This is a genomic window from Nitrosospira sp. Nsp14 (assembly GCF_900113575.1).
Taxonomy (GTDB): domain Bacteria; phylum Pseudomonadota; class Gammaproteobacteria; order Burkholderiales; family Nitrosomonadaceae; genus Nitrosospira.
The window spans coordinates 57,672-173,014 of sequence record NZ_FOPV01000003.1; the positions used below are offsets into that span (position 1 = coordinate 57,672).

111 protein-coding genes and 1 tRNA gene (2 of these 112 cut by a window edge) are annotated in these 115,343 nt (G+C 54.9%); 45 read left to right on the forward strand and 67 right to left on the reverse strand.

Translation table 11 applies throughout. The annotated features are described in order from the left end of the window. On the forward strand, window positions 1–335 hold the 3' portion of the coding sequence (locus tag BM022_RS02675) for an ABC-type transport auxiliary lipoprotein family protein (RefSeq protein ID WP_091136658.1). The gene continues 298 nt to the left of window position 1, outside the view; 335 of the gene's 633 nt are visible here — the last part of the coding sequence; its start codon lies beyond the left edge, outside the window; the stop codon is at window positions 333–335. Between the two features lie 188 nt (window positions 336–523). On the opposite strand, the gene BM022_RS02680 is transcribed toward BM022_RS02675, so the two are convergent. The 12 genes from BM022_RS02680 to BM022_RS02745 all read right to left on the reverse strand — a co-directional run bounded on the left by BM022_RS02680 (window position 524) and on the right by BM022_RS02745 (window position 12,632). Next, complete coding sequence (locus tag BM022_RS02680) at window positions 524–1,204, reverse strand: DUF4197 domain-containing protein (RefSeq protein ID WP_091136661.1); 681 nt, start codon at window positions 1,202–1,204, stop codon at window positions 524–526. A gap of 79 nt (window positions 1,205–1,283) precedes the next feature. Continuing rightward, window positions 1,284–2,228, reverse strand: a complete 945-nt coding sequence (gene lipA, locus BM022_RS02685; RefSeq protein ID WP_091136664.1) for a lipoyl synthase — start codon at window positions 2,226–2,228, stop codon at window positions 1,284–1,286. Between the two features lie 171 nt (window positions 2,229–2,399). Beyond that, complete coding sequence (lipB, locus tag BM022_RS02690; protein WP_091136666.1) at window positions 2,400–3,050, reverse strand: lipoyl(octanoyl) transferase LipB; 651 nt, start codon at window positions 3,048–3,050, stop codon at window positions 2,400–2,402. A gap of 33 nt (window positions 3,051–3,083) precedes the next feature. Beyond that, window positions 3,084–3,311, reverse strand: a complete 228-nt coding sequence (locus tag BM022_RS16330) for a YbeD family protein (RefSeq protein WP_371264289.1) — start codon at window positions 3,309–3,311, stop codon at window positions 3,084–3,086. 173 nt (window positions 3,312–3,484) lie between these two features. Continuing rightward, the gene (locus BM022_RS02700; RefSeq protein ID WP_091136670.1) at window positions 3,485–4,348 is read right to left on the reverse strand and encodes a D-amino acid aminotransferase; all 864 of its coding nucleotides are present in this window, start codon (window positions 4,346–4,348) and stop codon (window positions 3,485–3,487) included. A gap of 50 nt (window positions 4,349–4,398) precedes the next feature. Next, on the reverse strand, window positions 4,399–5,547 hold the full coding sequence (locus BM022_RS02705; protein ID WP_091136673.1) for a D-alanyl-D-alanine carboxypeptidase family protein: 1,149 nt from the start codon (window positions 5,545–5,547) through the stop codon (window positions 4,399–4,401). Between the two features lie 791 nt (window positions 5,548–6,338). Next, on the reverse strand, window positions 6,339–7,856 hold the full coding sequence (locus BM022_RS02715) for a helicase HerA-like C-terminal domain-containing protein (protein WP_091136677.1): 1,518 nt from the start codon (window positions 7,854–7,856) through the stop codon (window positions 6,339–6,341). Between the two features lie 65 nt (window positions 7,857–7,921). Next, window positions 7,922–8,833, reverse strand: a complete 912-nt coding sequence (locus BM022_RS02720) for a CobD/CbiB family protein (protein ID WP_091136678.1) — start codon at window positions 8,831–8,833, stop codon at window positions 7,922–7,924. Window positions 8,834–8,884: 51 nt separating this feature from the next. Then, window positions 8,885–9,763, reverse strand: a complete 879-nt coding sequence (gene sucD / locus BM022_RS02725) for a succinate--CoA ligase subunit alpha (RefSeq protein WP_091136680.1) — start codon at window positions 9,761–9,763, stop codon at window positions 8,885–8,887. A gap of 1 nt (window position 9,764) precedes the next feature. Further along, window positions 9,765–10,940 (reverse strand): ADP-forming succinate--CoA ligase subunit beta, encoded by a 1,176-nt coding sequence (gene sucC, locus BM022_RS02730; RefSeq protein WP_091136682.1) that lies wholly within the window; start codon window positions 10,938–10,940, stop codon window positions 9,765–9,767. Window positions 10,941–11,070: 130 nt separating this feature from the next. Beyond that, window positions 11,071–11,811 carry a Stp1/IreP family PP2C-type Ser/Thr phosphatase gene (locus BM022_RS02735; RefSeq protein WP_091136683.1) on the reverse strand — a complete coding sequence of 247 codons (741 nt, stop codon included), beginning with the start codon at window positions 11,809–11,811 and terminating at the stop codon, window positions 11,071–11,073. Between the two features lie 560 nt (window positions 11,812–12,371). Beyond that, window positions 12,372–12,632: a hypothetical protein gene (locus BM022_RS02745; protein WP_091136686.1), complete on the reverse strand. Its 261-nt coding sequence runs from the start codon at window positions 12,630–12,632 to the stop codon at window positions 12,372–12,374. Window positions 12,633–13,175: 543 nt separating this feature from the next. On the opposite strand from BM022_RS02745, the gene BM022_RS02750 reads away from it, so the two are divergent. Then, window positions 13,176–14,783 (forward strand): EAL domain-containing protein, encoded by a 1,608-nt coding sequence (locus BM022_RS02750; protein WP_091136688.1) that lies wholly within the window; start codon window positions 13,176–13,178, stop codon window positions 14,781–14,783. Window positions 14,784–14,999: 216 nt separating this feature from the next. On the opposite strand, the gene BM022_RS02755 is transcribed toward BM022_RS02750, so the two are convergent. After that, a complete protein-coding gene (locus BM022_RS02755) occupies window positions 15,000–15,869 on the reverse strand; it encodes a M23 family metallopeptidase (RefSeq protein WP_218146816.1) in 870 nt (289 codons plus the stop codon). Window positions 15,870–16,175: 306 nt separating this feature from the next. Beyond that, window positions 16,176–16,490, reverse strand: coding sequence for a hypothetical protein (locus BM022_RS02760; RefSeq protein WP_143079507.1), 315 nt, complete (start codon window positions 16,488–16,490; stop codon window positions 16,176–16,178). A 43-nt stretch (window positions 16,491–16,533) separates the two neighbouring features. Here BM022_RS02760 and BM022_RS02765 point away from each other — a divergent pair, with 43 nt between their 5' ends. Further along, complete coding sequence (locus tag BM022_RS02765) at window positions 16,534–18,165, forward strand: Na+/H+ antiporter (protein ID WP_091136692.1); 1,632 nt, start codon at window positions 16,534–16,536, stop codon at window positions 18,163–18,165. An 823-nt stretch (window positions 18,166–18,988) separates the two neighbouring features. On the opposite strand, the gene BM022_RS02770 is transcribed toward BM022_RS02765, so the two are convergent. The 6 genes from BM022_RS02770 to rpsU all read right to left on the reverse strand — a co-directional run bounded on the left by BM022_RS02770 (window position 18,989) and on the right by rpsU (window position 27,344). Continuing rightward, window positions 18,989–21,955: a reverse transcriptase domain-containing protein gene (locus tag BM022_RS02770; protein ID WP_091136693.1), complete on the reverse strand. Its 2,967-nt coding sequence runs from the start codon at window positions 21,953–21,955 to the stop codon at window positions 18,989–18,991. Window positions 21,956–22,260: 305 nt separating this feature from the next. Beyond that, window positions 22,261–22,337, reverse strand: a tRNA-Ile gene (locus BM022_RS02775). A gap of 36 nt (window positions 22,338–22,373) precedes the next feature. Next, window positions 22,374–24,389 (reverse strand): RNA polymerase sigma factor RpoD, encoded by a 2,016-nt coding sequence (rpoD, locus tag BM022_RS02780; RefSeq protein WP_177191613.1) that lies wholly within the window; start codon window positions 24,387–24,389, stop codon window positions 22,374–22,376. A 298-nt stretch (window positions 24,390–24,687) separates the two neighbouring features. Further along, complete coding sequence (dnaG, locus tag BM022_RS02785; RefSeq protein ID WP_091136695.1) at window positions 24,688–26,484, reverse strand: DNA primase; 1,797 nt, start codon at window positions 26,482–26,484, stop codon at window positions 24,688–24,690. Between the two features lie 151 nt (window positions 26,485–26,635). Then, window positions 26,636–27,082 (reverse strand): GatB/YqeY domain-containing protein, encoded by a 447-nt coding sequence (locus BM022_RS02790; RefSeq protein ID WP_091136696.1) that lies wholly within the window; start codon window positions 27,080–27,082, stop codon window positions 26,636–26,638. A 49-nt stretch (window positions 27,083–27,131) separates the two neighbouring features. Continuing rightward, window positions 27,132–27,344 (reverse strand): 30S ribosomal protein S21, encoded by a 213-nt coding sequence (gene rpsU, locus BM022_RS02795; RefSeq protein ID WP_004179462.1) that lies wholly within the window; start codon window positions 27,342–27,344, stop codon window positions 27,132–27,134. A gap of 128 nt (window positions 27,345–27,472) precedes the next feature. Between rpsU and tsaD the strand changes: the two genes are divergently transcribed. Further along, window positions 27,473–28,528 (forward strand): tRNA (adenosine(37)-N6)-threonylcarbamoyltransferase complex transferase subunit TsaD, encoded by a 1,056-nt coding sequence (gene tsaD / locus BM022_RS02800; RefSeq protein ID WP_091136698.1) that lies wholly within the window; start codon window positions 27,473–27,475, stop codon window positions 28,526–28,528. Here tsaD and plsY read toward each other — a convergent pair. After that, window positions 28,525–29,133: a glycerol-3-phosphate 1-O-acyltransferase PlsY gene (gene plsY / locus BM022_RS02805; protein ID WP_091136898.1), complete on the reverse strand. Its 609-nt coding sequence runs from the start codon at window positions 29,131–29,133 to the stop codon at window positions 28,525–28,527. The two genes, tsaD and plsY, sit on opposite strands and share 4 nt — an antisense overlap. A 378-nt stretch (window positions 29,134–29,511) precedes the next feature. Here plsY and BM022_RS02810 point away from each other — a divergent pair, with 378 nt between their 5' ends. Continuing rightward, window positions 29,512–29,871 carry a dihydroneopterin aldolase gene (locus tag BM022_RS02810; RefSeq protein ID WP_091136700.1) on the forward strand — a complete coding sequence of 120 codons (360 nt, stop codon included), beginning with the start codon at window positions 29,512–29,514 and terminating at the stop codon, window positions 29,869–29,871. A gap of 237 nt (window positions 29,872–30,108) precedes the next feature. Here the strand turns inward: BM022_RS02810 and BM022_RS02815 are convergent, their stop codons facing one another. The 8 genes from BM022_RS02815 to BM022_RS02845 form a co-directional block, all read right to left on the reverse strand. Then, on the reverse strand, window positions 30,109–30,699 hold the full coding sequence (locus BM022_RS02815; protein ID WP_091136702.1) for a CBS domain-containing protein: 591 nt from the start codon (window positions 30,697–30,699) through the stop codon (window positions 30,109–30,111). 260 nt (window positions 30,700–30,959) lie between these two features. Continuing rightward, window positions 30,960–31,664 carry an orotidine-5'-phosphate decarboxylase gene (gene pyrF / locus BM022_RS02820; protein WP_091136703.1) on the reverse strand — a complete coding sequence of 235 codons (705 nt, stop codon included), beginning with the start codon at window positions 31,662–31,664 and terminating at the stop codon, window positions 30,960–30,962. A gap of 51 nt (window positions 31,665–31,715) precedes the next feature. After that, window positions 31,716–32,027 (reverse strand): LapA family protein, encoded by a 312-nt coding sequence (locus BM022_RS02825; protein ID WP_256208858.1) that lies wholly within the window; start codon window positions 32,025–32,027, stop codon window positions 31,716–31,718. Window positions 32,028–32,121: 94 nt separating this feature from the next. Continuing rightward, entirely contained in the window at window positions 32,122–32,406 is a 285-nt protein-coding gene (locus BM022_RS02830; protein WP_091136706.1) for an integration host factor subunit beta, read from the reverse strand. Window positions 32,407–32,415: 9 nt separating this feature from the next. Next, on the reverse strand, window positions 32,416–34,134 hold the full coding sequence (gene rpsA / locus BM022_RS02835; protein ID WP_091136708.1) for a 30S ribosomal protein S1: 1,719 nt from the start codon (window positions 34,132–34,134) through the stop codon (window positions 32,416–32,418). 243 nt (window positions 34,135–34,377) lie between these two features. Beyond that, the gene (gene cmk, locus BM022_RS15855; protein ID WP_256208859.1) at window positions 34,378–35,055 is read right to left on the reverse strand and encodes a (d)CMP kinase; all 678 of its coding nucleotides are present in this window, start codon (window positions 35,053–35,055) and stop codon (window positions 34,378–34,380) included. 48 nt (window positions 35,056–35,103) lie between these two features. Then, a complete protein-coding gene (gene aroA, locus BM022_RS15860; protein ID WP_256208861.1) occupies window positions 35,104–36,417 on the reverse strand; it encodes a 3-phosphoshikimate 1-carboxyvinyltransferase in 1,314 nt (437 codons plus the stop codon). A gap of 65 nt (window positions 36,418–36,482) precedes the next feature. Continuing rightward, the gene (locus BM022_RS02845) at window positions 36,483–37,859 is read right to left on the reverse strand and encodes an adhesin (RefSeq protein WP_091136709.1); all 1,377 of its coding nucleotides are present in this window, start codon (window positions 37,857–37,859) and stop codon (window positions 36,483–36,485) included. 274 nt (window positions 37,860–38,133) lie between these two features. On the opposite strand from BM022_RS02845, the gene cysK reads away from it, so the two are divergent. The 7 genes from cysK to BM022_RS02880 all read left to right on the forward strand — a co-directional run bounded on the left by cysK (window position 38,134) and on the right by BM022_RS02880 (window position 46,682). Then, entirely contained in the window at window positions 38,134–39,096 is a 963-nt protein-coding gene (gene cysK, locus BM022_RS02850) for a cysteine synthase A (protein ID WP_091136711.1), read from the forward strand. Between the two features lie 101 nt (window positions 39,097–39,197). Continuing rightward, the gene (epsC, locus tag BM022_RS02855) at window positions 39,198–40,121 is read left to right on the forward strand and encodes a serine O-acetyltransferase EpsC (protein WP_091136713.1); all 924 of its coding nucleotides are present in this window, start codon (window positions 39,198–39,200) and stop codon (window positions 40,119–40,121) included. A 396-nt stretch (window positions 40,122–40,517) separates the two neighbouring features. Beyond that, entirely contained in the window at window positions 40,518–41,240 is a 723-nt protein-coding gene (locus BM022_RS02860; protein ID WP_256208862.1) for a tetratricopeptide repeat protein, read from the forward strand. Window positions 41,241–41,438: 198 nt separating this feature from the next. Further along, window positions 41,439–42,860 (forward strand): dihydrolipoyl dehydrogenase, encoded by a 1,422-nt coding sequence (locus BM022_RS02865; RefSeq protein WP_091136716.1) that lies wholly within the window; start codon window positions 41,439–41,441, stop codon window positions 42,858–42,860. Window positions 42,861–43,206: 346 nt separating this feature from the next. Further along, complete coding sequence (locus BM022_RS02870) at window positions 43,207–43,689, forward strand: hypothetical protein (protein ID WP_091136717.1); 483 nt, start codon at window positions 43,207–43,209, stop codon at window positions 43,687–43,689. A 1-nt stretch (window position 43,690) separates the two neighbouring features. Continuing rightward, complete coding sequence (locus BM022_RS02875) at window positions 43,691–44,083, forward strand: SirB2 family protein (RefSeq protein WP_177191607.1); 393 nt, start codon at window positions 43,691–43,693, stop codon at window positions 44,081–44,083. Window positions 44,084–44,339: 256 nt separating this feature from the next. Next, a complete protein-coding gene (locus BM022_RS02880; RefSeq protein WP_091136719.1) occupies window positions 44,340–46,682 on the forward strand; it encodes a penicillin-binding protein 1A in 2,343 nt (780 codons plus the stop codon). 30 nt (window positions 46,683–46,712) lie between these two features. On the opposite strand, the gene hemB is transcribed toward BM022_RS02880, so the two are convergent. The 4 genes from hemB to BM022_RS02900 all read right to left on the reverse strand — a co-directional run bounded on the left by hemB (window position 46,713) and on the right by BM022_RS02900 (window position 50,338). Then, window positions 46,713–47,720, reverse strand: a complete 1,008-nt coding sequence (hemB, locus tag BM022_RS02885) for a porphobilinogen synthase (protein ID WP_091136721.1) — start codon at window positions 47,718–47,720, stop codon at window positions 46,713–46,715. A 192-nt stretch (window positions 47,721–47,912) separates the two neighbouring features. Beyond that, entirely contained in the window at window positions 47,913–48,530 is a 618-nt protein-coding gene (gene yihA, locus BM022_RS02890; RefSeq protein ID WP_091136722.1) for a ribosome biogenesis GTP-binding protein YihA/YsxC, read from the reverse strand. Between the two features lie 68 nt (window positions 48,531–48,598). After that, on the reverse strand, window positions 48,599–49,342 hold the full coding sequence (locus BM022_RS02895; RefSeq protein WP_091136724.1) for a type III pantothenate kinase: 744 nt from the start codon (window positions 49,340–49,342) through the stop codon (window positions 48,599–48,601). A 6-nt stretch (window positions 49,343–49,348) separates the two neighbouring features. Then, window positions 49,349–50,338 carry a biotin--[acetyl-CoA-carboxylase] ligase gene (locus BM022_RS02900; RefSeq protein WP_091136726.1) on the reverse strand — a complete coding sequence of 330 codons (990 nt, stop codon included), beginning with the start codon at window positions 50,336–50,338 and terminating at the stop codon, window positions 49,349–49,351. A 125-nt stretch (window positions 50,339–50,463) separates the two neighbouring features. On the opposite strand from BM022_RS02900, the gene BM022_RS02905 reads away from it, so the two are divergent. From BM022_RS02905 to BM022_RS02925, 5 genes are all read left to right on the forward strand, one after another. Beyond that, the gene (locus BM022_RS02905) at window positions 50,464–52,161 is read left to right on the forward strand and encodes a glutamine--tRNA ligase/YqeY domain fusion protein (RefSeq protein WP_091136728.1); all 1,698 of its coding nucleotides are present in this window, start codon (window positions 50,464–50,466) and stop codon (window positions 52,159–52,161) included. A 400-nt stretch (window positions 52,162–52,561) separates the two neighbouring features. Beyond that, window positions 52,562–52,888, forward strand: a complete 327-nt coding sequence (trxA, locus tag BM022_RS02910; RefSeq protein ID WP_091136729.1) for a thioredoxin TrxA — start codon at window positions 52,562–52,564, stop codon at window positions 52,886–52,888. Between the two features lie 146 nt (window positions 52,889–53,034). Then, entirely contained in the window at window positions 53,035–54,294 is a 1,260-nt protein-coding gene (gene rho / locus BM022_RS02915; protein ID WP_091136731.1) for a transcription termination factor Rho, read from the forward strand. Window positions 54,295–54,429: 135 nt separating this feature from the next. Then, window positions 54,430–54,654 carry a 50S ribosomal protein L31 gene (gene rpmE, locus BM022_RS02920; RefSeq protein WP_091136732.1) on the forward strand — a complete coding sequence of 75 codons (225 nt, stop codon included), beginning with the start codon at window positions 54,430–54,432 and terminating at the stop codon, window positions 54,652–54,654. A 90-nt stretch (window positions 54,655–54,744) separates the two neighbouring features. Beyond that, window positions 54,745–56,238, forward strand: a complete 1,494-nt coding sequence (locus BM022_RS02925) for a M48 family metalloprotease (protein ID WP_256208863.1) — start codon at window positions 54,745–54,747, stop codon at window positions 56,236–56,238. A 102-nt stretch (window positions 56,239–56,340) separates the two neighbouring features. Here the strand turns inward: BM022_RS02925 and BM022_RS02930 are convergent, their stop codons facing one another. Both BM022_RS02930 and BM022_RS02935 read right to left on the reverse strand, forming a co-directional pair. Continuing rightward, complete coding sequence (locus tag BM022_RS02930) at window positions 56,341–57,003, reverse strand: glycerophosphodiester phosphodiesterase (protein ID WP_091136734.1); 663 nt, start codon at window positions 57,001–57,003, stop codon at window positions 56,341–56,343. 70 nt (window positions 57,004–57,073) lie between these two features. After that, entirely contained in the window at window positions 57,074–57,886 is an 813-nt protein-coding gene (locus tag BM022_RS02935; protein WP_091136736.1) for an alpha/beta hydrolase, read from the reverse strand. An 89-nt stretch (window positions 57,887–57,975) separates the two neighbouring features. Here BM022_RS02935 and ppa point away from each other — a divergent pair, with 89 nt between their 5' ends. The 3 genes from ppa (at window position 57,976) to BM022_RS02950 (ending at window position 60,147) form a co-directional block, all read left to right on the forward strand. Beyond that, complete coding sequence (ppa, locus tag BM022_RS02940; protein WP_091136738.1) at window positions 57,976–58,524, forward strand: inorganic diphosphatase; 549 nt, start codon at window positions 57,976–57,978, stop codon at window positions 58,522–58,524. A 127-nt stretch (window positions 58,525–58,651) separates the two neighbouring features. After that, the gene (locus BM022_RS02945) at window positions 58,652–59,254 is read left to right on the forward strand and encodes a GNAT family N-acetyltransferase (RefSeq protein WP_091136740.1); all 603 of its coding nucleotides are present in this window, start codon (window positions 58,652–58,654) and stop codon (window positions 59,252–59,254) included. A 182-nt stretch (window positions 59,255–59,436) separates the two neighbouring features. Continuing rightward, a complete protein-coding gene (locus BM022_RS02950) occupies window positions 59,437–60,147 on the forward strand; it encodes an intradiol ring-cleavage dioxygenase (protein WP_091136902.1) in 711 nt (236 codons plus the stop codon). Window positions 60,148–60,176: 29 nt separating this feature from the next. Here the strand turns inward: BM022_RS02950 and lon are convergent, their stop codons facing one another. Continuing rightward, window positions 60,177–62,552, reverse strand: a complete 2,376-nt coding sequence (gene lon / locus BM022_RS02955) for an endopeptidase La (protein ID WP_091136742.1) — start codon at window positions 62,550–62,552, stop codon at window positions 60,177–60,179. Between the two features lie 598 nt (window positions 62,553–63,150). On the opposite strand from lon, the gene BM022_RS02965 reads away from it, so the two are divergent. The 6 genes from BM022_RS02965 to BM022_RS02990 all read left to right on the forward strand — a co-directional run bounded on the left by BM022_RS02965 (window position 63,151) and on the right by BM022_RS02990 (window position 72,327). Next, window positions 63,151–63,492, forward strand: a complete 342-nt coding sequence (locus BM022_RS02965) for a cupin domain-containing protein (protein WP_091136745.1) — start codon at window positions 63,151–63,153, stop codon at window positions 63,490–63,492. Window positions 63,493–63,592: 100 nt separating this feature from the next. Continuing rightward, window positions 63,593–65,440, forward strand: coding sequence for an alpha-amylase family glycosyl hydrolase (locus tag BM022_RS02970; protein ID WP_091136747.1), 1,848 nt, complete (start codon window positions 63,593–63,595; stop codon window positions 65,438–65,440). Window positions 65,441–65,569: 129 nt separating this feature from the next. Continuing rightward, complete coding sequence (locus tag BM022_RS02975) at window positions 65,570–65,947, forward strand: hypothetical protein (RefSeq protein ID WP_091136749.1); 378 nt, start codon at window positions 65,570–65,572, stop codon at window positions 65,945–65,947. A gap of 186 nt (window positions 65,948–66,133) precedes the next feature. Then, window positions 66,134–67,558 (forward strand): TolC family protein, encoded by a 1,425-nt coding sequence (locus tag BM022_RS02980; RefSeq protein WP_091136751.1) that lies wholly within the window; start codon window positions 66,134–66,136, stop codon window positions 67,556–67,558. Between the two features lie 3 nt (window positions 67,559–67,561). Then, complete coding sequence (locus BM022_RS02985; protein WP_091136752.1) at window positions 67,562–69,091, forward strand: efflux RND transporter periplasmic adaptor subunit; 1,530 nt, start codon at window positions 67,562–67,564, stop codon at window positions 69,089–69,091. Window positions 69,092–69,144: 53 nt separating this feature from the next. After that, window positions 69,145–72,327 (forward strand): efflux RND transporter permease subunit, encoded by a 3,183-nt coding sequence (locus BM022_RS02990; RefSeq protein ID WP_091136754.1) that lies wholly within the window; start codon window positions 69,145–69,147, stop codon window positions 72,325–72,327. Here the strand turns inward: BM022_RS02990 and BM022_RS15865 are convergent. Beyond that, complete coding sequence (locus BM022_RS15865; protein WP_256208882.1) at window positions 72,228–72,533, reverse strand: helix-turn-helix domain-containing protein; 306 nt, start codon at window positions 72,531–72,533, stop codon at window positions 72,228–72,230. The two genes, BM022_RS02990 and BM022_RS15865, sit on opposite strands and share 100 nt — an antisense overlap. A gap of 77 nt (window positions 72,534–72,610) precedes the next feature. Beyond that, window positions 72,611–72,835 carry a type 1 glutamine amidotransferase family protein gene (locus BM022_RS15870; protein WP_256208865.1) on the reverse strand — a complete coding sequence of 75 codons (225 nt, stop codon included), beginning with the start codon at window positions 72,833–72,835 and terminating at the stop codon, window positions 72,611–72,613. A gap of 211 nt (window positions 72,836–73,046) precedes the next feature. Here BM022_RS15870 and BM022_RS03000 point away from each other — a divergent pair, with 211 nt between their 5' ends. From BM022_RS03000 to BM022_RS03025, 6 genes are read left to right on the forward strand one after another with little or no spacing between them, the layout of a single operon-like run. Beyond that, window positions 73,047–74,252, forward strand: coding sequence for a DUF2863 family protein (locus BM022_RS03000; RefSeq protein WP_091136755.1), 1,206 nt, complete (start codon window positions 73,047–73,049; stop codon window positions 74,250–74,252). Continuing rightward, entirely contained in the window at window positions 74,203–74,727 is a 525-nt protein-coding gene (msrB, locus tag BM022_RS03005) for a peptide-methionine (R)-S-oxide reductase MsrB (protein ID WP_371264287.1), read from the forward strand. The genes BM022_RS03000 and msrB overlap by 50 nt, the downstream gene beginning before the upstream one ends. A 40-nt stretch (window positions 74,728–74,767) precedes the next feature. Next, entirely contained in the window at window positions 74,768–75,313 is a 546-nt protein-coding gene (locus BM022_RS03010) for a septation protein A (protein WP_091136757.1), read from the forward strand. Further along, window positions 75,313–75,615: a YciI family protein gene (locus BM022_RS03015; protein WP_091136904.1), complete on the forward strand. Its 303-nt coding sequence runs from the start codon at window positions 75,313–75,315 to the stop codon at window positions 75,613–75,615. Before BM022_RS03010 ends, BM022_RS03015 begins: the two co-directional genes overlap by 1 nt. A 5-nt stretch (window positions 75,616–75,620) precedes the next feature. Further along, window positions 75,621–75,899, forward strand: coding sequence for a BolA family protein (locus BM022_RS03020; RefSeq protein ID WP_091136758.1), 279 nt, complete (start codon window positions 75,621–75,623; stop codon window positions 75,897–75,899). A gap of 12 nt (window positions 75,900–75,911) precedes the next feature. Then, window positions 75,912–76,709 (forward strand): peptidylprolyl isomerase, encoded by a 798-nt coding sequence (locus tag BM022_RS03025; RefSeq protein WP_091136760.1) that lies wholly within the window; start codon window positions 75,912–75,914, stop codon window positions 76,707–76,709. 88 nt (window positions 76,710–76,797) lie between these two features. On the opposite strand, the gene alr is transcribed toward BM022_RS03025, so the two are convergent. Next, the gene (gene alr / locus BM022_RS03030; RefSeq protein ID WP_091136762.1) at window positions 76,798–77,871 is read right to left on the reverse strand and encodes an alanine racemase; all 1,074 of its coding nucleotides are present in this window, start codon (window positions 77,869–77,871) and stop codon (window positions 76,798–76,800) included. A 162-nt stretch (window positions 77,872–78,033) separates the two neighbouring features. Between alr and lplT the strand changes: the two genes are divergently transcribed. Continuing rightward, the gene (lplT, locus tag BM022_RS03035) at window positions 78,034–79,308 is read left to right on the forward strand and encodes a lysophospholipid transporter LplT (protein ID WP_091136763.1); all 1,275 of its coding nucleotides are present in this window, start codon (window positions 78,034–78,036) and stop codon (window positions 79,306–79,308) included. A gap of 66 nt (window positions 79,309–79,374) precedes the next feature. On the opposite strand, the gene BM022_RS03040 is transcribed toward lplT, so the two are convergent. The 6 genes from BM022_RS03040 to tsaB form a co-directional block, all read right to left on the reverse strand. After that, the gene (locus BM022_RS03040) at window positions 79,375–79,875 is read right to left on the reverse strand and encodes a TPM domain-containing protein (protein ID WP_091136765.1); all 501 of its coding nucleotides are present in this window, start codon (window positions 79,873–79,875) and stop codon (window positions 79,375–79,377) included. Next, window positions 79,876–80,766: a TPM domain-containing protein gene (locus BM022_RS03045; RefSeq protein ID WP_091136766.1), complete on the reverse strand. Its 891-nt coding sequence runs from the start codon at window positions 80,764–80,766 to the stop codon at window positions 79,876–79,878. It lies immediately after the preceding gene. Between the two features lie 146 nt (window positions 80,767–80,912). Further along, window positions 80,913–81,506 carry a LemA family protein gene (locus tag BM022_RS03050; RefSeq protein ID WP_091136768.1) on the reverse strand — a complete coding sequence of 198 codons (594 nt, stop codon included), beginning with the start codon at window positions 81,504–81,506 and terminating at the stop codon, window positions 80,913–80,915. Between the two features lie 58 nt (window positions 81,507–81,564). Then, a complete protein-coding gene (locus BM022_RS03055; RefSeq protein WP_091136770.1) occupies window positions 81,565–82,347 on the reverse strand; it encodes a uracil-DNA glycosylase in 783 nt (260 codons plus the stop codon). Next, the gene (rimI, locus tag BM022_RS03060) at window positions 82,344–82,805 is read right to left on the reverse strand and encodes a ribosomal protein S18-alanine N-acetyltransferase (RefSeq protein WP_091136771.1); all 462 of its coding nucleotides are present in this window, start codon (window positions 82,803–82,805) and stop codon (window positions 82,344–82,346) included. The genes BM022_RS03055 and rimI overlap by 4 nt, the downstream gene beginning before the upstream one ends. Continuing rightward, the gene (gene tsaB, locus BM022_RS03065) at window positions 82,802–83,470 is read right to left on the reverse strand and encodes a tRNA (adenosine(37)-N6)-threonylcarbamoyltransferase complex dimerization subunit type 1 TsaB (RefSeq protein ID WP_091136773.1); all 669 of its coding nucleotides are present in this window, start codon (window positions 83,468–83,470) and stop codon (window positions 82,802–82,804) included. The genes rimI and tsaB overlap by 4 nt, the downstream gene beginning before the upstream one ends. Window positions 83,471–83,598: 128 nt before the next feature. Here tsaB and BM022_RS03070 point away from each other — a divergent pair, with 128 nt between their 5' ends. After that, window positions 83,599–84,039: a host attachment protein gene (locus tag BM022_RS03070; protein ID WP_091136774.1), complete on the forward strand. Its 441-nt coding sequence runs from the start codon at window positions 83,599–83,601 to the stop codon at window positions 84,037–84,039. A 3-nt stretch (window positions 84,040–84,042) separates the two neighbouring features. Here BM022_RS03070 and thpR read toward each other — a convergent pair whose 3' ends face one another. The 8 genes from thpR to BM022_RS03110 form a co-directional block, all read right to left on the reverse strand. Next, complete coding sequence (gene thpR, locus BM022_RS03075; RefSeq protein ID WP_091136776.1) at window positions 84,043–84,612, reverse strand: RNA 2',3'-cyclic phosphodiesterase; 570 nt, start codon at window positions 84,610–84,612, stop codon at window positions 84,043–84,045. Then, window positions 84,599–85,096, reverse strand: a complete 498-nt coding sequence (ispF, locus tag BM022_RS03080) for a 2-C-methyl-D-erythritol 2,4-cyclodiphosphate synthase (RefSeq protein ID WP_091136777.1) — start codon at window positions 85,094–85,096, stop codon at window positions 84,599–84,601. Before ispF ends, thpR begins: the two co-directional genes overlap by 14 nt. Before the next feature lie 64 nt (window positions 85,097–85,160). Then, the gene (gene ispD, locus BM022_RS03085) at window positions 85,161–85,856 is read right to left on the reverse strand and encodes a 2-C-methyl-D-erythritol 4-phosphate cytidylyltransferase (protein WP_091136779.1); all 696 of its coding nucleotides are present in this window, start codon (window positions 85,854–85,856) and stop codon (window positions 85,161–85,163) included. 86 nt (window positions 85,857–85,942) lie between these two features. Next, on the reverse strand, window positions 85,943–86,698 hold the full coding sequence (zapD, locus tag BM022_RS03090) for a cell division protein ZapD (protein WP_091136781.1): 756 nt from the start codon (window positions 86,696–86,698) through the stop codon (window positions 85,943–85,945). Between the two features lie 109 nt (window positions 86,699–86,807). Continuing rightward, window positions 86,808–87,410: a dephospho-CoA kinase gene (gene coaE / locus BM022_RS03095; RefSeq protein WP_091136783.1), complete on the reverse strand. Its 603-nt coding sequence runs from the start codon at window positions 87,408–87,410 to the stop codon at window positions 86,808–86,810. A 2-nt stretch (window positions 87,411–87,412) separates the two neighbouring features. Next, complete coding sequence (locus tag BM022_RS03100) at window positions 87,413–88,273, reverse strand: prepilin peptidase (protein ID WP_091136785.1); 861 nt, start codon at window positions 88,271–88,273, stop codon at window positions 87,413–87,415. 154 nt (window positions 88,274–88,427) lie between these two features. Then, window positions 88,428–89,714, reverse strand: a complete 1,287-nt coding sequence (locus BM022_RS03105; protein ID WP_091136786.1) for an HlyC/CorC family transporter — start codon at window positions 89,712–89,714, stop codon at window positions 88,428–88,430. A 329-nt stretch (window positions 89,715–90,043) separates the two neighbouring features. Continuing rightward, a complete protein-coding gene (locus BM022_RS03110; protein ID WP_091136788.1) occupies window positions 90,044–90,871 on the reverse strand; it encodes a cytochrome C assembly family protein in 828 nt (275 codons plus the stop codon). 65 nt (window positions 90,872–90,936) lie between these two features. Between BM022_RS03110 and ffh the strand changes: the two genes are divergently transcribed. Then, a complete protein-coding gene (ffh, locus tag BM022_RS03115; RefSeq protein ID WP_091136790.1) occupies window positions 90,937–92,286 on the forward strand; it encodes a signal recognition particle protein in 1,350 nt (449 codons plus the stop codon). A 23-nt stretch (window positions 92,287–92,309) separates the two neighbouring features. Here ffh and BM022_RS03120 read toward each other — a convergent pair whose 3' ends face one another. From BM022_RS03120 to coaBC, 3 genes are read right to left on the reverse strand one after another with little or no spacing between them, the layout of a single operon-like run. Continuing rightward, a complete protein-coding gene (locus BM022_RS03120; RefSeq protein WP_091136792.1) occupies window positions 92,310–92,744 on the reverse strand; it encodes a DUF192 domain-containing protein in 435 nt (144 codons plus the stop codon). Then, entirely contained in the window at window positions 92,744–93,196 is a 453-nt protein-coding gene (gene dut / locus BM022_RS03125; RefSeq protein WP_091136794.1) for a dUTP diphosphatase, read from the reverse strand. The genes BM022_RS03120 and dut overlap by 1 nt, the downstream gene beginning before the upstream one ends. Further along, window positions 93,190–94,404 (reverse strand): bifunctional phosphopantothenoylcysteine decarboxylase/phosphopantothenate--cysteine ligase CoaBC, encoded by a 1,215-nt coding sequence (coaBC, locus tag BM022_RS03130; protein ID WP_091136796.1) that lies wholly within the window; start codon window positions 94,402–94,404, stop codon window positions 93,190–93,192. Before coaBC ends, dut begins: the two co-directional genes overlap by 7 nt. 115 nt (window positions 94,405–94,519) lie before the next feature. Between coaBC and radC the strand changes: the two genes are divergently transcribed. Genes radC through rpmG form a run of 3 tightly spaced genes read left to right on the forward strand, consistent with a single transcriptional unit; the run spans window position 94,520 to window position 95,690 of the window. After that, the gene (gene radC / locus BM022_RS03135) at window positions 94,520–95,194 is read left to right on the forward strand and encodes a RadC family protein (protein ID WP_091136797.1); all 675 of its coding nucleotides are present in this window, start codon (window positions 94,520–94,522) and stop codon (window positions 95,192–95,194) included. A gap of 58 nt (window positions 95,195–95,252) precedes the next feature. Then, window positions 95,253–95,489, forward strand: coding sequence for a 50S ribosomal protein L28 (rpmB, locus tag BM022_RS03140; RefSeq protein ID WP_091136799.1), 237 nt, complete (start codon window positions 95,253–95,255; stop codon window positions 95,487–95,489). Window positions 95,490–95,534: 45 nt separating this feature from the next. Next, window positions 95,535–95,690 carry a 50S ribosomal protein L33 gene (gene rpmG, locus BM022_RS03145; protein WP_091136800.1) on the forward strand — a complete coding sequence of 52 codons (156 nt, stop codon included), beginning with the start codon at window positions 95,535–95,537 and terminating at the stop codon, window positions 95,688–95,690. A gap of 149 nt (window positions 95,691–95,839) precedes the next feature. Here the strand turns inward: rpmG and BM022_RS03150 are convergent, their stop codons facing one another. The 4 genes from BM022_RS03150 to BM022_RS03165 all read right to left on the reverse strand — a co-directional run bounded on the left by BM022_RS03150 (window position 95,840) and on the right by BM022_RS03165 (window position 99,577). Continuing rightward, window positions 95,840–97,003, reverse strand: coding sequence for a DesA family fatty acid desaturase (locus BM022_RS03150; protein WP_091136802.1), 1,164 nt, complete (start codon window positions 97,001–97,003; stop codon window positions 95,840–95,842). A 193-nt stretch (window positions 97,004–97,196) separates the two neighbouring features. After that, window positions 97,197–97,787 carry a cysteine hydrolase family protein gene (locus tag BM022_RS03155; RefSeq protein WP_091136804.1) on the reverse strand — a complete coding sequence of 197 codons (591 nt, stop codon included), beginning with the start codon at window positions 97,785–97,787 and terminating at the stop codon, window positions 97,197–97,199. Between the two features lie 54 nt (window positions 97,788–97,841). Next, window positions 97,842–98,294: a DUF2269 family protein gene (locus BM022_RS03160; protein WP_256208869.1), complete on the reverse strand. Its 453-nt coding sequence runs from the start codon at window positions 98,292–98,294 to the stop codon at window positions 97,842–97,844. Between the two features lie 11 nt (window positions 98,295–98,305). After that, window positions 98,306–99,577 carry an SDR family oxidoreductase gene (locus BM022_RS03165; RefSeq protein ID WP_091136807.1) on the reverse strand — a complete coding sequence of 424 codons (1,272 nt, stop codon included), beginning with the start codon at window positions 99,575–99,577 and terminating at the stop codon, window positions 98,306–98,308. 97 nt (window positions 99,578–99,674) lie between these two features. Between BM022_RS03165 and BM022_RS03170 the strand changes: the two genes are divergently transcribed. From BM022_RS03170 to BM022_RS03185, 5 genes are all read left to right on the forward strand, one after another. Continuing rightward, complete coding sequence (locus BM022_RS03170; RefSeq protein WP_091136809.1) at window positions 99,675–100,172, forward strand: hypothetical protein; 498 nt, start codon at window positions 99,675–99,677, stop codon at window positions 100,170–100,172. A 338-nt stretch (window positions 100,173–100,510) separates the two neighbouring features. Then, on the forward strand, window positions 100,511–101,134 hold the full coding sequence (locus tag BM022_RS03175; protein WP_256208871.1) for a DUF421 domain-containing protein: 624 nt from the start codon (window positions 100,511–100,513) through the stop codon (window positions 101,132–101,134). A 113-nt stretch (window positions 101,135–101,247) separates the two neighbouring features. Beyond that, window positions 101,248–102,036, forward strand: coding sequence for an inositol monophosphatase family protein (locus BM022_RS03180; protein WP_091136812.1), 789 nt, complete (start codon window positions 101,248–101,250; stop codon window positions 102,034–102,036). A gap of 162 nt (window positions 102,037–102,198) precedes the next feature. Further along, on the forward strand, window positions 102,199–102,570 hold the full coding sequence (locus BM022_RS15025; RefSeq protein WP_143079508.1) for a hypothetical protein: 372 nt from the start codon (window positions 102,199–102,201) through the stop codon (window positions 102,568–102,570). Window positions 102,571–102,985: 415 nt separating this feature from the next. Continuing rightward, a complete protein-coding gene (locus tag BM022_RS03185; RefSeq protein ID WP_091136813.1) occupies window positions 102,986–106,834 on the forward strand; it encodes an NAD(P)-binding protein in 3,849 nt (1,282 codons plus the stop codon). Between the two features lie 380 nt (window positions 106,835–107,214). On the opposite strand, the gene BM022_RS15875 is transcribed toward BM022_RS03185, so the two are convergent. From BM022_RS15875 to rtcA, 6 genes are all read right to left on the reverse strand, one after another. Beyond that, window positions 107,215–107,346, reverse strand: a complete 132-nt coding sequence (locus tag BM022_RS15875; protein WP_256208873.1) for a hypothetical protein — start codon at window positions 107,344–107,346, stop codon at window positions 107,215–107,217. A 90-nt stretch (window positions 107,347–107,436) separates the two neighbouring features. Further along, window positions 107,437–108,321: a YihY/virulence factor BrkB family protein gene (locus BM022_RS03195; protein WP_091136817.1), complete on the reverse strand. Its 885-nt coding sequence runs from the start codon at window positions 108,319–108,321 to the stop codon at window positions 107,437–107,439. 172 nt (window positions 108,322–108,493) lie between these two features. Continuing rightward, entirely contained in the window at window positions 108,494–108,826 is a 333-nt protein-coding gene (locus BM022_RS03200) for a hypothetical protein (protein WP_091136818.1), read from the reverse strand. A 599-nt stretch (window positions 108,827–109,425) separates the two neighbouring features. Continuing rightward, a complete protein-coding gene (locus BM022_RS03210) occupies window positions 109,426–110,913 on the reverse strand; it encodes a tyrosinase family protein (protein WP_091136822.1) in 1,488 nt (495 codons plus the stop codon). Between the two features lies 1 nt (window position 110,914). After that, window positions 110,915–111,181 carry a hypothetical protein gene (locus BM022_RS03215; RefSeq protein ID WP_091136824.1) on the reverse strand — a complete coding sequence of 89 codons (267 nt, stop codon included), beginning with the start codon at window positions 111,179–111,181 and terminating at the stop codon, window positions 110,915–110,917. A gap of 123 nt (window positions 111,182–111,304) precedes the next feature. Beyond that, window positions 111,305–112,342, reverse strand: coding sequence for an RNA 3'-terminal phosphate cyclase (rtcA, locus tag BM022_RS03220; RefSeq protein WP_091136825.1), 1,038 nt, complete (start codon window positions 112,340–112,342; stop codon window positions 111,305–111,307). 118 nt (window positions 112,343–112,460) lie between these two features. Between rtcA and BM022_RS03225 the strand changes: the two genes are divergently transcribed. After that, window positions 112,461–112,715: a DUF504 domain-containing protein gene (locus BM022_RS03225; RefSeq protein ID WP_091136827.1), complete on the forward strand. Its 255-nt coding sequence runs from the start codon at window positions 112,461–112,463 to the stop codon at window positions 112,713–112,715. 167 nt (window positions 112,716–112,882) lie between these two features. Continuing rightward, window positions 112,883–113,341 (forward strand): putative molybdenum carrier protein, encoded by a 459-nt coding sequence (locus tag BM022_RS03230; RefSeq protein WP_256208875.1) that lies wholly within the window; start codon window positions 112,883–112,885, stop codon window positions 113,339–113,341. A gap of 17 nt (window positions 113,342–113,358) precedes the next feature. Here the strand turns inward: BM022_RS03230 and putA are convergent, their stop codons facing one another. Next, window positions 113,359–115,343: the 3' portion of a trifunctional transcriptional regulator/proline dehydrogenase/L-glutamate gamma-semialdehyde dehydrogenase gene (gene putA / locus BM022_RS03235; RefSeq protein ID WP_091136830.1), read on the reverse strand. The gene runs 1,702 nt beyond the window's last position; 1,985 of the gene's 3,687 nt are visible here — the last part of the coding sequence; its start codon lies off the right edge, out of view; it ends in the stop codon at window positions 113,359–113,361.

Below are 115,343 nucleotides of genomic sequence, written 5' to 3' on the forward strand. Positions count from 1 at the left end.
GGATCAGAAACCGCATCGCCCGCGCCAGCCAGGGTGCAGTGGTAAGCACTGCTGATGGCGCTCGAACTGATCACATGCTGCGTCTGGAGCTGGGAGAATTCACCCAGGTATTCGACACTCCCGATCAAAGCCGGGTAGTAGTGAGATTTCGCGCCAGCCTTATCGATCGCGCCACGCGTTCCGTACTCGCGCAGCGCAGTTTCAGCATGGAGCAACCAGCGCCTTCTCCAAACGCAAAAGGAGCTGTACATGGCTTGACCAATTTGAGCGACAAGCTGATCGCGGACTTGATTGGCTGGCTAGCGCGGGAAATCGGGGAAAAAGGCGGAACTTGATAACGCCAAGCGGCAACCTACCAGTAATAATCGACCGCGAGAATATCGCCTAGCACTACCTGATCACAGCCGGAATTGCGAGCAGCAGAACGTTGCACCCGGGGCGGGGCGTCTTGCGTCTCTTACAATCCTGGCCGGCGGGCAACGGGGCCCGCGCTCGAAATATAAGGACTTGCTTGGTTGTACCACTACTTCGTGAACCCTAACACTTTCTGCAACAGCATGTTGTCTCGACCCACGGGATCGTTGCGTATGGCCCGTTCCTCCTCGGCCATTATAAGAAAGATGCCATCAAGTGTTTTTTGCGTAACGTAATTTTCGATGTTGGCATGTTTCCCCGGTACGATCCCAAATTTCGCGCCCTTGCCGGCAAATTCATTATATCTTTTGAGCAGATCGGCTTGATCGGTGGCATTTTTCACGATCGGTAAAAATTTTTTTGACAGCTCCTCTGCTGAGGTGACGCGAAAATATTGCGTCACAGACCCGTCGCCGCCTGTAAGGATACCTGTCGCGTCACTTATTGACATATTTTGCATGGCTTCCATCAGAACGGGTTTTGCTTCGGCCGTCGCAGTTTCGGCCGCCCGGTTCATCGCCAGGATCAAATTATCCGCGTGCTTGCTTCCGCCCAGACTGCGCATCAATCCCTCAGCTTTTTGCAGCGACCTCGGAAGCGCGATTTTTACCTTGGGATTATCGAGAAAGCCGTTCGTTACGCCGAGCCTGTCCACCGCCGCGTCAATACTTTGCGTGAGTGCTTGTGTTAAAGCTCCAGTCGCGTCCTCGGCCGGTAGAGCATCGGTTTCTGCCGCTAATGCAGCGCATGAAGCCCAAAACCAGATAGCCAAGACAGTAATGGTGCGCATGAAAGTACTTCCTCTTTTAGTGGTTACCAAATAGCATAAGGAACCTATGCGTTTCCGCTATCGCTACTTGTTTCAGCGGCTATCTGATACCCGCCTCATGCGCTTGCTGATCGGCATGGTAGCTGGAACGCACCATAGGACCACACGCTGCATTGCTAAAACCCATCTCGACAGCGGCGCGTTCGAAATTCCTGAACGCTTCGGGCGTTACGTAGCGCATGACCGGCAAGTGCCCCGTACTAGGCTGAAGATACTGCCCAATGGTCAGCATCTCGACATCGTTTTTGCGCAGATCGCGCATCACCTCCAGAATTTCACCATCGGTTTCGCCCAAACCCAGCATCAAGCCTGACTTGGTGGGAATATCGGGAAAACGCGCTTTGAAGGCTTTCAGTAATCTAAGCGAGTGAGCGTAATCGGCCCCCGGTCGGCATTGCTTGTAGAGCCGCGGAACAGTTTCCAGGTTATGGTTCAGCACATCCGGCGGGCCCGCGAATAATTTCTCCAGGGCGATTTCAAGCCTACCTCGAAAATCCGGCACGAGAATTTCTATTTTCGTACGCGGGGAATGGGCCCGCACCTCCCGAATGCAATCGACGAAGTGCTGAGCGCCGCCATCGCGGAGATCATCACGATCAACGCTGGTGATGACGACATACTTCAATTTCATGGCAGCTATGGACTGTGCAAGGTGCAGAGGCTCGTCAGCATCCGGGGCAAATGGCCTGCCGTGCGCCACGTCGCAAAACGGGCAGCGCCGGGTGCAGAGATCGCCCAAAATCATAAACGTTGCGGTACCTTTGCCGAAACACTCGCCGATGTTGGGGCAGGACGCCTCTTCGCACACGGTGTGGAGCTTCTGTTCTCGCAGGATCCGCTTGACTTCATAAAACTCCTGGCTGTTCGATGAGCGCACCCGGATCCATGAGGGTTTGCGCAGCACTTCGCCGGGAGATTGCGGCACAATTTTGACGGGGTTGCGTGCGGTTTTAGCCGCACCTTTCTCGCGGTTAGGGATGGTCATGAAAAAAGCGTCTTATTCTCGATCAGGTTGTAACGAAAAATTATACTTGGGCAGGATTTCCCTGCGGAATCTCACGTGTGGCATCTTGTGACGTAGGCTTGAGCTATCGGAACCAGTAAAAAGATCGAACTATGGATGGTCCCATCCACGGCTCTTCCCCGAAAAATTTCGTTAACCGATACTGCCCAGCCTGGTTCGCAACTGTTCGCCAAGCCGCAAACTGAGCACCTCAAGCCCATCGGTCACGCCAAGGTCACTTGCCTGGGTCACCTGCAGCCCGGAATATCCGCAGGGGTTAATTGCGGCAAACGGAAACAGATCCATGTTTACGTTAAGCGCTAGGCCATGATAGCAACAACCATTTTTTATTTTCAGCCCCAGCGCTGCGATTTTTGCGCCCTCCACGTACACACCCGGAGCGTCCGCCGACCCAGATGCGCGGATACCATAATCCTGGAGCAAGTCTACCACGGCGCCTTCCATTTTTCTGACCAGCTCGCGTACTCCAAGTTTGAGACGGCGCAGATCCAGCATCAGATAGGCGACGACTTGCCCCGGACCGTGATAAGTAATTTGACCGCCCCTATCTGTCCGGATCACGAGAATGCCATTATTGTGCAGCAGGTGTTCCGATCTGCCCGCGATGCCCTGCGTGTAAACCGGGGGATGCTGCAATAGCCAGATCTCATCCGCAGTAAGCGGGGTGCGGGAGGCGGTAAAGTCTTTCATCGCTTGCCACGTGGAAAGATAGTCCAGCGGCCCGGCATGTCTTATTCTTATGTCCGAGCCCCAGGCTCGCGGTTCAAGGCGTAAAGCATCCATTATCGGAAGAGGATCAGGAATTTCCCGTTCTCCTCAAAGCACCATTACTACCATCGGATGATCGCAAAGCTCCTGGTATAGGGCGTCCAGCTGCGCACGGGACACAGCGCGAATAGTACAGGTAAGGCTCAGATAGGTATTTTTCCTGCTGATCCTGGCCTCCAGGCTTGCCTCATCGAAGTCCGGGGCGTGGCGTTTGACGATTGTCAGTACGCCCTGGGTGAATTCCTGCCGGCGCTGCTCCAACACTGCTGCGCTCACCCCCCCAAGTACAGGGACTGCCGCAAAAGTCGTATCATCGGGATCGAGCGGTCCATCTGGCGGCGTAGCCGGCGGTTTCATCGCGACGGAATCCGGTGCGCGACCAACCCGTCCCATTATTTTGATGGGGAAGTCGCAGGGATATTCGATTAAGGAGGCCTCGTCGGAGGAATTCATAAGGTATTGATAGCGCCTCCACGCATTACCTTATCTTTATATTCCTGGTAGAGGCGGTATAGGCGCGAGAACATTATGCCTGGCCTCCCATCCCCTACCTGTCTGCCATCAAGACGGGTGATCGGCATGATTTCCTTGGTCGAAGAAGTAAGCAACAGTTCATCGGCAGTGCGCACTTCGTGCTCGGCGATTGCTCTGACTTCATGCGTGATCCCGTGTTCCTTTGCAAGTTCGAGCACGACGTCGTAAGTAATACCCGGCAGCATCAGATGGTTTTTCGGAGGAGCCAACAAGAGATCCTTTTTCACCACGAATATATTGCTGGCAGCGCCCTCTGTCATGAAACCGCTCCGCAACAGTACCGTCTCCATTGCGCCCACGTCAATCGCCATCTGGCGCAGCAATACGTTCGGCAAAAGAGAAATACCCTTGATGTCGCACCGCAGCCAACGGTTGTCTTCGGCAGTGATCGCGGTGGCGCCCGTCGTAAGCAGCTCGGCAGGCGGCGGCAGCAAGGGGTTGCTCATGATGAATACTGTCGGCGATACGCCTTTTGGGAATGCATGGTCACGCCTGGCCACCCCCCGCGTGACATGCAAGTAGAGATATTGGTCATCACTATGGTTGCGGGCAATAATTTGTTCCAGCAGCCCGCCCCATTCACTGTCCGTATGCGGATTTCGAAGACGAATCCCGTCAAGGCTGTGCTGCAAGCGGAGCAGATGTTCAGGCAAACGAAAAGGCCTGCGGGAATACACGGGTATGACTTCGTATACGCCATCGCCAAAAATGAAACCTCGGTCCAGTACCGGAATGCGCGCTTCCTCGATCGGCATGAAGGCACCGTTAAGATAAATCATGATGGACCTTGCAAATAAATTGGCAGTAGATGGCTTGCGTGTAATTCGTGCTAATTGAACATCAACCGCACGCTATCCCAGGCGCGGCCAAAAAAATTCCCGGCGCTCACGGTCTCAAGCGCCACCAGCGGATGTTGGGCCATGAGTTTGCCGCCGAGCGTAAATTTCACCACGCCCACTTTTTGGCCAGCGCTGATAGGCGCTAAAAGCGGCTGTTTATATTCCATTTTGGCTTCCAGCTTACCGGCCTGGTCTCTTGGGAGCGAAAAGTAAATATCTTGGCCGAATCCGGTCTTCAGCTTATCCTGTGCGCCTTTCCACAGCTGGATCGCAATCACCTCATGTTCCTTCGGGTACAGACGAACCGTGTCGTAAAACTGAAAACCATGGTTCAACAAGCGTTGGCTTTCCACTGTACGCGCGCTATCAGAAGCGGTACCGACCACGACCGAGATCAGGCGTCGCTCACCCCGTTTGGCTGAAGTAATCAGGCAATAACCTGCAGCTTCGGTGTGCCCCGTCTTGATCCCATCCACGTTGGGGTCGAGCCACAGCAGGCGATTCCGGTTTGGCTGGGTGATCTTGTTGTACGTATACTCCCGCAACGAATAAAGCGGATAGTATTCCGGAAAATCCCGGATAACGGCCGTCGCAAGCAAGGCGAGATCATGCGCGGTACTATAATGCTCGGGATGCGGTAAACCGGTTGAATTGGCGAAACGGGTGTTCCTCATTCCCAGACGGGCGGCTTCCTTGTTCATGATCTGGGCAAACGCACCTTCCGTACCCGCTATCGCCTCTGCCAGCGCGATAGATGCATCGTTACCCGACTGCACAATCATACCGCGTATCAATTCATCCACTGTGACTACTTTGCTCGGCTCGATGAACATGCGCGATCCCTGCGTCCGCCAAGCACGGTCTGACACTGGAACAGCCTGAGTCAGGGAGATGCGCTTCTGATAAAGCGAAGAGAACGCGATATAGGCAGTCATCAGCTTGGTAAGCGATGCGGGTTCCACCCGTTCGTGAACGTTCTGGCTGATTAGCGTCTGGCCGCTCTGGAAATCCCTAAGTACGTACGACTTGGCGGCAAGGGACAGCGCTTCCGGCGGCCTTGACAAGCGGGATTCCTGGGCGGCTGTGGGCAAGGCGAATAAACACAGCCACAATGCAATTAGCGGAAATGAGCGTTTCATGGGGAGCGGTAAAAGAAGCAATTATATCGCAGCCCAGCGGAACAAATTGAGGAACCTCCGGATAGTCTCCCGACATGTGTCCGCAGAGTCCCAACACTGGGTAGAAAAGAATACGTATCGAGAACGGAACGAGACCTCATGCTGCCCTTCGCCTTTTAGTCTCGAGCCGCGCATCGCCGCACATTCCATGGCCGTGCCCATATACGCAGGACGCCGCAAACCTCCGCCATTGCCTCGTATTCAACGGCAGGCAGCGTTGGTATCGTCGTACCCTTTTGACATTTTCCGGGCGAGCGCTGTTGCTACTTTCGACGACATAGGCTGAAGCCGTCATTCCACCCGAGGCGATATTGTGTATCGGCAGACATGCGGCGCGCGTCCTTGGCGCCGTAGGCAGATTTTTTTGCCGTCTCGCAACCATCAATATAGCCATCCTTGAAGGCGGGCGAATAACCGGTGAGGTTGTAGACCGGGCGCGCGCTTACAGGCGGCGGGCCCGCTGGACGCTGATTTGGCGCTGCTGACGGTCCTGTTGACGGTCCTGTTGACGCGCAGCCGCTCACCACCGCGATCAGCAAAATTGCTGGGATTGGACGTATCACGTTATCCTCTGGCGGATGCGGTATATTCTCAACTTGTTACCACTCACTTGTTACCGCTCTACTGTTACCGCTCTACTGTTACCGATATGACACGCGCGGCGTGAGAGAATTCCCGGGTTTTCAGCGCAGCCTTCCCACTTACAACCCCTCGGCGTTCCGTCGAAACAAAATGCCCTAATCGACCTGTACTTACCGCCTGCGGCCGCCGAATATACTGCCCAAAACGCCGCGGGAAATCTCCCGGCCCACGTGGGAACCAATAGAACGCGCCGCATTTCTTGCCATCGATTCAAGCATGCCAGGACGGTGTCCGCCACGCGGACCGGTTTTGCTTAGCAGCATATCGCCCAGTATGTCCATCATGTCACCCCCCCGGTCTGCCTGCTGGCTCCTGCCTGGCTCGGCCACGTCCTCGCCCCCCGCATGTGCTTCAGCAGTACGGCGTTTAATTATTTCATAAGCCGATTCACGGTCCAATATCTGTTCGTAATGTCCAAAAAGAACCGAAGACTTGATTATTGACTGTCTTTCCGCTTCAGTTGCAGGTCCAATCCTGGAAGCGGGCGGCAGGATAAAGGCGCGCTCAACCATGGCCGGCCGTCCATTCTCGTCCAGCAGGGATACCAGCGCTTCACCGACGGAAAGCTCCATGATCGCTTTTTCCGTATTGAAATCAGGGTTGGCACGCATGGTTTGGGCCGCGGCCCGGACCGCTTTCTGGTCGCGTGGCGTAAACGCGCGGAGCGCATGTTGCACGCGGTTACCGAGCTGACCCAGCACATTCTCCGGGATATCCAGCGGATTTTGGGTAACAAAATAAACACCAACGCCCTTGGAGCGTATCAACCTGACGACCTGTTCGATTTTCTCCAGCAGCGGCTTGGGCGCGTCGTTAAAAAGCAGATGGGCCTCATCAAAGAAGAATACCAGCTTTGGCTTTTCGGGATCGCCAATTTCAGGAAGATGCTCGAACAGTTCCGACAGTATCCATAGCAGGAATGTCGAATACAGCTTGGGCGAGTTCATCAACTTGTCCGCCGCCAGGATATTAATCATGCCGTGGCCGCTGCTGTCACTCTGCATGAGATCCTCGATGTCGAGCATGGGCTCGCCAAAAAAATGCAGGCCACCCTGCTGTTCGGTCTCAAGCAAGGCGCGCTGGATTGCACCAATAGAGGCAGCGGAAACGTTGCCATATTGGACAGTGAAATTCTTGGCATTGTCGCCCACGAACTGCAGCATGGCACGCAGGTCCTTGGCATCAAGCAGTAACAGACCATTGTCGTCCGCAATCTTGAATACAATCGATAACACGCCCTGCTGGATATCGTTGAGATTGAACAGTCGCCCGAGCAACAGCGGTCCCATGTCGGATACGGTTGCGCGGACCGGATGACCGGCGTTTCCGAGAATGTCCCAGAACGTAACCGGAGAGGCCGACCAGCGCGGTTCCTCAAGCCCAAACTGCGCGAGCCGCCCTGTCAATTTGGGTGCCGCCGTGCCAGCTATGGAAAGCCCGGACAAATCCCCCTTGATGTCGGCCATGAATACGGGCACCCCGACGGAGGAGAATCGCTCGGCCAGAACCTGTAGCGTGACCGTCTTGCCGGTACCGGTAGCACCGGTGATCAGACCATGACGGTTGCCAAAATTTGGTAACAGCCCTATTGCGTGGCTGGAGCGGGCAATCATTAAAGGATGCGGCATAAAATCGGGGGCGAGAATTAAAAATAATGATAAGTTTATCAGCCGCTAGACAAAACCAACCAGTTTCATCCCGTCCAGCCAGCGATCTCCAACAGCAGAAGCAGCACGAGCCATAACACCAGCGCGCGCCAGAAAAGTCCGATTGCGCTTTGCAAAAAATCTACGTCCGCCTCATCGCCAACACCTAATTCAGGACGATAGTGCCTGCCGCCGGTCTCCAGCAACGGGTCTCCCAGGCAAATCCCCAGTGCCCCGGCCCCGCTGGCAAGAATGATCCCCTGGTTTCGGTCCATCCACGACGCCGCCTGCGCACGCCAGCAATATACGGCATCTTCGAAATTGCCTGCTATGGCAAAGCTGAGGGCCGTCGCCCGGGCCGGAAGCCAATCTATGACCTCGAAGGCTTTTAGCGCAAACTGGCCAAATGCATCGGGGCGGCTACCCCAGCGTTCGTTCAATAACTCGGAAAGCCGGTAAAGAACCGGGCCCAAGGGGCCCGGCAATAGGGCAAAGCAGATAATAATCGCAAAAACGTAACGGTGAGAATTGATTAGACCCAGTTCTATGGCAATCCGCGCAATTTCCTGACTGCTCAGATCTTCCGCAGGAACCCCATAAAACTCCCATAGTAATTGACGGGCAAGAGGCAGATCGTCACTCTTGAGCGCGGCCTCGATCTCGTTGAATGAATAGGTGAGCTGACGGGAACTCATGGTGAGATAAAGAATGACCACATTCCACACCCATGCCAGCAGTGGATGGAAACTGTAGAGTAAATAGTAGATCCAAAGCGTGAATACGATTATCGGCACCACAGCAACAATCCAGGCGGCAATGTCATGGCGCCGTACACCGGTGTTGAAATAGCGCTCCAGGGAATCAGCGTAGGAGAGAAACGCCAGAACCAGCCGATTCTGACCGCTAATGGGGCGCCAGTGCTCCAGCAGGAGGGCAAACAGCAACGAAAAGAAGATCATTCCGGAAAGACCCCGAAGTCTGAATTAACCCGCTTCAATAGTCGCGGCTAGTTAGCGCAATACCGATTTAAGCAGTTTGCCCATCTCGGCCGGGTTACGGGTTACCTTGATTCCACACTCCTCCATCACTGCCAGCTTCTCCTGCGCCGTGCCCTTGCCGCCCGAAATGACCGCTCCCGCGTGCCCCATGCGCCTACCCGGCGGAGCCGTAAGACCGGCGATGAACCCAACCACCGGCTTTCGCATATGATCCTTCACCCAATGCGCACAGTCTTCCTCGTCGGAACCACCGATTTCACCCACCATCAGTACTGCCTCGGTGTAAGCGTCGTCGTTGAACAACTTCATCACGTCGAGGTGCTTCAGTCCATTCACGGGGTCGCCGCCAATGCCGATACAGGTTGATTGCCCCAATCCCTGCTCCATCAATTGCGCCACCGCTTCGTATGTCAGGGTGCCCGAGCGGGATACGACGCCCACGCTACCCTTCTTGTGGATGTAGCCCGGCATAATGCCAATCTTGATTTCGTCGGGCGTGATGATGCCGGGACAATTGGGGCCTATTAGCCGCGTTTTCCGACCTTCCATCTTGGCACACGTACGCACCATATCACGAACCGGGATCCCCTCGGTAATGCAGATGACCAAATCCAGTTCCGCTTCAACCGCCTCGTCGATTGCAGCCGCCGCAAACGGCGGCGGTACGTAAATCACCGAAACGGTTGCGCCGGTGACCTCTTTCGCCTCCCTGACAGTAGCAAAAATGGGCACGCCCTCAAAGTCCTCACCACCTTTCTTGGGGTTCACCCCGGCAACAAAGCAATTTTTTCCAAAGGCGTAATCACGGCACATGCGTGTGTGAAATTGTCCGGTCTTGCCCGTAATACCCTGCGTCATGACGCGGCTATTCCTGTCGATAAGAATCGCCATGCTATGCTCCTGCGGCCGTCGACGCCGACGCAACCGCCTTCTGCGCGGCCTCGGCCATATTTTCGGCTTGAATGATTGGCAATCCCGATTCCGTCAGGATTTTATTACCGAGCTCCACATTGGTACCCTCGAGGCGCACCACCAGCGGGACACTCAACCGCACCTCCCTGGCTGCAGCGACGACGCCATTGGCAATAACGTCGCACTTCATGATGCCCCCAAATATGTTGACCAGGATCGCTTTTAATTCCGGATTGCGCAGCATCAGCTTGAATGCCTCTGCCACCTTCTCGGCAGTTGCACCCCCGCCCACATCTAGAAAATTGGCGGGATTTCCACCGTAGAGCTTGATGATGTCCATCGTCGCCATGGCAAGTCCCGCGCCATTCACGAGACAACCGATATTTCCGTCCAGCGATACGTACGACAGGTCATACTTGGATGCCTCGATCTCCGCAGGGTCTTCTTCGTCCAGATCGCGCAAGGCAGCAATGTCGGGATGACGGAACAAGGCGTTGTCGTCAAAATTCATTTTCGCGTCGAGCGCGAAAACATGATCTTCAGCGGCAAGGATGAGGGGATTGATTTCGACCAGCGCCGCGTCGGTGCTGTCGTACGCCCGGTATAAACCTTGCAATAACGCCCCCGCCTCCACCACAGCCGATCCGCTCACCCCGATCCGGCGTGCCATGTCTTCAGCATCCTCGACGGTCAAACCTGCCACGGGGTCGATCAGCAGTCTGTGGATCCTCTCCGGTGACTTGGCGGCGACGTCTTCGATATTCATGCCGCCTTCCCCGCTCGCGATCAAACAGACGCGACGGCTGCCGCGGTCGACAACCAGGCCGGCGTAAAACTCGGTTTTGATATCGACACCCTGCTCAATCAGCAGCCGTCGCACGACTTGGCCTTTGGGACCAGTCTGAGGCGTAACCAGCGTCATACCCAGTATGTTGGCCGCGAATTGTTTCACTTCGTCGAGCGACCGCGCCACTTTCACGCCGCCGCCCTTGCCGCGGCCTCCGGCGTGGATTTGGGCTTTCACCACCCACGCGCTGCCGCCCAGGCTTTTGGCGGCCTCAACCGCTTCGCTAACGCTGAAACAAGGCTTTCCTGTAGGTGTGGGAACGCCAAACTTGCGCAGAATTTCTTTCGCCTGATACTCGTGAATTTTCATGATGGCCCCGGCCGGAGAAAGCAGAGTATAGCGTAATAATTTTTACTGGCGGCAGGTGAAAAAAGCACCCTTCCATGCGCTTATTCATGAATTCATCACCTGCTGTGCCGTGGCGGCCGCTGGAAGCTAACTAGTGATTGCTCATCTCTACCTGACAGAGAACGACTGTGACATTATCACTTCCGCCGGCAGCCAAGGCCGTCTCGATCAAACCGTCGGCCTTCTGTTGCAAGGGCGCGGCTGAACTGAGGATACGCTGAATCAGGGAATCCTCCACCGTGTCCGTTAACCCATCTGAGCAAAGCAGGAAAATATCATCGTCGAAGGCCTCACCTTCGAGAATATCCGGAAACACTGATGCGTCGGTCCCGACAGCTCTCAGGATGATGTTTTTCCGGGGATGAGTCCTAGCCTCCGCGGGTGTCAACACGCCCTGATCCACCTGCAACTGCACCAGGGAGTGATCCCGGGTCAGCTGCGATAAGCACTGGCGCCTCAGCAGATAGACCCTGCTATCCCCCACATGGCCGATAATGTAGCGCCTGTCGGCAAAAGCCAGGAGATCCGCGGTACAGCCCATGCCCCAGTCATCCGGATTGTTCGCAGCGTGCTCAAGTATGCGCCTATTCGAATCGATGAATACTTCTTCCACTTGTCCACACTTCTCCGCCGCCGACACCGGAGCGCCATTTGCCAAAATGGCTTGAACTGTTTCTGTAAAACATCGGCTCGCGATTTCACCAGCCGCTGCTCCACCCATGCCATCGGACAGCGCAAAAACTCCCACGTCAGGCATGGCAAGGTAGGCGTCTTCATTATTGGTGCGCACTAGCCCCACGTGGGTTGCGGCGGTTGAGTTTAACCTGCTCATGGCCTCGTCTTCCTCTACCGCTGTACCTTAACGATGCTGATCACCAACGCTCGCGAAGGTGTCACCAGTGACTTACCATACCATTCCCTCTGGGAGTCATCAGCAATAACAGGAGGGGAGAAAATGCGGTGCTTCTGCCGCCCTATCCGTAGTACGCCCGCAAACAGTGAGCTGACGAACGGAGCAAAGATATTGTGAATGGCGAATATACCGCTAGAGGGTTTTTGTCTGGCGAAAATGAAATGGCCCGGTCTCATGGAGCGTTCCGGGCCATTGAATTTAAATAACTGAGGTTAGCCCCAGCTTACACCCAGCAGGCCCAAGCCTGCGACGAGTACAAGAATATACGTACCCCAAAACGCTAAAACACTGTTCATGGCGCACCTCCTCTTGTAACGATTGATACGCCCTCATTATTTTCTTTTCCACCCGTAAAATCTGTGCGCTAAGCCGCATAGATAGGCGCCGCCAGCGTTATTGGCCTCAAGGAAACAGTACCAGCCCACTGCCGTCAAAGAAGCTTTGGTTCACCTCCAAACACAGCATAGAGAAAGAAGGTGTCATTTTTTTTGGACCAACTCGAATCCCTTTTCCTTCATGCAGGTCAATGTATATTCTTCAACATAGCTCCACCAGACGGCAGTCAAAGGATCTGCGTAATTATCCTTATCGGCCTTATTTTTCGCCATGACGCGACACTCGCTAAGCACCGCCCTATAATCTGCCACTTCTCCTCCTCGGGTATATTCTCCGTAATAAGCAGAGGGAGGCGTGGCACATCCAGCCAGCCCAATCGCCAGCAGTCCGGCAATTATTCTCATTTTTTATCCCTTTTGAAAACCCCTCTTGAATAAGAAATTGCGACGTGGGAGCACCCTGTTCTTTTGTAGCATACTCCTGACCTACTCCCAGTAATTAGCAGCAAATTGCATTGTGTCGAAGCAGTGGAGCTTGGTACACCGGTTGAAGGGGTCTGCAGGAAGATGGGCATCGGCGATGCTACGTTCTACACAGCTGGAATAATATACCCCTGGTAGCAGAGCCAAAGGCGTTCTAGCAGAGTTCATTAAAAAAATAAGTTCTGTCTCTCTTGCTGCCTTTGATTGCATGCGGCAGGCAAGCTGCAAATTCTCCTAGGTTTGATAATTTATCGCGCTGTGGCAGTGGATGCTCTTTTAGTATGTCTCCGTGCAAATATATAAATTTGTGCCTGGATGAAGCTGCGTAAGCAGTGATATTTCAATGGCTTATCGCGGAATTTTTCCCTCCAATGCATGAGGCGCGGCGTACCATGGCGCCAGCAGACGCTCGTTAGTTCTGCCAATATAAATAGTAACTAGAAATACCTCAGTTCAGGTCAGCCGATGAGCAAACCCGCAATGCTGTTCATTACACTAATAATAACGCTCATGGCAATTGCAACGCCGATTGTATTGGCGGTTCACTTCGCGGACCAAGAGGGGACGAACACTGAAAAAGACCGTGCGCTCGGCTACGCACGCGATGTGCTGGGCCGCTCAGAGAGCGCTGCGGATCAGATCGATGCCGGCATCGAAGCTTTGGTCGCTGCCGATGGCGACGATCCTTGCTCCCAGGCGAGTATCGCCCTCATGAGAAAAATCGACTTGGTCTCCAGCTACATCCAGGCAATTGGCTACGTCAGGGATAATCAATTCCAATGTTCGTCGCTCGGGACGGCGACCGCCGGCATGCCGCTCGGGACGGCGACCGCGGGCATGCCGCTCGGTCCGGTCGATTGGGTTCAGCCAAGTGGCGTCAGGCTGCGTATTAACGTCGAGTTTCCGTTTGCCAGGGGAACGACCTTCGTGGTGATCGAGCGCGACGGTTACGCGGCGATCCTCCACAAGGATTTGCCCATCGATACAACGACCGAAACGAAGGACATATCGCTCGCCACGCTGGCTAAACCTGACGCCTTCAAAATTCTTACGGCGCGCGGGTTCGTCAAGCCGTCATGGATCACACATCTTGACGGCCACAACGAAGCAACATTCGTGGACGGGGACTATGTGGTTGCGGTGGTTGCATCCAGGCGTTACTTCATCGGGGCCCTTTCAGCCCTTCCCATTTCACAACTTAAGGAGCGGATAAAGACTGCGACGATGGCCATAGTACCGGTGGGTGTTTTGGCCGGATTGATCCTTGCGCTCGCTGTTATTTATTTGGCCAGGCTGCAATTGGCGATGCCTGCTGTGATCAAAACCGCCCTAAGACGCAACGAATTTTTTCTCGCTTATCAGCCCATCGTTGACTTGGGTACGGGAAAATGGGTAGGAGCAGAGGCATTGATAAGATGGCAACGTCATAGCGGCGAGCTAGTGCGCCCGGCCGTGTTTATCCCGATCGCCGAAGACAGCGGTCTGATCCAGCGCATTACCGAGCGTGTTGTGTTGCTCGTCTCTCGTGACGTGATAAATCTCTTTGATCGGCACCCTGAGTTTCATGTGGGAATCAATCTCTCCCCTATGGACTTGCACGACACAAGCACGGTTGAGATGCTGAGCCGGCTCGCCACCGAAATAAAAGCAAGGCCGGGTAATCTGATGGTCGAAGTGACCGAGCGTGGATTTACCGATCCCAAGATTGCAGCGAAGATCGTGCGTGAGTTTCGCGTGAGCGGAATAATCGTCGCGATCGACGATTTCGGCACTGGTTATTCCAGCCTTTCCAATTTGGAAAGATTTGAGCTGGACTTGCTGAAGATCGACAAGTCATTTGTCGACACCATCGGCACCGATGCCGCTACCAATCAGGTTGTGCTGCACATCATCGAAATGGCGAAAGCGTTGAAGCTCCAAATAATCGCCGAGGGTGTTGAGACCGAAGCACAGGCCCAGTTCTTACGCGAACGCGGGGTTCAATACGCTCAGGGCTGGCTGTTCGCAAAGGCAATGCCGATTGAAGAGCTTCGAGCGAAGCTGGCACGTTCGGGCGGTGCCAGCCATTCCTAGACTGCTCGTCGACGCTGCTATCGCATTATTGCCCCATCAGTGCCCCACATAAGAAAAGGCTCACGCTATTACTTGTAAGCCTTGTCGTTCTTGCTGACGTAATTCTCAGCCAATTGGCGGGCGAAAACGTTTTTGGTCAGGTACCAATATTTGGAACCTTGTACCGAGCCTGTAGGGTTACATTACCAAATGGGATCGCCTCCCGGCTTATCTGTTCTATAGACTAGGTTGAAACGTGATCGCGAAGCGCTCCTCGAATACCGATTCACCCTCTCTGATTACGCTATAGTCCACTTCGTATCGGCCTTGGGCCCAACCTGTGGCGGGGCGCTTTCTCCCGATCTGCGTCAAAAATTGTGCCTTAGCACGGTCTAGCGGTTTCAGATTGCTTTGGACAAGGATGGCGCCATCTGGATCTCGTAGAACCAATTTAAGTATGTCACCGCCCTCAAGACCGATCATTCGGACATGCGCCACCAACGCCGGGCTGTCCGCGGTAAGCGCAAAATTCTCCAGACCACCATTCTCGACATCATCCATCGAGAGGATTCGGTCGGCAAAGCCTAGATTAAGGAGAATGCGTGTCCGATACGCTAGTACTTTCGCCGTGACGTCATCCCACAGGGATTGTTTAGAACCGCATTGTCCGGACTGCGCTTTAGGAGAAAATGGATCGACGATGTTCCCGTTATGCCGGACGGTTAGATGCAGGTGTGGAAACTCGGTGGCACCCGAAAGCCCAACTTTTCCGAGCACCTGTCCGCGTTTAACATGCTGGCCTTTGGAGACGGAGACACTGCCGCTGGCCAAATGGCAATACTGCGTGTCCCATCCATGGGGATGTCTTAGAAAAACGCCGTTTCCGCATTCCCTGCCAGCAATCGCCGCCTTGCCGATCACTCGGATTGATATGTCTTTCTCGCCGTCTCTGACTCCTGTGACCTTGCCATCGGCGACTGCGAGGACAGCCACCCCTGCTCGCATCGCGGATATGGAAGGTAAGCGGAAGTCAGTACCATCATGCCCGTCATAGGTGCGAGCACCGCAAGAAAAATCACGATAGCTGGAGGATGGGTCGTGATCCACATAGTTCTGGACAAAGCAGTTTCTGCTAACCTCGCAACCGATGGGTAGCGAAAGGGTTAATGACTCATCAGCCCAAGCTACAGAGCAATTAAGAAGGAAAATTAAAAAAATTAGGATTGGCGGATTCAAGTCGACGTGCAACCACTAGTGGAGGTTTGGCGTAGCGCACCATCTTTCGAAGGAATAGTTCGAACGGTGCTCTGAAGCGTAGCACTTTTCTGGGGAAGTGGTTGAGAGATCCGCGACGCATATTGCACCTGGCGATCCCAGGCCGGAGCGGGTCGGGCGTTACTCACTTAATTGATCCTAAAACAGAGGCTGATCTGTAAGCGCCGCCATGGTGGTACCGCGCGGATTCACGCGCCATTTGAGCGCCCAGCGGAACCAGCTTGCCATGAGGTGGTGGCGCCCACTGTGGCTATAATTAAAAATCGCGCGTATCCACATTCGATCGCCTTGGCCCTTGGTGACTCTCGTCGCGCATGCGCGGGATGAGGATGGCGGATAGATTATTAAGAACGTGCCCTTTATTGCCGAGAAATAGATCGAGCGTGATGTGCCTCCGCCAACGATTTCATCCAGCGACGGCGAAGCATTGGTTAGCGATACCGGGTTCTTCAAATAGTCGTGCTGGCGCTTACTTGACGCTTCGTCCAAACAGATAATGAGCAGTCTCCAACAACTTGAGACGGTCATTCTACTGCTGATGGCCGTGCTTGCCCTGACAACAATCGCGCGCAAGCTTGTCATTCCCTATCCCATATTGCTGGTGATCGGGGGCTTGGCGCTGGTCTTTATCCCCGGCCTACCGGTGATCCATCTTGATCCGGACCTGGTATTCCTGGTCTTTCTCCCGCCCATCTTATCAGCCGCCGCCTACGTCACTTCCTGGCGGGATTTTCGCGCAAACCTTCGCCCGATCACCCTACACGCAGTCGGTCTGGTGCTGGTCACGACTGCTGCGGTCGCGGTTGCCGCCCATGCTGCACTGCCAGGACTCGGGTGGGCCGGTGCAATTGCGCTGGGCGCCATTGTTTCTCCTCCAGATGCCGTCTCCACAACCGCGATAGGAAAACAGCTACACCTTCCTCACCGCGTCCTCACCATCCTGGAGGGCGAGAGTCTCGTGAATGATGCGACCGCGCTGGTGCTCTACCGAGCCGCGATTGCAGCAACAGTCAGCGGCGCCTTCGTGTTAAGCGACACACTGCTGGCCTTCGTTCTGGCAGGGGCCGTGGGGATCGCCATCGGGCTTATAGTGAGCTTCGTAACTCGGTGGATTTTAATTTTGACCAAGGACAGCTTCAGCGAGATCGCCATCACGCTCCTGGCTCCATATATTGCCTGGGTCTTGGCCGAGCAGGCACACGGCTCAGCCGTGTTGGCCTGCGTGGCAGGAGGTTTCTATCTCCGTCGGCATTTAAGCACGGCCGTTGCACCGTCTACTCGAATCCAGGCGCGAGCGGTTTGGGAGTTTCTCGTGTTCTTGCTCAACGGTCTCATTTTCATTCTTATCGGCCTGCAACTCGGCACTCTGCGTGACGCTGTCCCATCCGGCGAGCTTGACGTCCTCATTCTGGTAGGCGCCCTGGTGAGTGTGACAGCTATCGTGGTGCGCCTGCTGTGGGTGGCGGCGGCCGCATGGGTGCCCCGACTGGTGAGTCCGCGCTTGCAGGCGCACGATCAGATGCCGCCTTGGTCTAATTTGTTCATCATCGGCTGGGCCGGCATGCGCGGGATCGTCTCGCTCGCTGCGGCGATGGCCCTGCCCCTGACAACTGCGGCCGGAACTCCATTTCCGTTTCGTGCGGAAATCATCCTTATCGCCTTCATGGTAATTTTGGTGACGCTGGTACTGCAAGGTCTGTCGCTTCCTCTGTTGATCCGCGCGTTGAAAATAAGGGAAGATCGAGGTCATACGGATGAAGAGAGGCAGGCGCGGGAACAGGCGGCATCGGCCGCTCTTGCTCGGCTGGAGGAAATGGCAAGCGAAAACTGGCCCGTACCGGAACAAATCGAACGGATGCGGGACCATTATCGCAGCCGCCTGAGGCGCTCCGCTGTAAGCGAAACTATTGACCCCGAATGGTCGCCGGAGGCCGCGGAGGCATACCGGCGATTGCGGCATGAGACCCTTACGGCAGAGCGGCTCGCCGCAATAAGGTTTCGGAATGACGGCGTAATCAGCGATGAGGTGCTCCATCGTCTCGAACATGAGCTCGACGTTGAGGCACTTCGGGCCGGCGTCGGTGAGCTACGTGTCTCGCCAGAAAAAAGACCCCGGAAGAATCACTAATGGTGCGCGACAAGCGTCAAGAACTGATCGTTATGCCGGACGACAGATGGGAAATCGTGGTAAGTGCCAGCGAAGGCTCGAAATTGATCTACACATAGCGGACAGAGGACTCGGTGTCCTGCGCCATTTCCTGGCATCGGTCAAACGCTTGAATGTGGCGGACTGAACGGGAAAACCCATTAACTCCACCTTTACCCGGTACGAGGTCTTGCCATTCCCGGAGGTGCGTTTCTCAATGTTTGTCCACTGCTGCCCCGTCAAGAAGTAGCACAAACACAATACGATAAGGGACAACAAACAGCAACAAGGGATATATAGTCTGTTTGGTTATACTTATAACCATATATCCCAGATATAGTTTTTACTTATCACATGCGTAAATGGCACACGTTTGGCACATCGCACGTCAATGGGAGCGAAAAAAAAGAGTAGATGACGTTGATTTGATGATGCTGAACAATCAACTGGCTTGCTCGATGGTCAACCCGTATGGCCTGTCTGACTTCACCATGAACGCCAGGCTGACGTTGCTGTGATCGAAATGGTGGCTGGTGAGACACATGACTGCTTGTCCTACCCTCTTCACGGCACGGTAGGCACCAGGCAAAAGTGGTCCCGCTCCGCAATCAACTCGTCCTGGGGTGGGGTGGCATAAAATTCGGCGGGGACCGCTACCGAATAATAGTTGTAACGGCATGAATTAAAGCTGGAAATGTTTATTTATCAGCGTTTGTTACCTGACAAGTCACCCCCTGCCGGGGACCCGCTGCTCATATCATTCTCTCCGCTTTCGGATTCGATCGCTGTGACCTTAAATCTCATGCTACCCTCGAGCAGGCAGAACTCTTCTCGAGTGTTCAGAATGCAGGTCAAACCCATCTGGGACGGGTTTGAATGGTCCACTGGGTGATCGATGACAAGACTGAAATTGGCGCAATGCCAGAACGTCGATGTCGCCGATCACACAGTAGTCCGTGACGCCACCCTTGACGCGTAACACATCACGTTGCCAGCTATCTTTCGCGGGCGCGCGAATACGGCTGTCGCCGTACTGTCGGTCATTGCACTGAATGATGTAGGCGTGGATGTCTAACGCAGCGGATTCGACCAAGGCATTGAATGTCTCGGTGTCCTGGTTCCACTCCGGCACGAACAAGGCATCCACCTGGCCGCGCAAGGAAGCACGGTAGCTTATATTGGTTAGCTCACTGCATACCAACAGGGCGAAATGAAAATCGCCGTGCCGGATGATTAGCGGCTTATTCTCTTTCCAAAGTGCGGCCGGTTTCATTTCTAATCCCGCCAGACGCCGCAATTCCTGCTCTTCCGGCAGGGCGGGGCGCTGTTTGTCCTGCCGGTAGATCATCATTGAAGGAAAGCCGAGCCCATCGTGCGACAGTGCGGCCCATACCTGATTGCGTACACGGCTTTTACTCCCGTGCAAGTACTCAATACCGGTAATCAGCGAAATACCACGCCCTTGCAACTTAAGTGCAATGCGCATGAACCAGCGCGCCGGCAAGGCCAGTTCGGGCAGGATGAAGTAGCGTGCTCTCTTGGGCTGGGAAATCACGCTGTTCACCAACCGGTTCAAACGGGCATATCGGTGGGCATCTGGGTCCGTCGTACGCACGACAGAAGCTACCCAGCTGTTGTATTCGGTTTTCCAGCTCGACACAGCAATGGCGAACTTCCGTTGTTCTTTGCCATCAGGAATTTGCAGCACGCCCTGCTTGTCGAGATATGGCGTTTTTTCGTCCAGAGTGAAGCCGCGCAGGGCTAGTACCACCGCTCTTAAGCCGGAATGACTTTTGCTGTCGAATGGATCTTTAGCTAGTACGAACAGTTCCGCCAGATTGAACGGGCGCGTAGCAAAGAGGAGTCCTTGGGGCAAGCCTCTGACGACTTTGATCCACCCAGTGAGCGTAGTAATACCATCGATAATTTCAGGACTCAGCAGCGACGCGGCGTCACTGAGTATAGTAATTTTCTTTTTCGTTGGAATGCCACGTTGGGCGACCATTTCTTTGGGAAGACCGATAAAGCGGAATGGTTGGTGGCCCAGGTCGAACGAGAACAGCTCTGCTTGCTTAGCCTGAATCTCCTTTTCGGAGAGTCCCTTAGTTTCAAGAACGGATTTGTGTGTTTGCCACGCTACTCGGCCGGCTTTTGAGAGGCGCGGTGGAAAGGCAGCGATGATGTTTTCTTGAATAGTGTTAAGCAGCTGATCTTGCCACCGGTTTAGGATTTCCACTTGATTCGGGACCGTACTCTCGGGCAAAGCCTTAATCGTGAGGTTACAGTTTTGTTCGAGCCTCTTGTAAATTGCCTTCAGCTGCTCGATGATCTCGCACAACGAATCAAAGTCTTCACAAGCTATGGCCAGTTTCACTACGCGCGGCAAGTAAATGGCCAGTTCGAAGAAATGTGGCAAAACCAACACATGCTGACAGAAGGCACGGAAAAATGCCTGACGGTGGTTCTTCCATGTTTCCGGTAATAGGTCACGCTCATAGGCTTCGAAATCGCGGAGCTTGATGGAAAAGCCAGCACGGCGCATGGTTAGGGCGCTGGTCTTGCGCAGGTTGTCGGCCACCTCCCCATCATGTTGCGTGGCGGCGATGAGGTCAGTTGCAACATGGCTCGCAGACATCGGCAAATTGGGTAACGCTCGCCATTCGCTAGCTCGTTCCTGAATCTGGTGGGCGATAGCGTCCACTAGGGTTTGCCCAGTTTCTCCTTCCAGCAGGAAAACTTTATTTTTCTTATTGGCGAAATAAATCTTGCTGTTGCTCAGGTAATCTGGCTTAAACTGAATTTCTTCCTGCTTACTTTCGGGTATCCAGTCTAGCTTGCCGCCAGAGCGATCAAGTAGCCACTGCCACAATGCTGCGGGCGACCGAGATTTTGCCCCGTTTTCCATCACCAACAAAATGTCGTCCATGTAACGGCCGTAATACAGCGGGGCAACTTGCTGCTCGATTAGTTGGTCAAGTTCAAACAGCGCCACGTTAGCGACAACGGCAGAAGCCGGCAGGCCAACAGGTAAGCCTTTTTCCAGAGGTGTTCGCTTCGCCCATTCTTTAAGTGCTGCAATAAAGAGACGATTGAGCTTCTCTTCCTCTGGTTTTAGCTCTAATTCAAGCAATTGCTTGAATTTTTCATTGAGCATAAAACTCGGATTGAGCTCATGATAAAAACTGCTGACGTCTGCAGTGAGAGAGATAACCTTTTTCTTTGCTGCCAGCGCGGTTCGCATGGCGTCGATGCCGCCGTCTCGCCACTCACGAAAAGGTTTTAGATAAGGTTTGAATGACCCCAACGACAATAGATTGATTTCTCCTTTCTTTCCACGACGTAATCGGCTTCCGTAAGCGCAGTCGTGGAGCTTTTTGTCATATTGGTGCCCTACCTTGATGATCCAAAGAGTGGATAGAACATGAAACGCAAGGCTGCACTGAGCCATCAGGCGGAATTCGGCTGTGTGTTTTCCCCCCTCGCAACGATGTTCCCATTCCTCTGCTGGCGATGAAAAGATCAACCCATCGGGCGCCTTATTCTTCTCCGATAGCGATATGGCTTTGGGTGCCAAGGTCCAGTCGCCAAGAAAAAGAGGATCTTCGATCCACTCTTCGTCAGCACCGTTGAGTTTGTCGAGCAAGGCTTGGAGATTATTTGTAAGCTCGCTTTCGTACTCAGCAATAGCCAGCAACGAGGCATGGGACGAGTAATACAAATCCACTTTTGCCTTGCGATAGGCTAGCCCTAGGTCTTTGAGGGTGAAACTCATTGAATGGCCTGCTTGACGGGGAAGCTTACGATTTTATGGAAATCAACAATATTTGCTACTGTACAGAGGTACACCAGAAAATGAGTGTGGCTATTCCGGATTTTGGAGGAAGGAAGATCGCTCGGGCGAGCTGATGCTAAAGGCTGAGTAACGCGTAAGACGGACGTGGAAATCGCTGTGCCCAATGCCATCTTGACTCGCGGCAACAGGTCAAAGCCTAGGAGACTTTTTCTCAACAGTGTGCCAAAAATGTGCCACAGCCCCACAAATAAAACGGCCTTCATCGCTGAAGGCCGCATATTTATTGGTGGGTCTGGTTGGACTCGAACCAACGACCAAGGGATTATGAGTCCCCTGCTCTAACCGACTGAGCTACAGACCCTGCCGACAATAACTGGGAAGCGATACCGAAGGCCGATCAGCCTTCGGTATCCAGGAAACTGCGCAAGCGTTCCGAACGCGAAGGGTGACGCAGCTTGCGCAACGCTTTCGCTTCGATCTGGCGAATGCGCTCACGCGTAACATCGAATTGCTTGCCGACCTCCTCCAGCGTATGGTCGGTATTCATTTCGATGCCAAAACGCATGCGCAGCACTTTGGCTTCGCGCGGCGTGAGTGAATCGAGTATCTCTTTCGTTACATCGCGCAAGCTGGCGTACACCGCGGCATCAGCCGGCGCCATGGTGGCGGAATCCTCGATGAAATCACCAAGATGGGAATCTTCATCATCGCCAATAGGCGTCTCCATGGAGATTGGCTCTTTCGAAATCTTCAGGATCTTGCGAATCTTCTCTTCGGGCATTTCCATTTTCTGAGCCAGCAACGCCGGTTCCGGCTCCTGCCCGGTTTCCTGCAGAATCTGGCGCGAAATGCGATTCATCTTGTTGATCGTCTCGATCATGTGCACCGGAATGCGGATGGTGCGCGCCTGATCAGCGATGGAACGGGTGATGGCCTGCCGAATCCACCAGGTCGCGTACGTGGAAAATTTGTATCCACGCCGGTATTCGAACTTATCCACCGCTTTCATGAGCCCGATATTGCCTTCCTGAATAAGATCAAGGAACTGCAAGCCGCGGTTGGTGTATTTCTTGGCGATGGAAATTACCAGCCGCAAGTTGGCTTCGGTCATTTCACGCTTTGCCCGGCGGGCCTTCGCCTCGCCGGTTGACATCCGGCGATTGATTTCCTTGAGATCTTTCAAGGGTATGCCAACTTCCTTTTGCAGCGTCAGCAGGTTTTGCTGCTGCTCCAGGATGGCGGGCTGGTACCGCTCCAGCGCTTGGCTATAAGGCTTGGCAAGCGCGGCTTCCTGCATTACCCAATCAAGATTGCTCTCGTTTCCTGGAAAGGCCTTGATAAAGTGATTACGCGGCATTCCCGCCTTGGTCACGCACAGCTCCATGATCTTGCGCTCGTAGCCGCGCATTTCGTCCACCAAGCCACGCTGGGTATCGCAGAGCCGCTCCACCATCTTCGCTGAGAAGCGGATGGCCATAAGTTCGGCTGAAATCTGCTCCTGAATGTCCTTGTATGCCTTGTTGCCGGGTCCTTTCTCCAGCGCCTTCTGCATATCGTTGTAGGCCTGCTGGATCACCGTAAAGCGTTCCAGCGCATCGTTTTTCAATTTAAGCAGATTGGCATTGGCAATTGCGGCGATGTCGTCATCTTCGCCGTTTTCCGCGATCAACTCCTGCTCCAGCGACTCATCAGTAATATCTTCGCTGATCAATTCCTCGGTATTGGGATCCAGCAACCCATCTACCAACTCATCGATCCGCATCTCATCTTTCGAGACCTTGTTGGCAAGATCGAGAATTCCGGCTATGGTGGTCGGACAGGCGGAAATTGCCTGAATCATATGTTTCAGTCCGTCCTCGATGCGCTTGGCGATCTCTATTTCGCTCTCGCGCGTGAGCAATTCCACCGAACCCATTTCCCGCATATACATCCGCACGGGGTCAGTGGTACGACCAAACTCCGAATCCACGGTCGATAGGGCGGCTTCAGCTTCCTCCACCACATCCTCATCGGCCACCGTTGGCGCGGTTTCCGACATCAGCAACGTTTCGGCATCAGGCGCCTCATCGTAAACCGAAATGCCAACGTCGTTGATCATACTGATGATATTTTCGATCTGCTCTGCATCCAGCATGTCATCTGGAAGATGATCGTTAATTTCAGCATAAGTCAGGTAGCCGCGCTCCTTTCCCTGGACGATCAAATTCTTGAGACGCATACGCCGCGCCTCAAGGTCCTGGGGCGCAAGGGGAGATTTCTCCGAATCCTTCGCCTGGGCAGGCTTGCCTTCCTTTGCCACCTTTGCCTTCACTATTTTTGCTGTCAGTGAGCCGGAATCCTTTACGGCCATGACGGCCTTCGCTATTTCTGTAACGCGTACTTGAGTCTTAGCTGTCGATTTTGCAACAGTCATAATGTCATCCTCCAGAGGTCCCACGGCTGCGTTTGCCGGCGTTTTTGCAGCTACGTCTTTTGCCGATCCAGATCCCGATCCTGATCCTTTTGGCGACTTTCTCATATCGTCCATTTCCTTTCTGGCTAATACGTTGTCATTGCTGCTGAGCTGCTCCGCAGCCTTGGGCGCAGCTTTTGCCTTCGCTTTTACCGTCGCTTGGACTGTTTTTGGCTTTACCATGTTTTTCCCAAGAATATGGGGTGTGTGACGTAACCTTTCATTATATCACTATACAACCTTGATTGTCTGTTCGCCGTCAATACGCCGTTCGCTGCAGTTCCTGTTTTTCCTCTGGCGTAAGGGCGCTGAGAGCCTTGCCATGCAACATCGACATCCGTTGCTTGCGTCGTATTTCGCTCAGCCGCGCCATAGCTCCGGTAAATTCTGCTTCAAGGTCTATGTCGCTATCCCATCCCAGTGTCTTGCTTCCGGCATTTTCCAGCAGAACCCGATGCGAACTGCTGCGAAAATACGCGATAACGGACGGCATGGCAGAGTTTTTCCCAACATGGGGATTGGAATCGATAAATTCAACCAACGCCCTCAGTGCCGCAACTTCTTCTGCCGATTCATGGTCGTGCGCAAGCAGTTCCCGGTTCAATTTCTCGATATACTTTGGCTCATATAACAACACCTGCATCAGCCACTGGTACGGGGACGCCGGCTGCGGCCGCGTTGCCCGCCCGCGGGATGGAGAGGCCGAAACACGCCTGATCTTTAATAAACCTTCCACTTCATTCTGGCTCAGGCCACTCAATTCCGCCAACCTTTTTAACAGCATGAGGGCAAGCCCAGGGGCAGCTACCTGTGCGAGCAACGGCCTCGCGTCCTGCACCAGCTTGGCGCGCCCTTCGCTGGTTTTGAGGTCTACCCGGGCCGACAGTTCCCGGAACAAGAAGACAGACAGAGGCAATGTTTGTTCGAGCAATTCTTCAAACGCTTCCCTGCCAAACTTTCCAACGTAACTGTCCGGATCCTCGCCTTCTGGCAGAAAGAGAAAGCTGATGTTCTTGCCATCCTTAAGCTGTGCAACGCTCGCTTCCAATGCGCGCCATGCCGCTTTTTTTCCGGCCGCGTCGCCATCGAAACAAAACACGACATTATCGGTTTGGCGCACGAGTTTTTGGATATGATAAGGCGTAGTGGCAGTTCCGAGCGCAGCCACCGCGTATTCGATACCATGCTGATAAAGAGCCACCACGTCCATGTAACCTTCCACGACGAGAACTCGTCCCGCCTGTCGAATTGCCCTCCGTGCGGCACACAGGTTGTAGAGTTCACGACCCTTCTGAAAAAGGGGCGTCTCGGGTGAGTTGAGATATTTGGGCTCGCCGTGCTCCAGCACCCGCCCGCCAAAACCCACAATTACGCCTTTAAGATTAACAATGGGGAACATGATCCGGTCACGAAAACGGTCGTAGTATTTGCCGTCAGCATTCTCAATCACCAGCCCTGCCTTTGCCAGCAACGCTTGCCGCGCTTTTCCTGCCTGAGCGCCAAAAGCGCCTTCCAGATTGTGCCAACCAGTCGGTGCGTAACCAATGGCGAAATGACCGGCGGTAGCGCCCGTTATTCCCCGCATTTTGAGATAGGCAATGGCGCTGTCCGAGTGCCGCAGCTGCTGCCGATAAAATCGCGCGGCATCGTGCGTTACTTCAATCAGCTGTTTGGAAACGCTTTCGCTATCGTTGCGGTGGGGTTCTCCACCCGCTTCACCCAAGCCAGGCTCTGATTCTACTGTGGTGGAATGTGATCCCGATTGTTGCGGAGGGACCTGCATCCCGACGCGAGCCGCGAGATCGGCCACCGCCTCCAAAAAAGTCAAACCGTTATATTCGATCAGGAAACCAATGGCGTTGCCATGTGCACTGCACCCAAAGCAGTGATAAAACTGCTTGGTCGGGCTTACGGTGAAAGAAGGAGTCTTCTCACTGTGAAAGGGGCAGCACGCCGTGTAATTTGCTCCGGCTTTCTTGAGCGGTATGTGACGGTCAATGACATCAACGATATCGACCCGGTCAAGCAGCTCCTGAATGAATGATTGTGAAATCATTATCGGTGTGACTCAGAATTTTTCAGGAGGATTGCTAACAGGATTACAGCGATGAAACCCTATTTTCGTACAGCAGTTTTGCTGCTTGTGACCGTACCTGACATAGATGTGGTCCGTTGCCAATCATGGGATGGGCTTGTAACGGATCCTTTCAGCCCAGAAGCTTGGTTCTAACTAACGAAGATACCTTACCCATATCGGCGCGCCCGGAGAGTCTGGGCTTGAGCTGCGCCATTACCCGGCCCATGTCTTGCTGGCCTTTCGCTCCGGCAAGAGAGATCGCTTCGCTTACCGCTTCTTCGACCTCTGCATCACTCAGTGCCTGAGGCATATAAGCCTGCAGTACGCTCACTTCATATTTTTCGGCGTCGGCCAAATCGTGCCGTTGGGCTGCTTCGAATTGGACAATGGAGTCTCGGCGTTGTTTAAGCATTTTCTCGATGACGCCAATTACGGCTGCATCATCCAGCTGTATCCGCTCATCCACTTCACGCTGCTTGATTGCCGCCTGGAGCAGGCGGATGGCGTCGCGCCGCCTGGTATCAGCAGCGCGCATCGCGGCCTTCATGTCTTCGGAGATTTGTTGTTTGAGGTTCAAGTGAAAAACAGGTCAGACACTTGTCTTGTTGCTGTTGGACTAACTGGAGCTAATAAAGTTTCGGGGGGAGCAATTGGCTGCGCAGACGTTTGTACGTACGCTTTACAGCTGCCGCGAGCTTGCGCTTGCGTTCAGCCGTCGGTTTTTCATAAAATTCCCGGGCGCGCAACTCTGTAAGCAGCCCGGTTTTTTCTATGGTGCGCTTAAAGCGCCGCATGGCAACCTCAAATGGCTCGTTTTCCTTTACTTTAATAGTCGTCATGAAAATGAAGTTCCTCTCGAAAAGTTAAATGGCTCGACAAATTGTCGCGTATATGTGTAACCTGCAATCCACCATTATATAACAAGTACCAAATACTGTTGTAAAGAGTCATTCCTTTCCCTACACCATTGCTAGTACTCGGCATTGAAACCTCCTGCGATGAAACCGGGGTGGCGATTTATGACACCTGCCACGGACTGCTGGGTCACGCGCTTTACTCGCAAACTGAAATGCATGGGGAGTATGGCGGTGTTGTGCCTGAACTTGCCTCCCGAGACCACATCCGACGCGTCTTGCCCCTGATCAGGCAGACGCTGGCCGCAGCCAGGCTCGAGCTCCATGATCTCGACGCTATCGCCTACACTCAGGGGCCGGGGCTGGCGGGAGCACTGCTGGTTGGCGCAAGCATCGCGGTCTCGCTTGGCTTCGCGCTGGAAATTCCGGCACTGGGGGTTCATCACCTCGAAGGGCATCTTCTTTCCCCCCTGCTGTCCGACCCTGCTCCTGACTTCCCGTTCGTTGCACTGCTGGTATCCGGCGGACATACACAACTGATGCAAGTCGATGGGCTTGGGTCGTACACGTTACTCGGCGAGACTGTGGATGATGCGGCTGGAGAAGCTTTTGACAAGACGGCAAAACTGCTTGGGTTGGGCTATCCAGGCGGCCCCGCGCTGTCAAAACTCGCGGATCAATTTGCGCAATCCGGCTGGCCGCGGCGCTTCGACCTTCCGCGTCCCATGCTCCACAGTGGCGACTTGAATTTCAGCTTCAGCGGGCTGAAAACGGCAGTGTTGACGCTCGTCAAAAAACAGGAAATGACACCTCAAACTCAAGCAGCGCTCGCTTTTGCTTTTCAGGAAGCCGTAACAGATGTCCTGTCAGAAAAGGCAGTGGCAGCGCTCAGCAGAACCGGTCTCACCCGACTCGTGGTTGCAGGAGGGGTGGGCGCAAACCGTTCTCTGCGTACTGCCCTGCTTCAAAAAGCGACGAAGATGGGCGCGCGCGTTTTTTTTCCTGAGCTGCAATTTTGTACCGATAATGGCGCCATGATCGCTTTCGCCGGGGCGATGCGGTTGCAGTCCCTCGATTTTGCTAGACAAAAGCTAAACAATGGATTCACGGTCCACTCGCGTTGGGACTTGGAAATGCAGGGAGTACCGTCAGCAATACCGAAAATCTAGGATGCACTTTGCTTGCCAATCCGCGGCTCGGTTCCCGCAAGCAGACTTGCAATATTTGACTTATGCCGCCAAATGAGCAGCAAGGACATGACGGTAACCACCAGGGTCCGTGCATCGAGCCCAAGAAAAAATACGGCGTAAATGGGTGCAAGACCGGCAGCCGCCAACGCCGCCAACGACGAAATACGCCACACGGCCGCGACCGTGATCCAGATTGCGGCGGAAAGCAGTCCCATCCATGGGTTGAAGCCCAGCAATACGCCGAGCGCGGTTGCCACTCCTTTTCCACCTTTGAAACCCAAGAATACCGGAAACAGATGGCCGAGAAACACCGCCAGCGCCACCGGAGCGGTTGCGTCCATGTCGCCGCCCGTGATAGGTCCCGTATATCGGGCCAGCACCACTGCCACCCAGCCCTTACCTGCGTCACCAAGGAGGGTGAATGCGGCCGCCGTTTTTTTACCGCTGCGCAGTACGTTGGTCGCGCCAGGGTTTTTCGAGCCGTAGGAGCGAGGATCGGGCAGGTGAAATATGCGGCTCGCCAACACGCCGAAGGAAACGGAACCCAGCAAATAAGCCAGCAGGACCAAAGCGATCAGAGTCATCTTATAAGCGGCACATCGCGGCGCGACCCACATTTAAAAATCACGGGAGTGATTTTACGTAAAAAACCATAAGTCCGCCTCATAGTCTGCCTTGCGCCTCATCCGAGTCGCTCTGTCTGATGAGCCTGAAACCATCCGGCGAGGGACAGCAGCTGATAAAATCGCGGTCTTGCCGGGCGGCGAGAAGCACGGCGTTCGAGTCTATACCGCTTGAGAAATGACTATTTCGCTCAGATAACCGCGGATCGCGTACACCCCAGGAAGTCGCATTCCCTGAGTAGCGCGCCTATGCCCATTCAGTCGCGTCTGGTTTTGCTCAGGGCATCCTATACCCAAGCCAACACTTTTGCCCCGTAAAGTTTATTCAGAGGTTTCTCAATGGACATCATCTTCCTGCAAGAGCTCAAGGTTAAAACACTCATTGGAATCTATCCGTGGGAACTCAAGGTCGCCCAGACCATTCAGCTCGATCTGGAGGTAGCCTTACCGTCAAGCAGGGCTTGTTATACGGATCATTTTGAGGATGCGTTGGACTACGCGCTTATCGTCCAACGCATCCACGAAATGCTGGCCGAGAGACATTTCTCACTGCTTGAAGCCCTGGCCGAGCATATCGCGCAAATCATCTTGACGGAATTCAAATCGCCCTGGGTCAGAATCAGTGTCGCCAAGCTCAGCGCTATACGGGGCGTAAAAAAAGTAGGGATATGCATCGAACGTCGGCAGGAGGAAGCATAACGAGAATCATTGGGCCCCACGACTCGAGTTGACGAAGTTTCCCGGAAGATAGCTCAGCCAAGCAGCCCGGCCGGAAGGCGGCTCCCGCTGAGCCTCTCGAGGGTTCGCGGAAAAGCGAACAGAGTCGCATTAGAAACGGGAAGATTAGACCCCCATTTTATCTCTCTCGCACCTGGATAAACGGGGGACTAATAATATAGTTGGGAAAGAAAAAGCCAATAACCCCCGTCGCGCGGATTACACCCTCGCGACCAAGGTTGCTTCGATTTCTGTAAACGTTCGCGCGATTTCAGTGGAGGGGATTACGACCCCCAGTTGCTTCTCGATTTGGGTCAGCGAAAATATACCGCACACCACGGGATTCCCCTGGTCATTCTTTTCTATTACCAGGGTATGTTGACGGCCGGTATCAAGCAAGCTGGCAACGATATCCCCAACCCGGGCGCTTCGCACCTCCTCGGCTGGAATGGCTTCAAGCCGGTCAAGCGGGGTCATGATGTCAGATACCAGTATCTCGCTATGCTTGACGCCACGCTCCTGGATGAATCGCAACGGCTTTTCCCCAAGGACATCCGTGGCGGTAATAATGCCAGACAGGATCTCATCCTGGTTGAGGACAAGCAACGAACGGACTCCACGCTGCTTCATGTACTCATTTGCCACTTCCATCGACATGTGCAAATCGATTACGGCCGCGTGGGCATGCCGGAGATCTGTCATTACATCAGCAGCGGGGGATTGCAGCGTGACGGGCTTAGCCGGGGCTGGGCTAACTACCCGAACGGCGCCGGCCAGGCGCTGCGCAGGAAGAACGTGAAAGTCGGGCATGGCGTCGTCCTCCAACGTTGGTGAGGGGATACACTTGAAATCAAAAAACCAATTTCAAACACCCCGTGAATTCAACCTTACCCCTAATGAGAGTAGGGGTCAACATCATATTCACCATCGGCGAGGCACTGCGGCAGGCTACAGCAAGCTAGAAAACCGGGCACGGAAAAACCGCGTTTGGGTAAAAACACAGTGCGGGATATATAGCGCGCGAAACAATCGCCGGTCGGCCTGTAGTTGGAGTACGACTATTGCCGGCTTTAGCTGCTTTGGGCGAGCCCGCTTATTTCATCATTCAGTCGCAACAACATGGATATGGGATCTTCCGCTTGCGTGATCGGCCTACCAATGACAAGGTAATCCGCACCGTTCTCAATTGCCTGACGTGGAGTCGAAACCCGTTTTTGTTCATCCATGGCGGCATTGGCCGGTCGTATTCCAGGCGTAACCAGGCAAAACGAATCGCCCATGGTCTTCCTGAGACCGAGAGCCTCGAGCGCGGAACATACCACCCCATCCAATCCGCAATCCCGTGCCAATCCCGCCAGCCGTGTTACCACCTCTTGTGGTTCCCGTTCCAGTCCGATGTCGCTCAGATCACTGCGTTCCATGCTGGTGAGGAGGGTAACCGCGATGAGCTTGCTCGAACCCACCGGCACCGCATCGCGGGCAGCCGAGAGCATGCGCCGCCCACCGAGCGCATGAATATTCATCATCCATACGCCCATTCCCGCCGCCACCTTGCATGCATTGGCGACCGTGCTTGGAATATCGTGAAACTTTAAATCGAGGAAGACCTCGAACCCTGAAGCCATGAGCTTGGCGACCAGCTGCGGTCCGGCAGCGGTGAAAAGCTCCTTGCCCACTTTTACCCGGCACAACGCCGGGTCAAGCTTGGCTGCAAGGTCCAGCGCTTGCTGTGCGCTGGAAAAATCCAGCGCAACGATAATCCGCGAATCATTCATCCTATCTCACTTTCAGGCTGAAAAGAGGCGACCTGAAGATTGAACCCGAATTCATCCCCCTTCCTCCGGCAACTGATACTTTTTTCTGCCTATCGCGATTTCGCGCTTCTGCCGGAGTATTTTGCCAAGGCACGACATTACCCCGATGGCCAGACCGATGGCAAACGACAGCAGGATAATCAGTATTAACGGTCCCTGCCATTCGTATCCAAAATAATAATGCACCGTTACCGTTTCCGCGTTCTTTACTGTAAACCCCAGCAGCACGAGGAACAGCGCGATGCGCAGGAACCACATCAGATAGCGCATGATTCGTTTTTCATGAGGGTATCCCGCTGGCGTAATTCGAGTATGGGCATCCACCGAATCTCGTTGGACTCACCAAGGAGGTAAAATAAAAAGCGGCGCGATCTCGCGATCCCGCCGCCATTATACTCATCCCACCTCACGCATTATTTCAGTTTTTTTGGTCGACCCGCTCCCGCATTTCCTTCCCGGCCTTGAAATGAGGCACATACTTTTCTGGTACTCGAACTTTTTCTCCTGATTTAGGGTTGCGCCCCACGCGCGGAGGCCGGTAATTCAGGTCAAAACTACCGAATCCCCGGATCTCGATGCGTTGTCCCTGTGCCAGACTCTTCGCCATGGCATCAAGGATGACCTTGACTGCCAGCTCGGCATCCTTTGCTCCCAACTGCGGATAGCGAGCCGCAAGCCTGGCAATGAGTTCAGACTTTGTCATGGATGTCCTTTATTGTTCAGTATTTTTAACATCCATCTTGGCTTTAAGCAGCGCTCCCAGGCTGGTCGTTCCCGCACTCGCGGAACTATCCACTGCAACTTTCTGCATGGCGTCGGATTCCTCCGCCATATCTTTCGCCTTAATCGAAAGATTAATACTTCGGTTCTTGCGATCCACGTTAATGACCATTACCTCAACTGGATCCCCTTCCTTAAGGCGCGTGCGGATGTCCTCGACCCTGTCGCGCGATACTTCGGATGCGCGCAAGTAACCTTCGACATCATTTTCCAGTGCAATCACGGCGCCCTTGGCGTCGATAGACTTTACCGTGCCTTTAACGATGCTATTTTTATCATTTACCGAAACAAAACTGTTGAACGGGTCGCCTTCCAGTTGTTTTATCCCAAGCGAGATACGCTCGCGCTCCACATCGATGGACAATACGACCGCCTCGACTTCGTCGCCTTTTTTATAGTTGCGAACCGCTTCTTCACCCGGCTGGTTCCATGAGAGATCAGAAAGATGCACCAGCCCATCTATCCCACCCTGCAGACCGATGAAAACCCCGAAATCGGTGATGGACTTGATTTGCCCGCGCACCTTGTCGCCTTTCTGGTGGTTCATCGCAAAGTCTTCCCACGGGTTAACTTTGCATTGCTTCATGCCGAGCGAAATGCGTCGCCGTTCCTCATCGATTTCGAGAATCATCACTTCCACTTCGTCGCCCAATTGCACGACTTTGGAGGGATATACGTTTTTATTGGTCCAATCCATTTCGGAGACATGAACCAAGCCCTCGATGCCCTGCTCGATTTCGACAAATGCGCCATAGTCGGTCAGGTTGCTCACCTTGCCGAACAGTCGCGTATGCGGCGGATACCGCCGGGAGAGTCCCACCCACGGGTCTTCGCTCAATTGCTTCATGCCCAGCGAGACACGGTTTTTCTCCTGATCGAATTTAAGGACCTTCGCCGTCACCTCGTCGCCCACGCTGATGACTTCTGAGGGATGCTTCACGCGCCGCCACGCCAAATCAGTAATGTGCAGGAGACCGTCGATGCCGCCCAAGTCGACAAACGCGCCATAATCGGTAATGTTCTTGACAATGCCCTTTACAACGGCGCCTTCCGTCAAATTTGCCAGCAAGGATTGGCGGTCCGCACCCTGGCTTTCTTCCAGCACCGCACGCCTCGACACCACGACGTTGTTCCGCTTGCGGTCAAGCTTGATTACTTTGAACTCCATCTCTTTGTTTTCGTATGGACTCGTGTCCTTAACCGGACGGATATCGACGAGCGAACCCGGCAGGAAGGCGCGGATGCCGTTAATCATGGCCGTGAGCCCACCCTTGACCTTGCCGCTGACCACTCCTTTCACAATCGCGCCGCTTTCCATGGCGGCTTCCAGATCATGCCAGGCCGTCAGGCGTTTGGCCTTGTCCCGCGATAAACGGGTTTCGCCATAGCCGTCTTCAAGCGCTTCGATGGCGACGCTGACGAAATCGCCGGGCTTGACTTCGATTTCGCCTTTGTCATTCTTGAATTCCTCGACGGGAATGAAACTTTCCGATTTCAGTCCGGCGTTTACGACCACGATGTTGTAGTCAACACGGGCAACCTGAGCGGTGATGACTTCACCGATGCGCATTTCCTGGCGGGAAAGACTTTCTTCAAATAGCGCGGCGAAACTTTCGGAGGAGTCGGTTGCGGGGGAAGCAGCAATGTTCATTGTAAAAAATACCTGGTTGGGAAATCCCGTCAATACTGCCCTGACGGGGCTAATAGATTAATAAAAACGCGCCGAATCGCTCCTCTTCCTGTTTGAAGAGAGAGGGTCGGCAGCACCGGAATCAAACTGATAATAATCGTTTACCTTTGACACTACATCTACCTGATTCTTGCCAGATCTGTTTCGTTCAGAAGCGCAACTGAAACTTACACGCAACGCAAAAACAGCCGCCTTAGATTGAACTTAGGCGCGCCCTTTTGCCCCGATATCGGCGTGCCGCAATACGCTTTCCACCGCTTGTTCAATATTGAGCGAAGTCGTATCCAGCAAAAAAGTGCCTGCACCTACCTGCAAAGGGGCCACGGCGCGATTACTGTCACGCCTGTCGCGTTCGCGTATATCCTCTAGAAGGGTGGCAATATTAGCATCAACCCCTTTTTCCATCAACTGTTTATGTCTTCGCTCGGCGCGCATCTCGGCACTTGCGGTAAGGAATATCTTGGCAACGGCGTCGGGAAAAACGACCGAGCCCATATCGCGGCCATCAGCAACCAGACCCGGACACCGGCGGAACGCCCGCTGCCGCGCGAGAAGCGCCTGTCGCACCTGAGGATACGCCGCGATTCTGGAAGCAGCGTTGCTGCATGCCTCTGCGCGAATCGCATCGCTGACATCTTCGTTTCCCAAACGGATTTCTGAATCTTCAAAAACCACATCAAGATGGGCGGTCACCTCGCTTAACGCGGTCTCGTCGCCCAAATCGACGCCGGAGCGGGTTGCGGCCAGCGCGACCAGACGATAGAGGGCGCCGCTGTCGAGATAATGAAAGCCCAGCTTGCCGGCTACGCGTTGGGCCACGGTGCCCTTGCCCGAAGCCGACGGGCCGTCTATGGCAATGACAGGAACAGGGTGTATAGTCATGAACAAATCTCAATTAAACCGTATGTTAAACACATGAATCATCCCGGATCAGGCTTGCACTATGGCGGAGAACTGACCGAAATAATCGGGAAAAGTCTTCGCTACGCAATTCGGATCGTTAATACGCACCGGGGTACCAAAGGAGGCCAGTGAGAAGCACATCGCCATCCGGTGATCTTCATATGTATCGATCACGGCATGCGTGGCAAGGGGACCCGCAGGCGGCGTGATGCGCAGAAAATCCGCCCCTTCATCGACGGCGGCGCCCAGCTTACGCAATTCTGTCGCCATTGCCGCGAGACGATCCGTTTCTTTCACGCGCCAACTCGCGATATTCCTGAGCACTGTCGTGCCCTTGGCAAACAACGCCGTCACGGCAAGCGTCATCGCCGCATCGGGGATATGATTGCAGTCCAGATCGATTGCCTGGAGATAACCGGAAGCGGGTGCACGTGCTTCCACCCAGTTGGCCCCTGGGGTGATTCGCGCGCCCATCTTAATTAACGCGTCCGCAAAGTGTACATCCCCCTGTAGACTGTCGCGCCCAATTCCTTCCACCCGGACCGGACCGGCCCCGATAGCGCCCGCGGCGAGAAAATATGACGCAGAGGAGGCGTCGCCCTCGACGAAGATTTCACCTGGACTGCGATAACGCTTGCCGGCACAAACGGTAAAACGCCGCCAGTTTTCATGCTCCACGTGCATGCCGAACCGGGCCATCAGCGCTATCGTCAACTCAATATAAGGTCGCGAAATCAGTTCGCCGGCTACGGTTATCACTTGCTCCTGGTTGCTGTCGGGTGCGCAAAAGGGCATTGCCATAAGCAGCCCAGTCAAGAACTGGCTTGAGACATCACCCCTTACGGCGATATTGCTCGCGCGAATATGGGCGGGTTTTATTTCCAGCGGCGGGAAACCGACATTGCCGAGGTAGGTAATATCCGCACCCAGCTGTCGGAGCGCATCCACCAAATCGCCGATCGGCCGTTCATGCATCCGCGGAGTACCAGATAACCGGTAGCTTCCCACAGCCAGGGCCAGCACGGCAGTCAAGGGTCGGAAAGCAGTCCCTGCATTGCCTAGAAACAAGCTGGCCTCCCCGACCGGAAACTTTAGGGGAAAATGACCGCTTATACCCTGAATGCGATAAACCTTGTCATTCGCCTTTACAATGGACACGCCCAGGGTTTGCAGTGCATCCAGCATGCGTGCGGTGTCGTCGGAAACAAGCACATCGCGGATCTCTGTTGCGCCATCCGCTAGCGCGGCCAGCAGTAGCACACGATTGGAAATACTCTTCGAGCCCGGCAAGTGCACAGTTCCACGTGCGGTTTTCACTGCCGGCAGGTCAAGAAAATCCATGATATATCCCGCGGCTCCAGTCCGCTATCAGATCGTCTCTCACTTTGAGGCGCGCTGGACGATTCTCAGCGGTTCCCCCGGGAGATCCGGTGGAGCGTAATCGGCGCGGCACCCTTGGTTTCCACTATTGCTGTTGCTCCATCCGCCGCCAGCTTGAAGGAAGTGGCTTCGTTTGCGGAAAAGCCGGCGCACCCGTTGGAATCGTAGGTAAAACCTTTCACCTTTAGCGTACTGCTTCCGGCATCGTAGGAATAAGAGGCAAATTCGACACCCGGATCGCCACAGCTGGTATAGCCGGGACGCTCAGGATCCCCGATGGGGTCAACCATCAGAAATTTGCCGTTCGGAAAGAACAGGTAAGTTTGCGTCTTAATGGTAGAGATATCCACCACCCAGGCGCCCACGATTCCCTTGGGATCGTTCTCCATGCGGGGATAACGGCTTTCCTTGACCATCGTCTTGGTGGGTTCCTCGGCGGTGGTCTTGATCAGCGCTCCGGGGTTGAATGCCGACGTGGCGGGTTTCAGTTCCGAGGGAGCCGCAACGATATCTGTAGCGACCAGTCCCGCACCGTCGATGCGGATGCGCCAATTAGGGCGCAAGTGAGACAGACCGGCCTGAAGATTCGTGTCGATCACCGGTTCCCCAGCGAATTTAAACCCCCTGGTATCAAACTCGGACATGCGGGCCGCGCCATATTCCACGCCGGCTTTACTGACCAGCTTACTGCCACATACCCGATTGGCGTCGCAGGAATCATCCGGGGTTGCTTCCCCTTGCAAATACTCACCGGTTCCGACGGTCGAGGCGCGAATGACAACCGCCGTGGTATCGTCGTAACTTACCCAGACATCCGTACTCAGTAAGGTCACGCCTTGCGAGAGAAAATGAGCGCCCGCCTGCTCCAAAGTCCTGACAGGTCCGGCAATGCCGCCCGCCTCCCTCGCCTTCTGCAATTCGGCTGAGGCCGCGAACGCGGCTACGTCGCCCTCCAGATTGAGGGAACTAACGGCGGCTGCGGCATCCGCCGGAATTGAAATACCATTCTCCGGATTACCATCCATATCCAGGGATTGCAGGAGCACAAGAATATTTTGCAACCTGTTGCCGTTATCCGCAGCCAATTCGATAGGCGTAACAATAGGCGCGCCTTTTACCTTTCCCAGAATCATGCTGCCCAGCTTGAACTCAACCGTGTCCCCGTGATTGTACTTGTAGCTCCCCCTTTCATCCGTGGTGCCCGCGGCGCCGGAAGCCGCAACATAAGCAATTCCGGCAACTGCCGCATCGGTGAAGATTCCAGTTGTAGGCCCTGTTTCCGACTTTACGGCGCCGCTCCCGCCGCCTTTCTCACCCCCATCGCACGCGGCAAGCGCCAATAAAAGCACGGCCGGAATCAACGACACCCAGCGTTCTCTCCCATCCCTCGGCTTGAGCTTCATTTCGATCTTCCCTCTAAATGGTTTAAATTTTTTTACTTGTGATAAAATAATCCCGTAATTTCATGGGGATAGTCCTTTTGCGGATGGAGGAACCAGTGATAAATCCCACTATTATAATCAAACTGCCAGTCTGGAATAAAATTAACAGCGCGTGAAACAACTCGTGGCATAGCAAGAGCGATGCAAGCGGACGGGCATCACGAGCGCAGAATAAGGTTTCAGCTCGCTAAAACCAATGATGAGCCCCAGCACGAACCAGATAGGGAAGCCCTAAATGTCGCAGTGGTTTCAAGATAACTCGCAGTCCATCGGCCATACGCCCCTGGTTCGGCTCAATCGCGTCACCGGTGGCGCGCCTGCGACCGTGCTGGCTAAGATTGAAGCTCGCAATCCATCCTATTCAGTAAAATGCCGCATTGGCACCGCGATGATCGAGGATGCGGAGCGTCGCGGGCTGCTCCTTCCTGGAAAAGAACTTGTCGAAGCAACCAGCGGCAATACGGGCATCGCATTGGCGTTCGTGGCGTCTGCGCGAGGCATACCGTTGACTTTGACCATGCCCGAAACCATGAGCGTTGAACGACGCAAGCTCCTAAGCGCTTATGGCGCCAAACTGATTTTGACCGAGGGCGGAGGAGGCATGAAAGGCGCAATAGCACGGGCAGAGGAACTCGCTGCCTCAGACCCCGGCCGCTATGTCCTGCTCCAGCAGTTCACAAACCCGGCCAATCCTGCTATTCATGAGCGCACGACCGGACCGGAGATCTGGAATGATACCGCCGGGGCGATTGATATTTTCGTGTCCGGCGTGGGCACAGGCGGCACGATCACAGGCGTTTCGCGTTTTATCAAGAAAACCAGGGGGAAAGCTATTATTTCGGTGGCCGTGGAGCCCGCCGCCAGCCCGGTGCTCACTCAACAGCGTTCGGGTGAACCACTGAATCCGGGACCGCACAAAATCCCCGGTATTGGAGCAGGTTTTGTCCCGGAAAACCTGGACTTGTCGCTAGTGGACCACATCCAGCAGGCCAGCAATGAGGAATCGATACGCTATGCGCGGCGGCTCGCGCGCGAGGAAGGGATCATTTCCGGAATTTCATGCGGCGCTGCTGTGGCCGTGGCGGTACGCTATGCCCAGGATCCAAAGTACGCCGGCAAAACAATCGTCGTTATTCTGCCGGATTCCGGGGAGCGTTATCTAAGTTCCATCCTCTTCGATGACGCGTTTGACGCTTGAATGCACAGGTTCCACGGCAAACCCATAGGAAGCGAGTCGATCCGATCCATATTGCCAAACGAAATTACTGCTAAATTACCGCCAAGTCATCGGGATATTTGATGTCGCCAAAAGGAACAAACGTTGAGATCGGCACGGTTGTGGCCGAATTGCGCACCTTGCGTTTGCGATCGCTGGAAACGCGACAGAGACGCGACCGGCCACCGAAACTGCCGTCCCGGAAGGTATTGGTGGGCATCGCCGATGGATTAAGAGCGGTCCTATTCCCCAACCGCCTAGGCTTACCGGATCTCACTGACGAGAGCATTGATTATTATGTAGGCCACATGCTGGATATAACGCTGCGGGAACTGATGGTACAAGTTCGCCGGGAACTGCGCTTTACATCCGGCTCTGAACTTTCAGACAACTCTGACCGGGAACAGGCAGCGGTCATTACCCAGGCGTTCGCCCGGCGGTTACCCTGCGTACGCAGCTTGCTCGAAAGCGATGTCCAGGCTGCTTATGAGGGAGATCCCGCCGCGCGCAGCGTCGACGAGGTACTTGTCTGCTACCCAGGTATCACCGCCATCACGCATTACCGACTTGCGCATGAATTGCACTGCCTGGGCGCGCCCTTGATTGCCCGCATGATATCGGAGATCGCTCACGCTTCCACCGGTATCGAAATCCACCCCGGCGCGAAAATCGGAGGCAGTTTTTTTATTGACCACGGCACCGGCGTCGTCATCGGTGAAACCGCTATTATCGGCGAGCATGTGCGGCTGTATCAGGCCGTGACGCTGGGCGCCAAGCGTTTCCCGGTGGATGAGCATGGCGCGCTGGTAAAAGGCAACCTGCGCCATCCTATCGTCGAGGACGACGTGGTCATCTATGCCGGGGCCACCATCCTTGGCCGCATTACAATCGGACGTGGTTCGACCATCGGTGGCAATGTCTGGCTGACCCGCAGCGTTCCGCCTGGCAGCACCATTTCCCAGGCACAGACGCGTAGCGAGGTGTTTGAAGGCGGTGCTGGAATCTAGGAAAATCGTGAGTGACATTGGCGGAGTTAAAACTTGTCAGCAGGTCTTTGGTAACCAGTAAAACGTCATGCCCATCAAGTCCGCGCTGGAGCTCAAGAACTCTTCAGTCTTTAATCCTCCGAAGCGATGTGCTGGAAATAACGACGCTGTTGGCTAATCCCTGCCGCATCGCGCCCTCCGTTGAGTTGACGCTCGATCACCCAGTACTTAGACTGTGCGGAAAAGCCGCTCCCTCCTGAGCGGCACAATAAAACGAAACGGTACACTATGTACGCCAAATGCATTAAGTGCGGCAGTCAGAAAACGCACGGTTCCCGCGTGAGGCCTGGCGAGCGCACTGCGGCGATGCTCTTCCTCAAGCCGGTGCGCTGCCGCGAATGCAGGGAGCGCTTCTGGGTGCAAAATCCTACAGCCTATATCGCGGCAGGGGCGGTGCTCTCATTTATTGCGCTGTTGATTGCCACCGCTTGGCTGATTGTCGAACAAAATTCGGTGGACCAGTACATTGTGCCAGCGAGCGACGCCCAGCGGAAAGGTGAAGCTCAGCCAAAGCAAGATTCTACAGGCGCGAGTAAACCCGCTTCCACACAGCAAACATATCCGACCGCGACTGAGGCCGGGGTGATCCCACCGAAAGATCGGCAGGTGGATCGCCCTAAAAAGCAATCTGCGCTGCAAAGGTCCAATCCCACGGACGATCATTACTTTACCGTGCGGCTCTATCAGGAAAGCGCGGAAAACGGAAACAGCGATGCGCAATACAAACTCGGTTTGCTTTATCTGACCGGGAATGGCGCCCTGCAGGATTTCGCCGAGGCGGCAAAATGGCTAAAATTGGCCGCTGACCAAGGCTATCCCCTCGCGCAGTATGAGTTAGGGCTCATTTATCGAACGGGGCACGGCGTGACGATCGACCAGGTACAAAGTTATGTTTGGCTGAACCTCGCCGCCGCCGCTGGCATCCAGCAGGCCGTAGCCGCGAGGGAGGAAGTCATGCGTTCTCTCAACGGGAAGCAGCTTGCGCAGGCGCAAAAAACGTCGCGTGACTGGCTCGTTTCGAAATCCAAGACTAAAACGACCGATAATGGCGCCAGCAAACCCAGCGGCGATGTACCTTAAGTGCGACGACGATTGTGGATGGTGATTTGCGCTATGCGCTATCGCTGGTCTCCGCTCGTTGCTTGAAGCTTGGCTCAGCTATTCCTGAGCACCTGTTATCTGCCAACAGCTTTAAACATTGGGCCGCGCAACTAACCGTCACCTGATCTGGAATAAAGCTGGGCTCAATTGAATAGAAATTAAGCCAGGGAACCCGCCGTGAATGAGATATTTGACGTCGTTATTATAGGCGCCGGCACCGCCGGGCTGGCCGCGTTGCGCGAAGTGAAGAAACGCACCGGCAATTTTATTCTGATCAACGATGGAGCATGGGGCACAGTCTGCGCACGGGTAGGCTGCATGCCGTCCAAGACACTCATTGAAGCAGCGAACGCCTTTCATCGCCGCGGCGCCTTCGAGGAATTCGGTATCCGGGGAGCGGAATCACTTACGGTCGACATTCCGGCTGTGCTGCAGCGCGTGCGCCGGCTCCGCGACGATTTCGTCGCCAGTACGCTTAAAACGACAGATGCGCTTGGGGAGCGAGCAATCAGCGGCCGCGCCCGTTTGCTTGGGGTAGGAAGACTAGCGGTAAACGATCGCGAATTTCGAGCCAGAAATATCATTATCGCGACCGGGTCCCACCCGGTCGTTCCCGACGCGTGGCGTCCTTTCGCAAAACAACTGCTCACCACCGACACGCTATTCGAGCAGGAAACGCTGCCGCCCCGCATGGCAGTGATAGGTCTAGGTCCGATCGGTATCGAGATGGCGCAATCCCTATCGCGGCTTGGTATCGACGTCGTCGCGTTTGGGGCGGGAACGAATATTGCGGGGTTAAGCGACCCGCGCGTGAACACAACCGCGATAGATCTTCTAAGACGGGAATTCGCAGTGCACCTGGGAGAAGAGGCAGATCTGGAGGCTATTAAAGGTGGAGGCGGCGTGCGGGTGCGCGTCAATGAGAGCGAAGCCGCGGTTGACAGTGTTCTGATCGGCCTGGGCAGACGGCCTAATATTTCACATCTCGGACTCGAAACCTTGGGCGTGAAGCTCGATGAGCACGGTTTGCCTCCCGTCAATCCCCACACGATGCAAATTGGCGATCTACCCGTTTTCCTTGCAGGCGATGCCAATGGTAATACGCTCTTGTTGCATGAGGCAGCGGATGAGGGTCACATAGCAGGGATTAATGCCACCCGCGCTGGGTCAGCTTTTTTTGCGCGCCGCACCCCGCTTTCGATCGTTTTTTCCGACCCGGGTATTGCGATGGTAGGCAGAGGCTTTGAATCCAAGGGCGACAGCAACATCCTGGCAGGGGAAGTAGACTTTCGACATCAGAGCCGTGCCCGGGCCGGGCAGCGCAACAGGGGTATTCTACGCATTTACGGAGAACCGGGAAGCGGCAGACTGCTGGGTGCGGAGATGTGCTCGCCAGCCGCGGAGCACATGGCGCATTTGCTGGCGCTGGCGGTCGACCGTTCGCTCACGGTGCACGACATGCTACGCCTTCCGTTCTATCATCCAGTCCTGGAAGAAGGCCTCCGCACTGCGCTACGCGAGTTGGCAGCGCAACTGCCAGCCTGTGGCGAATCTGATCTGGCCGGCTGTGAACCACTTAATGTCCAGTCGCTGGAATAACCACGCCGTTTTATTCACGATATTTCCTTCCCGTCTTTACAACGACTTTACGGTAGAAAGTACGCTTGCAACAGCCTATAATCGCCCCCATGCGATCGTCCATATGTCTATTCCAGCGGCGAAGTTGTCGTATCCGGCCCGCCCCGCACAATCACAATCGTTTATTTGCCTTAAACCCCTTGCTTGCCTTAGTCTGATTCGATTTGCCTACCGCGTTTTTTGCAGAGACCAAATTTTGGTGAGTCGTTTTGACGCGTGATGCGGTTCCCTTGCATGTGCCGCCGCTATGCAAAGGATTGGTTCCTGTAGTTTTATGCAGCCCTGGACTAAATGAGGAGACTGTTTTATGAACGAATTTGCGTTGGCCAGAGTACTCCATGTCTTGGGCGTTGTGTTCTGGATTGGCGGCGTAGCGATGGTCACCACCGTGCTGATTCCCGCAATGGCGCAGATGAGATCCCCATCCGAGCGAATGGAATTTTTTGGCCGTATTGAAAGCCGTTTCGCTCCTCAGGCACGCCTCACGACATTGCTCGTGGGGTTAAGCGGCTTTTACATGGTGCATATACTCCAGGCGTGGAGCCGATTTGCAGAACTTCGTTACTGGTGGATGCATGCCATGGTGCTGGTATGGGCGATCTTTACCTTGATGCTATTTGTGGTGGAACCCTTTGTGCCGCGCCGGCAAGTCAAGCAAACCGATAACAGGGACGCTCATAAGAAGTTCAGGCTGATGTGGCGTATGCACCATATATTGTTGAGTATGAGCCTGATTGCTGTGGCAGGGGCTGTGGCAGGGAGTCACGGCTGGATGCCTCCAGGAAACTAGCGTGAGCTACGCAGCCTTGAAGATGATTCACGTCACCAGCGTAATCATCAGCTACCTGCTGTTTTCATTGCGAGGCATATGGATGATGCAGGGCTCGGCCGCGCTGAGACAGCGTTGGGCTAAAATTGCCCCTCATATAGTCGATACGATGTTGCTGACGAGCGCGATCGCCCTGGCAGTCAAGATTGATCAGGACCCGATACATGATGCGTGGCTCAGCGCCAAGGTCTTGGGGCTCCTTTTGTATATCGGGCTCGGCATGATGGCATTGAGATTCGGCAAGACCCGCCGCGCAAGGGTTTCCGCATGGATAGCGGCTCAGCTTGTTTTTCTCTACATCGTTCTGGTCGCAGTGACTAAAAATCCGATGTTATTTTTTGTTGCCGCTTCATAATACTTACACGTAAGAGCTCATGTTTGGTCTCCCTTCATCGAAAATCAACGCCGGACATTGGAATTTTCAGGGGAGATTCGTGGTCATAGCGCTCAATGCAATATTGCTTTAAGCTCTGCCTCTCCGCACGAATGACGTGATATAGGGACCTGGTTTTTGACTTCATATTTCGCGTCATCTCATTCTCCGCATCCGATTACGGGCGGTTCTTTTCACTCGACATGCTGATTTCACCGCTTTTCACTGATTGCCTGACATGCTAGCGCGTTGGTGGGTTTACCTTCTCGCTGCCGTTTCCGCGCTGGGTCTTCTCGCCGTTTTGCTGGCCGGTTTCGCTGCTCTGGTTACAATTCCGACGCTTCCGTCGCTGGAAGCACTGACCGATTATCGTCCCAAAATTCCTCTGCGCGTATACAGCGCGGAAGGCATCCTCATTGGAGAGTTCGGTGAAGAACGTCGCGAAGTGGTAAAGATCGGCGCCGCGCCGCAACGCCTCAAGCAGGCTATTCTCGCCGCCGAGGATGACCGCTTCTACCAGCATGGTGGGGTGGATTACGTTGGCATCCTGCGTGCGGCCTACTCTAATTTTACTTCGGGCGGGGTACGCCAGGGCGCGAGCACGATCACGATGCAGGTCGCGCGCAATTTTTTCCTGACTAAGGAAAAAACCATGACCCGAAAATTCAGCGAGGCATTGCTTGCCTTCAAGATTGAACACAGCTTGAGCAAGGACGAAATTCTTGAACTTTACTTCAACCAGATTTATCTCGGGCAGCGCGCCTACGGCTTTGCCGCTGCCGCACAAGTTTATTTTGGAAAATCGCTCCATAATATCAATCTCGCGGAAGCTGCAATGCTTGCGGGCCTGCCGAAAGCGCCCTCGCGCTTCAACCCCGTGGTCAATCCCAAGCGCGCGAAGACACGCCAACTCTACGTGCTCAGGCGCATGCACGACCTCGGCTATATCTCCGGTAATGAGTTCAAGGGAGCGGAAAAACAACTCGTACATGTAAAGCGTGAGTCACAGGAATTCGGCATGCATGCGGACTATGTGGCGGAAATGGCACGGCAGGCGATGTATGAACGCCATCAGGAAGACACCTATACCAAAGGCTTTAAAGTCTATACCACGGTTCGGCGCGCGGATCAGGAAGCGGCCTATAAAGCAGTGCGGCAGGGTGTGCTGGATTATGACAGGCGCCATGGGTATCGCGGTCCGGAAGGAATAATAGATTTATCCAAAAACGGAGCCGATCGGGAGGAAATGCTCGATGATGCGCTTCAGGAAGTACCCGACAGCGATGATATCCACGCAGCTGTCGCCCTTGCCGTCGATCCAAAGCTGGTGCGGGCATATCGCAAGGGCGGGGAAGTTGTTGAGGTCAGTGGCGATGGCCTTAAATTCGCACAAAAATTTCTTGTCGCTAAACCCGCGACCAACCAGGGGCATATTCGCCCGGGCTCATTAATCCGGGTTCGTAAAAACGATAAAGGAGCGTGGCAAATTGTTCAGCTGCCTCAGGTCGAAGCCTCCCTGGTCGCTGTCAACCCCCGGGATGGCGCGATTCGTGCAGTAGTGGGCGGGTTTGATTTCAACCGGAGCCAATTCAACCACGTGACGCAGGCTTGGCGGCAGCCCGGCTCGAGCTTCAAGCCATTCATTTATTCCGCGGCTCTGGAGAAGGGTTTCACGCCCGCGACGGTCATCAATGATGCACCGCTTTCATTTACCGCGGAAGAAACAGGAAGCGATCAGTGGGACCCACGGAACTATGACGGCAATTATGAAGGTCCATTACGCATGCGCGAGGCTCTCGCCAAATCGAAGAATCTGGTCTCGATCCGTATCTTGCAGTCGATAGACGTTCAATATGCGCAGGATTACGTTGCCCGCTTTGGTTTTGATCCCAAGCAGCACCCTCCCTATCTTACCATCGCGCTAGGCGCGGGCTCTGTGACACCGCTGCAAATGGCAATCGGTTATGCGGCGTTTGCCAACGGCGGTTTTCGGATATCACCCTACTTTATTCAGCGCATCGAAGACGAAAGAGGCAAAGTTCTGGAACAGGCTAAACCCGTGCTAGCGGGAGAGGGTGCGAAGCAAATCATCGATCCGCGTAACGCATTCCTCATGACCAGCATGATGCAGGATGTCGTGCAGCGCGGTACCGCGACAAAAGCACGACAGCTCGGCCGTGCCGATCTCGCCGGCAAGACCGGCACCACCAGCAATTATGTGGACGCATGGTTTTGCGGTTATCAGGCAGATTTAGTCGCAATTGCCTGGATCGGCTTTGACAATCCCAAATCCCTGGGAAATAACGAAACGGGCAGCCACGCGGCCTTGCCGATGTGGATAAGCTATATGGGACATGCATTAAAAGGTGTGCCCGTCTCAGCTTATACGCCGCCCCCCGGAGTAACAACCGCAAAAATCAACCCCGAGACCGGCTTGCGGGAGCCTGCGGGTAAGATGGCGGAATTCTTTTTGGAGGAGCAGCTTCCTCCGGAGGCGAGCGATCAGGTCGAAATTGTGGACAAGGTGGACGCCCAACTGAAGTCGGTAGAAGACGTCATAAAGGAATTTTTGTCACCCTGAGATCATGGCGGAAAAATATTCGGGGCCTGGTTATTGCTTCTGCTTAAGCCATCGTGCTGCGTCCAGCGCGAAATAAGTCAATATCCCGTCCGCCCCCGCGCGCTTGAACGCCAATAAAGCTTCGAGCACGCACGCTTTTTCGTCCAGCCAGCCGTTCTGGCTGGCAGCCTTCAACATGGCATATTCACCGCTCACCTGGTAAACAAACGTTGGCGCGCCAAACTTGTCCTTTACGCGTCGAACAATATCGAGATAGGGCATGCCAGGCTTGATCATGACCATGTCCGCCCCTTCATGCAGATCCAGACTAACCTCCCAAAGCGCCTCATCCGAGTTGGCAGGGTCCATCTGATACGAGTATTTATTGCCTGCTCCCAGGTTCGCGGCAGAACCAACCGCATCGCGAAAAGGGCCGTAGAAACTGGAAGCATATTTCGCGGAGTAAGCCAGAATACGGGTATGAATGCACCCAGCGTTCTCAAGAACGGCCCGCACTGCCGCGATGCGCCCATCCATCATGTCTGAGGGCGCCACTACATCTGCGCCCGCCTGAGCGTAAACCAGGGCCTGCTGCGCGAGTACGGCTACCGTTTCATCGTTCAGTACATAACCGCTGTCATCGATCAACCCATCCTGGCCATGACTTGTGTAAGGATCGAGGGCGATGTCAGTGATAACGCCAAGCTCGGGAAAGCGCTTTTTCAGTTCAGTCACGACGCGCGGCACGATTCCCGAGGGATTCACTGCTTCGGCGGCGGTCAGATCTTTCAGGCTCGAATCAATGACCGGAAAAATAGCCATCGCCGGCACGCCGAGCTCCAGGCACTTTTCGGCCCTATAAAGCAGCAAGTCGAGGCTTTGCCGCACCACTCCGGGCATCGAGGATACATTCTCCTCGCGCTTGCTTCCCTCCAGCACGAATACCGGATAGATCAAATCGTCCGGGTCCAGGCGGCTCTCACGCATCAGGCGGCGGGAAAAATCATCGCGGCGCATGCGCCGCATTCTTTTCTGTGGAAATTCGCTAAAAACTGACATGAACAGGCCTAAAAGAAATAAATTATTAAAAATATAAAAACCGAGGGAACTTGTACGTGAAATCCCTATCTTACTGGCAGACGTTATTTATTGTCTCCCGCTTTTCCTCCCTGAGCGGGTACCTTAATCCCTATTAAGGTAGTTTGCCCCCGGTTTTATTCCCCTTTAACCGGGGGTTTTTTATTTCCACGGTCAGCATTGTGTGTGCACCGGACTTGTTTTTTTCTCCAGCCACGTTCCAAGCAAGGTTGCGGCTTCTTCCACCCCTTCCCTCGTTAAACTGGAAAATAATTGTACGCTGCATTGCGCGTAAGCGTCCTGCAACAACGCACGCACATGGCTGAGCGTTTTTTGAGCCTGCTGCCTGGAAAGCTTATCCGATTTTGTTAGCAGTATATGTACAGGCTTCCCCGTTGGAGAAAACCAGTCGAGCATCTGACGGTCAAGCGGGGTTAACGGGTGGCGCACATCCATGATAAGCACCATTCCATAGAGGGATTCCCGCGTTTGCAGATAAGTACTGAGCAGCCATTCCCAGTGCTGACGAACTTCAGGTGGCACCTTGGCGTAGCCATAACCAGGGAGGTCCACCAAAAAACCGCCGTTTAAGTGAAAAAAATTCAGGTTTTGAGTACGTCCAGGCGTCTTGCTGACGAACGCGAGGCGGCTGCGGTTAGTAAGTGAGTTAATCGCGCTAGACTTACCTGCATTGGAGCGCCCGGCAAAGGCGATCTCCACGCTGTCAGGCGCCGGCAACTGCCGCAACTGGGCAACTGTCGTATAGAAGGATGCATGTTGAAAAACTGACATTTTCTATCCAGGAAAGTCGACCCCGGTGAGGTTTGAATTGGATGTGGGTCGACTTTTACAATCCATCTCTACTGCGGTGTTTCCGCATTCTCCTTAGCAATTGCAAATAAGCCTTCCAAGACGAGATTATCTATCACCTTGACCGTCACGTTAAGCTGGAATTGCAGCCGCTGAGCCCCGCCGCCGCTTAGAATGCAAATAGGCAGATGGCCTAATGTCTTGGCGAGCAGGATCGCCATGCGCTCGACAGCACCTGCCAAGGCATGAGTGGCGCCGCTATACGCGGCATCCGCGGTGCTGTCGGGATAATCGCAAAATTCCCCTTCATCTTCGTTTGGGACTGCCGTATTACCGGCAAGGCTCCTTCGCATAAGATCAAAACCCGGGGTAATGATGCCACCCAGAAATTCTCCCGTATCGGAAAGCGCATCCACCGTCATAGCGGTTCCGACGTCCACCACCAAGCACCCCTGCCGTTCCATCTGCCATGCCGCAATCAGCGCTGTCCAGCGATCACTCCCTAGCTGAGCCGGATTCGCATAATAATTGCGGACGCCGCACTGGTACGCAACGGCGCTAACCCAACTCGGCTCCAGGGCCCATTGAGAGAACAGGCCCGCCAGTTCAGCTCTGGCCTGTGTACCCGCAACGTCCGAAACCAGGATGCGCGAGGGTTTCCGCAGCGTCTGCCACTCCTGCGCCAGCAGCGGCGTTTGCCCTTGCGCCACCACGCCACGATTGAGCCAGTTGAGTCCGTCATGCAGACCCCATTTGATGTTTGTGTTGCCGGAATCAACCAGTAGAAAAAGCAATTCCCGTCACTCCATCTTGTATAACGTAATCTCACCACTGTTATAACTCTGCACACCAGCAGAAGTTCTTACCAGCAACGATCCATCATCTGCCACGCCGTGTATCACGCCGTCAAGGCTCGAGCCATCGGGGAAACCAAGTCTGACAAGCTTATTTTCGCAACAATGATGAGCCACCCACTCTTGCTTGAACCGGCTAAAGCCTTCTCGCTCAAACTCCCTCAATGCCCCGGTCAGGGAAATCAGGAGCGCAGCCAGGAACCTGTTGCGGTCGGGTTTCTCCCCACTGATGGAGTACACGTCAGTGACACCCTGGTCTATGCGAGCATGTGTGATGTTGGACAGTTTAAGGTTGATTCCCACGCCAATCACAGCCATGGTTGGACCGAGCATATCCCCATGCAGCTCGATCAGGACACCAGCCACCTTGCACATGTTATACAGTACGTCGTTGGGCCACTTCAACACGCCACCTTTCACGCCTGTAGACTCAAGCGCGCGTATGATAGCTAAGCCAACTACCAGACTTAAACCCGACAGCAGGCTCGCCCCATGCTGAAACCGCCACAGCAGCGAAAAGGCAAGACCGTCCCCCAACCCCGAGTGCCAATGTCGCCCGCGCCGCCCACGTCCACTCGTCTGCAATTCCGCTGCCACCACATGAATACGTTCGTCACCCGCACCGCTCCCTCGGGCTGCCCTCTGCAGTAAATAAGTGCTAGTGGAATCGACGATATCCAGCACCTCAAGATTGAAGTTGTTCGTCTCGCGACCGAGATATCTAAGAATGGCGTCCCGCTCCAGCCATTGCATCGGATCGAGCAGGCGGTAGCCACGACCATGAACTCTCTGCAACGTAAGACCAGTCTCACTGAGGTCATGCAGGGCAAGCGACACGCTGGCGCGCGAGACCCCCATCGCCCTGGCAACTAACTCACCCGAATGGAATTCGTTATCGCTCAGCAGGCGCAAAATGGAAAAAGTAAGGGGCTTCACTCTAGCGAGTGTAGTTAAATATCGGAGCTTGCGCTAGCAAGCTCCTCAGAGTCCCATTGCCGGACTAGCGTAAATAACACGTCATTCGCACTATAATGACGGGATTGCAAATTTGAGAGGCTCACTTGACAGATAACGTTGATACCCACTCTTCTCCCACCGCCGCTTCCAACTTCATCCGCAATATCATTGAAGAGGATAACCGGAGCAGTAAATGGGGAGGACGCGTCGAAACCCGTTTCCCCCCCGAGCCTAATGGCCACCTGCATATCGGTCATGCGAAAAGCATCTGTCTCAACTTTGGTCTGGCGCGAGATTATAACGGCATCTGCCATCTGCGCCTGGACGACACCAATCCGGAAAAAGAAGAGCAGGAATACGTTGATTCGATATGTGATTCGGTCAGATGGCTGGGCTTCGACTGGGGCGAACATCTTCATTACGCTTCCGACTATTTTGACAAACTATACGAGTTTGCCGAATTCCTCATCGGGCAGGGCAAGGCATATGTGGATAGCCTAACGGCGGATGAAATACGCGCGTTGCGTGGCACCCTGACCGAGGCAGGACAGAACAGCCCCTACCGCGAACGCTCCATCGACGAAAACCTTGCTATGTTCCGTCGAATGAGGGCGGGTGAATTTCCCGATGGCGCGCATGTTTTACGCGTCAAGATCGATATGGCGTCACCCAACATCAATTTGCGTGACCCGGTCATTTATCGCATTCGCCATGCGCATCATCACCGTACGGCCGGGAAATGGTGTATCTACCCCATGTATGACTACACGCACTGCATTTCCGACGCGCTGGAGAAAATCACGCACTCTCTCTGCACGCTTGAGTTCGAGGATCATCGTCCGCTTTACGATTGGGTGCTCGATCAACTGACTGATGTGGTGCAATGTCATCCGCAGCAAATCGAATTCGCGCGGCTGAATCTCACCTATTGTGTCATGAGCAAGCGCAGGCTGATCGAGTTGGTGGAAGGCGGTTTCGTCGACGGCTGGGATGACCCGCGCATGAATACCCTGGTAGGTGTGCGGCGACGCGGTTACACCCCGGAATCGATTCGCCTGTTCGCGGAACGTATTGGTGTCAGCAAGGCTGACTCCTGGATTGATATGAGCGTACTGGAGGATTGCCTGCGCCAGGACCTGAATGAGCGCGCGCCTCGACGCATTGCTATCCTGGACCCATTAAAGGTCGTGATCGACAATTACCCCGAAAACCAGGAGGAAGAATGCCTGGCGCCCAACCACCCACAAAAACCGGAGTGGGGGACCCGTTCCGTACCCTTCTCGAAAATCATCTATATCGAACGCGGCGACTTCATGGAAACACCGTCCAAAGGGTATTTCAGGCTGTCCCCGGGCGCAGAAGTGCGGTTGCGCTATGCTTATGTTGTGAAGTGCACAGATGCCGTAAAGAATAGCAGCGGAGAAGTGGTGGAAATACACTGCACTTATGACCCCGACAGTAAAAGCGGTACAGCAGGGGCGGACAAGCGCAAAATCAAGGGAAATATCCACTGGCTCTCTGCAAGGCATGCGCAACAGGCCGAAGTAAGGCTTTATGACCGCTTGTTCGCTCATGCTCATCCCGACGCCGGGGGTCAAGATTACAAATCCTTCCTTAATCCTCATTCCAAGCGTGCCACGACAGCCTACGTGGAACCGTCGCTCATCCAGGCGGGGCCGGAGGATCGTTTCCAGTTTGAGCGTAATGGTTACTTTATAGCCGACCGGGTAGATACTAAACCGGAAAAACCGGTCTTTAACCGCGCTGTAACGCTGCGAGATTCCTGGGGTAAGAACGCCTGATTTTCCTAGGCGAGGGGGTGTCTGCTCCACCGTCGCCGCTAACCGGTCAGCGCCTATGACAGTCGCGATCCACCCCCCCGGTGGAGGCGCTGCGAGAAGCTTGCAGGGGCTCCCGGACAGAATTGGGGGAACTCCGCAATATGAGTTACAACCGACGGTTATAAAGTAGCTCTTCCCTTCGGCGACTTTTTTCGCTAGCATATCGAAATAAGAACGCGAGACAAGAGCGAAAAGCGAAAAATTATGCAAGCGATGTATGTCAACGGATGAGCGGGCTAGCCGCCATTTCCTGCGTTTCTGCCTGGACTACCCGAGCTTCCTTATCCGGCTTCAACTATTTTCGCCGCAGCCGCAACTGTTGACCCAAAACATAAAACATTAATCTTTCGCGAGAATCTCTATGAGCCAGCATATTCATTATGTCGCCGATGGAACATTTGAAACAGAAGTATTGCAATCCCCGGTCCCCGTTCTGGTAGACTTTTGGGCAGAATGGTGCGGGCCCTGCAAAATGATCGCGCCTATTCTGGATGAAGTCGCGAGGGAATACGGGGATCGACTAAAGGTGACAAAACTCAATATCGACGAGAATCAGGCTACGCCGCCAAAGTACGGGATTCGTGGCATCCCTACGCTCATGCTGTTCAAGAATGGCAACATCGAAGCCACCAAGGTTGGCGCCCTCTCCAAATCCCAGCTCACCGCCTTTATTGACAGTCACATCTAAACACGATAAGCTTACGGCCAACCGCCTCCCTAAGCGGAATCTGATTCGATTCACCGCTTCTTTCTGATTCTAGTTCTACCCCATCAGCGCTTCTCTACCTCCTTGACGCTTTACGTCCCTGCTTTCTGACCCTCGGGCTTCCGCTCATGCATTTATCCGACCTCAAGAATTTTCACGTCACCGAACTGGTAGAGATGGCCATCGCCAATGAAATCGACGGCGCTAATCGTCTGCGGAAACAGGATCTGATTTTCGCACTGCTGAAAAACCAGGCCCGGAAAGGTGAGAGCATTTACGGTGAGGGCACGCTGGAAGTGCTGCAGGATGGTTTTGGTTTTCTACGCTCCCCCGACACCTCCTATCTGGCCGGACCTGATGACATTTACGTCTCCCCCAGCCAGATAAGGCGATTCAATCTGCACACCGGGGACTCGATAGAGGGAGAGATTCGCACCCCTAAGGATGGAGAACGTTACTTCGCGTTGGTTAAGGTGGATAAGGTCAACAATGAGCCACCCGAAAACTCCAAGCACAAGATACTGTTTGAAAATCTCACCCCCCTGTTTCCTACAGAGCGATTGCAGCTCGAGCGCGAGATAAAAGCCGAGGAAAACATCACCAGCCGCATTATCGACCTCATCGCACCCATCGGGAAGGGGCAGCGCGGTTTGCTGGTTGCGAGCCCGAAATCGGGAAAAACAGTCATGCTGCAACACATCGCCCACGCGATAGCAGCCAATTGTCCTGATGTCATACTAATGGTGCTGCTGATAGATGAGCGCCCGGAAGAAGTTACCGAGATGATCCGCTCCGTTAGAGGCGAGGTGATTTCTTCCACGTTTGACGAGCCCGCAGTACGTCATGTGCAGGTGGCGGACATGGTGATCGAGAAAGCCAAGCGACTGGTAGAGCATAAGAAGGACGTAGTGATACTGCTGGATTCGATCACACGCCTTGCGCGCGCTTACAACACGGTCGTGCCGGCATCCGGTAAAGTTCTTACGGGCGGCGTCGACGCCAACGCCTTGCAACGCCCCAAACGTTTTTTTGGGGCCGCCCGAAATATCGAGGAAGGTGGCTCGCTTACCATCATCGCCACGGCGCTGGTTGATACCGGCTCTCGTATGGATGATGTAATCTATGAAGAATTCAAGGGTACCGGGAACATGGAAATACACCTTGACCGGCGCATGGCGGAAAAACGCATCTATCCTGCCATCAATGTCAACCGTTCCGGCACGCGCAAGGAAGAATTGTTGATCAAACCTGACGTCTTGCAGAAGATCTGGGTGTTGCGCAAGCTTCTCTATCCAATGGACGAATTGGAAGCAATGGAATTTCTGCTGGACAAGATCAAGGCTACGAAAAACAATGCAGATTTCTTTGATTCCATGCGGCGGGTTTGAGTAAAGATAAATGCCGGCCCACGCTGGACCGAATTTTGTTGCACCCCGGCATGGGTTAAAGGATAATATACGTTTTGCTTTATAGCCTCGGCCTACAGTTTCCGCTGTAGCGGGCCACAGTTCAAGGATCTACCCATGAAACCGAATATTCATCCAAACTACCAGGAAATCACTGTCACCTGTAGTTGCGGCAGTACCTTCCAGACCCGATCCACCATGGGCCGGCCTTTGCATATCGAAGTGTGCTCGGTCTGCCATCCTTTCTATACCGGCAAGCAGAAAATTGTTGATACCGCTGGGCGTGTGGAGAAATTTCGTCAGAAATATGGCAAAAAGGGTGAGAAGCAGGCCGCTGCCTAAAGTCCGGATAAGTCTGTTTGAAAAACAAGGGCAGCTTGAAGCTGCCCTTTGTCATTTTTGGCCGCTTTAATTTTATTTGCGGTAGCTAAAATGACTACTATGAGCAGCGTAAGCAGACTCAAATTCATCATCTTTCTCGGCTGCCTCTTTCTGCTGGCCGGCTGTGCGGTCAATCCGGTTACCGGGAAGCAGAACTTCACCCTCATGACCGAAGCCGAGGAGATCCGCAAGGGGGAAAAGGCCGCTGCCGAGGTGCCGGCGACCTATGGCATTTACGACGAATTGCCGGCCTTGCAAGATTACGTCAACGAGATCGGACAGAAACTCGCGAAAAACAGCCACCGACCACAACTCAATTATCACTTCACTGTGGTTGATAGTCCCCAGGTAAATGCCTTTGCCTTGCCTGGCGGTTATATCTATGTAACGCGCGGTATTCTGGCGTACCTTAACTCGGAAGCCGAGCTTGCCGCCGTGCTAGCGCATGAGCTGGGCCATGTGACGGCCCGCCATAGCGTGCGGCAATACAGTGCCGCCACCGCCGCCAATGTTGCGGCTACAGTCGGCGGCATTGTAGCTGGAATATTTGTACCGCAGCTGGGCGGAACGGCTGCGCAAGGTGTTCAAAGCCTCCTGGGCCTCACCGGCAATGTACTGCTTTCCGGCTATGGCCGTAGCCATGAGCTGGAAGCCGATCGCCTGGGAGCGGAATATCTGGCCCGCAGCGGATATGATCCGCAGGCGATGATCAAAGTCATCCGCGTACTCAAAAATCAGGAGTTGTTCGATATTGCCGCCGCCCAGGATGAAGGACGGGAGCCGCGGCGTTACCATGGGCTTTTTTCCACGCACCCGGACAACGATACGCGCCTGCAGGAGGTAGTCGGAGAGGCACAGCAATATGCCCAACCGCTCCCGGTCGATGATCTCCGTACCGAATTTCTGCGCCAAACGACTGGTATGGCGTTTGGTGACGGCGTCAACCAGGGCATTGTGCGGCAAAATATGTTCCGCCACAAGGAGATGGGCTTCACGATGTCGTTTCCACACGACTGGCGTATACGGAACAAGCCGAATGAGGTAGTCGCCATCAGTCCGGACGGAGATGCAGTGATGGTGTTAAGCCGCTTCGAGAACCCCCGCGGCTCCCCGGCCGATCTTGCGCGCGAACGACTCGGCCTTGGATCGTCCACCGAAATTCTATCGATGGTGAATAATGCGCTCCCGATGGCCGTGGTGACCTCGAAGACCCAAAACGGGCAGCCATTCAAAGCAGGCGTGATTTATCTCGGCGAGAATGCCTATCTCGTGGCAGGACGGGGCGATTCGCACATCGCGTTCGAGCGCCATCAGCCCGCCATCTCCAGCGCGATCGGAAGCTTTCGCGCGCTCACTGTTGCGGAGAAAGAAGCGATCAAGCCGCTCGAGATCAGAACCATTACGGCAGCCAAAGGCATGACGTATGCCGAACTGGCCAGAGAATCTCCTCTGGGGATCCAGGCCGAAGGCTATTTACGCTTGCTTAACGGCCAGTATCCCGAGGGCGAACCCGTTCCGGGGCAACTCATCAAAGTTGTGAAGTAATACACTCTTAAGGCATCTGCATGTCCGCATCAGGAATCCAGTGAAGTATTGCAAGTGCTTACACTGAAGATGCATCTGGAATGCCCACGCCACCCGGAGCAGCTATGCATCCTGTACTAGAAGCGGGTAGTCCGTGATAATGCCGTCCACACCCAGTTCCCGACAATTGTCGTGCTCCGCCCGGGTGACAGCGCCATAAACAAAATTGCGATACCCATCGCTCGCTGCCTGTTTCAAAAGAATATCGTCCAGAACCTCGTAATTCCAGACGACATGATTAATCCTCGGGTTCCCGTTACAGTTGAAGTCTGCAAGCAACGAATTCAGCGTTAGCGGACGATGTGCGAGCAACAGCCCGCAATTAACCTTAAGCGATGACGCGCATAACGCTACGAGATCGTGGCGGAAAGATGTCACGATAATGCGGTGGCCCGCCTGATGCTTTTCGAGAACCTTTATCACGGTTGATAGAGCCTGGATGGTCTTGATCTCTACATTCCACAGGACGCCTGGAAAACACTCCAGCGCTTCATCCAGGGTTGGTATCTCATGGCCTACCGCCTGCTCGATCTCCGTTCGGGTAAGATCGGCCACCGTCTCGCCAGATGCGATAACGCGATCATGGATCAGTACCGGAACGCCATCCCGGCTGATACGAACATCGGTCTCGATTCCGCTCGCGCCGACCATTATCGCCGCTTCGAAAGCAGCGAGCGTATTTTCGGGCGCTGCCGCATGGTAACCACGATGCGCTATAAGCAACATAATATTATTCGGACCAGTTAATCAAACTGCAGTGACGCGCTTGCTAGGGTCTAACTGCGCGTTTCTTAAATTACAAGTTCCTGCGCATGAAGTCGCCCAACGCGCTTACCCACTCCTCCCGCATATATATGAATCCGTTGTTGTGGCCACCCTGCAACTCCAGGAACTGTTTCGGCTCGGGGGCCGTCGCATACAGTGCCTGCCCCTGGGCAAAAGGCACAATTTCATCCTGCGGACTGTGCGCAACGAATACCGGGCACGTTACGCCCCGCAAATACTCCTGGGTGTTGTATTCGAAACGGGTCAGCAAGTGCGTCGGCAGAAAAGGGTAAATCGCGGCACCCATATCGGCTATCGAGGTGAAGGCGGAAGCCAACAACAATAACGCAGGTTTTTCGCGTGCCGCGAGCCAGGTTGCTACCGCTCCACCGAGCGATTCGCCCAGCAGCACAATACGCGTCGATGGAATATTTCTTTCCTCGGTAAGGTACCGCCACGCGGCCTGGGCATCACGATAAGTGCCCTGCTCGGAGGGCGTCCCGCTGCTTTCTCCGTAGCCGCGATAGTCAATGATGAACGTGTTATAGCCGAGACGGTAAAACATCAATAAATATCCCATCCGGGTGGAGATATTGCCCGCGTTGCCATGGAAAAACAATACCGTCGCAGGTGCATTCGGGGCTGGGACATACCAGCCTTGCAGAATTTCTCCATCCTGGGTTTCGATTTCTACCGACTCATAGTCGAGGTCGTGATCTTTTGGGGTGCCGATGATGTTGCGCCCGGTATCCGGGTAATATACAAAGCGAGGCTGGAACACGAAGAGGACCGCGGCGAGAACAGCATAACCAAGAGCAGCCATAATGCCCAACTTAAACAGCATATCAACGCAACCAAGTGGAATTTGAATTTTTCTTGCAACTCGCGCGGTTATAATAAACAGTTTTCAGTCATGAGGAATAGGAATATCAAATGAATCTCGATCGGGTAAATTCCGGACGCGACGTGCCCAGTGATTTTAACGTCATCATAGAAATACCCATGAACGCCGACCCTATCAAATACGAGGTGGACAAGGAAACCGGCGCAATGTTCGTGGACCGTTTCATGTCAACGTCAATGCACTACCCATGCAATTATGGCTATATTCCGCATACCCTGTCGGATGACGGAGACCCGGTGGATGTACTCGTGATCTCTCCGGTACCTCTCATTTCCGGCGTGGTCGTCCGTTGCAGGCCCCTGGGTATGTTAAAAATGACCGATGAAGCCGGTGGTGACGCCAAAGTATTAGCCGTGCCTATCGACAAGCTATGCAGCCTCTACCGCAAAAAAAAATCCCATGAGGATTTACCTGAACTGGTTCTTTCGCAAATCGCCCACTTCTTCGCGCACTACAAAGATCTGGAACCTGGTAAGTGGGTCAAAATAAATGGCTGGGTTGGAGTCAAAGAGGCGAAAGCTGAAATTGTAAGCGGGGTGAAACGCTATAATTCAGCGAAGAAAAAGCCGATGTTCTAGAACTTGAATCATTCCGGCAGCAGTGAGATTTCGGCATGCACTCGGTATGAGTGCCAGCCTCCCGGACTATGCCGGTGTTATGTATTTCCGGGCCTCACACCCCGCGCGAGGATGAAGACCAAAAAGGATGAGCTGGCTTGAACCTGTACAGTTGACTGGCGCAGCGGTGACGCTTATTCCCCTGGAGATCGATCACATTGAACCTCTGCAGGCAGCTGTCATGGATGGCGAGTTGTGGAAGCTCTGGTATGCAAACGTCCCCGCGTGCGAGCAGATGGAAAACTACGTGGCTCGCGCAGTTGAAAGCGCGGCACAGGGAAATGTCGCGTTTGCTGTCAGACTGAATGGCACGGACAGGATCGTGGGAACGACGCGTTTCTATAACGTGGATGAAATCAACCGGCGGCCGATGCTTGGCTATACCTGGTACGCAAAATCGGTATGCAAGACCGGGGTGAATACCGAATGCAAGCTATTGCTGCTGCAACATGTGTTTGAGGAAAAGCACGCCATCGCGGTCGAGTTCCGGACGCATTATTTCAACCGGGTTTCCAGAGCCGCAATTGAACGGCTGGGCGCCAAGCAGGACGGAATTTTGCGCAGCCACCAGATCATGCGTGACGGCTCCATTCGCGATACTGTTGTCTATTCTATCCTGCAACACGAATGGCCGGCGGTAAAAAACAACCTGACGAGTAAGCTCCTATCTTACAACCGTGGAGGCGATTAGGCGCGGGTTGCAATTCTTCCGCCCAGGTTAGCGGCGCCAGTGGATATTGACAGCGGGAACTTAATGCGCCGGCTAGGCACAAATGTATGATCGAGACAGGAAAATGCAGCTGACGCGAGGAATCGACAGGAGGTATATTGCAAGCGGACGAACGCCATGACTGGCTTATAAATCGAAGGAAAATGCTTGCCCTCCTCGGAGTGACAGGGGTGAACATGGTTTCGGGATACTCATCGGCGAGTGCCGGCGCTACCGGTGGCGGCGAAATAGGGCGGGAAACCCTGGCCTGCATCGTCACGCCCGCCCAAACCGAAGGTCCTTATTTTGTTGATGAGCGCTTGCATCGTTCGGACGTCCGTTCTGATCCTTCCGATGGGTCGTTAAAAGAAGGACTTCCGCTCGCGCTTGAGATTCGCGTGTTCGCGGTCGGCTCAGCAGGCTGTGTACCGTTGCCTGAGGCCATTGTGGATATTTGGCAGTGCGACGCCCACGGCGTTTATTCTGATGTCATGGACCCTGCATTTCAGACTCGCGGAAAAAAATTCTTGCGTGGCTATCAAGTGACGGATGGAAACGGCGTGGTGCGATTCCTCACTATTTATCCGGGATCGTATCCCGGCAGAACCGTTCATATCCACTTCAAGATCCGCACTAAGGGGAAATACCGCTGGGCTCATGAGTTCACTTCGCAGTTCTACTTCGACGACACCATAACCGATCACGTACACGCACAGCCTCCGTATGCGCCAGGCAAGTCGCGTCTGCCTCGAACAAGAAACGAACAGGATGGGATATTCCGTGCAGGAGGCGATCAGTTAGTGCTTACTCTCGCGGAGACGAAACAAGGATATCTCGCGACGTTTGACGTTGGTCTTGAAGGAGTATCCACATAAATTGTTTACGGACCGCGCGCAAGCGCGGGCTAGACAAGCTTGAACTCTGATGTGCCGTGGCGTCTTTCCCGCTGACCCAGCGCTGCCAGAATCGCGTCATCCACCGTTTCCAATGTGACAAATTGCAACGCAGCACGCGCGGTTTCCGGGACCTCGCGCAAATCCTTCTCGTTCCGGGCCGGCAGCAGCACGACCCGCAAACCGGCCCGTTGAGCCGCGAGCACTTTCTCCTTGATGCCACCCACCGGAAGCACCAGCCCGCGCAAACTGATTTCGCCTGTCATTGCCACATCGTGATTTACCGGACGATCAGTAAAAAGTGAAGCAAGCGCGATAAACATCGCTACGCCAGCGCTGGGTCCGTCCTTGGGAATGGCACCGGCAGGCACGTGTACGTGCACGTCAATACCGTCGAACATACCAGAGGGGATGTTGAGGCTGTCTGCCCTCGCCTTCACCAGCGTGAGCGCTGCCTGCGCGCTTTCCTTCATCACATCGCCGAGTTGCCCGGTTAAAATCAGCTGGCCGCGACCGCTGATCCGTGTCGCTTCGATAAACAGGATATCACCGCCCACCGGTGTCCAAGCAAGGCCGGTCGCCACGCCGGGTAAACCGACGCGCAGCCCGGTCTCGTGCTCGAATTTCGCCGCACCAAGGATGGCATCGAGGTCGGGCGCGTCAACCCGAACCTTGAGTTGGGCATTTTCGGCGATGCGCATCGCTGCATGCCGCATCACACGGCCGATCTCCCGTTCCAGTTGCCGTACCCCGGCCTCACGCGTGTAATTCGCAATAATGTTCTCGATCGCCGCGACCGTTATCTCACACTGCTCTTCGCTCAGACCATTCGCTTCCCGTTGCCGTCCGACCAGGTAACGCTGCGCGATCTGAAGTTTTTCTTCGCGCGTATAACCCGGGAGATCGATAATCTCCATACGGTCTCGAACCGGGGGAGGGACATTGTCGATCACATTAGCGGTAGCGATGAAAACGACCCGGCTGAGGTCAAAGGGCAAGCCGAGATAGTTGTCCCTAAAGGTCGAGTTTTGCTCGGGGTCGAGCACTTCCAGCAGCGCGGCCGACGGATCCCCGTGGAGGCTGGCCGACATTTTGTCGACCTCGTCGAGCATCATGACGCAGTTCCGCGCAGCAGCCTTGCGCAGTCCCTGCAAAATATTTCCCGGCATGGCGCCGATATAGGTGCGGCGATGGCCGCGCATTTCGGCTTCATCATGCACTCCACCCAGCGATACGCGCACGAATGGCCGCTGCAGTGCACGCGCGATGCTCTGGCCGAGGGATGTCTTGCCTACTCCTGGCGGGCCCACAAAACATAGTATCGGTGCGCGCCCTTGGGGTTTCAGCTTTTGCACCGCAAGGAACTCCAGAATGCGCTGTTTGACCCGCTCGAGCCCAAAATGATCGTTTTCGAGAATTTGACGTGCAGCTTCCAGATCGATCGGCACGTCCTCAGGGAGTCGCCAGGGTAGTTCGGTCATCCACTCGAGGTAAGTGTGGAGCATTGAATATTCGCTCGAAGCGGGCGGCATTCGCTTCAATCGCTGCAACTCCTTGCGCGCCTGCGCCTCCACATCTTCCGTCATCCCGGCATTGGCAATGGCCTCTTCCAGCTGCGCGATCTCCTGATCATCACTATCTGTTTCGCCAAGCTCCTTCTGAATCGTCTTTAATTGTTCTTGCAGCAAAAATTTGCGTTCCCGGTCGTCGAGGTGTTCTTTCGTTCGTTCGCCGATCTCTTGAGACAACCTGAGCACTTCAATTCGGCGCGACAATATCTGGAGCACCTTCTGCAAACGCTCCTCGGTATCGACCGTTTCTAGCAGCATCTGCTTCTCCGCCACCTCGGTGTCGAGCAGGCTCGCCGTAATGTCGGCCAGATGAGATGGTGCGCGTGTCGACTGTAGCGCATGCGCGAGCTCCGCAGGCGCGCCTGGCAGCAGGGAAAGGATTTCGACGGTGCGCTCACGCAGTTGCATGGCGAGCGCCTCGGCCTGCGTAGACACCTCAGCGGCTTCGTCAATATGCTTTATGCGAGCCGCCAAAAACGGGTAGCCCTCGACCATTTCTTCAATGCAGAATCGTTCCAAACCTTGGCATACCGCATGCCGCAGCCCATCGGTCGAACTGAGATGGCGTACGATATTGACCATGGTGCCCATCTTGAACAGCGCCTCCAATCCCGGGTCGTCTACACTGGGATCTTTTTGCAGAACAATGCCTACCTGGACGTTCGAACCCAGCGCATGCTCCACCGCGGCGATCGACTTGGCCCGGCCTACAGTAATTGCCAACAACACATGCGGAAACATGACCACATTCCGCATCGGCACCAACGCGACCACGTCCTTGGGTAATTCGGGTTTTGCAAGGATAAGCTGTCCCATGTGAGTCTCGTTTATGCAGAAACAGTTTTCGGGGGCGCGGCACAGATGTGCCGCAATCTATTATTCATCCGTGGGCTTGCGCGGGCCGAATCTTAGAAAACCGAAGGCAGGCACAACACGCATATTTCACCCGCTGGGCGCTTCCGTGACTTTTGGCCGCGCGCAACAGCCCTTCAAGAATCCGGCTCGCCGGCTGACGGAGGCTCACGTCCGGCTGTTGTTGTTCAAGCGCCAAGCCTGGCGCCATTATCAGCGCTGCTGGAGTGGATGACGGTTCAGATGAAACCACGTCAGCTTAATCCTCAGCTTCGCGGGCTTCAGTACGGGAACGCACACATAACCTAGTCGAGCCGCTATTATTCCTCAATCTTCAGCCTAGATCGGGTACGCAGTCTATTCTCTATTCTCACTGCGTTTTACAAAGCCTCAACTGGAATCGGCTCCTGCATACTCAAACAGGCCCATCGCGACACTGGGAAAAAAATAGGCGCGCCGCAAAATGCACGAGTAAAATAATTTTGCTGCAAATGGATAGCGTTCGCGTAACCAGCGAACCTTAGGGCAATTCCTCGCCTTGCCACGCGTTCAGGACCTTGCAATGAAAGTCAAAACAACGTTTGAAGAAGTATTTTCCCGCATCCCCGGTCCCGTCACAGCAGAGTGGCCAATGGGAGAGCGATTCGCGGTTGCGCTTGCTCATGGCACCATGTCCGTCGAGTATTACGCGCCTTTGGGTAAAGATCCCCAAACTCCGCATGAGCAGGACGAAGTTTATTTTATCCATCGTGGAGCGGGTGAACTCGTCATTGGCTCCGACCGCCATGCGTTCAAGGCAGGAGACTGCCTTTTTGTAGGAGCGAACGTAGAACATCGGTTCGAGAATTTTTCCAGCGATTTTGGGACCTGGGTCGTGTTCTGGGGACCCAGGGGCGGCGAATAAAATACCCAAACCCATGTAAAGGGAATGCCAGCGCCCCGTAGTGCCGTCAACCGAATTATCGAACTGATCGCATTCATTCATTATTGCAGAGGTATCCAGCATGAAACAGCTTCCTCTGAATCAACTGGGTCCACGGGAATTTCAACCCGGCATCGTGGATTTCGGCATATTGCTGCCATGGATCTCAGCCAACGACGGTAACAGGCTGTTTGTTAAGATCATTCATGAACAGGACCAGTTTATCCAGCGCATTCAGCCGCTCGCCTTCGAGATGCAGCATGGAACCAATGCTGATTACGGGGATTTCTGGGCGGCCCAGGTTGATCTCAACACTATACGCGATTTTCAAGGGAACTCTCATTTCGGCTTACCCGGCCGTCATGTTTACCGCTTCGAACTGCACAATCCCAACGCGGGCATATTGGACTGGATAATTGACCCTTTTGCCCGCGAATATGCTATCGGCAAACTGTCGGCCTTTACCCTCGGTTATACCCCTTATGCCTGGAGCGCAGCGGAGCAGAACTGGAAAACCCCCGCGCTACATGACCTGATCCTGTACGAACTGAATCTTGCCGAATTCAGCGACAGTCTCGAGGGAGGCATAGACCGCCTGGGCTATCTGGCCGACCTAGGCGTTAATACCCTGTCCCTCATGCCCGTCAACAATGTATCGCTGGAGGTGGATTGGGGCTACTTGCCGCTAGGTTTTTTTGGTGTCGATGAACGTTTTGGGCGGCGGGACGATTTTCAGCGTTTCGTGGATGCAGCTCACCAGCATGGGCTGGCTGTGATTGTCGATGCGGTATATGGGCATACCGGGGGGGATTTTCCTTATGCGGATCTCTATCGCCGGCTCGGTTATAACGAAAACCCGTTCATGGGACCGTTTGCCAAAGACTATTTCAGCGATTTCGGCGTCAGCACCGATTTCAACCGTGCTTTGACCCGCGATTTTTTCTATAGCGTCAACCTTCACTGGTTGAACACCTATCACATCGACGGCTTTCGCTATGACTGCGTGCCGAACTACTGGGACGGCGCGCTCGGCGCAGGGTACGCTAACCTCGTCTTTAATACGCACGAATATGTCAAAAGCTCGATCGCCAGCCTTCCCCGTTTTGATGCACCGGAAGGGTCGCGGTTGATCCAGATTGCAGAGCAACTGGAGGCTCCCGAACAAATCCTCGAACAGAGCTACAGCAACGCGACCTGGCAGAACGCAAGTTTTGGCGCTGCCAGCGCCTGCGCGCGCGGTATCCCAGGCGCGCTCGAGAATTTGGGCCACCGGTTGGGGGCCCTTGGTTATATCGAACAGACGACCCAGAATGGCGAAACATTCGCCAAACTTCCGCTGCAGTATATCGAGAACCACGACCACAGTCGTTTCGTATGCGAATTTGGTCTTCGGTATCGCGATTGGAATCCGCTGTTCGCGGAGGGCGATCGCAGTCAGTGGTATCGGCTTCAACCTTACCTGATCGCGTTGCTCGCCGCAAAAGGCATCCCCATGCTATGGCAGGGTCAGGAATTCGGCGAGAACTACTTTGTGCCCGATTCGGGCCTTGGCCGGGTATTGCTGCTGCGCCCGCTGCGCTGGGATTATTTCTATGATGCCGCGGGCAAAAGCCTGGTTAGGCTGACCCGCAGCTTGCTGAGCCTGCGTAAGAATTGCCCCGAATTGCGCCGCGGCGGCCATTATTTTCATAACGATTATGAGCATTATCTTTCGCGCGGCATCCTGCTTTTTCAACGCGACAGTGACGGTGCAATAAGCCTCATCGCCGTGAATTTTACCAACAACGAGCAACACGTGCCGTTCGTGTTCTCTCGTGCCGGGAACTATACCGAGCAGTTGCATAACGAGGATAACTTCATTGTTAGTGAAGGTGAGACGCGTCGGCTACTCATTCCATCCAACTACGGCCGGGTTTGGCGAAGCGCGTAATGCAGAGGTCCCCAACTCTCGCATGGGTCAGTGTGCTGATACAAAACACCTGACGCCGACGGTTGCGAGCGGCTGAAGAAAAAACACTTATTGGCAGCCCTCCTTCCAGGGTATAGAATCTCCGAAGCCATGAACAAGCGCCGCCATATTTATTCTGTCATGCTGATATTGTTCGTTACGATGCTGACGAACGCATTCAGCTGGGCATTTAACGGTGAAGTTTTTGCGCACGAACTCGATCATGAGCATCATGCACTCTCTCTTGATCCGTCAGCTCATATTGAGGCGCACCAACATGCCGCTATCAATGACGATGGTCATTTGGATTCTGCCACGCACCTGTGCCTACACGCCGCCGGGCAATATCAGCCGTTTTTCTTCACCCCTCCATTGATCGTCCCTGCTTCCATTGGCATGGAAGCATTAGCGGTATTTGTTTCCTCTGTTATCCCGGATTCCGTGCTGGATTCCCCTCTTCACCCTCCCCGAAGCGCTTTCCCCATCTAGAAATCTCCCACGTGCGATAGTCGGTCGACCACATCGTCGCCGCGATAATCCGCCGAAGATTCCGCAATCCCGCAGGTTTACGGCTAGCTGATCATTATGCCAAGACCGGACGCTATGGCGAATCGGGTTTGTAATAACTGACGGCTGCGCTGCGTGTTTCGCATGGTGCCTACCCGAGGGTTTTTCATGAACGTTTATTTATTGCTCGCCGCCCGTCGATACATGTTGTTGGCAGGATGGTTTGTTCTCGCATTCGGTTGCGTCTCTCCAACGATTGCGGACAGCACTTTCGCTGGAGTTCCGGTCGATGGAAGGACAAGCGTTCCCGCCGAACCCCGCACCACAGAAAAAAAAGACCTTACCTTGCAGGACGCAATACGCCTCGCACTACGGCACAACCCGGAGCTGGCTGCCTTCGATAAGGAAATCCGCGCATTGGAAGGGGCGACGGTGCAAGCCGGGTTGCTTCGGAATCCAGAACTTGCCGTCAATATCGAGAATGCCGGGAATATGGGCGGCGTGCCAAGAAGCAGCACAACCGCAGGCGCAACACTGAAGGAAACCGTCGAGCAGCAGGACCTGATTATCCGCCTCAACCAACTGGTCGAGCTTGGCGGCAAAAGGGCTGCGCGGGTTAATGCGGCGTTGCTCGGTCAGGAAGTCGCGGGCAAGGAGTTCGAAGCGAGACGCCTGGAGCTCATCGCTCGGGTAGCGAATGTATTTACCGAAGTGCTTGCCGGCCAGGAACAGTTACGGCTGGCGGAGGAAAGCCAGCAACTGGCGCAGCGGGTAGTTGATACGGTTGCAAGACGCGTGCAGGCAGGCAAAGTACCCCCTATCGAGGAAACGAAGGTTGGGGTGGCGTTTTCCGCCACACGGATTGCCCTGGGGCAGGCGCAGCGGGAACTCTCGGCGGCCCGTCAGCGCTTGGCGCTGCTGTGGGGTGAATCATCGCCTGACTTCGGTCAGGTGCTTGGCGACCTGGAATCATCGATGACCCTGCCTAATCTGGCAACGCTCTCGGAGCGCGCCCTGTCCAGCCCTATGGCGGATCGCGCAAGAAAAGGGATAGAACATCGCAAAGCGCTGCTCGAGGTGGAGCAGACACGACGAGTTCCAAATATCACCGTTGGCGGCGGCATGATCAAGCACTGGGAATCCGGCGGAACAACCGCGACGGTCGGGATTTCGATGCCGCTACAGTTGTTCGACCGAAACCAGGGAAACCTCCTCGAAGCGCATCAACGGGTGGATAAGGCACTCGATGAGCAGGCCGCCACCGACCTGCAGCTTAAGACAGAACTAGTGCAAGCTTATGAGGCCCTGGCTGCGGCACAGAACGAAATCGCGATATTGCGCGGCGAAATATTGCCAGCCGCGAAGAGCGCATTCGAAGTAACAAATAAAGGCTACGAGCTGGGTAAATTCAGCTTCCTGGAAGTGCTGGATGCGCAGCGTACCTTGTTTCAAAACCAGATCATGTACGTGCGCGCAGTCGCCAATCACCGCCGCCTCGTCAACGAGCTCGAGCGTTTAACCGCGGCGCCGATCAACACCCTCTCTAACCGGCTGCCGGTTAAAAATGGAGTGGTGGACGACTATGAGGAATAAACTGTGAGACTCAAAAATCGGCTCTTTCCCATCATCGCCGTGGTTGCCATCGGCGTCGCCCTCGGCGGTCTGATCCTCCGGTCAGACAAGACCGCGCCGCCGATCTCGACTGATTCCGCCAATGCCCGGTCGGAAACGGGTGGCGAAACAGATCGACCAGGCGACGAAGGCAGTTCTCCATATCATATCGGACCCCGGGGGGGAAAGCTGTTCACGGCGGATGGTTTCGGGGTGGAAATGACGATCTTTGAAAAAGGCGTGCCGCCCCAATTCCGACTCTATCTGTACGAAAACGACGAACCGCTTCCACCGTCCGCCGCGAAGGTCGCCCTGACGCTGGCTCGGCTCGGCGCCCCTGCAGAGATACACCATTTCAAGCCCGAAGCGGACTACCTGCTCGGCGATCAGATCGTTGTGGAACCTCATTCGTTCGACATCATTATCGCTGCGGAAAGGAACGGCAAAACCTTTAACTGGAAATATAGCCAAGTCGAATTCAGAGTGGAAATGCCTGATGAAATGCTGAAAAGCACCGGCGTCGAGATACTTACCGCCGGGCCCGCAACCATCAAGCCCATCCTGAAGCTCCCCGGAGAAGTCGTTTTTAATGAGCATACCATTGTCCAGGTAGTGCCGCGCCTGCCCGGCATCGTGACCGCCGTTTATGGCCATCACGGCATGCAGATGAAAAAGGGAGAGGTTATGGCCGTTATCGAAAGCCAAATGTTGGCGGAATTACGCAGCCAGCACCTGGTTGCGCAGAAACGGTTGACGCTTGCGCAAACCACCTACGAACGCGAAAAGAAGCTGTGGGAAGACAAGATCTCGGCAAAACAGGATTATCTCGCCGCGCAGACGCAACGGAGCGAGGCGGAGATTGCCCTGGATCTGGCGGCTGTTAAGTTGCGCTCGTTAGGAGTTAGACCCGAGGCAAAACCTTCTGAAGAAAATCTGGCTCGCTATGAGATCCGCGCGCCCATTTCGGGGCTTATCATCGAGAAGGCCATCGCGCTCGGACAGACGCTCAGGGAAGACGACCGTATCTATACGGTCGCCGACGTCTCGACCGTGTGGGTGGCGCTCACGGTTTATCCCAAAGACCTTGCGGCAATCAACGTCGGCCAGAAGGCAACCATCAAGGCAACAGCCTTTGACCTTGTCGGCGAAGGCGAAATTACCTATATCACCACCCTGATCGGAGAGCAGACACGCACGGCCACGGCGCGGGTCGAGCTGGAAAACAAGGATGCCAGCTGGCGTCCGGGGATGTTCGTGAACGCGGAGCTGGCAACCGAAGCAATCGAGGCGCCGGTCGCCATTACGGCGGATGCCATTCAGACCGTAGGCGATTGGACCGTAGTGTTCGGCCGCTACGGTCGATACTTCGAAGCGCGTCCGCTGGAACTCGGCGTCAGCGATGGCAAGATGATAGAAGTGTTTTCAGGTTTTCATGCGGGCGAACGCTACGCGGCAGGCAATAGCTTCGCCATCAAGGCAGAGCTGGGAAAGTCTGGAGCCAGTCATGACCATTAACCAGTACATGCCTCAACGCCGCCGGACGTTACGGGTCCGCGCAGGTACGAATCATGATTGAACGCTTGTTACGAATATCCATACGGCAGCGCGGCCTGGTACTGTTGGCAGTAGCAGCCATGGCCCTGCTTGGAATCTACAGCTACCAAAAGCTGCCCATCGACGCGGTGCCGGACATAACCAATGTACAGGTTCAAATCAATACGCGCGCACCGGGTTATTCACCCATAGAGGCGGAACAGCGCATTACATTTCCCATCGAAATGATCATGGCAGGCCTCCCCAATCTCGAATACACCCGTTCACTTTCGCGCTATGGCCTGTCACAGGTCACGGTAATTTTCAGGGATGGCACCGATATCTACCTTGCGCGGCAGCTGGTAAGCCAGCGTATCCAGGAAGCAAGCGACCGATTGCCTGTGGGCATTGAGCCCATGATGGGACCTATCTCCACCGGGCTGGGCGAAATTTTCATGTGGACCATCGATGCCGCGATACATGCCCGGAAAACAGACGGTACGGAATATAAGCTGACCGATTTGCGCGAAATTCAGGACTGGATCATTCGCCCGCAGATGCGCACGGTGCCAGGTGTGACGGAAGTCAATACCGTGGGCGGATACGTCAAACAGTTTCATGTGGCCCCTTACCCGGAAAAACTTATTTCGTTCGGGATGACGCTCCAGGACGTCATCGATGCGCTCGGGCGCAACAATCTCAATGTTGGTGCGGGTTATATCGAAAAAAGCGGCGAACAGTACCTGGTTCGACTGCCTGGGCAGGTAACAAACCTAGATGAGATCGGCAACATCACGCTCGGCTCGAGGCTGGGGATACCCATACGCATCAGGGATGTGGCCGATATCCTGATAGGCAAGGAACTGCGCACGGGCGCGGCGACGCAGAATGGCGAAGAAGTGGTGCTGGGCACGGCGCACATGCTTATGGGCGAAAACAGCCGCACCGTCGCGCAGGCAGCTGCGAAAAAACTCGCGGAGATCAACCGCGGCCTGCCTGAAGGCGTGTCCGCCACGGCCGTCTATGACCGCACCACGCTGGTGGATAAGACCATTCGAACCGTCGGCAACAATTTGCTGGAGGGCGCCGCCCTGGTAATCGTGGTTCTGTTCTTGTCGCTGGGTAACCTGCGCGCGGCGTTCATCACAGCCCTCATTATCCCGCTGTCGATGCTGTTCACACTGAGCGGGATGGTGGCGAACGAGGTAAGCGCTAATCTGCTGAGCCTGGGCGCGCTTGATTTCGGCGTCATCATCGACGGCGCCGTCATTATTGTCGAAAATTGCATGCGGCGTCTGGCACATGAACAATCCAGGCTGGGGCGCGAACTCACTTTGGTGGAGCGCGTGGCAATCGTCTTCGACGCCTCCACGGAAGTACGTCGCGCTTTGCTCTACGGCCAGGTCATCATCATGGTTGTCTACCTGCCCGTCTTTTCGCTCAGCGGCGTGGAAGGCAAAATGTTTCACCCCATGGCCTTCACGGTCATGTTGGCGCTGGTGGGCGCGGCAATTCTCTCGCTGACTTTTGTTCCCGCCGCAGTTGCGCTTTTTCTCACCGGCAAATTGGTGGAAAAGGAGAGTCCGGCGGTGACATGGGCAAAAAATATCTATTTGCCAGCGCTGAATTTCGCGATGGACAACAAGGCATTGATTGTGACCACGGCGGTGGTGATCGTGATGCTAGCCGGCCTGTTGACAACCCGCATGGGAAGTGAATTCCTGCCCACGCTTGATGAGGAGGACATCGCGCTCCACGCCATTCGCATTCCCGGGACCAGCTTAACCACTGCGATCGAGATGCAAAACGAGCTGGAGAAAACTATCCGGGCGTTTCCAGAAGTAAAACGGGTATTTGCCAAGATCGGTACCGCCGAAATCGCCACCGATCCGATGCCACCCAATGTCGCCGACATTTTTGTCATCCTGAAACCCCATTCCGAATGGCGGGAGCAGTACGCTACCAAATCAGAGCTGATAAAAGCGCTGGAGCAGGCAGTTCGTAAGGTGCCTGGAAACAACTATGAATTCACCCAGCCGATACAGATGCGTTTTAACGAATTGCTATCGGGTGTGCGGGCGGATGTCGCGGTCAAAGTGTTCGGCGATGATATGGATACGCTTTTCGCCGTGGCTGGGCAGGTCGAAGAGATTCTTGCAACAGTTGTCGGGGCTGCAGATGTAAAAATCGAGCAACTCACTGGGCTTCCCGTACTGACGATTAGGCCGGACCGCGCAAAACTTGCGCGCTACGGTTTGAACATAGCGGACGTACAGGATGCCGTTGCTGTTGCCGTTGGCGGACGTAATGCCGGCACCATCTTCGAGGGCGACCGCCGATTCGAGTTGCAAGTACGGCTTCCGGAACAGCTCCGCGGCGATATTGAGTCGCTCAAGCGCCTGCCGATCGGCCTCCCGACAATCCCCATGCGCAACACGGCGGAGGGCCCGGCGGCGGCGCCGCACACTTACGTGACGTTGGGAGAGGTTGCAAGATTCGAAGTGGTACAGGGCCCCAACCAGGTCAGTCGGGAAAATGGAAAACGCAGAGCAGTTGTTACGGCGAATGTCCGCGACCGCGATCTCGGCTCCTTTGTCAGCGAAGCTGAAGCGCTTATTGCCAAAAAGGTACAGATTCCGCCCGGATACTGGACCACATGGGGGGGCCAATTCGAACATCTGATCCTCGCGGCCCAACGCCTCCAGATCGTGGTTCCCGTTGCTCTGGGACTGGTATTTCTGCTGCTGCACGGCATGCTGGGAAATTTCCGCGATAGCCTGCTGGTGTTTACAGCAATTCCTTTAGCTCTCACGGGGGGCATATTGGCGCTGTGGTTGCGAGACATTCCATTATCCATTTCTGCCGCGGTCGGATTTATCGCCATGTCGGGCGTAGCTGTACTGGACGGATTGGTCTTGATAACGTTTATCCGTGACCTGCGGGCCCAAGGCTATACCCTCGACGACGCCATACAAGCGGGATCTCTACTCAGGCTGCGTCCGGTTTTGATAACCACGTGGGTGGAAAGCCTCGGCTTCCTCCCGATGGCGCTAAGCACCAGCACGGGCGCGGAAGTGCAGCGGACTCTAGCCACGGTCATGATCGGCGGCACCCTATCTCAGTCGCTGCTGACGCTGCTGTTATTGCCGGTGCTGTATCGTCTGACACATGGAAGGAACGATCTAATTACCGTTAAGCGCGTTTCCGGAACTTCGTGAGCACCACCATCTTGACAGTACCGTATGCGCAGCTCGCTCACAGCACGGCCGATCTTGCGGCGCAAAAGCGAGCGCAGCGTGGTCCCATCCGCGTAGCCCACCTGAGCAGCGATGAGTTCAATACTGTCGTTGCTCGTCCTTAGGCGATGAACCGCGTGCTCTACACGAAGATCCTGAAAATAAGAGAGCAGCGATTTCCCGAGCACCGCCCGCAGCCGGCGTGAAAGTGTCCTCTCGCTGGGACCAACGGCAGAGGCTGCTTCGCTAAGGGAAAAGCCTTTGCTCAACTTATGCCGCGCCCAGCGCTCGAACCGTTCAACGCCGGATCCGCATGCGCGAGATGATCAGGAATCGCGAAAATCGACTGCGACCCTCGCGGCTCAATCAGCAGAAACCGGGCGGTTAGTCCCGCGATTGCCGGGCTGCTACGCCTGATGAGCCACAGCGCCAGATCAACATATGCCAGTGCGGCGCCAGCGGTTACGAAGCCCGAAGAACTGACCACCATGCGTGAAAACTGACGCACAGCTTGCAAGCATGTTAGGGCACGACGTCCGCTTGTGGCTATCCCCAAAAATCATTCTCCGATCGAAACGGAAAAACAGGTAGATTGTTTGATTCCTTTGTTAAAGGGTGGAGCAAAGCCAACGGCGAGCAACCCTCCGTCCAACCGGTCGATTTAGGTTAAAATGCTTTTTTAACGGCCACGAACCCATCTTATGAAAAAGTCCCGTGTCCCTCATCGCACCAAGTCTCCACGAGTTGTCCAGGAACTTTCACGGCTCGCGGCGGGACTGGCCGCTTCGGGCAGCCGCATTGAAGATGCATTCTGGGAAAACCGGCTTGCGGCAAAGATACACGCCCAGCTACGCACGGCTGACGATCAGAATCTGGAAGCGGCGCTGGACCAGCTCTACGATACCGATCCCGCGGGCTACAGCGAGTTTATTTATGCAATTGAGGCCGCAATTGAATGCACAATATTGACGCGCGATGACCGCAGCTACGATATGCTAATGTTCGCGGTGCCGGTGCTCACTTGGTCACGCTTCTCGATCCCTTCCGGTCCGATAGCGGCATCCGTACTGGCAAGCTTTCGTGTGCAGCTACAAACGCATGTGCTAGCAGCGGATGTTCGGTTTGCGCTCGCTGACTGCCTGTTCAGCCCAGACCAATTGCCCCGCGGCTATCACCTGACACACGAATTAGCGGCCAAACTCTGGGCCGCGGCGTTGACGGGAGAACGGGACCTGCACATGAATCCGGCCCAGCTCGCTGAGACGGGGCGTTTTCTCTCGGATACCCGCTATCTTCTGGGCGCAATCGCGACGCCACAGGGAAACCCAATGTTCCGCTGGCAGCAGGCTGACCAACTCGGAGGCAGCGCGGGTGGTTCCCGACGTTCAAAAGACGATATATTGCATGAATGGCAAACACAGGGGGCGGAAGTTCTGAGGCCCGCGTTTCAAGGCTGCGCGTTTGAATTGCTGATGCCAGACGGATTTTTCTCCGCCTGGCGCATGGCTGACCGACTGGCGCGGCCGTATTCCATGCATGCCACCATCGATTTCCTGCAGACCACCCTCAATATTTCTCCGGACAAGCTGCGGGCGGTTGTTGCGCCTTTCTACGATCAATGGCTGGAGGAGTATCGGGTAGGCTTCACACTTAAGGATCGCGACGACATACTCTACGGCATTGTCTGGGCACTCGTCGGGGATGAAGATGAAAATAGCGACATTGTCTCGCAAATCGAAGCGACATTGCGCGAATGCGGCGTTACCCACACCACGCTGTTGCAGACCCGTTTCCTGCTGGAGTATTGCGAAGAATGCGGCGCTCCGCTATTTCCAAACCCGGAAGGCGAAGTCGTCCATGCGGAGTTTCCAGAAGAAGGCGAAGCGGCACCTATACACTTGCACTAAAAACGCATCCTCAAGGACGTGTGTCAGCGTGACCTTACACGTGGACGCAGCTAATCATGACGGACAAGATCATCAAATCCGAACAGGAGTGGCAGAAACAGCTTACCCCTCAGCAGTACCAGGTTTGCCGGCAAAAAGGCACGAACGTGCCTTTACCGGGGCATATTGGAACAGCCACGAGCGCGGGACATATCGCTGCGTCTGCTGTGGGGCTGCGTTATTTGATTCGAATAGCAAATTTGATTCCGGTACCGGCTGGCCCTCGTTCTGGCAACCGCTGGAACCGGATAACATTGCGGCCAGGGAAGACCATAGCTTTTTCGCACATCGGACCGAGGTGGTCTGCGCGCGTTGCGATGCCCATCTGGGGCATGTATTCGACGACGGACCCGAACCCACAGGTTTGCGCTATTGCATCAATTCAGCATCACTCAAGCTCGACCCGTATAATAAGGCTGATAACAAGCTAGAATAATTAATTCAGTTAACTATTGCGCAGACGCAGCGGGCTATCTATGAAGTTTCTTTTCGATCTCTTCCCAGTCATTCTGTTTTTCGCGGCGTTCAAGATCTATGGCATTTACACCGCTACGGCGGTCGCGATCGCCGCCACGTTCGGACAAATCGGCTGGGTATGGTTTCGCCACCGCAAGGTCGACACCATGCTTTGGGTGAGTCTTGTCATTATCGTCATCTTCGGCAGCGCGACACTCATTCTTCAAGACGAGACCTTCATCAAGTGGAAGCCGTCGGTACTCTACTGGCTGTTCGCGGCCACCCTGCTTCTGGCCCATGCGATTTTCAAGAAGAATTTGATTCGCGTAATGATGAAGGAGCAGATTGCGCTTCCCGAGCCAATATGGGCGCGACTCAATGCCAGCTGGGCAGCATTTTTTGCGTCGATGGGCGCGGCGAATCTCTATGTCGCTTTCAATTACTCCACAGAAACCTGGGTTAATTTCAAGCTGTTTGGTTTCATGGGCCTGATGCTCGTGTTCGTCGTAGCACAAGGATTATTACTTGGAAAATATATGGAAGAAAACGAGGATAAAGAAATATGATGCCGTACGCGATACAGGGCGAAGACGTGTCGGATAGTCTGGAAAAAAGGATGGCGGTTCGCCCTGCGCATCTTAAACGCATCAAGGCATTGCAGGATGAGGGCCGACTGATTTTGGCGGGACCGCATCCCGCCATCGATAGCCCCGATCCCGGCCCTGCGGGATTTTCCGGTAGTCTGATCGTGGCCGAATTTGAATCCCTTGAAGCGGCGCAAACCTGGGCAGACGCCGATCCCTATGCCACCTCGGGTGTATTTGCGAAAGTCACCGTAAAGCCTTTCAAAAAAGTAATGCCGGCATAGATCCGATGAGCGATACGACTGATTTGATCAGGCAGAAGCTCGCTACACTTGAACCGGCGAAAATAGACATCATTGATGACAGCGCCAAGCATGCAGGACATGCAGGCGCCAGAGGCGGAGGGGGACACTACTCGGTCATTATTGTTTCCTCCCAATTCTCGGGCAAGACAGCGTTGGCACGGCACCGGCTGGTGTATGACACGCTGCGCGAGTTGATGCACAAGCATATTCACGCACTCAGCGTAAAAGCGTATACTCCCGAAGAATCCGATTTGATCCACTGACAAGGAAGCCACATGCATTTTACAAAACTTTCCCGATTAACGGCGGTGGGCATTTGTGGCCTGATTGCCGCGACAACTGTTCAGGCTCAATCCGGCTCATCCCTGGCCAAGGTAAATGGTGTGGCGATTCCTCAGTCGCGCCTCGAATTCATCGTAAAGGCGCGAACCCTTCAGGGCCAGCCGGACAGTCCTGAAACCAGGAAAACCTTGCGTGAGGATCTGATAACGGAAGAAGTGATCGCTCAGGAAGCATTGAAAAAAGGGCTGGACAAGGATCCGGATTTCATTACCCAGCTTGAGATGGCGCGCCAGACAGCGCTCGTCAGGGCCTATCAGGTCGATTACATAAAAAATCATCCAGTGAGCGACGAGGAGCTGCGCAAGGAATATGAAGCAGTGAAAGCCCAGATGGGCGACAAGGAATACAAGGCACATCATATCCTGGTCGGTTCGGAAGCAGAAGCGAAGGACATCATCGTTCGTATTAAAAAAGGCGAGAAGCTGGAGAAGATTGCGCAGGAAAAATCCCTCGACACTGGCAGCAAAGCCAAGGGCGGCGAACTCGAATGGAGTCCTGCGGCAAGCTATGTTCAGCCGTTTGGTGAAGCCCTGACCAAGCTAACCAAGGGCAAGCTCACCGAACAGCCTGTGCACACCAACTTTGGCTATCACGTCATCCGGCTGGATGATGTGCGCCCCTTGAAAGTCCCGCCATTCGAGGAAATAAAACAAAACTTGGCGCAGCGTGTATTGCAACGGCAATTTGCCGCATCAGTCAACGACCTCCGCGCGAAAGCCAAGGTGGAATAGTTCCGGAAAATCACAAACCGGCTTAAAAAAGGCAGCTTCGGCTGCCTTTTTTAAGCCGGTCATCTATTTGTTGGCATTGCATGCGGAACTATGTGACTTTCTGCATTCGGGGCGCCAGCGCGCACATCAGCTCATAGGCGACCGTACCAGCCGCCTGAGCCACCTCATCAACAGGCATACCCCGCCCCCAAAGTACTACCGGGCTCCCCACCCCCGCGTCCTGGATTTCGCTCAGATCCACATGCAACATATCCATGGACACGCGCCCGACGACACGCGTGCGCCTCCCGTTCACCAGCACCGGGGTGCCGGTAGGCGCATGGCGCGGATAGCCGTCCGCGTACCCGCCCGCCACGACCCCGACTTTCATCGGGTTCCCCGGTCGAAAAGTATGGCCGTAGCCGACTCCTTCACCAGGTTTGAGGATTTGCACGGCAATTATTTTGCTGGATACGGTCATTGCCGGCCGCAGATCCAACTCTGCGGCCGACGTCCCGGCGAGCGGCGAGGCGCCGTACAGCATGATGCCGGGCCGAACCCAATCAGCGTGTGTTTCGGGATAGCGCAAAACAGCGGCGGAATTAGCCAATGAACGCGGCAAGCGCCATCCCTTTCCTGCGCTGTTGAAACGTTCAACCTGACTGAACACGCTTTCTCGCTGCTGCGACTCGTCGGCACAGGCAAAATGCGTCATGAGCGTAATCTGACCTACGGCCGGATGGGAGCGGAGCGCCTCAACCGCAGCGGAAAATTGCTGAAGCGAAAACCCCAGACGGTGCATGCCGGTGTTGAGCTTCAGAAAAACATCCAACCTGCCCGGCAACCGGCACGCTGATAGCATGGCGATCTGTTCGCGATTATGGATGACGGTGCTTAATCGATATTGCTCGATCCAGGCTAATTCCTCCATGTCGAAAAAACCTTCAAGCAATAGGATAGTATGCCGGTAGCCCGCTTCCCGCAGACGCACGGCAGCATCCAGTTCGAGCATGGCGAACCCGTCTGCGTTCGCCAGCGCCTCGGCAGCGCGCAACAGCCCATGACCATAAGCATCCGCTTTGATGACCGCCATCACGCGGGAACGGGGCGCGTGATGGCGAACGACGGATAAGTTATGTTCGAGCGCAGAGAGATCGATGAGTGCCTGAAGAGGTCGCGGCATGGGGATCGGCAGATTAAAAAATTTCTAATGTCAGGACTGAATCGTGACCATCACCGTTGGTGGCATTGGCAGTTTCATGATATAAATTTTTCTCTTCAGGATAGCGATGGATGACCATTGTATAATTCACGCCTGAGCTGAAAGCGTAATTGGGAGAACAAGTTGAAACGCGGATTTTATACTATCATGGCGGCGCAGTTTTTCTCTTCGCTGGCGGATAATGCGCTGCTGGTGGTCGCCATCGCCCTTCTGGTTGAACTACACGCGCCCGCGTACCTGACGCCGATGCTCAAGTTTGTATTTGTTCTGTTTTATGTAATTCTCGCGCCTTTTGTCGGAGCTTTCGCCGATTCCATGGCGAAAGGACGCGTGATGTTCATTAGCAACACTATCAAGATCTTGGGCTGCAGCCTGCTCTTTCTGGCGTCGCATCAGTACTTCGCCCTCGCGGCATATGCAGTGGTGGGCTTGGGGGCGGCTGCGTACTCCCCTGCCAAGTACGGGATACTTACGGAACTGCTGCCGCCGGAGAAGTTGGTCATCGCAAATGGCTGGATCGAAGGATTAACAGTGGCTTCCATCGTGCTGGGCACCGTATTGGGCGGGCTACTGATCTCACCCGCGATCTCCTCCGCGCTGCTGGCGTTCGACTTTCCTCTGATCGAGACAGGTGTCGATACCATCCCGGAAGCGGGTATTCTCCTCATCGCCATATTTTATAGCACTGCGGCCATATTCAACCTGTATATTCCTAATACGGGCGTGGATCACCGCATTCTGAAGAAAAACCCGATGTTTTTGATGCATGAGTTCGGGCACTGCATGAAACTGCTGTGGACAGACAAACTTGGCCAGATTTCCCTCGCCGTGACGACCCTGTTCTGGGGCGCCGGGGCAACCCTCCAATTTATTGTATTGAAATGGGCCGATGCAGCGCTAGGCTACCCTTTAAGCAAGGCGGCGCAGCTGCAGGGTGTGGTTGCCGTCGGGATCGCGGTTGGCGCGGTGCTTGCCGCACGCATTGTATCGCTGCGCCAATCCGTGCGCGTGATCCCGCTCGGCATCGCGATGGGCATCGTGGTTATGGCGATGACCCTCGCGCACGATTTGTGGATCGCCATCGGGCTTTTGATGTTGATTGGCGGATTGGCTGGATTCTTTGTGGTGCCAATGAACGCATTGCTACAACATCGCGGGCATATTTTGATGGGCGCAGGTCACTCCATCGCTGTGCAGAATTTCAATGAGAACCTGAGCATCCTGGCAATGCTGGCGCTCTATGCCTTATTGGTAAGCTTTGACGTCCACGTTTACACCGTAATCGTTCTGTTTGGTCTTTTCGTCGCGGTGATTATGACGGTGATACGTCAGTGGCACCTGCGCAACCAGAGCATTGAGGACTCGCTGCATCTGATCGGCGCTCATAAGGGCCACTGAGGGTTCACTGCGGGAGCGCGACCACTGAACTTTCCGGTCCTTAAAACGATTTGCTAATTCCTTACGCTAAAGGATAACAGGGCTGTCGGACAGCTCATTTTTCTGCTCCTTCTGTTCTGCTGGGAAATATTCCCGCAATTGGGCACCGACAGCGCCGATTCCGGCAATCACTCCTGATTCGAACTTTCCCTGACTGAATGCATTTTCCATTTCGTGGCAGATGCACTCCCACTTGTCCCTGCCAACTTTGCCGTTGATGCCCCTGTCGGCGACGATTTCCACATCCCGGTCAGCGACGAGCAAATAGATCAGCACTCCGTTGTTTTGCTCGGTATCCCAAACGCCGAGCTGGGAAAAAACCTCTATCGCCCGCTCCCGCGCTGATTGATCCTTAAGTAAGGGCAGCAAGTTCAATCCGGGCTCCACCGCAAACCGGATTTCTCCACCGTGAGCGATTTCAGATGTCTCGATGGCTTGCTCGATCGCTAACAGTGCAGAATCGGGGAACAAGCGCCGCAGCGTCACCCGTCCGGTAGCAAGATGACGCAGGATGCGTGCGAAATTCATCTACCATCTCCCCGAGGCACCGCCGCCACCGAACCCGCCTCCGCCACCGCTGAACCCGCCGCCACCAAATCCCCCGCCACCCCTGCCGCCCATGCCTCCGCCATAACCGCCATACCAGCCGCCCCGCCCACCCCGCGAAATTCCTCCACTAGAGTTGCCGAACAACGTCAGAAAGAAAGCAAAAACAGCAATCATTACGCCGATGAGAATGGACGAAAATACGAGCCAACCTATGACTCCCGCCGCAGCACTCATTAGGGTCGAACCGATCATGCGCCCGAATAATGACTGCAGGATTTTGCCGACAACAATGAGTGCGATGAAAATGAAAATAATATTATCCAGCACGACGTTCATTCCGGCCGGGCTGGTATTGCTGCGTCTTGACTGAGGCGCGGGCAGCGGTTCCCCTTCGATCACGCTCATTATCCGCTCGACGCCGGCGCTAATGGCAGTTGCAAAATCGCCTTGCCTGAGCATGGGAATAATGGTTTCTTCGACGATGCGCTTGGCCACGGCATCCGGCAGCACGCCTTCCAGGCCATACCCCACTTCGATACGCAAAGTTCGGTCCTGCTTTGCAATGACCAGCAGAACCCCATCATCAATGCCCTTTCTTCCCAACTTCCAGGCTTCGGCGACACGAATCGCATATTGCTCGATGGTTTCGGGACGAGTAGTGGGAACGATCAGGACGGCGACCTGGCTACCCTTTCTCGCCTCGAATGCAGCGAGTTTTTTCTCCAGCTGCGCCGTCTCCGTCGGGGAAAGCGTGCCGCTCAGGTCGGTGACACGGGCCGCGAGTGGCGGCACTGCAACTTCCGCCATTAACAGGGAGGTGGAGAAAAACAGTGCGACGAACGCGAGAATTCTTCTTCCAGTTAGAGTCATGACGGAAAGGCTGAAATATCCTGATAAGGTACTCCGGCTTGGGAACCGGCCAGCGCAGCGGGAAGCAAATTTGACCTAACTACTTGAATACGATACCAAGCCACGTCATCGCGGACGCCGGACTGAACCAGCTTCAAGGTCTTCGTCTATGGCCTGCTGAAATCGACCTTGGGTGCAGTGGATATTTCTTTCTCGTTTTCCACAGCGAAGCTAGGCTTAACCTTGAACCCGAATACCATTGCGGTAAGATTGCTCGGGAACGAGCGCACTACGACGTTATATTCCTGCACGGCCTTGATGTAACGGTTACGCGCAACAGTGATACGGTTCTCGGTACCTTCCAGTTGCGCCTGTAGTTCTCGAAAGTTAGCATCGGATTTAAGTTGCGGATAATTCTCCGCGACCACAAGCAAACGCGACAGTGCGCTCGACAGTTCACCCTGCGCGCTCTGAAATTTTGCGAATGCCTCCGGGTCGTTGATGAGTTCAGGTGTGGCCTGGATACTGCCGACCTTGGCACGGGCATTGGTCACGCCCAGGAGCACGTCCTTTTCCTGGGCAGCAAAGCCTTTCACTACGTTTACGAGATTCGGAATGAGATCCGCACGTCGCTGATACTGATTCAGGACTTCCGACCAGCTCGCCCTGATCTGCTCATCCGTGGACTGCAAGGTATTGTAGCCACATCCACTCAGGGTCAGAGCAAGAAGCAACGCCGCAGTCCGCAGCACATTATTCATAGTTTCGTCCCGGCAGGCGGTTCCACATAAAGCAAGTTCTTGAATAAACAGATGGGGATCAATGTCCGGATTGCAATAGCTGGTTCATCGTACTTCTGGCGAAGCACAAATCCTCCCACACCATCGCCTTGCCTGGCAGGTTCCGGAGCAGGTATGCGGGATGGTACGTGACGATGACCGGTATATCGAGATATTTATGCACCTTGCCCCGCAGGCTGGCAAGACTGGCACTGGTATTCAGGAGATTGCTTCCTGCGATTTTTCCCAGCGCGATGATAAGTCTGGGACGTATCAGTTCGATCTGCCGTGCGAGGTAAGGCTCGCAGCTCTGCGCTTCGACGGGGGTGGGTTCGCGGTTCCCCGGCGGGCGGCATTTTACAATATTGGTTATAAAAACATTGCGGCCACGTTTCAGATCAATAGCAGCCAGCATGTTGTCAAGCAATTGGCCAGCCAGCCCGACGAAAGGCTCTCCAGTCGCATCTTCCTGGGCGCCGGGGCCTTCTCCCACGCACAGCCAGTCCGCGTTTGGGTCGCCGACCCCGAATACCGTACGGGAGCGCGACTCGCACAATGGACATGCAACGCAACCGGCCACGCTCGTCTGAAGCCCCTCCCAACCCATCCGCAGAATTTTTGCGCGCCGGTCTTCCCACTGGTCGACATGCGCGGTATGGATTTCCGCAGGGCCTGCCCCGACAGCAGGAATCTCGGTACACGCCTGATTGAGTTGAGCCGCCTCAGGCGCATTAGCTTCCCTGATCCGCCACAATGGAGTCAAGCCCAGCTCATTGAGCACCAGCTCGCGCCTCGCACGCCTGGCATCGCTTTTAGCACTCATAGCACCAGTTCCATCACCAGCGAATCTTCGCGCCCTCCCATGGCGGGATAATAACCCCTGCGTTTGCCGATCTGCTTGAATCCGAGCCGCTCGTATAGCCGCGCAGCCGCACGGTTGGACTCCCGCACATCCAGGAACATGGTCCGCGCGAGCCGCTCTTTGGCAAGGTGAATAAATTCCCGCAGCAGTCGCTCGCCCCAGCCTTTCCGTTGCGATCCTGCCGCGATACTTAGTGTCAGCAGATGACCTTCTTCGGCTCCAATCGTCATTACGCCGTACCCGAAAATCTCCCCGCCTTGTTCCAGAACCAGGCAATGATAGCCGGAGTCGATCGAGTCGCTGAAGTTACCGCGGGTCCAGGGAAAAAGAAAAACTTCACGTTCAATCGCGACCACCGCATCAAGGTCGGCCGGAACCATTCGCCTGGTTCGCGGCATTTCCTGCAATTGGGCACTCATCGCTCTTTCTCCTTCAGCGCCACCTTGTTTCTGACATAAAGTGGAGCGGCAGCGGCGGGATTGACACCCAGCCCTGCTGCGAATCTCGGCGCCGCCAGCTCTACCATCGCCCGCGCATTGGGTCGTAGTCCCCTTAAAACGTCGCGAAGTTGTCCCTCGTAGTGGGCGCGCAAAGCTTCATCATACAAATCAAAACCGCTGCCGCAACCCGTCCATTCGATACCCTGAACAAGAGGCGCAGTGCCTGGCAGGCACAGAGCGGGCTCACTGATCGATTTCCATCCTTCCGCCGTTTTTTCATATGCCGCATGATAAATCTCCCTCATACGAGCGTCCAGCGCAGCAAGGACAAACGGGCTCCCGGTCTCCTGCGCCAAGGCTTCCAGCGTGCATATGCCGATTACCGGTAAACCGCCACCCAAAGCCAGACCCTGTGCTACGCCGCAGGCGATGCGCAAGCCCGTGAACGACCCCGGCCCTGCACCGAAGGCGATACCGTCCAGCTGCGCCAATGTCAGACCGGCCCCGCTTAGTATCCGCTTTACCATTGGCAGAATCAGTTCCGAATGGCGTTGTCCGGCAAGAATTTCTTGGAAGGTTAGTTCGCCTTCCAGCAACGCAACAGAACAGTATTCTGTGGAGGTATCGATGGCGAGAATTTTCAACGTGTGTAAAAAAAATGCAAAATTGGGTTGATTTTATGATCGATTTGGATGGACACTTATACTGCGAATGCTGTCCTGATTAAGGCTGAGTCGCATCCTTCCACTTTATCATATCGCATGGAGGAGTCATGAGCATCACATGGATTCTCGTCGCAAACGCAAGCGCAGCTTATCTTTACGCAAACTACGGACCAAAGAAGGGACTACAAAAACTCAAGGAATTCAGGCACGACGCCAGCAGGGAAAAACGGGTTGATCTTGTTTCCGACCGCCCGGGACACAACAGAAATAATGGCAATGGCCGCGGCTCTTACCTACCCGCCACCGATCCAAAACAACATGAAGCTCAGAATTTTGCCTGCCGCCTTGCACGCGAACTTGAGCACGGACGCACCGCCAACAGTTACCACCGCTTGATCCTCGTGGTGTCAGCGCCATTCATCGGCCTGATCAATAATAATCTGGGCAGCCACGTGCGCAACCTGGTCAGCGATACCTTTGAAAAGGATTACACTCGAACCAGCGAGAGAAATCTGGCGAGACGTCTGGAAACCTGCATTTATCTCTGATATTTATTCCAGCGACCAGCGGCCAACGGGAGCATAAACAGAGCCGCCGCTGGTCTGTTCCGATTTAACCAGCAACCATTCCCTCGCCTGCCAGGCAATCGGCGCCGGCAACTCAGGCAAATTCCGGCATAACGCGTTTCTCATCAACGTGATGTGCGGCGCATACGGTCTGCGCTCCACCGAAAACCCGGCATTGGAGACCCCATCTTCCAAGATGCTCACCAGCTGGATAAGTTCTGCGGGTAATTCCCGGGGCGCCAGATACACGATGTGGTTGTGTTTCCAGTAGCCGATTTCTTCGATAGTAAAATCAAAAGCACTCATCCCGGAATTCCTGATCCCATCAGCAACCTGACTTAGCGCTGGAAGCCTCCCGGCATCAACGTCACCCAGAAACACCAGCGTGAGATGGATGTTTTGCAGTTTCGTCGTGCGGCCGCCGCAGAGCGCATCCAGCCGCAACTGTTCCACCACGCTACCCAGTCGCTTTTGAGTTTCGGGGTCGGGCCATATCGCGAAAAAAACACGAACTGGCCGCGGCCCGATCGGGTTAATTTCCTCAGCTATCGGCATGTTCCATGCGCATAATCAGGCATACCGCTTCAGCCTCAATCCCTTCGCCGCGTCCCACGGGGCCTAACCGCTCGGCGGTCTTGGCCTTGACATTGATGTCTCCCGCTTTCATCCCGAGATCCTGGGCAATATTGCCCACCATTGCGGGGATGTGCGGCGACATTTTTGGGGCTTGAGCGATAATGGTCGCATCAATATTAACCACCTTATACCCGTGCTCAGCCAACAGGCGCCCCACGCGTTGCAGCAGCACGCGACTATCGATATTCTTGAATCGCGGATCGGTGTCTGAGAAATGACGCCCAATGTCGCCCAGCGCGGCTGCTCCAAGAAGCGCATCGCAAATGGCATGGAGCAGCACGTCCGCGTCTGAATGTCCGAGCAGGCCCTTTTCGTGGGGGATATTGACGCCACCGATGATAAGCTTACGTTCTTCGGCCAGTTGATGCACATCGAAACCTTGCCCGATTCTGAATTTGCTCACTATTCCTCTCTCTACTCCGCTTCGGCCAGCCCGTACGTAACCGCAGCCTCAGCCGTCTTAATTATCAAGGGTTTTTAAGTATCAATTCCGCCAAGGCCAGGTCCTGGGCATAGGTCACTTTCAGGTTGCGTGCATCGCTCAAGACGAGCTTGGGGTGAAAGCCGAGCGCCTCGATTGCACCCGCATCGTCCGTCATCGCGGCGCCGCCGCTCATGCTCAAAGCCTCCAGCAGTAACCTGTAACGAAACATCTGGGGAGTTTGCGCCTGCCATAACTTATCCCTGGGTTCCGTGCGTTCAACTCGGCCCTGGGCATCGCTGCGCTTCAGCGTATCGGCCACCGGAACAGCGAGCAACCCGCCTACCTCATCGTCGGCCAGCTCATCCATCAATTTGTTGAGCTGTTTGCTACCCAAGCAAGGTCGCGCCGCATCGTGCACCAGTACCCAGTCGTTATCCCCAATGGGTGACACTGCGCGCGCAGCGTTAAGACCGTTAAGTACGCTTTCGGCTCGCGTCGCGCCCCCACATTGGAGAACAACCAGCTTGGGCGAAAATTCCGACCAGTCGTACCGTACCCATTCGCTATCGACGGGTGCAAGCACTACGAAAACAGCGGATATTCGTGGGGAGCTGCAAAGGGTGCGCAAGGTGTGGGAAATCATGGGCCTGCCAGCCAGGCGCAGGTATTGTTTGGGTAATTCGTCCCCCATGCGGGAGCCGTAGCCGGCCGCAGGGATGAGTGCATAGAAATTCAACATGGTCAAACTGAGAAATGAGTGGAGATAGCAGATAACCCGGGCGGACTGTGATGGAAGAATTCGACGGTACGGGATGACCATCCACTCTATAAGTTACAGAACGTCAACTCGAACGCTACATCTTCTTCAAATATTTTTGTTTTCTGTTTCGCACCGGAGATGACGAAGCGAATATTGAGCGCATACTTGTTTGCGCTGATTTCCGGCACGCAAGGCAAACCCTCGTCCACCTTCAGGCACAACATATGGGCTACGCGCCCCGACCCCATTTGCTGAAACATGCCCTTGCGGGCGGTATAACAGGAAGTTTTACCGCTGTTTCGGAGCAGATGCAAAACGATACTGAAACCGTTTTGCAGCGGCAGCAAAGGCGTCAGCCATTCGTTGAGATCAGCACGACGCGCTTCCGGGTCCTGATGCAGCCAGTAATGATAGGAAGGAAGGTCGAACTCGCATGCGCCGCCAGGTATGCCCACACGCTGCTTGATGCTCATCAACCACTCATTGTCACGCATGTGCTCCCCAATCTTGCCTGGCATGTTGAGCATGCTTTGCGAGGCCGCCTGAATGTTATCCATTACCTGGTTTAATACGCCCTCCGCGACCGCCGGACTCCGGCGAAGCACCTCCAAGGCGTGCTTCTGGCGCTCCAGTTCCTGCAAAATGTCCGATTTCATATCAGCGCGACTCGTTACATCGAGAATTTCAAATAAGGTCACGAGTGCGGAGTGATGCTCAAAAGTGTCGTCCCGGGCGGAAAAGAAGGATACCTTGTCGAATAGGTCCTCGAGCCGCAGTAACGTGCGGATGCGTTCATTAAGAGGGTGTTCGTAACAAATCACGATTGCAGGTCAGAGACTGGGTAACTGAGGAAGGATATGCGATATTGCGGTATAAAACAGAATTTTACAACCAGATTGGTCCCAATAAATGTCAAGCGCGGACAGGAACTCAACAGGGGGCCAAAGCGAGATATTTCCGATGCATGGCGTCCACTTGCCGCTCCAGCTGAGACAAATCCGCGTCGTTGAAAATCACGTCATCCGCCCGTGCCAGACGTTCCTGGCGCGACATCTGTGTAGCCATAATGGCGCGCACGGTCTTTTCGTCCATGCCAGCGCGAGCCGTGGCGCGGCTAATTTGAGCACATTCGCTGCAATCCACTACAAGCACGCGCCGAATCATTCCATGGTAACTCCCGGTCTCAAGCAACAGCGGCACAACGATTATGGCGTAAGGTGTAGAGAGCAGTGCCACGTGGTGCGCTACCTCAGCTCGAATGAGAGGATGCAGGATGCCTTCGAGTTTGAGCCGGGCATTGCTATCGCGAAATATCAGCTCGCGCATCTCTCCACGATCCAGTCCTCCGTCACGAGTGATGAGACTTTCGGAAAAAGCCTGCCGAATCGAGGCAATCGCGGTTCCTCCCGGCTGAGTAAGCTGATGCGAAATCGCATCCGTATCCACGATACCTGCGCCCCGCGCCGCAAAAAGCGCAGCGGTGGTCGTCTTACCGCTGCCAATGCCGCCCGTCAGGCCAATTACTGAAGACATTGCTAAATCCAGCTGAAATAAATGTGATTAATTTCGTTACCCCATAGCAGCGCTACCATGGCTCCACCTGCAAGAAACGGACCAAACGAAATGGGAACGTGGTATTCATGTCTCGCAACCAGCACCAGGCTTGTCCCCACGACGACGCCGGCCACCGAGGAAAACAAAATCACCAACGGTAGCATTTGCCACCCCAGCCATGCACCGATTGCCGCCAGCAGCTTGAAATCGCCCTGCCCCATACCTTCCCTTCGAGCTATCAATTTATGCCCTTGATATATCAGCCATAACGAAAGATAACCCGCAACGGCGCCGACGACTGCAGACTGGATGTTCGTAAAGCCGTCACCCACATTAACCAGTAAGCCGCACCATAATAAAGGCAAGGTGATGGCATCCGGCAATAGCTGAGTATCGATATCGATAAACGCCAGCGCGATCATCGCCCAGGTAAAAACCAAAGCGGCGCAAGCAGCAAATCCAAAACCGAAATGCCATGCAATGAAGGCGCTGAGAACGGCGGTCAATAGTTCCACGGCTGGATAGCGCGCAGAAATAGAGATGCCACATTGAGAACAGCGGCCCCTTAAAACCGCGTAACTCACGAGGGGGATGTTTTCAAGCGCGCCTATTCTGACGCCACAATGGGGGCAGGCGGAACGGGGAATGACAATATTATAAGGAGGCAATGCCTCCACTGGTTCGCCCCGCAACTCGGCACAATCCCGTCGCCAGCGCTGCTCCAGCATTTTAGGCAACCGGTAAATGACCACGTTCAAAAAGCTGCCCACCATCAGCCCAAAGAGGGCACAAAAGGAAATAAAAAAAATCTGGGAGCTTTGCAAGCCTTCTAACAGGGACATTAATAAACCTATAGCCCAACTCCGGGAGGGTAGCCGCAGAGGTGCTTTTTGACAGTTGGTGACGCTTGCGCCTGGGCGCCAGTCCGATTGCTAACCAAGTCTTGCGAGAGTATTTCTCCACGAATCCCTGGCGGGTTGAGAATCCGGTGACCTACTAACCTCCTTGCGCAGGGCCGGCTGGCGCAACTGGAAAGATCCGCACGACCTTGACTACTCGATCCTGCGTCTGAATGATCTCTACCGGATAACCCGCGATTTTAAGGCTGGTTCCGGCCTCCGGTATATCCTGGAAGTATTCGAGAATAAGACCATTGAGCGTCTTCGGGCCGCCCAAAGGCAGGCTCAGTCCGAGTTTGCGATTGAGGTCGCGAAGCAGGCTGCTGCCTTCCACAATTATGCTGCCGTTTTCCTGCTTGAGGAACGCAGCATGAGATGGGGCATGCGTGGTGAATTCCCCGATAATTTCTTCAACAATGTCGTCAAGCGTAACCAATCCCATCCACTCGCCGTACTCGTCAACGATAAGTCCCACCCGCTCACGGTTTTCCTGGAATAATTGCAACTGTGAAAACAGCGGGGTGCCGGACGGAACGAAATACGGCTCGCGCGTGATTTTGCCGAGTGTCGCCGCGCTGATCTCGCCGCTTCTCATCTGGTTTAGCACCTTCCGCGCGTGAATTATCCCCACCACGTTATCCAGCGTTCCTCGATATACCGGCAAGCGCGTGTGATGACACGTGAGCAGCTGGTTGAGAACGGTTTCGTCATCGGCATCGAGATCTATAGCCTCGATCTGACCACGCGGCACCATCACGTCGTCAACGGTGATCGTTTCCAGATCGAACAGGTTGAGCAACATGCTCTGGTGTTTCTTGCGAATGAAGTGCCCGGCTTCCAGCACCATGGTTTTGAGTTCTTCCACACTAATCTTCTGTGTCGCATCCTCGGCCTGCGGGTTTAAGCGCAAAACCGTGAGCAATAACTTGACGAACAGGTTGATAAACCAGACGACGGGATAGAAAAGCTTCAGTAGCGGGGTCAGCACATAGCTGGATGCCAGCGCGATGCGGTCAGGATACGCGGCCGCAATCACCTTGGGCGTAATCTCGCTGAACACAAGAATCGCGAAGGTGACGGCCACCGTTCCCAATAGAAGCGCCAGATCGCTGTGTCCAAAGAGCACGGAGACAATAACCGCCACCAGCGTGGCCGAAGCCGCGTTCAATAAATTATTCCCAAGCAGTATCACGCCGAGAAGCCGGTCGGTATTCTCCAGGAGCCGGGTAGTCAAACGTGCACCACGGTGTCCCTCTTTCGCAAGATGCTTCAACCGGTAACGGTTGAGAGCCATCATGCTGGTTTCGGAAAGGGAAAAAAAGGCCGACAAAATCAACAGGACAGCCAGAACTGTCAGCAGCACATACAGCGGCAACTCTTCCAAAGGGAAACGCCTCTATGCAAAAAGAAAGGGAGAGAGCAAGATACAGGTTACAAGGGGAACGCATCGCCGCGCCCCGGCAGCGCCGGCGGAGCAGTGGCTCTCGGGGAGATATAAAGTCCTGCAGCAGGAGCACGTCCCGAGGTTTTTCCACTTCGCCCCATCCCTGGGTGATTGCGATCCGCCGTCGCGCCTTGGTGGCTCTGCCCTCGCCGCTTTTGCTGCAAGCGTAGCAACGAGCGTAACAATGCAGACCGCTGGGGAAGCCCTCGCGATTGTCCTAATTTTACGCAGTGTGCAAGCGGAATAATGCGGGTCCTTGGCCCAATCCCTTAGCGCCGCAAAATCACTTCCAGCACGAATTTGCTGCCGAGATAGGCGAGAAACAGGATAATAAATCCGGCAAGCGTCCAACGGATGGCGATACGTCCGCGCCAGCCATAAAATTGGCGACCCGCCAACAGAGCAGCGAATACACACCAGGAAATGATGCCGAATAACGTCTTGTGAGTGAATTTGAGCGGTTGGCCGAATACCTCTTCCGAAAATACAATCCCACTGATGAGCGTCAACGTCAGCAGTATGAATCCCACCCATATGACACGGAACAGCAAAGTTTCCATTGTCAGAAGAGGCGGGAGATTGGTCATTACCGTGGGCATCGCCGGATGATGCAAGCGATGTTCCACCACTGCCATCAGCAGGGCATGAAGCGCGGCAATGGTAAGGAGGCTATAAGCAAGCATCGCGATCGAGATGTGCGCCTTGAAGGCAGGCAGTTCCGTGTTCGCCAGTGGTCTCAGGGAAGGAAACACAAGCGGAAGCAGAACCGCGACAGCGGCGACCGGCGCGACCAGGGTTTGTAGCCCTTCCAGGCGGTAGAAAAAACCCGATACCCAGTAAATTACAGCGGTGAGCCATACAATGGAAGAAACCGCGCTCCCGACGCCAAAGTTTAACCCGGCGCCAGCAAATATCGAGTCATAAAGCGTATACCCATGAAGCACGAGGGGCGCGAGAATGACGTAACGTTCCCATCCAGCCGTTATGACTGGACCGCCCGCTAATTTCGCAGGCGCGTTCCACCGCGTGCGCCAGAAGTGCCACCCGATGAGGGCATACAGCAGGAAGGCGGCGAGATACGCTAGAATACCGGACATTGATATTGCGGGCTAAAGCAGGAGTCCGTTTAGTCTACACGAATTTTTCTAGAGAGGCATTTTGCATGTTCGACAATCTTACCAACCGGCTCTCCGGGGTTATCAAAACGCTCAAGGGCGAAGCACGGTTAACGGAAAACAATATTCAGGATGCATTGCGCGAAGTGCGCATGGCGCTGCTGGAAGCGGATGTCGCTTTGCCGGTAGTCAAGGAATTCATTGCGAGGGTCAGGGAAAAAGCAGTCGGCAAGGAAGTGGTTAGTAGTCTTACACCGGGTCAGGCTCTCGTCGGGGTCGTCCACCACGAACTGATCGCCCTCATGGGCGGAGAGAAGGCTGACATTAACCTCTCTACTGTTCCGCCAGCAGTAATCCTTATGGCCGGGCTGCAGGGAGCCGGAAAAACGACCAGTAGCGGGAAGCTGGCAAAGTGGTTGATGGAACAGAAAAAGAAAAAGGTGATGCTCGTTTCCTGCGATACCTACCGTCCTGCCGCGATCCAGCAACTGGCGTTGCTCGCGGAGCAGACGGGTGCGGATTTCTTCCCGGTCCAGCAGGGGCAACAGCCGAAAGAAATAGCGAGGGCGGCGCTGAATTTTGCACGTACGCATTTCCATGACGTCATGATCGTTGACACTGCCGGACGCCTGGCGATTGATGAAGCAATGATGCAGGAGATTCGCGACCTGGAAACGCTTTTGAACCCCATCGAAACGTTGTTTGTCGTGGATGCCATGCAGGGACAGGATGCCGTCAACACTGCCCGCGCATTTGCCGAGGCACTGCCGCTGACAGGGGTCATTCTGACTAAACTTGACGGCGATGCCCGTGGCGGCGCGGCGCTATCGGTGCTTCACGTCACCGGCAAACCCATCAAATTTGCCGGTGTCGCGGAAAAATTGGCGGGACTGGAGCAATTTCACCCCGATCGGATGGCGTCGCGCATCCTGGGCATGGGAGACGTGCTGGGGTTGATCGAGGAAGCACAGCGGGGCGTGGATCAGCACGAGGCGGAAAAACTCGCAAGAAAGATGAAATCGGGCAAAAGCTTCGATCTGAACGATTTCAAAATGCAGTTTCAACAGATGAGAAACATGGGTGGCATGGGCGCCGTCATGGACAAGCTACCCGCCCAACTGAGCCAGGCTGCCCAGAATGTGAAAATCGACGACAAGGTGATGGGCCGCACCGAAGCCATCATCAATTCAATGACCCCTCAGGAGCGCGCCAAGCCCGAAATTCTGAAGGCATCGCGGAAACGCCGCGTCGCCAGCGGAGCGGGCGTTACTGTACAGGAAGTCAACCGCTTGCTGTCGCAATTCGAGCAGGCCCAGAAGATGATGAAAATGATGAGCAAGGGAGGGATGACGAAAATGCTCCGGGGCTTGAAAGGGATGCTGCCCGGAATACGGTGAAGATCATTCCGTGTGACGACGGATCACTCGGCTGCAGGTACTTTGTCCAGCCCTGTCACCTTGGTACCCGCCTTGATATTTCTGGCGGTAAACCAGCCGATATTCATCTCAAGCGCATACTTTGCCGAGCCAGCGGAACGATGTGCCGTTGCCGTGCGGGGCATCATGCCGGCGATGTTGAGGACCACCCCTCTTTCATCCAGGAAGGCGACACTCAACGGAATATCCGTATTCATCATCCACATGCTATGCGGTCCAGCCTGGGGAAATACAAACAGCATGCCGCTATTTTCAGGCAACGATTGACGAAACATCAGTCCACGCGCCCGCGCAGGCTGAGTATGCGCAACCTCTACGTTTAACACATGACCGGAGACCTCGAGTTGGCGTAACGCCGGTTCCGCGGCTACAGGCCCTGCAAGCAGAAAACAAAACAAAAAGGCCGAGAGCCGACGCATCAATGGTTCCCTGTACTGCCGAAGCCGTTTGAACCCCGGTGACTTTGCTCGAATTCATCTACTACGTTAAAAGCGACTTGCACCACCGGCACCACGACGAGTTGTGCGATCCGCTCCAACGGATTCAACAAAAACGGAATCTTCCCACGGTTCCAGCAGGACACAAGTATCTGACCCTGGTAATCGGAATCGATCAAGCCGACGAGATTCCCCATCACGATCCCATGTTTATGACCCAGACCGGAACGGGGGAGCACGAGCGCCGCCAGGCCTGGATCGGTGAGGTGTAGGGCGATGCCGGTGGGGATGAGGCTGGCCTCCCCCGGCTCGATGGTCATTACATGTTCGATGCACGCGCGCAAATCAAGCCCGGCGGAGCCAGGCGTGGCGTAAGCGGGCAGCAACCGTTCCAGACGCGAGTCCAAAACTTTCAAATCTACTTTTTTTAACATGGTCCCGTTAAGTTGTTTTTCTCGTGCAGTAACGCGATATGTTGGACCAGACGCCGAGCCTGCACAAGCTTCGGCGCTTTCGGTAACAGATGTTTCCCCGAATCGTCGAGCAAGGTCAGTTCACATTCCTCCGACCCGATGGTATCCTGGGCAAAATTAGCAGCCAGCAGAGGCAACTTCTTCTTGCGGCGCTTTGCCTCAGCGTTCTCCTCCAAATTTTCAGTTTCCGCAGCAAATCCGACGCAAAAAGGCGGCTGGGGAAGACTCGCCGCGTACTCCAGGATATCCGGGTTCGGCGTAAGCTCCAATGTAATATTGTTACCCGTCTTCTTGGTTTTCTGCCCGCTGGTGGTTTTTGCGCGGTAGTCGGCCACTGCCGCCACGCTGACAAAAATATCCACGTCCGAAATCTGATCTTTTACAGCAGCAAGCATCTCTTCAGCGCTGGTGACGCTGACAAGCTTCAAGGCTGAGGGGGGTGTTAAACACACCGGGCCGGAAACGAGAATGACATCGGCACCTGCTTCCACTGCCGCACGGGCTACCGCATAGCCCATCTTTCCGGAACTTAAATTGGTAATTCCCCTGACCGCATCGATAGCCTCGTACGTAGGGCCTGCCGTGACAAGCACCCGCTTGCCCTGTAACAGTCTGGGTCCAAAAAAAACGCGTACGGACGCGGCAAGTTCATGTGCTTCGAGCATTCGCCCCATGCCGGTCTCGCCGCACGCCTGGGCGCCACTACCTGGCCCAAGTATTGTTACGCCGTCGCATCGAAGCGTATCGATGTTGCGCTGAGTTGCCGCATTTTCCCACATTTGCCTGTTCATCGCCGGCGCAACCAGCAACGGGCAGTCGCGCGCAAGACACAGGGCAGAGAGCAGGTCATCGGCAAGACCATGCGCGAGCTTGGCAATAAAATCCGCACTTGCCGGTGCAACCAGAATCGCGTCTGCATTACGCGAGAGGTCGATATGCGCCATGCCATTGGGAATGGCCTCGTCCCAGAGCTCGGTCAGTACGGGCTTACCGGTCAATGCCTGCAATGTCGCTGTGCCGACGAATTTGGAGGCCGAACGGGTCATCACCGCCTGAATGTCGACGCCGGCATGCATGAGAAGCCGCGCCAGCTCAGCGGCCTTATATGCCGCCACGCCGCCGGTCAGCCCCAGAACCAGCTTGATCCCGGGTAAGAACGTATCAGTCATATCGCAAGGAATCGTATTGCCAAGAAGCCGGAGTTTAACCTAGAACCCTCATTTCATTACAGAGACGGCGCGATCTGCCGATAATACCTTAATAGACGCAGCGAACTAACACATCATGGCAATTTCAGACTGGCCCGAGTCGGAACGTCCCCGTGAGAAACTCCTGAAAAATGGCGCCGCCAACCTTTCTGATGCGGAACTTCTGGCGATATTCCTGCGTACGGGCATGGCCGGAAAAAGCGCAGTCGATCTGGCGCGGGAACTCCTTATGGAGTTTGACGGTTTGACGGGGTTATTTTCGGCGGATCAATCAGCATTCTCCGAAGTACGCGGCATGGGGCCGGCAAAATACGCCCAATTACAGGCAGTGCTGGAAATGGCGCGGCGAGCCCTGGCAGAGAAAATGAAAAGTGGAGACGCCATGAGTTCACCACAATCGGTACGCGACTACCTGCGTCTCACCCTTCAAGGCAAGAAGTATGAGATCTTCGTAGGGATTTTTCTCGATGCACAGAATCGGACTATCGCCGCGGAAGAACTGTTCAAAGGGACCCTTACCCAAACGAGCGTATATCCGCGCGAGGTGGTGAAAAGAGCTCTTCATCATAATGCCGCAGCGATAATATTCGCCCATAACCATCCGTCGGGTCTCGCGGAACCGAGCCGCGCGGACGAGATCCTGACTCAATCGCTGAAGCAGGCGCTTGCGCTGGTGGATGTAAACGTGCTGGATCATTTTATTGTTGGCGCTGGATCGGTCATGTCGTTTGCTGAGCGCGGATTGATATGATTGAGGAAATGCTCCAATTCGGGTTATAATATTTGTTTAGGATTTTGGAGCGTATATCATGGCACGAGTATGTGAAATCACCGGGAAGAAACCTGTTACCGGTCACCATGTTTCCCATGCCAACAACAAGACCAAGCGACGCTTTCTACCCAATCTGCAGCGCCGCCGTTTCTGGGTTGAGAGTGAGAACCGCTGGATCAGCCTCCGCCTGTCAAACGTCGCCCTGCGCACCATAGACAAGAACGGTATTGACGCGGTGCTGGCTGAGATGCGCGCCCGTGGCGACCGCATTTAAACCATAAGGCTATTTCCAGGCTGGGGAATATAAGGACAAATTATTATGCGAGAAAAAATAAAGCTTGAATCTTCCGCGGGAACAGGGCATTTCTACACGACCACGAAGAACAAACGTACCACTACGGAGAAGATCGAAATTCTGAAATTTGATCCGGTAGCGCGCAAGCACGTCAAGTACAAGGAAACGAAACTCAAGTAACATCTGTCGCGTCAAGTAACATCTGTCGCATGAAACGCGGAAACGGATAAGCCTCGGTAAATCCAAGCAGACTCACAGCAAAGTGTCAAAGTGTTTGGCCATAAAAAAACCCGCCGTCGGCGGGTTTTTTACTTAAATCTTTTGTTTAGCTATGCATAGCACCGCAGTCTACGGGAGAAATTTTGCAGCACTTCAATGCCGCTTTCCTCCGCACGGTGGCACCAATCCTCTAACTGCTTCACCAGTTCATCCTTGGACATGGTCGAGCGTTGCCATACTGCAGCGAGTTCCTCACGCATCTTGTAAACCTTATCCAGCGTCGTAGTCTTGCTCAGCACCAGATTCAGCTTTATGCGCTCGTCTTCCTGCAAAGTTCTGGAATCTGCAAGCACCCATCGTTTAAGGGTGGAGCGGTCAACGCCTAGAGACGCGTCTTTTAGATGGTCAATTTCCTTCGCGAGGGTATGTTTCAGAGACTGCGCATACTTTGCCAGGACTTCGTAGCGATGGGAAATGACCGCCTGCAGCGTATCCAGGTCGCATTTCGTTTTTGCTGCATCCAGCCGTAGTTTTGGCGCGACCTTCTTGACCTGAGCCAGTCCCAGCGACTTAAGTATGCATATGTACATCCAGCCGATGTCAAACTCATACCATTTATTGGACAAACGGGCGGACGTGGCATACGCATGATGATTGTTGTGCAATTCCTCCCCACCGATAAGAATCCCCCAGGGAACAACATTACGGCTGGCGTCTTCCGCCTGAAAATTGCGATAACCCCAGAAGTGACCTACGCCGTTGATGATACCGGCTGCAAAAATCGGAGCCCATGCCATCTGTATGGCCCAGATTGTCAACCCCATGGGGCCGAACAGAATGATATTGATGATCAGCATCAGCGCGACGCCTTTACGGCTGTGCTTGTCGTAGAGATTCCTCTCCAGCCAGTCGTCCGGGGTTCCATGACCATATCTTTCCAGCGTTTCCCTGTTCTTCGCTTCCGCCCGGTAAAGTTCCGACCCTTCTCTCAGAACCTTCCGAATACCAACAATCTGGGGGCTGTGGGGATCATCCACCGTTTCGCACTTGGCATGGTGCTTGCGGTGTATTGCTGTCCACTCCTTGGTCACCATGCCCGTGGTAAGCCACAGCCAGAAACGGAAAAAATGGCTGGGCAAGGGATGCAGTTCCAGCGAACGGTGTGCCTGATGGCGATGTAAATATATCGTGATGCTGGCGATTGTTACATGGGTAAGACCCAGAATAACCAGAACATAGCCCCACCAAGGCAAGTCCACAAGACCTAAAGTCATGAAATTACAACCTTTTTTTGAGTAAGTTGCGGAAGAAAAACCAAACGGAAATGTAATGAAAAATGAGCGATTAGTCAAGAAATACTATCATCTACGACATTCATCATGACGCTGGAACGGATCCTAGAAACCCAGCAGATGGACAGGGCGGTCATTAGGAAGAAGTAGCTCTGGACTTAGGTAAAGACTGGGCTTACGCGTGTTGGTTCAATAATCTCTTGAAGTCGATATGCGGCGATTCGACAGTAACCGCTTTCAGCGTTCTTCGCATCTGGCCGAGCGCAGCGGTATGTCGATTCCCGGACATCGCGGCACTGCAGTCCGCTGGAACAAGAATATCAAAGCCGCGCAAATATGCGTCATTTGCGGTGAATAAAACGCATGAATCAGTGGTGAGTCCACAAAGAATCAACTGTCGCGCCCCCAGATCCCGCAGCAAAAGGTCCAGCGGTGTTTGAAAAAACCCCGAGTGTCTGGGCTTGAGAACAAAATAATCGTCCCGTTGCGGTAAAAATTGCTTGACCAAGGGCGCGCCGCGTATGCCATCTCTCATACAACTCGACACGAGATGCTTGAAGTCGGACTGCCACTGGCCAAAATTGTCATTCACATATAAACAGGGCACGCCATTGCTTTTCGCCTCGAGCTTCAGCCGCGCAATATTCCCAGCCACAGGCACGGCGGTGGCAGCGAGCTTGTCTCCATCCTGAAATTCGAGATCATTAATGACATCGATCAGCAGGAGTGCGAGATCGCATTTATGGAGCACGCATTCATCGTTCATCGCTGGATCAGCTTCCTCATCATTTTACGCACGCTCAAACACAGCCATCGTGGGTCATACCGGCTTGGCCACCATGAGGTAAAACACGACCACCAGCGCAAAAAACGCAGGAATGCCGAGCGCAATCCAGAGGCGGAAGTAGCGCCAATACAAATCTGGTAAATGGCTTTTGCGGTCGCTTGCCTCAGCCGCCAGCCGCTGCATTCTTATTTGCAACCACACCACCGGTATCCAGCAGGCCCCGGCTATAACGTATAAGCCTATCGACCAGGATATCCAGCGGGCTGTTAATGGGATATCCGCGAGGAAGACGAGGTAAAACCCGGTAAGGGGCTGAATAACAATTGTGGTTGCGGTGAACAGCCAGTCCGCTGTCACTACGTTTTTCCCCACGGCAGCCACGATCGGGGGGTTCCTCGTCCGACTCGCGCAAATCATATAATAGGCCGTGCCGATACCCGTGCCAAAGAGTAAGGTTGAAGAGAGAATATGAAGCCATTTCGCCATAATGTATTCCATTACTGCTTTTCCAACTCGTACAGCACCAGTATTGCCGCCAGGATAGGCAGGTTTTTTATCAACGGCCCAAACGGATGCAACCAGAATTCGGGCAGATAAAAAGTAATGGTGACGGTATAGACAGCGATCAGTGTCGTCTGCGCTATCCATAGAAACTTTCGGCGCTGCAAAAATAGAGTTCCAAGGCCAAATGCAATATCCAGGGCGGCGGCGCCATAAAGTGCCACGGGCGCGAGGCCGCCAGTAATTCCCACTCGTGCGAGCAACTCATAGCTCTCTTCCACCGGGTACACTCCCATCGATACGACACCTGCCACCAGCCAGACGGCGGCGAGCGATATCCGCAGGACGAGCTGCAGCCAAGCCATCATCCCTGACACGCGCAATTCCTCCGCGCTCCAGCGGGATGTGAATTCACTCACCCGCCTGGGGTCGCGCCCGAGAAGTTCGCTCGTCGCGCCCGGATCAGCCGTGTTACCCCGCTGAAGCATCCGCCATGTGTCGAGATCGAGCATTCCTTTTCCAGACCATTGACTCATTTGCGCAGAAAAATCGATCAAGCGCGCAGGAATGTGCAAAAACTTTCCCGGACCCAACCCCATGGAATGCCGCAATTCATCCAGATATCGCTGCAATGTAAGAGGTTCGGGACCAACAAGCGGGACACGCTGACCTTGATAGCGATCGGTTTCCACCAGCCTCACCACCGCTTGGGTCAGGTCGTCGATGTGTATGGGCTGTATGGCCTGGTCGCCGGTGCCCGGCAACGGAATCAGAGGCAAGCTTGCTATCATATTGAACAGCCGGGCGCTCGTCCCGCCTGGTCCGTATACAAGCGACGGCTGCACGATCACCGCGTTGTTTGATGAAGCCAGCAGGGCGTCATCCGCAGCTTTTTTGCTGAGATGATACTGGCTGCTCGCCTGCTCATCGGCACCCAAGGCGGATATCTGCACAATCCTTACTCCGGCGGCGGCCGCGAAAAGGGCGCGCGGCGCGCGGTCATGAAGGGCTTCGAAGGTCTGGGACCCGTGTTCCCGCAAAATTCCCACTGCGTTGACAATGACATCTATACCCCCCAACCGTCTTTGCCAGACGACGGGATCGAAATCGCGCGTGTAATCAGCTGGAACACAGCGGAACTGGCGCCATCGCCCGGTGGACGGACATTTTCTTACCGCGCACCTGACTTCGTGCCCAGCCTCAGCCAGCGCCTCAGCAATGTGGCTGCCGATGAAACCGCTCGCGCCTGTAATCAACACCGTTGCCATTTTTGGATATTTTGAGCTTCACCCTTTGCCCTACAATACGAGCAGGTAATGCCGCGCGCGTATCATAAGAGACAAAAAATAAGCTATATTTTTAACCATGAACGGTCCCCTAACGCGCTGGAAACATGCCTTTGGAAACGCGCTCGTTTCCGGTACGGTGGCGAGCATCACGTCAACAGTCGCGCTTTCGATGCTGGGCAAAGCCGAATTGGACAGATCGGCAGCGCCCCTCAACGGCCCGAGTCAATGGATATGGGGGCGGCACGCCCCGTATCAGAACCAGTTCAGCCTTCGCTATACGATCGTCGGCTATTTGATACACCATTCGGCCTCTGTTTTTTGGGCAACCTGGTATGAGAAATTACGCCAACGCCTGCCGCCTGCCCGGAACGCTATGGCGGTGCTGGCACCCGCCGCCGTAATAACGACGGCCGCTTACACCGTCGACTTTCACTTCACTCCACAGCGACTCACGCCTGGATTCGAGCGCCGCCTCTCGAAGCGATCGCTGCTTACTGTTTACGCGGCGTTCGCTCTCGGCTTGGCGGCGACAGCGTTACTAGACCATTATTCAAGATCCCGTGAACCCGCCTAGTCAAAAAAGCAATATCACTACAGTATTCACGCTGCCGATAAACCGGCAATAGCGCTGCGACCCTCTTGGGCAATCGTGCCCAAAACACCGGTCTGGCCCAGGACCGCCCCATGCCCGGGGAGGCCTTCACTTTACTGAAACGTAAAGCCGGGGAATGTGCGTTATCGCACTGAAAGAAAGACTGTAGCCCGGCTATTATGATCTTTGCGTACTGGCTCTTTGCGTACTGGCGAATGCAGGCCCGCTCCAGATTAACTATCGGCAAACACCGATATAGCGCGTCGGCGCTGCTGCCCGGATAGTGCATCCAGTCGTATTTCGCCTCAGCACAACACCGCTTGACGGTCGACGCCGCCAAGCTCGCCGGGGGTTCATTCCGCCAGATTGTCCATTCTAAGACCAACCAAGACCAACCTCACTCGCCGAGCATGATCGACTGGTCCAATCTTTTTGGCTTTTCAGTTAATCCAGCCGAGATGGTGATAAGGGGAACAGTCATCTACTGGTTCATATTCCTGCTGTTCCGATTTGTCCTTCGGCGCGACATCGGTGCGATCGGCATTGCCGATGTGATGCTGGTTGTCCTGATTGCAGATGCCGCAAGCAATGGGATGTCTGGAGGCTACGATTCAATTACTGATGGCTGCGTTCTTGTCGCCACCATTGCTGGATGGAATTACCTGCTGGACTGGATGAGTTTTCACTTCCCCGCAATCCGTCGACTGGTCGAACCGCCGCCGCTGGCTCTCATACGCGACGGCAAACTGCAACGCAAAGCCATGCGGCAGGAGTTAATAAGTTCTTCTGAATTGGAAACGAAACTGCGCGAACATGGCATTGAAAAACTTGACGATATAAAAGTGGCTTATCTGGAAGACGATGGCGAAATCAGCGTATTGCGCCGCGACGGCCAAGAGCCGGAACAACCCTCCCGCAGATCACCGGGTAAAAGCCCGGTATAGCGAACTTCTGACACGTTGGACCCTACCAGTATCTTCGTCCTTCCGATGCGCTACCCGGCCTCACCTCATTACCGGCCGTTCTTTCCTTACCATTCAGGCGACGCAAGGAAGCAATGGATCCCATTGAGCACGAGCAAGCGTTAGGGTTCGCTCAATATCTGGCCGATGTTGGAGGCCGGATCGCACGCCGGTATTTTCGCGGCCCTCTGGAAATTTCCTGCAAGCCCGACCAGAGCCCGGTCACAGTGGCGGATTTTGAAATCGAGTGTACGCTTCGTCAGCTTATTCGCGAACGATACCCTCATCATGGCATTATTGGGGAGGAATACGGCAGCATGCGTGCCGGCGACTACAACTGGGTGATAGACCCTATAGATGGCACCGGGAGTTTCGCCATGGCAAATCCCCTCTTCGGCATTCTTATTGGTTTGGTCTTTCAGAATGAGCCCATTATCGGGCTGATCGATCTTCCCGCATTGAAAGAACGATGGATCGGAGATAGAAAATTTGCGAAATTCATTGATCGTGACCAAGTTCGCGTGGTCAAAGCAAGTCACTGTCATCTCATCGAAGAGGCGCGGCTTTATTTGAGCACGCCTCATCCGGCTCCTCATGCTGAAGCGAATCTGATAGATACCCTATGCCAGCGCGCGGCCGTGGCATACCGAGGGTGCGATTGTTATGCGTATGGTTTGCTCGCCTCCGGGCACTGCGATCTGGTGGTGGAATCCGGCCTCGAACCCTGCGATTACCTCCCCTTGATTCCGGTAGTTACAGGGGCCGGTGGGTGGATAACGGACTGGAATGGCCGCGCGCTCGGCTTGGCTTCAGGTGACCGGGTACTTGCGGCGGCAACCAAACCCTTACTTGATGCGGCGATCGATGCGCTGGCCACATCATGACGAAAAAATTGCGTCTCCTGCTCGATTCACGTCCGTTGTTCAAATGACATCGTATCGATAGCGTTGCGGAGTCGACCAGGATGCTTTCGTACTTTTACTGGCAGGGTTTAATACGTGCGATGCCGCACTGAACGCGTGGCTAGGTGAACGTAACATTTTTCATTGTCGCCAAACCCGGACGAGGAAAGCACTCATGAAATCCCTTCGAATATTTTCCGCGTTCCCGGCTCGCTCGGTGAAATGCGCGTCGGTATTTCTTTTTGCAAGCATTGCTGGCGCGATTCAAGCGCAAGTCCCACCCTCAACTACCAACCCGCCTGGGCAGAGTCAGGGCAGCGCCATTATCGGGCAGCCTCCGGGACCGGAGGGAATGGGCGGTCCCTTCATCGGGCAGCCGACGCCGGGCGGTCACACAGGCTCTACTCTGCCCGCGCCGCCTACCAGCGGATCAAGGATTACACAACCGCGACCTCTACCCCCACCTTCACCTTCACCTTCACCTGGGCAGGGTCGTGCCGGCTCTACGGTTATTAGCGATCCTGCAAAGGACAAACTGGACCGGGCGAACAGAGAAGCGGCGGACATCGATCGTGACGGCAGACTGAGCCCGGAAGAGGCTGCCAGAATCCCGCCGGGAACGCCGCTTCCAAGATAGGAAAACAGGAAACCGATTAGCCGATTACTCAGCGGATTTTTCGCCCATAACAGCTGCACAGCTGCGGTCCACTACCGGACCGTCATTCCAAGTTACGTCCACTAGTGAGACGTCATATCGCCTCCTAAATTGCACCATGTCTTCAACGCGCATCAGTTTGGATCGTTGAAGGATTAGGACCGGCGCAAATGTACGTTAACGCACAGTGCGCCTACCCGAAAACCTCGATTATTGCGGGATTACTCTCCCGATCAATTGCAGTCTACGGCTGCGCAGCTTTTTCACGGCACACCGATGAAGGCGACGTACAACGAAATTTTCTCATCCTACTGGCAGGCGGGTTACGAAGGCGCGGATCACGTCAATGGTACCGGATTGCCGCTATCGATGAACGATATTACCCGCCATGCGACCCTCGCTTATGACGATTATTTGTTATTAAATGACTTCGACATCAGAACGGTGCGCGAAAGCGTGGGATGGCGGCTCGTGGAAAAGGACGGGCATTTCGATTTCTCATCCATTGAGGCGCGCGTGCGCGCGGCCGAGGAGCTTGGGTTACAGGTTATCTGGACACTATGTCATTACGGCTGGCCAGATGATGTCGATGTGTACTCCCCTGCATTTATTGACCGGTTTGCCAACTATTGTCATCACGTGGTCAAGTACCTCGAATCGCGCTCCAATCAGCATGCCGTAAATATCTATTCGCCCATAAACGAGATCTCGTTTGCCAGCTGGGCCAGCGCACGAATTGGATTTATGCGCCTAGATCTGCATGGCGACGATGGCACGGAAATGAAACGCCAGCTCGTGCGCGCCACATTGAAGAGCTGTGAAGTGATCTGGGAAATTAACCCCTCAGCGCGCATCCTGCATTGCGATCCGCTGATACATGTTATCGCTCCAGATGACCAGCCCGATCTCGGCGATTACGCCGCGATGCAACGGGAATCTCAATTCGAGGCGTGGGATATGCTTTGTGGCCAGCGAGAGCCAGAGCTGGGCGGAGCGCCGCAATTCCTGGATCTCGTGGGTGTGAATTACTATCACAGCAACCAGTGGCAGACCGACGGCAACGTCATTCATAACCTTTGGTGGCATCTCGATCATCCCTACCGGGTGCCGCTGTATAGCCTGCTGATGGAAGTGCAAGACCGCTATCGCCGCCCGATACTGCTGGCTGAAACCAGCCATGTCGGGAGTGGCCGCGGCGCATGGATCAAGGAAGTGGCACGCGAAGCAGTAATGGCTCAACAACGGGGGGTCGAGCTGCACGGTATTTGCCTGTATCCGATAGTGGACCGGCCTGATTGGGACGATCCTTACCGATGGCATAAAAGCGGCTTGTGGGAAGTGAACATTCATGGTGAAGAAGAAAAATGTTACCAACGTGTTCTGTCACAACCCTACGCCGCGGGTCTGCGCGAGGCCCAACGTCTGATAAAAAGCTTTTCTACTCATTATCCTAAAACTCTAGCCACACCCACTATTCAAGGAGCCGCAATGACCACCATTATCGTTTTTTCTCACCTCCGTTGGGACTTCGTGTATCAGCGGCCACAACACCTGCTGTGCCGGATGGCTGAAAACTACAAGATTCTGTTCATTGAGGAACCGATCTTCCACGAGCATGACAGCTTCCTCGAAACTTCCACCCCGGCGCCGCACATCACGGTTCTAAAACCCCATACGCCGGTCGCCGCCCCTGGTTTTCATGATGAGCAATTGCCTCATCTGATAAAACTGATGCGGCAGTTCGTGGCAAACGATGAGCCGCATATGGCGTGGTTTTATACGCCAATGGCCTTGCCGCTGCTGCAGGAACTGGACCCCACGCTGGTAGTGTACGATTGCATGGACGAGCTGGGGTCTTTCAAGAACCCGCCGAAGCAGATGCTCCAGCGCGAGAATGCGCTGTTCAAGGTAGCCGATCTGGTGTTCACCGGCGGCCCGAGCCTGTATCGTACAAAACGGGAGCGCCATCCAAACGTGCATTGCTTTCCCAGCAGCGTTGACCTCGTGCACTTCGAACAGGCCCTCGATCGCAACAATATCCACCCGGCGCACGAAAATATCCCCGGCCCAAGGCTCGGCTACTATGGAGTGATTGATGAGCGAGTAGATCTCGAGCTTATCGACGGTTTGGCTGAGGCACACCCCCGATGGCAGATTGTTCTGGTGGGGCCAGTGGTGAAAATCGATCCGGCCGCATTGCCCAGGCGCCATAACATCCATTATCTGGGGCAGCAGCCCTATAAAGCGCTCCCACAGTTCCTCGCCGGCTGGAACGTGTGCCTGCTGCCGTTCGCGCTGAACGAAGCGACCCGCTTTATCAGTCCCACCAAAACCCTCGAGTATATGGCGGCCGAACTGCCAATCGTAAGTACGCCGATCGTTGACGTGCTGGAGCTCTATGGCGAAGTCGTTGCCATCGCAGACTCCCCGCAAGCTTTTATCAAAGCCTGCGAAAATGCGCTGCTGACCACGCCGGAGGAGCACACGCGCAACGTTCTCAGGATGAGAGAACTGGTATCGGAAACCTCATGGAACACCACCGCGGAAAAAATGCACGAACTGATACACCACACTCACGCGCAAAAGGAAAAATCGCTAAGCGAAGCACGGGCGGAGCGCAAGCCACAAACGCTTCCCCAACGCGAAATTCAACCGGAGCGCGCAGAACACCGGAAATACGTGATCATCGGAGGGGGACCTACTGGTTTGAGCGCGGCTTATCATCTCGATGAGAACACCGTCTTGCTGGATAAGAACACGGCCGTCGGAGGCTGGTGCCGCTCGATCGAAGATAAAGGTTTCACCTTCGATCATGCCGGCCACATCATGTTTTCAAATGATCCGTATGTGCTGCAGCTCTATAAAATCCTTCTGGGCGATAATGTGCATTGGCAAAACCGGGAAGCCTGGGTGTACAGCAAAGGCGTCCACACTCGCTATCCATTCCAGGGCGCATTGCACGGCCTGCCCCCGGACGTCATCAAGGAATGCATTATTGGCGCAATGGAGTCACGCTATGGCGCGCTGAAAAATCAGAATCCGAAAAATGCGGCTGCCTGCGAAGGCGTTGACGGCGCGGCGGCCGTGCTTTCAGACTGCTGCGCTGATGGAACAGTGCCGGAGTCCGGCACAACCGTTCTGCGCCAGGAGATGACGAGCGCAAAAGGCCGGCCGGAAAACTTCGAGGAGTTCATTTACAGAATGTGGGGCGCAGGTATCGCGAAACACTTTGCCATACCCTACAACAGAAAGCTCTGGACTGTTCCGCTGACTGAGATGGAGACCTCCTGGCTCGGGGGACGGGTGCCTTTACCTGATCTCGAAGAAATCATTGAGGGGGCCCTAAGCCCTGTCGCAAAGCCGATGGGCCCGAATGCGCGGTTCGGATACCCCTTGCGCGGCGGTTTTCAAGCGATGATGTCCGGCTTTCTCCCGCATATTAAGGGAAAGATCGAACTCAACGCGGACGTGGTGAGCATCTCGCCGGAGAAGCATTTGCTGATGCTGGCTGACGGTCGCCAGTACAAATACGAAAATCTAATCAGCACAATGCCCCTGCCCGAATTGATCCGACGCATGGGTAACGAAGCGCCGGAGCCAATCAGAAAAGCGGCGGCGGCGCTTCGTCATGTATCCGTGCGTTGTGTCAATCTCGGCATCGGTCGCGAGAATATTTCGGAAAAGCACTGGATTTATTACCCGGAAGACACGATATTCCACCGCATCTTCCTTCAGGGCAACGCAAGTCCACAGTGCAATCCGCCTGGTGGGTTTGGTCTCACCTGCGAAATATCCTACTCGCCCGCCAAACCTCTCCCCTGCGATGGGCAGGAACTGATCGACCGTTGCGTGGAGGATTGCATCAAGGTAGGCATGATGACGCCCGAGGACAAACTGATCACCGCCAACTTGGTTGATATGCCGTACGCCTACGTGGTGTACGATCACGTCCGCAAGCAGAACGTCGAAACCGTCAAAAAGTGGCTTTCAAAGCGGGATATCGTCCTGTCGGGTCGTTACAGCGAGTGGGAGTATTACAATTCCGACCACGCATTTTTAGCCGGCAAAAAAGCGGCGGAGATGGTCAAGCAGGTGAAGTTCCGCGAAAAAATGTATGTCAGCTAATCAGAAAAAGCAGTGCGCGTCTTTGACACGATCATAGACGCGCATATCCATTGTTCCGGCGATGAAAAGACAGACGATGTACTACGGGCACTAGATGAGACCGGGTAGATAAGACGGTCTTGCTTGCGCCTTTTTTTAACGGCAACCACTTCATGTATGACGGTGACTCGACGCGAACAGAGAGGGGAAAAGCCGCTCGAAAATGGGCCGGGGAGAAGTTCGAGCTCAGCGAACGTGTCAGTCAGACCAGCGAACTGCTAAGCTCCCTGGCTAAGATGCGGACTAAGACGCGATATCACGGCGAACTGAGTATTGAAACGTGTGACGGCGACGTAAAAAAAGGCCCTCGAACTGTCTTCCATGGGAAATCAAAGTCCTCCCTACGACAGGAGGGCGGGCGTCGCAGGATGGAATGGGTCAACGGAGACGAAATAAGCCATCCTCTCCAGAAGCATGACAGGCAGACCAAGCCCATCCTCGCCGATAAGATCAGCGCTAGCTTGCTTGTGCATTTGGCCTCCCCGAGCTCGAAATCAGGTTATCGTGAATGCCAGGCTTGGGGGACGAAGGCTTATTGAGTGGCTTCTTAGCATTCTTTCAGGTCAGGCGACGCGCAGCCCCTCTGCTTCCTCCGTCAACGGTTGCTTCCTCCGCGAACCGTGCGCCTGGGAATAAACCCGGGTAAATTCGGCCCCTAGCAAAAAGATCTGAGCGGAGTAATAAACCCACACCAGCACCACCACCAGCGAGCCCGCGGCGCCAAATCCCGAGCTGATGGCGCTCTTCCCTATATAAAGACCGATAAGGAATTTGCCTATGGCGAACAGGAGCGCGGTAACGGCCGCTCCTGCCCAGACATCCCGCCAGAGGATCCTCACGCGGGGCATGAACTTGTACAGGATTGCAAAAACCGTTGTTGCCAGCGCAAAGCTGAAAGCGAAGTTGATCGCACCGGCAATAATCTCAAGATCCGAGAATAACGGGCCCCACCATTTGCCCAGCGCCGCCATTGCCGCGCTGAACACGAGGGAAACCATCATCAAAAAACCAATTCCGAGTATCATTCCGAAGGACAGCAGTCGCGACCGGACGACTGCCCAGACGCCGCCATTCTTATCCCGCTCTGGAACGCGCCAGATGCGGTCAAAAGCATCCTGGAGTTCGCTCAGTACCGTGGTCGCTCCGATCAGCAGCAATACCGTCCCAACAATCGTTCCAGCCTTCCCCTCTTCGGGCGCGCTAACGCTTTCGAGAAGGCTCTGCACCGCACGGGCACCTTCATCCCCCATCAAGCCCCTCAGTTGCCCAAAAATTTCTCCACGTACGGCTTCTTCGCCAAAGACGAGTCCAGCGGTCGAAATGACGATCAGCAGCAACGGTGCGATGGAAAACATGGTGTAATAGGCGAGAGCCGCCCCCATGCTGGGCGCATAATCATCCAGCCATGAGGAAAAAGTCGCCTTGATCAAATTCCAGACTTGCGCCATTTCACCAGCCGTTTTCTTCCTATTAATGACGAGGACCGGATGGGATACCAGATGGCTAATGAGAAATTTGTCCTACTTTGTCCAACTATGAACGTCGCACGTGAACGAAGACATCGATCAACGGCAAGCAGCCTGGTGATTAATGCCGGCCCAACGAGTCAGGACTGACCCTTCATGGGGTTTTGCTTTTATCCTGGTCAAGCCCGGCTCCAGGCTTCGCGTCCCCCTTCGCCCGTTGCTTATCGGCACTTGTATCCATTTTTTTCCCGGCGTCACTTTTATGAGGCTCACCTTCTTTAATAACTCCATATGGCTGACCCGTAGGAGTTTCACCGCGCTTATACTGTTCGCCGCCAGATTGACCAGATTTGGTCTCGCCCATAGGTGTGCTTTGGGCATAAACCAGGGGTGCAGAGAGGACCATTATCAACCCCGCGATGCTGATGGTCAGTCCGACACCCAAGGGTTGCTCCCCTATCTTTCTGGATATCGATGAAGTATTCATGGTGGCTCCTTAATCTGCTCCAGCAATATTGCTGTGCAGAAAACTATATACCACTGCGTCCAGTTTTTCGGTGCGCTAGCGCACCGGAATGGGCTAAGAGCAGCCCATCGACCTGCCCGGCTAGACCGTGCAGCGCCGCATATCGGCAACGAAAACTGAGTACGTCTTCAACCGCTTGCCATGATCCAAGAAGACTAGGGCGGCTCCTCCGCGACACGCTCGCAGGTAAAGGTCCATACCAGGCGGGATGAGGTGACCTCGCCAAGATGGTTCACGTTTGAGATTGATTTTTCCGAGATCAGTTTGTAAGGGGCCCTACACAGGTTTTTGGCGTCGCTATCCAGCCACTCCGAAGTGTACGCTTTAGCACCCACGCTTCCGTCATACATGGTCGAAATGGAGTACGTTCCCTGTCCATCCTCTGCCTGATCCGTTTTGGCTCCCGAAAAGGGACTGCATCCCGCCAGAAACATCATTGCAAACAGGAAATGCGTCCTGCTTCTCGTGCAAGACGGATTTGCTTCAGGTGATCTGAGAACGCGGCAGGAAAGGTCGCGCAGCTGATGGATTCGAGCAAACATCTCGATCTCTAAGGGGTCTCAACTTTTAACAGTAATGTTATAGGGGCCCGTGCCGGCTGGGCTGTAATGCCTGACCTGAATGAAATATGCTCCCGGTGCAAGACTCGCCACGATCCTGGAGTTGGTGCCCGGACCGCTATCATCGTCCTGGGCGATGAGGGTATTCGGATTGACGGGACCGTACAATGTAATGAAGCAGTCAGTGCTGCCAGCAGTTTCGATGGTATAGCTGCCGGAATTCGCGGCGGTGAATGTGTACATATCTCGCTCGTTTCCTGCAGAAATCGCCCCGGCTACGGCTGGACCATTCACCGCGATAGTGGGGACAGCAGGCTGCCCTGCCGAGGCGCTGACGGAAATACTGTAATTTCCAGTGGACGAACTGCTGTAGTGCCGCAACCGCACATAATAGGTGCCTGCCGACAAATCTCTAGCAATGCGCGAATTCTGACCGGTTCCACTGTCGTCATCTTCGGTAATGAACACTTCCGAATCGTCGGGCCCGTACAGGCCCATCACCACGTCCGTCGTGCCTTGTGTTTCGATGACATGGTTGCCGGCGGCTGATACCTCAAAAGTGAATATGTCAACCTCCCCTGCCCGACCGATCGAGGCGGAGACAGGGGGCGCACCGATGGTCAGCGCAACGCTCTCCGGTGTAGTCGTCGGTTCGTTGTCATACGAGTAGTCAAGCGCATGATGGTTAAGTACGCTTCTCGGCGTGGGGGGCGTCGGTTCGCCGTCCCATGGCGGCATCGGGTCATCCAGCCCGTGTCCTGCAACCACCCCAGGCGTGCCGCTGGGTGGCAAATACATGCGGCCGGGATTCTCCGTTTGCCACTCGGCCCAAAGCCGATCGATGTTGCAATGGTGCAGCCAGAATACAGGATCGTTGGGTGACGACATGGCCATCATTGAGCCACCAACCCACATGTGCCCCGGGTTGTGTATGACCCGTTCAAGCCGGTTGCGGAAGCTTGTGTTCACGTTGCTGCCCGCATTCCACGGAGGGGAGTCGTACGGCACGACGCTTTTAGCGGTGTCAACCGCCTGCTGCGTTGGCAACGACCCCATGGCGCCGAAAGCACGTGTAAGGAAGGCAGTCGTATCGCCCGGGTCGAGAACCGTGAGCGTCCATTCCCCGGTCAAAAAGGCAAAAGGCCCGGTGGTCACCTGCTGGCTGGCACCCGTGCCGTTGTCGCCCATGAAATTGGGACCCCAAATCGAAGCGGTGGGTGTTCTGTCGACGGTCCAGTCCCAATATGGCAGGGACACACTTGCATCGATCTCCTGAAGCGCTCGTTCGAACCGGCGCAGATACTCCCGGTGCCAAGGCAGGAAGGCAGGTCCTCCATGGGCGGGATCGTTGGGGCCAGCGAGAAAAGCCGCACGGTGCTGAGCCACGAAGGCGTCATACACGCCATTTGCCTTCAGCGCTTTTACCGCGACGACGAAGGCGGACTTTTCAGCCGGCGTCAGGCTGGACTGGTTCTTGCGGATACCCATGTTATCTTCCCGCCTCTTCGTAATCGATGATCTTTTTCGCCAAATCGACGGGAGACGGTTGGGGGTCGAACGCAAAGCCGGATGCGATGTATGCGCCTGCGGAATTGCGCACAATAAAGACCCGCTTCCCGTCAATGGTCAGTTCAGGCTCATCTGCAGTTCGCCCCTGTTCTCCTGAAACTCGCGCATCGCTACGCGCCGCCAGCGCCTCCGCTCCTGTCAGGAGAATAATCTCGCGCCCTTTGTAATTTTCCCGTTGCTCCGCCATTTTTTCCTCTCATTGTTGTGGTCCGGGGCCAGGCTGGACAAACCGGTAAGCCTGATGGTGATGTTTCAATATAGCCCATTTTGCCCATGTTATTCGCCGAACTAGCAGTCTGGATACATTCGGTCAGTCTAGCCCTGGCTCTGCCGTAACGCAAATCAATTGCCCTGCCTGGCGAACCTGGAAGCGAACCGGAAGGAACTGCTCGAGCAGCCAAGCCGTTGTGATGCCATGGGATGAGAATGATCTGGTTAGAAACCGGGAGGCGCGGTCCGCTAGTGCCAGATAGATCAGCACCTGATCGGCGGCGTGCACATCGAGCGTCGCGCCAGATACAATTTCCTGCCGCAAGAACCGCCCCGCGGCGGCTCCAAGCTCTTCCGCACGCATGCCCCTTTGCGCGACCGCGGAGGCGCCCAATCTCGTATGCTCTGTTTGCCCAACCAGAACGACCGCGCCGCCCGGGCCGATGGCTCTATTTCTGCCGAGCAGCTCAAACTCAACCCCTAGAGTGTAAAAAGGCGCGAGTTCTGTCAGTGCGGAATTCGCCATGCGCTGGGAAACGTGGTTGGGCAGATTGGCAACGTGCGCAAAAACTTGGATGCCGGCTAACGTTCCAGGTGTATCCAGTACCAATGGTTGAAGAGATGACGAGGGCTCCGCCTCCACAATTACCTCTCCTCCTCCGCGCGGATAATACCCGCGCCGCAATACGTCGATTTTTGCCCTGACACCCATGCCGGACATTAACGGAAGCAGCACATGGCGAAAATAATCCAGCGGTGGCGATGCACGTACGTCTGTGCCGCCGGCGATATGCATACTTGTTCTTTCCGGGCACATGACGGCTACAGGAAGGACTGCCTGTAGCACCAGCGTAATGCTGCCCGCAGTGCCGACTGGAAAATCGAATTGACCTCCCCGCAGCGGGCCAGGCCTGAACCAGATTTCACGCGAGTAGAGTTCCAGGCCGTCCACCTCTGCGCCACAAAGCGATGCAACCGCTTTGACCGCGGCCAGATGTTGTGGCGCAAGACCGGGATTTGCGCGTCTGGCACGAATATTTCGCAAGTGCACCGGGCGACCGGTAATCGCGGCAAGCGCTACCGATGTGCGCAGCAGTTGTCCACCCCCTTCGCCATGCGCACCGTCAATTTCTTGCATCCCAGCCTCTTTCCCCTTTTGATGCAGTTGCAAGATAACGTCAACCGAGAATTTAAACTATTATCAACCTTGAGTATGAAGCGGAGGAGATTAAAAATGGGTGGCGACAGGGAAGATTATGATTCCAATCCAGGACCTGCTTAACCGGATTCGCTGGGATGACGCCTTTGCGACCGGCTACTTCGTGATTGGCTACCATGATCGCGTAAGCGGGGAAATCGTCCAGGTTCCGTTGCAGGATGTCGAGTTCGTTCAGGGCAACCATTTTTTCTTCCAGTTCACCGGGCCCAACGGCACAGTACGCGAGGTTCCCCTTCATCGCATCAGGGAAGTCTATAAGAATGGCGAGCTGATCTGGCATCGGGACCGTTAAGAAATCTGCAATGCGAAGACACCTGCAATCGCCGGAAGGATGACAAACGGGTTCGGCGCAGCCAATCGCTCCTCGCAATCCGACAAGGTTAAAATTATTACAGTCCGGGCTCCCCTCGCCGACGCCCGACGTATGACCGCTCGTATTGCTCAGATTCCCGAACAGATATGCTGATCCATAAAATCGTCTCGGGTGGCCAAACGGGGGTCGACCGCGCGGCTCTTGACTGGGCCATCGCGCATGGCATAGAGCACGGCGGCTGGTGTCCGGCTGGGCGGCGGGCGGAAGACGGGGTAATCCCAGACGTGTATTCCCTGCAACAAACGCCGGGGCGCAGTTACCGCCAGCGCACCAGATGGAACGTGCGCGACAGCGATGCGACCCTGATCATCACTCCCGAGACAGAGCTGACGGGCGGCTCGCTGTTCACGCAGGAATGCGCCAGGAATCGGGACCGGCCCTATCTTCACGTTTACCCATCTGATGAATGGCGCGAATGGATCAGGACTTTTCTCAAAACGAACCCCATTCGGATATTGAATGTGGCAGGACCGCGCAACTCAAGCGCAAAAAACCTCCAACCATTTGTCCATGAGGTGCTGGATGAAGCACTCAGGACCCGTTGAAAGTAGCTGATCGTTGCTCAGGCATCGAGCATCATCAAGGTCGCGTTGCCGCCGGCAGCCGTCGTATTCACTGTCACGACGCGCTCTACGGTCAAACGGTACAGCGGGAAATTTCTCTCGTCCGACAAGATCAGCGGCACCAGCGCTCCGTCACGCGCGGCAAGTTCATTTCGCAACCTGTGTGCGTCCTCGGATGGACCGGAATGAAGCACCGCGGCCAGGGTGACCATAGTGGCCAAGGGCGCGCGGATCCAGTCCGGATCGATCCGAATCTGTTCGCGCACCGCCAGGGGCAGCGTATCCAGCAGGGTAGCGGTCCACGATCCGCCGGCAAGTACAACACGATTGCCGGTCGCAAGCAGCGCCGCAACCTGCCGAAGCTGCGCGGCCTCATCGTTGGCGACGCAGACAACTTTGCCCCGTGGCGCGAACTTGAGTGTATTACTCTCCCCCGTCGGTCCCTGCAAGGGGATGCTGTGCACCAGCGGCGTGCGATCGGCATACTCCATGCAAAGTTCGGCGAGTGCGCCGCGGCCGTTCTGCTGCGCCCATTCCGCAAGCGCTTGCAAGGGAGCCGGGGTAGCGTTCACCTTCACCCGCCGGCCGCCGATAAGCGCCAAAGACAACGGCGCCTGCCTCAGCAGACGGTACAGGTAAAGGGGCCCGCCGGCCTTGGGCCCAGTGCCGGACTTGCCTTCGCCGCCGAAGGGCTGCACGCCTACCACCGCCCCGACCATGCTGCGGTTTACGTAGATATTTCCAACATGCGTGTGCGCGGCAACAAAATCGATGGTTTCGTCGATCCGACTATGAATACCGAGCGTGAGCCCGTAGCCAGTCGCGTTGATACGTCGGACCAGACCGTCCAGTTGACCATGCCTGAAACGTACAACATGAAGTATCGGCCCGAACACTTCGCGTTCCAGTTCCGAGATATCGTCGATCTCAATCAGCGTTGGCGGTAAGAAAGTACCGGTGTTGCAATTCTCCGGCAGCGGCAACTGGAAGATCTCGTGACCTGCCGCGCGCATTTTGTCGATGTGCACAAGCAGCGTGTCACGCGCCTGGGCGTCGATAAGTGGACCAATATCGGTGTCAAGGCGGGCTGGATCACCCAGCACGAGTTCCCGCATGGCATCCTTCAGCATCTGCAACAGGCTGTCGGCAATGTCTTCCTGCAGGCACAGCATGCGTAACGACGAGCAGCGCTGGCCGGCGCTGTCGAACGCAGACACCAGCACGTCCTGCACCACCTGCTCCGGCCGCGCTGACGAATCGACCACCATTGCGTTTTGGCCGCCGGTCTCGCCAATCAGGGGAATCTCCTCGCCACGCGAGCGCTGGGCGAGCGATCGATGGATGAGCTGTGCAACCTCGGTGGACCCGGTAAAGATCACCCCGCGCACCCTCGCGTCGCCGATGAGCTGTGTGCCCACCGTTTCCCCACCCCCTGGCAGAAGTTGCAATGCCGCGCGCGGGATACCGGCCTCGTGCAGCAACTTTACCGCAGCTGCCGCGATCAGCGGGGTTTGCTCGGCTGGTTTTGCAAGCACGGTGTTGCCTGCGGCAAGCGCGGCGCTCACCTCACCCATGAAAATCGAGAGCGGAAAATTCCAGGGGCTGATGCAGACCACCGGCCCAAGCGGCTCGGCCTGGTCAACATTTTCAAACCGGTTTCGCATCTGCTGCGCATAATAACGGCAGAAGTCCGCCGACTCGCGCACCTCGGCAATTGCATTCGGAAGGGACTTTCCCGCCTCTCGCACGGCAAGACTGATCAACACGGCGCAGTGTGCCTCTAGCAGATCTGCCGCCCGCTCAAGCAGGGATGCGCGAAAATCCGGAGCTGTTGCTCCCCACTGTGGCGCAAATGCCTCTGCCGCCGCCAGCGCCGCCTCCACCTCACCCGGGCTCGCCTCGATCACCGCGCCTACCCGGTCGACCTGATTGGCGGGGTTGACGACGGACAACTGCTCGCGGTCTGAAACCCTAACACCGTCGC

What these genes read in the sequence shown, in the direction of transcription:
- BM022_RS02680 (WP_091136661.1), bottom strand. Translation starts at nt 1,204, where the DNA reads ATGCGCACCATTACTGTCTTGGCTATCTGGTTTTGGGCTTCATGCGCT.
- lipA (WP_091136664.1), bottom strand. Translation starts at nt 2,228, where the DNA reads ATGACCATCCCTAACCGCGAGAAAGGTGCGGCTAAAACCGCACGCAAC.
- lipB (WP_091136666.1), bottom strand. Translation starts at nt 3,050, where the DNA reads ATGGATGCTTTACGCCTTGAACCGCGAGCCTGGGGCTCGGACATAAGA.
- BM022_RS02700 (WP_091136670.1), bottom strand. Translation starts at nt 4,348, where the DNA reads ATGATTTATCTTAACGGTGCCTTCATGCCGATCGAGGAAGCGCGCATT.
- BM022_RS02705 (WP_091136673.1), bottom strand. Translation starts at nt 5,547, where the DNA reads ATGAAACGCTCATTTCCGCTAATTGCATTGTGGCTGTGTTTATTCGCC.
- BM022_RS02715 (WP_091136677.1), bottom strand. Translation starts at nt 7,856, where the DNA reads ATGCCGCATCCTTTAATGATTGCCCGCTCCAGCCACGCAATAGGGCTG.
- BM022_RS02720 (WP_091136678.1), bottom strand. Translation starts at nt 8,833, where the DNA reads ATGATCTTCTTTTCGTTGCTGTTTGCCCTCCTGCTGGAGCACTGGCGC.
- sucD (WP_091136680.1), bottom strand. Translation starts at nt 9,763, where the DNA reads ATGGCGATTCTTATCGACAGGAATAGCCGCGTCATGACGCAGGGTATT.
- sucC (WP_091136682.1), bottom strand. Translation starts at nt 10,940, where the DNA reads ATGAAAATTCACGAGTATCAGGCGAAAGAAATTCTGCGCAAGTTTGGC.
- BM022_RS02735 (WP_091136683.1), bottom strand. Translation starts at nt 11,811, where the DNA reads ATGAGCAGGTTAAACTCAACCGCCGCAACCCACGTGGGGCTAGTGCGC.
- BM022_RS02745 (WP_091136686.1), bottom strand. Translation starts at nt 12,632, where the DNA reads ATGAGAATAATTGCCGGACTGCTGGCGATTGGGCTGGCTGGATGTGCC.
- BM022_RS02750 (WP_091136688.1), top strand. Translation starts at nt 13,176, where the DNA reads ATGAGCAAACCCGCAATGCTGTTCATTACACTAATAATAACGCTCATG.
- BM022_RS02765 (WP_091136692.1), top strand. Translation starts at nt 16,534, where the DNA reads ATGAGCAGTCTCCAACAACTTGAGACGGTCATTCTACTGCTGATGGCC.
- BM022_RS02770 (WP_091136693.1), bottom strand. Translation starts at nt 21,955, where the DNA reads ATGAGTTTCACCCTCAAAGACCTAGGGCTAGCCTATCGCAAGGCAAAA.
- rpoD (WP_177191613.1), bottom strand. Translation starts at nt 24,389, where the DNA reads ATGACTGTTGCAAAATCGACAGCTAAGACTCAAGTACGCGTTACAGAA.
- dnaG (WP_091136695.1), bottom strand. Translation starts at nt 26,484, where the DNA reads ATGATTTCACAATCATTCATTCAGGAGCTGCTTGACCGGGTCGATATC.
- rpsU (WP_004179462.1), bottom strand. Translation starts at nt 27,344, where the DNA reads ATGACGACTATTAAAGTAAAGGAAAACGAGCCATTTGAGGTTGCCATG.
- plsY (WP_091136898.1), bottom strand. Translation starts at nt 29,133, where the DNA reads ATGACTCTGATCGCTTTGGTCCTGCTGGCTTATTTGCTGGGTTCCGTT.
- BM022_RS02810 (WP_091136700.1), top strand. Translation starts at nt 29,512, where the DNA reads ATGGACATCATCTTCCTGCAAGAGCTCAAGGTTAAAACACTCATTGGA.
- BM022_RS02815 (WP_091136702.1), bottom strand. Translation starts at nt 30,699, where the DNA reads ATGCCCGACTTTCACGTTCTTCCTGCGCAGCGCCTGGCCGGCGCCGTT.
- pyrF (WP_091136703.1), bottom strand. Translation starts at nt 31,664, where the DNA reads ATGAATGATTCGCGGATTATCGTTGCGCTGGATTTTTCCAGCGCACAG.
- BM022_RS02830 (WP_091136706.1), bottom strand. Translation starts at nt 32,406, where the DNA reads ATGACAAAGTCTGAACTCATTGCCAGGCTTGCGGCTCGCTATCCGCAG.
- rpsA (WP_091136708.1), bottom strand. Translation starts at nt 34,134, where the DNA reads ATGAACATTGCTGCTTCCCCCGCAACCGACTCCTCCGAAAGTTTCGCC.
- cmk (WP_256208859.1), bottom strand. Translation starts at nt 35,055, where the DNA reads ATGACTATACACCCTGTTCCTGTCATTGCCATAGACGGCCCGTCGGCT.
- aroA (WP_256208861.1), bottom strand. Translation starts at nt 36,417, where the DNA reads ATGGATTTTCTTGACCTGCCGGCAGTGAAAACCGCACGTGGAACTGTG.
- BM022_RS02845 (WP_091136709.1), bottom strand. Translation starts at nt 37,859, where the DNA reads ATGAAGCTCAAGCCGAGGGATGGGAGAGAACGCTGGGTGTCGTTGATT.
- cysK (WP_091136711.1), top strand. Translation starts at nt 38,134, where the DNA reads ATGTCGCAGTGGTTTCAAGATAACTCGCAGTCCATCGGCCATACGCCC.
- epsC (WP_091136713.1), top strand. Translation starts at nt 39,198, where the DNA reads ATGTCGCCAAAAGGAACAAACGTTGAGATCGGCACGGTTGTGGCCGAA.
- BM022_RS02870 (WP_091136717.1), top strand. Translation starts at nt 43,207, where the DNA reads ATGAACGAATTTGCGTTGGCCAGAGTACTCCATGTCTTGGGCGTTGTG.
- BM022_RS02880 (WP_091136719.1), top strand. Translation starts at nt 44,340, where the DNA reads ATGCTAGCGCGTTGGTGGGTTTACCTTCTCGCTGCCGTTTCCGCGCTG.
- hemB (WP_091136721.1), bottom strand. Translation starts at nt 47,720, where the DNA reads ATGTCAGTTTTTAGCGAATTTCCACAGAAAAGAATGCGGCGCATGCGC.
- yihA (WP_091136722.1), bottom strand. Translation starts at nt 48,530, where the DNA reads ATGTCAGTTTTTCAACATGCATCCTTCTATACGACAGTTGCCCAGTTG.
- trxA (WP_091136729.1), top strand. Translation starts at nt 52,562, where the DNA reads ATGAGCCAGCATATTCATTATGTCGCCGATGGAACATTTGAAACAGAA.
- rho (WP_091136731.1), top strand. Translation starts at nt 53,035, where the DNA reads ATGCATTTATCCGACCTCAAGAATTTTCACGTCACCGAACTGGTAGAG.
- rpmE (WP_091136732.1), top strand. Translation starts at nt 54,430, where the DNA reads ATGAAACCGAATATTCATCCAAACTACCAGGAAATCACTGTCACCTGT.
- BM022_RS02925 (WP_256208863.1), top strand. Translation starts at nt 54,745, where the DNA reads ATGACTACTATGAGCAGCGTAAGCAGACTCAAATTCATCATCTTTCTC.
- BM022_RS02930 (WP_091136734.1), bottom strand. Translation starts at nt 57,003, where the DNA reads ATGTTGCTTATAGCGCATCGTGGTTACCATGCGGCAGCGCCCGAAAAT.
- BM022_RS02935 (WP_091136736.1), bottom strand. Translation starts at nt 57,886, where the DNA reads ATGCTGTTTAAGTTGGGCATTATGGCTGCTCTTGGTTATGCTGTTCTC.
- ppa (WP_091136738.1), top strand. Translation starts at nt 57,976, where the DNA reads ATGAATCTCGATCGGGTAAATTCCGGACGCGACGTGCCCAGTGATTTT.
- BM022_RS02945 (WP_091136740.1), top strand. Translation starts at nt 58,652, where the DNA reads ATGAGCTGGCTTGAACCTGTACAGTTGACTGGCGCAGCGGTGACGCTT.
- BM022_RS02950 (WP_091136902.1), top strand. Translation starts at nt 59,437, where the DNA reads ATGCTTGCCCTCCTCGGAGTGACAGGGGTGAACATGGTTTCGGGATAC.
- lon (WP_091136742.1), bottom strand. Translation starts at nt 62,552, where the DNA reads ATGGGACAGCTTATCCTTGCAAAACCCGAATTACCCAAGGACGTGGTC.
- BM022_RS02965 (WP_091136745.1), top strand. Translation starts at nt 63,151, where the DNA reads ATGAAAGTCAAAACAACGTTTGAAGAAGTATTTTCCCGCATCCCCGGT.
- BM022_RS02970 (WP_091136747.1), top strand. Translation starts at nt 63,593, where the DNA reads ATGAAACAGCTTCCTCTGAATCAACTGGGTCCACGGGAATTTCAACCC.
- BM022_RS02975 (WP_091136749.1), top strand. Translation starts at nt 65,570, where the DNA reads ATGAACAAGCGCCGCCATATTTATTCTGTCATGCTGATATTGTTCGTT.
- BM022_RS02980 (WP_091136751.1), top strand. Translation starts at nt 66,134, where the DNA reads ATGAACGTTTATTTATTGCTCGCCGCCCGTCGATACATGTTGTTGGCA.
- BM022_RS02990 (WP_091136754.1), top strand. Translation starts at nt 69,145, where the DNA reads ATGATTGAACGCTTGTTACGAATATCCATACGGCAGCGCGGCCTGGTA.
- BM022_RS15870 (WP_256208865.1), bottom strand. Translation starts at nt 72,835, where the DNA reads ATGGTGGTCAGTTCTTCGGGCTTCGTAACCGCTGGCGCCGCACTGGCA.
- BM022_RS03000 (WP_091136755.1), top strand. Translation starts at nt 73,047, where the DNA reads ATGAAAAAGTCCCGTGTCCCTCATCGCACCAAGTCTCCACGAGTTGTC.
- msrB (WP_371264287.1), top strand. Translation starts at nt 74,203, where the DNA reads ATGCGGAGTTTCCAGAAGAAGGCGAAGCGGCACCTATACACTTGCACT.
- BM022_RS03010 (WP_091136757.1), top strand. Translation starts at nt 74,768, where the DNA reads ATGAAGTTTCTTTTCGATCTCTTCCCAGTCATTCTGTTTTTCGCGGCG.
- BM022_RS03015 (WP_091136904.1), top strand. Translation starts at nt 75,313, where the DNA reads ATGCCGTACGCGATACAGGGCGAAGACGTGTCGGATAGTCTGGAAAAA.
- BM022_RS03020 (WP_091136758.1), top strand. Translation starts at nt 75,621, where the DNA reads ATGAGCGATACGACTGATTTGATCAGGCAGAAGCTCGCTACACTTGAA.
- BM022_RS03025 (WP_091136760.1), top strand. Translation starts at nt 75,912, where the DNA reads ATGCATTTTACAAAACTTTCCCGATTAACGGCGGTGGGCATTTGTGGC.
- alr (WP_091136762.1), bottom strand. Translation starts at nt 77,871, where the DNA reads ATGCCGCGACCTCTTCAGGCACTCATCGATCTCTCTGCGCTCGAACAT.
- BM022_RS03040 (WP_091136765.1), bottom strand. Translation starts at nt 79,875, where the DNA reads ATGAATTTCGCACGCATCCTGCGTCATCTTGCTACCGGACGGGTGACG.
- BM022_RS03045 (WP_091136766.1), bottom strand. Translation starts at nt 80,766, where the DNA reads ATGACTCTAACTGGAAGAAGAATTCTCGCGTTCGTCGCACTGTTTTTC.
- BM022_RS03050 (WP_091136768.1), bottom strand. Translation starts at nt 81,506, where the DNA reads ATGAATAATGTGCTGCGGACTGCGGCGTTGCTTCTTGCTCTGACCCTG.
- BM022_RS03055 (WP_091136770.1), bottom strand. Translation starts at nt 82,347, where the DNA reads ATGAGTGCTAAAAGCGATGCCAGGCGTGCGAGGCGCGAGCTGGTGCTC.
- rimI (WP_091136771.1), bottom strand. Translation starts at nt 82,805, where the DNA reads ATGAGTGCCCAATTGCAGGAAATGCCGCGAACCAGGCGAATGGTTCCG.
- BM022_RS03070 (WP_091136774.1), top strand. Translation starts at nt 83,599, where the DNA reads ATGAGCATCACATGGATTCTCGTCGCAAACGCAAGCGCAGCTTATCTT.
- thpR (WP_091136776.1), bottom strand. Translation starts at nt 84,612, where the DNA reads ATGCCGATAGCTGAGGAAATTAACCCGATCGGGCCGCGGCCAGTTCGT.
- ispD (WP_091136779.1), bottom strand. Translation starts at nt 85,856, where the DNA reads ATGTTGAATTTCTATGCACTCATCCCTGCGGCCGGCTACGGCTCCCGC.
- coaE (WP_091136783.1), bottom strand. Translation starts at nt 87,410, where the DNA reads ATGTCTTCAGTAATTGGCCTGACGGGCGGCATTGGCAGCGGTAAGACG.
- BM022_RS03100 (WP_091136785.1), bottom strand. Translation starts at nt 88,273, where the DNA reads ATGTCCCTGTTAGAAGGCTTGCAAAGCTCCCAGATTTTTTTTATTTCC.
- BM022_RS03110 (WP_091136788.1), bottom strand. Translation starts at nt 90,871, where the DNA reads ATGTCCGGTATTCTAGCGTATCTCGCCGCCTTCCTGCTGTATGCCCTC.
- ffh (WP_091136790.1), top strand. Translation starts at nt 90,937, where the DNA reads ATGTTCGACAATCTTACCAACCGGCTCTCCGGGGTTATCAAAACGCTC.
- BM022_RS03120 (WP_091136792.1), bottom strand. Translation starts at nt 92,744, where the DNA reads ATGCGTCGGCTCTCGGCCTTTTTGTTTTGTTTTCTGCTTGCAGGGCCT.
- dut (WP_091136794.1), bottom strand. Translation starts at nt 93,196, where the DNA reads ATGTTAAAAAAAGTAGATTTGAAAGTTTTGGACTCGCGTCTGGAACGG.
- coaBC (WP_091136796.1), bottom strand. Translation starts at nt 94,404, where the DNA reads ATGACTGATACGTTCTTACCCGGGATCAAGCTGGTTCTGGGGCTGACC.
- radC (WP_091136797.1), top strand. Translation starts at nt 94,520, where the DNA reads ATGGCAATTTCAGACTGGCCCGAGTCGGAACGTCCCCGTGAGAAACTC.
- rpmB (WP_091136799.1), top strand. Translation starts at nt 95,253, where the DNA reads ATGGCACGAGTATGTGAAATCACCGGGAAGAAACCTGTTACCGGTCAC.
- rpmG (WP_091136800.1), top strand. Translation starts at nt 95,535, where the DNA reads ATGCGAGAAAAAATAAAGCTTGAATCTTCCGCGGGAACAGGGCATTTC.
- BM022_RS03150 (WP_091136802.1), bottom strand. Translation starts at nt 97,003, where the DNA reads ATGACTTTAGGTCTTGTGGACTTGCCTTGGTGGGGCTATGTTCTGGTT.
- BM022_RS03155 (WP_091136804.1), bottom strand. Translation starts at nt 97,787, where the DNA reads ATGAACGATGAATGCGTGCTCCATAAATGCGATCTCGCACTCCTGCTG.
- BM022_RS03160 (WP_256208869.1), bottom strand. Translation starts at nt 98,294, where the DNA reads ATGGCGAAATGGCTTCATATTCTCTCTTCAACCTTACTCTTTGGCACG.
- BM022_RS03165 (WP_091136807.1), bottom strand. Translation starts at nt 99,577, where the DNA reads ATGGCAACGGTGTTGATTACAGGCGCGAGCGGTTTCATCGGCAGCCAC.
- BM022_RS03170 (WP_091136809.1), top strand. Translation starts at nt 99,675, where the DNA reads ATGAACGGTCCCCTAACGCGCTGGAAACATGCCTTTGGAAACGCGCTC.
- BM022_RS03180 (WP_091136812.1), top strand. Translation starts at nt 101,248, where the DNA reads ATGGATCCCATTGAGCACGAGCAAGCGTTAGGGTTCGCTCAATATCTG.
- BM022_RS03185 (WP_091136813.1), top strand. Translation starts at nt 102,986, where the DNA reads ATGAAGGCGACGTACAACGAAATTTTCTCATCCTACTGGCAGGCGGGT.
- BM022_RS15875 (WP_256208873.1), bottom strand. Translation starts at nt 107,346, where the DNA reads ATGCACAAGCAAGCTAGCGCTGATCTTATCGGCGAGGATGGGCTTGGT.
- BM022_RS03195 (WP_091136817.1), bottom strand. Translation starts at nt 108,321, where the DNA reads ATGGCGCAAGTCTGGAATTTGATCAAGGCGACTTTTTCCTCATGGCTG.
- BM022_RS03200 (WP_091136818.1), bottom strand. Translation starts at nt 108,826, where the DNA reads ATGAATACTTCATCGATATCCAGAAAGATAGGGGAGCAACCCTTGGGT.
- BM022_RS03210 (WP_091136822.1), bottom strand. Translation starts at nt 110,913, where the DNA reads ATGGGTATCCGCAAGAACCAGTCCAGCCTGACGCCGGCTGAAAAGTCC.
- BM022_RS03215 (WP_091136824.1), bottom strand. Translation starts at nt 111,181, where the DNA reads ATGGCGGAGCAACGGGAAAATTACAAAGGGCGCGAGATTATTCTCCTG.
- rtcA (WP_091136825.1), bottom strand. Translation starts at nt 112,342, where the DNA reads ATGCAAGAAATTGACGGTGCGCATGGCGAAGGGGGTGGACAACTGCTG.
- BM022_RS03225 (WP_091136827.1), top strand. Translation starts at nt 112,461, where the DNA reads ATGATTCCAATCCAGGACCTGCTTAACCGGATTCGCTGGGATGACGCC.
- BM022_RS03230 (WP_256208875.1), top strand. Translation starts at nt 112,883, where the DNA reads ATGCTGATCCATAAAATCGTCTCGGGTGGCCAAACGGGGGTCGACCGC.